Genomic DNA, 115,343 nt, shown 5'->3' with positions numbered 1-115,343 from the left:
ACCGCAAGCTGGACGGCGTCATCGACTGGAGCCTGAACACGAACTACAGCCCGAACCGGCCCGAAGGCGAGCGTTGGGGCGACATCGCCAGCGGCCTGACGATCAAGCCGGGCCAGAGCCGCTACCTTCAGCTGAAGGTCAGCAACACGATCGATGCCCGGCGCCTCGCCCTCAAGGACACCCGCTTCAGCTACGGCGTGAACTTCAGCGGCAAGGTGGACCTGGGCCAGGTCCAGGCGGAAGCCGAGCTCCGTCGCAATCCGGCCATCGAGCGGCTGGGGCTCAAGCCGACGGCGGCCGATTCGGCACGGGCCGCTGCGGCCGATTCGGCGCGCGCGGCAGCGTATCAGGAGCAGCAGGAGGAACTGGGGCACTTCAGCGGTTCGAATGCCGATTTCGAGGCCGCCAACCGGCCCGGCATGCCGTCCGGCGGCGACAGCGGCGACCAGACCGAGGGCGGGCGCTACCTGCCGTTCAGCACGTCAGGTTCGCTGTCCTACAGCTACATGAACAGCACCGGCGACCGGCGCGCCAGCGCCAACGTCTCGGCGCGCGCCAATCTGAGCCGGTACTGGGAAGTCACCTACCAGACCTCGTTCGACCTCGTGACGGGGGCGGCGTTGCGGCAGCAGTACACCCTCGGTCGCGACCTGCACTGCTGGCGCCTGGAGTTCAGCCGGACCGTGAGCGAGGTCGACAGCCAGTTCGGCTTCCGCGTCTACCTGAAGTCCATCCCGAGCCTGAAGTTCACCCGTGGCCGCGAGGACTACATGGGCTCGCTCACCGACGGGCTCGGCGGCGGCATGTACTAGCCCGGACCTCCGGGAAGCGCCCGGGCCCGGCCCGGATCGCCCGGCGCCCTACCGGGCTTTTCCATTGACAGGCGACCGCGACCGGCGCTCAGATGTGCCGTGAAGGGGGTGGGCGCTTGAATAAGACGGAACTGATCGAAGAAGTGGCCCGGCGCACCGGCATGAGTGTGGCAGCGGCCCGGCGTACGGTCGATGCCCTGTTCTCGACCGCACCTCGCGAGGGCATCATCGCGGGAGCTGTCGCCAAGGGCGACCGTGTGCAGATCACCGGTTTCGGAACCTTCGAACGCAGGCGCCGCAAGAAGCGGGCTGGCCGCAACCCGCAGACCGGCGACGAGATCGTGATCCCCGGCGGGATGTACCCGGCCTTCTCGGCCGGCAAGAGCCTCAAGGACAGGATCGGAAAATAGCCGGCGCCTGGCCGGGCGGACGATGGGGGCGGCCCTGGGCGCCCCTTCGCCGTACCGCGCCGGCCCCACGCCACCCCACACCCCTGCCGATCCCGCCCGTTGCAACCGGCCTGCCGATCGCGTACCATAAGGAACTTATCCCTCCCCAGCGGGTTGCATGCCTTTCTGACGCGTGCCGCGGGGTGCGTGGAGTCCAGTTCCCGAAAGGTCCCCAGATGTTCCTGAAGACGCGTTGGCGCTCGGTTTTGTGGGTCTGTGTGCTGCTGGCGACGGCCGGTGCACTTGCCGCTGGTGCACTTGCCGCCGGTCCATTTGCCGCCGGTACGCGCGCGGCGACGCCCGCCGGCCCCGAGCCGAAGCACGACTGGAAAGAAGTGACCCTGCTTTACCTGAGCGACGTCAAAGGCAAGATCGAGCCCTGTGGGTGAAAGACCCACCAACGTGGTGGGCTGGCCCGTCGGGCTGCCTTTATGGACAAGGTTTGGCAGGAGAACAAGCAGCTGCTCAATCTCGACGCGGGTGATGTCTTCGGGCAGCGCACCCAGAACGACCGTGAGCAGACGAAGTTCCTGTGCGAGATGCTCGGCACGCTGGGGCTCGACGCAATCGGCCTCGGCGAGCAGGACCTCAACTACGGGCTCGATTTCCTGCGCGAGATGATGGCGCAGCACGGGCTGCCGTTCATCAACGCCAACGTGCGTGAGACGAAGACCGGCGCGCTCATCCTGCCGGAGTACAAGGTCGTCGAGCGGAACGGCGTGAAGTACGGCATCGTCAGTGTCCTGGATCCGGCGCAGCAGATCCTGACGCTGACCGGCGGCGAGGGCCAGTTCACGGTGGCTGACCCCGTGGCCACGTTGCGCGAGCTGCTGCCCCGGGTGCGCAAGGAAGCCGATTCCATCGTCTTGCTCTCGCACCTCGGCGAAACGGGCACCGAGACGCTGTTGAAGGAGATGCAGGGCGTCGACATCTGCATCATCGGCCACTCGTTCCGGAACATCGAGACCGAGCGCGTGATCAATGACACGGCGGTGTTCGGGTCGGCCTACGAAGGGCGCTTCATCGGGCGGGCGAACCTGTTCGTCGAGGAGAAGACCGGCCGCGTCATGGCGATCGACGTGGGCATCACCGATTTCGACGACAAGGCCCCGGACGACGCGGAAATGCTGGCTCGCGTGGAGAAGTTCAAGACCGACCTCGTGGCGTTCAAGGACGCCAAGCGAGCGGCGTACCCGCGCATCCACGGTTCGGAGAAGGAACAGTTCCTCGGTGATCGTGCCTGCTTCACGTGCCACGAAGCCGCGTGGCAGGCCTATGCGTCCTCGGCGCATCGCCGGGCCTACACGAACCTGCGAGGCGACGGGCAGAGCAGCGAGCCGGACTGCCTGGTCTGCCACACGACCGGCTACCAGTACAAGAACGGCTATTCCGACGAGCGGCCGTACAACAGCCTGGTGAACGTGCAGTGCGAGGCGTGCCACGGTTACGGCACGACCCACGCCCGCGACGGCAAGTGGCGGCTCGAAGCGCGCAATTCGTGCGTCACCTGTCACGACAAGGCCAACAGCCCCGAGTTCGACTATGCGACGTATCGGGAGAAGATCAAACACTAGCGCAGTCGTCGCGGTGGCGGCGCTCCTGCTGGTCCTGTCGGGGGTGCGGCCTGCCCGCGCCCTCGACGTTTTCACGCTGTGGCGCCAGCCGCAGGTGCCGCTGCGGCTGGTTGAAGGTGCCTGGGCCGACTACCGCTTCCAGGTCATGGCGGGCGGCAAACAGGAACAGAGCCTCACGCGGGTCGCCTGTCTCGATCGCGCCGGCGGCACGGACGACCAGGCCTGGGTCGTCGAGGTGCTGCCCCTGCGCGAGGAAGCCGACGGCCGGCTCGTGGCGCTGCCCGGCGAAGGCGTCAGGCTGCGCCTGGACAGGCGCCTGCTCGGGCGGCAAGGCAGCCTGCTCGACCATGTCATCAGCGCCCGCCAATGGACCGGGGGCCGCGCCACGGAGGTGACGGCGGCCCAGTTGCGCGAGGATCCGCTGCTGGCCGATTCTTTCAACGAGGAGTTCACGGCCGCCACCGTCCAGGTCGGCACGCCCACGACACGCGTGGTCAAGGGCGTCCAGTACCTGTGCGAGCAGACCGTGATGGCGGCCGCCGATACGCAGCTGGCCACCCTGCCGGCGGGTCGGCTGCGGCAGGTGACGACGCGGGAACTGGCGGCGGCGACGAATAGCGAGCTGCCGTTCCTCGGACTTGCGTATGCTTCCGAGCGCGTCCGTTCAGAATCGACCGTGGAGCCCGCGGGGGGGCGGTTGCGGCCGCCTCCTGGACGTATCCGCGTCGAGATCATGGAGCTCCTGGCCCACGGGACGGGCGCCCGGCCCACTCTTGGGGCGACCAGCGGCCGCGGTGATTGACCCGGTCGGGCCGGGTATGATATGATTACCTCATGCACACCAATGACCTGAGTGCTTTCCGGGCAGAGGCTCACGACTTCCTGCTCGGGCAGCCGAAGCCTTTGCCTACGCCCGCCATCGCCCGACGCCTGTTCGGGGCGCGTCGGCATGAGATGCCGGAAACACAGGTCGTGGTGCGCGCGCTGCTGGCCAGCGACCCGCGGTTCGTCGAGACGCACGACCACAGTTGGACGGTGTTCGACTCGCCGCTGATGACGCTGGCGCTGGAGTCGGCCGAATTCGCCGTGGTCGATCTCGAGACGACCGGCAGTGTGATCGGGGTCGACGAGATCATCGAGATCGGGCTCTGCATCATGCGGGGCGGCAAGGCCGTCGAGTCGTTCTCGACGCTGGTCTGGAGCGATCGTCCCATTCCGCCCTGGGTGGCGCGCCTGACCGGCATTCGCAACGACGACCTCGAGGGAGCGCCGACGTTTTCCGACATCGCCGAGCGCCTGGCGGGCCTGCTCGACGGGCGCGTGTTCGTGGCGCACGATATCCGGTTCGACCTGCCGTTCCTGCGCTGGGAGTTCGCACGGCGCGGCATCGCGCACCCGGCAGTCACCGGGCTGTGCACGCTGCAGCTTTCGCGGCAGTTGTGGCCGGAGCTGGCCAGCCGCAGCCTGCCCGACCTCGCGCGTCGGTTCAACATCTCGCACGAAAACCCGCACCGTGCGGCGGCCGACGCTGCGGCAACCGCGGGCGTGCTCGGCGAAGCCCTGTCGCGCGCCGCGGAGTTGGGGCTCGTCGACCTCGGCGATCTCTACCGCCTCGACGGCATCATGGCTGCCCGCGGTGAGGCGGACGCGGCCCCCCTGGCCTGGCGCGCGGCCGAATCCTGACCAGTCACCACCCATCCCCGAGCCGTTTGCCGCAGCACCCGGTTGACCCGGCGCTGCGCTTGTCTTAGTATCGGCTTCGTTGCGCTGCCGAGCCGCCGCCCCCGGGCGCAGGCGACCGGCGGCGCCGACGCGGAACCGGGAGCCAAGGAGGAGCTTTATGGCCGGCGTCAAGGAAGATGACGTGCTTGTCCGCGATGAGAGTTTCGTGAAGTACGAACGCCTGCTTTCCAAGGCCGAGACCGAAGGCCGGATCGACGGGCCCAACAAGTGCCTGGTGTGCGGCATGCGGTACCTGAACAAGGACGAAGCCGACAACTGCTGCCGGATAGCGCCATAGGGCGTGTCAACCACATGAAGTCCCGGCAATTCTGTTCCGTCTGCAAGCAATGGCTGGACATGGAAGTCGTCCCCACCGGTGATGGGGACGATGACGGTGTCGTCTGGTTCCGTTGCCCGCAGTGCCAGGGCTTCCTGCCGAAGCTCAGCAGCGCCGTCGAGGTGAATCCGGTCGCCGCCGATACGGCAGACGTCGGTGATGACGACTCCGCTGCGGAGCAGGCCGGCAGCGGCGTGGCCTGGACTGTAGCCGCCGCTGCAGCCGGCCGGCCGACACCGATGTCGATATCCTCGACATCGACCTGGCGGAGGCTGCCGCCCTCGCGGCGGATGCCGACGACGTCGATGACGTCGACGATGACGATGAAGAGGCCGAAGATGCGGCTGACGACATCGGCGCGGGCGTGGACGACGATGTCCCGCCGCCCATGCCCGCCGGCGCGACCGCCGCGGAACCGGTCCTCGAATACGCGGCGATGCTGGCGGCGGTCGACCCGGGTGCCGCGATTCCCTACCGCCCGTGGGCGTCCTACGACGTCGGGCAGTGCATCCTGCACCTGGCCTGGAACGACTGCGGCGTCGTTGTCGCCAAGGAGCCCTTGCCGGGCGGCCGGCAGGTGATCAAGTGCTGGTTCCAGGGAGCCGGCGTGGTGCGACTCATCGAGAACGCGCCCCGATGAACGCCGTGTCGGCAACCCGACGCGGTTGTGCGCGGCGGCCGTGCCGGTTTGCTCCCGGAGCCTGGCGGGGCGCGATCCTCCTGCAACTCCTGCTGCTCGTCACGAGCGTCCCGGCCGCGCGGGCGCAGCTTCCCTTCCTCGATGAACTGCCGTCCTGGTCACCGGCCGACACGCTGGCCCACCGCGCCTCGCGTCTCGAAGCCATGCGTTTCGGTGACGGACGCAGCGGCTGGACCGCCGATCGTGTGCTGGTGGACCTCCGGTTGCCGTTCGGCTCGCACGGCGCTTTCCTCGTGCGCCTGCCCTGGGTCCGATTCGACTCCGGTGGACTGTCGGCCCTGGAGCGCTGGCCGACGCTTGCGGGCGCAGAGACGACGGCGGGTTGGCCCGGCGAATCGGTGCTCAGCGGCTTCGGCCAGGTCGAACTGGGTGCTGTCGGGCCGGTGCGGCTGCCGTGGCTGGGCGCGGCCGCAGGCAGCATCGCCGTGGGCGTGCCGCTCGGGCAAAGCCGATTCTATCCGTGGTCCAGTGCCGGCATTCCCGCGCGGGTGGGCCTCACCCGCACGGTCGGGTTCGGCTCCCGCTGGTGGGCCACGGCCGGCGCCGTGTTCGTGACCCATGGGGGCCCCGGCGACGAGGAACTGGGCCCGGAAGCTTTCCCGAACGGCTGGCACACGCGCCTGGAGATCCTGCGGCGGGGCGGCGCGCTCGACCTGCAGGCGGGCTGGGAGCGGCGTGCGCGCGGCGACCGCGAGGAACAGGTGCTGGTGGCCGAGGCCTGGGCGCCCTGGGGCGGCGGTAACCGTGTGGGTCTGCGCCTGGCCCGCGAGATCACCGGTTCGCCCGACCGCGCCGCGGGCTGGGCCGCAGGCGTCCTGTGGCGCCTGGCACCGCGGTCCGCGCCTGCCAAGCTCGCGCCCGGCTCCTCGACCGCCTCCCGCTGACCGGGCCGCGCCCGGGCTGCCACACCGGCGTTTCCCACCCACCCGTTGCAAGTTGCCCGCGCCGACCTTCCGGTCCGATGCGATGGGCGCGACTTCCCTGTGATGACTTGCGCTTTCCTTTACCGGGGCCGCCCTTCCCGGCTGTTCCCGATAATGGCCCGCCGGGTGCCACGGCGCCGCCGAGTCCGCCATTGATCCGCGCTGTCGGGTGCGTCCGCGCCCACCGGAATCACGGGCATGACGATTGCCCCTGGAAGCCCGAGTGGCCGGACCAACCAGCAGCGGAGAGCAACCATGGCCCACGTCCTTCTCATCGGCGACGAAGCGCAATGCGCTCCTATCCGCGCCCAGCTCGTTCGGTGGGGCCTGACGGTGGCCTCGCCGGCGGGCGGTGCGCCGACGCCAGCCAGCGTCGGTGTCGATGCCTGTGACGTGGTGCTCGTGGTCGGCTCCGCTGCCGGCATCCCCGGTCCGGACGCCGTGTCCGATGGTGGGCGGGGGGTGGCTCCGGCCGCTCCCCGCTTGTTCCTTCCGACAGCGGAAATCCCTGTCGACGGCGAGTCTTCGCTGTGGCCGCGGATCCAGGAGGCCTGCAGGCTGGCGCGGGGCCTTCGCGGCCTGCGCCTGCCGGACGGCGCCGACCTCGGAGACGTGGAACCGTGTGAGGACGTGCACCAGGTGGGGCACGAACTGCGCAGCCCCCTGACGGCGATCAAGACGGCGCTCGAACTGATGCAGGGTGACCTGCGCTCATGGCAGGCGGAGCCGGCCGATGTCGAGGCCCAGCTCAGGATGCTGGAGATCGCGCTGCGCAATGTGCGGCGCCTGCACCGCGCCGTGGAATGGAGCCAGATGATGCTGGCCGGGCCGCGGGGCGAAGGAGACCCGATCACGGCCGCCGCGGGCGCCGAGATTCTCGCCCTTGCCGCTCGCGAGCCGGAAACCGGGCTTCATGCCTGCGAGTCCAGCGCCGGCTGACTGACGTCGCCGCAGGGTGACCCGGGAACATCGTGAGCGCCTGCGCCGATCCTTTCGGCGAGGGCGCTATTCCGTTCGTTGCGCGGTCGCGCCGGCGGCGTGTATGATACGCGGACGCCACTCGCGCCGCGGAAGGAACCTCTTGCGACCAGCCGACGACAACGACATCCGGAGCGCCACCCCGAAGCCGCCCGTGCCTGCCGAAGGGGATTCCGCCGACCTCCTTGCGGCCGGCGTCGTCCACGACGTCAACCAGATGCTCGCGGTCATCACCGGGCGCGCCGAACTGCTGCTGCGGCATGCTCCTGAACTGCGCCCGCACCTGGAGGCCATCCTGCTGGCGGCGCGCGAAGCCGGTGGCATGCTTGAACGCCTGGGTGGCGGGGCGGCGCGGACGGCCGGAACGCCCGGGCCGTCGACCGCGGTCGTGGCGGCTGCCGTCAACGATGTCGTGCAGCTGGTGCTGCCGCCCGATGGCCGCTGGCGGGAAGACGGGGCAGGCACGGAGGGCTGGGAACTGTCGCTGCAGGTGGCGCCGACGGCGGCCATCGCCTTGCCGCCCGCAGTGCTGCGCGAAGTGCTGGTGAATCTTTTCTTCAACGCGATCGGCGTGCTGCCCCACGGTGGACGCCTCCAGGTGTCGGCCGAGGTCTCCGCGGGTGTCTGCCGCGTGCAGGTGGCCGACAGCGGCCCCGGCCTGCCCGTGTCCGACCCCGAGGCCGTGTTTGCCGTGGGCTTCTCCACCAGCGGTGCGCCGGGCCGTGGCCTCGGACTGGCGGCTTGCCGGCAGCTCCTGGCGGCGCACGGCGCCTCGCTGGTGGCCGCGCGAGACGGCGGGCCCGGCGCCGTGTTCACCATCTCGGGCCCGGCGGCAGCACCGGATCCGGTTGCGATCGCCGCCCCGGCGACGACGGCCCCCGCGGGGGCGCACGGCCTCGCCGTGGTCGTCATCGACGATGAGCCGGCTGTGCGCGAGATGCTCACCGACGTGCTCGGCGAACTCGGCTGTCGCGTGACCTGTCATCGCGACGGCGCGACGGCATTTGCTGCCGGCGCGCCAGGCGACGCCGCCTTGGCGCTGGTCGACCGGCGACTGCCGGGGCTGGGGGGCCTCGAGGTGGCGGCCGGCCTGCGCGAGAGGCGGGCGTCGCTGGTGATCGTCTTGATGTCGGGCTGGGACCGCGACGAGCCGGTGTCGGCGCCGGCCGTCGTCGATTTCACCGTACGCAAGCCGCTGGCCATGTCGGTCCTGCAGCAACTCCTGGCCGAGGCGCGGGCGCTGCACGAGTCGCGTGTGCGCGCGGAGACGTCTGCTCCCGGAGGCACGTGATGCGTTGGTGTCTGGCGATGCTGTTCTGTGGTTTCGGACTTGTGGCTTCGGCACAGGAAGCGACCGTGCCCACGCCCGGCGGGCAGGAAGCGGCTCCCGAGGAAGGCAATCCGCGCACCGTGCTGGCGCTGGCGCGCCTCGATTCGCTGGCTATCGCTGCGCCCGGCCGCGTCACGGGCCTGGCCTGGATCGGGAGCGACACCCTGGCTGTGCTCGTCGTGCGCGACGGGATCGTCACGGCCGGGGGGCGCCCCGAAGCGCGCCTCGTGCTGCAGGACCGGCGTGGCGCCGTGCTGCGCGACGAGGATGTCACCGGCGTGCTCGACCGCGGGCTGGCCTGGGATGGTCGCGACCTGTGGTCGTGCGGGGACGTCGACGGCGGGGCGTCGCTGGTCTACCGGCTGGAGCCGATCCTGCTGGCGGTGCGGGCCTCCTATCCGACGGCCGGCCATCGGCCCGCCGGGATCTGCCATGACGGTCGCTTCCTGTGGCTCACCGACCGCGATTCGGGCCGACTCGATCGTTTTGATCCGGAGCTCGGCGAGATCACCTGGTCGACGCCGACACCTGCCTTCTCGCCCTGCGGCGTGGCCTGGGACGGCAGCCGCCTGTGGTTGACCGATGTCGGCACCGGGAGCCTGTACCGCCTTTCCGGCTCGCGGCGGGCCTGGAGCGGGACCGTGGCGCCGGCTGATTTCCGGCGGCGCGCCCAGGTCGTGCACCTGGCGCACGATGGCCACGACCTGTGGTACCTGCCGGAAGGATCCCGCTGGCTGGTGAGGGTGCGAATTTTATGACAGGCGGCCTTGACAGGTCGGCCGAGGCATCTTAGTCTGGATTACGAAAACTGTTTTCAATTTCGGCGGCTTTCCGTCCAGACTTCGTGAGGTCCGGCATGCCTGTGAAAAAATACCGGGAGCTCGACGAGACTCTCGTTCGCCAGAAGGAAGCGGCCTTCGCCGACTTCATCCAGAGGAAGGGCCTCAAGACCACGCGCCAGCGGAATACGATCATCTCGACGTTCTTCCGCCTGCGTGGCCACATCTCGGTCGAGGAGCTCCTCAACCAGGTCAAGCAGGCCAACCCGCGGATCGGCTATGCGACGGTCTATCGGACCCTGCACCTGCTGGTCGAGAGCGGGCTGGTGGAGGAAAGGCGCTTCGGCGACGGGCTGGCCCGTTACGAAGGCCATTCCGACGTCGAGCACCACGACCACATGATCTGCCTCGAATGCGGCGAGATCTTCGAGTTCTTCAATCCGCGGCTCGAGGCCCTGCAGGAGAGCCTGGCTGAGGAAAACGACTTCCAGATCTTCCGCCACCGCCTGGAGCTGTACGGTGCCTGCAAGGACAAGGAAGCCTGCTCCCGTCGCAAAGCCCGCGGCAAGGTCGCCGAAGGGGCCGAGTGACGCCGTGAGTGAGCCGGTCGGCCCTGGCTGGCCATCGAAGTCGATTGCGGTGCGCTCGCGGAGAACCTGCGGGCGTTCCGCCGGCAGACAGCCGCCGCCTCCCAGATCCTGGCCGTCGTCAAGGCGGATGCCTACGGGCATGGTCTGGTGCCGGCGGCGTCCGCTTTCCTGTCCGGCGGCGCCGGCCTGCTCGGCGTGCACGCGCTTGCCGAAGGCCGCGCCCTGCGGCAGGCCGGCATCGAGGCGCCGATCATCGTGCTGGGGCCGGTCACCGCCGCGGAAGCTGCCGAGGCGGCGCAGCTGGGCCTCGAGATCACGGTCGGCTCCCTGCCCGGCGTGCGTGCGGCGGTCGCTGCCGCCACTGCCGACCATCCGCTGCTCATCCACCTGAAGGTCGAGACCGGTGTCAATCGCCAGGGGCTCGTCGAGTCCGAACTCGACGAGGCGCTGGCCCTGCTGCTTGCCGCCCCGGGCCTGCAGTTGTCCGGCTTGTCGAGCCATTACGCCGACATCGAGGACACGACCGACCACGCCTTCGCCGAGGAGCAGACGCTCCGGTTCGAGGCGCATCGCGCCCGGCTTGCCGCCGCCGGCATCACCGGACTGCGCGAACACATGAGCTGCAGCGCCGCGGCCCTGCTGTGGGAGCGCAGCCATCGCACGATCGTGCGCGTGGGTATCGGGGCCTACGGTATCTGGCCGTCGCGGGAGACGCGCGTCTCGGTCCGCCAGCAGGGGCGCGCCGAACTCGTGTTGCGCCCGGCCCTGACCTGGAAGGTGATGATCTCGCAGGTGCGCGACGTGCCGGCCGGCCAGACCGTCGGCTACGGGCGCACCTGGAAGGCGATGACCGACAGCCGCATTGCGGTGCTGCCGGTGGGATACGCCGACGGCTGGCCCCGCGCGTTGTCAGGACGCGGGCACGTGCTCGTAGGCGGACGCCGTGCGCCGCTGGTGGGGCGCATCTGCATGAACCTGTGCATGGTCGACGTGACCCATGTGCCGGGCGCAGCGGCGGGCATGCACGCCGTCCTGCTGGGCCGCCAGGGCGAGGAAGTCATCTCGGCCGAGATGCTCGCCGACCTGCTCGGCACCATTCCCTATGAAGTCGTGACGCTGCCCGGCCCCGGCTGGGAGCGCGTGATCATCGAGGCGGGGACGACCCGCAGCCGGGAAGGATGAACGTGTTCGGTCCTCTCCAGAAACTGATGCAGGGCGGGTTGTCGCCCGGCAGCACGCCCCAGGATGAAGCCTCGCGCCTGCGCCTGGCCACGGCCGTGCTGCTGGTCGAGGCGGCTCAAGCCGACAGCGAGTTCCACGATGCCGAGCGTGAGGCCGTCGGCCGCATGCTCCGCGCACGATTCGGTCTCGACGCCGCCGGCGCCGACAGCCTTCTGGCGGCCGCTGAACAGGCGCGCTGGGAAAGCGGCGACCTCTACCAGTTCGCGCGCCAGATCAACGACAGCTTCCCGCTGCCGCGCAAACTGGCCGTGGTCGAGTTGTTGTGGGAAATCGTCTACAGCGACGGCGCGCTCGAGGTGCATGAGGACGCGCTGATGCACAAGATGGGGAACCTGCTGGGCATCCGGCTCGAGGACCTCATGGCGCTCAAGCGCAAGGTCCGCGGCCGGATGCCCGGATAGCCGCCTCAGCCTATCTTGAGTTCGATGTCCTCGGCCTTCAGCAGCGGGAACGCCGCCAGCCGCCGCTTCAACTCGATGACCTGGTCGACGGCGCCGGTGACGGTGCCGCTGCCCTTGGCCTCGAATTCGTGCGCGGGGGAGTAGGCTTCGACGCCCTTCGCGCGCGGGTCGGTACGCACTTCGCGCCGGTAGCCCGCCAGCTTGAGTCCCGCCGGCAGCGCGTTCAGCACGGCCATGATCTCGTCCTCGTACCGCGGCGCGAAGGCGTGGTACTTCAGTTCCATCGTCGCCGAGCGGATGCGCCGGTTGGTGGTGATCGTCAGGCCGGTCTCCGCCACGATCTCGCGGGCCATGCCCTTCAACCAGGCGGCCGTCTCGGCATCGACGATCACGTGGCAATCACCCTCGCGCATCCCGATGATCTCGGCCAGCTTCTCGGCCTTGCCTTCGTGCTGCACCCCGTCAAGGAAGCTGTAGTAGATCGTGGCCTTGCGGCCGGCGCCCAGCAGCAGCCCGCTGAGGAAGGCGCGCACGACCTTCGGTTTGCCCTGGAACACGACTTCGTTGAAGGCGCGGTCGGCGGGCGTCCTGCTCGTGGCCATGGGTCCCCTCCTAGGCGAAGAACAACAGCGTGACGATGACGAAGACCGGCAGCAGCACTGGCGCCGACCACTTGAACAGGTAACCGAAGAAGCTCGGCATGGCGATGCCGGCTTCCTCGGCGATCGACTTGACCATGAAGTTCGGCGCGTTGCCGATGTAGGTCATGGCGCCCATGAAGACGGCGCCGGCCGAGATGGCCTGCAGGTCGTGCACGAATTCCGGGTTCAGCTGCGCCAGCTTCGAGGCGTAGCCGAGCATGCCCGGCACCATCGCCTCGGTGGCGCCCAGGTCGCCGAGCGCGGCGTTGAAGAACGTCAGGTAGGTGGGCGCGTTGTCGAGGAAGCTCGACAGGGCGCCGGTGGCCCAGAAGAACCGGACCGGGCCGTGCACGGCGCCGACCAGTCCGGCCAGCGCGCCTTCGCTGCCGGCCTTCAGGATCGCCAGCGCCGGGATGATCGTGATGAAGATGCCCGCGAAGAGGTAGGCCACTTCCTGGATCGGCGCCCACGAGAAGCCGTTCTTCTCGCGCAGGGCGCGCGACGTGGTCCTCAGCGACAGGATGCCCATTGCGATAATGATGAGGTCCTTGACCCAGTTCTGCAGCGGCACCGCGACCGGGTGGCTGCCGGCGCGGAAGACCGTCACCTCGGGCAGCTTCAGCGAGCCGGAGAGGATCACCGCGCCCATGACGCCGAGCAGGAAGACGATGTTGTGCAGGCCCTCGATGCGCACGCCGCCGTCGTTGTCGTCGGCGACAGGCGGCTTTGCCGTCTCGCGGCGGTACAGCAATGTATCGACCGCGAAGAAGATCGCCAGCACAAGCGCCGTCGCGACCAGCATGTGCGGCAGGAGGGCCTTCGTGACCCAGAAGAACGGCACGCCGTGCAGGAAGCCGAGGAACAGCGGCGGGTCGCCCAGCGGCGTCAGCGAGCCGCCGATGTTGGCAATCAGGAAGATGAAGAAGATCACCACGTGCACCTGCGAGCGACGCCAGGCGTTGGCGCGCAGCAGCGGCCGGATCAGCACCATCGCGGCGCCGGTCGTGCCGATCAGCGAGGCCAGGAAGGTTCCGATCAGCAGCAGCAGCACGTTGACCGCCGGCTTGCCGCGAAGGTTGCCGCCGATGTAGATGCCGCCGGCAATCGTGTACAGGCCCCAGAGCAGGATGATGAAGGGCACGTAGTCGATGAGCACGATGTGGATGATCTCGCGCGACGCTTCGGCAGGGTTCCACAACAGGAACGGCACAGCGAAGAGCAGCGCCCAGAACGCCGATACCTTCGGGAAATGGTGGTGCCAGAAGTGCGGCGCCAGCAGCGGGAACAGTGCGATCGAAAGCAGGATGCAGACGAACGGCACCGCCGACCACAGCGGCAGCAGGCCGACCGGGTTGGCGTCGTGCGCCACGGCGCCGGCAGCGTGGGCCGCGCCTGCCCCATGGCCGGGCTCGGCCGTATGCCCGGTCGACGCGGCGGCAACGCCGCCCAGCATCAGGAACGCGAGGGCCAGAGCCAGCGCCAGTGCGCCCTTGGCGCGCGACGGTTCCCCGCGGCGGCTGCCCTTCGCGAACGGTAGAATCAGCATGGGTGCCTCCGGACCTGTGGGGCGATTGGCGGTTTTCCAGCGGCTAACCGTAGGGTATGATGCGGTGGCTGTCAATTTTTGCACAGCTTCCGGCGCCGGCAGCTGCTTCCTCCGTGCCCCTGCCGCAGGCGTTGCCCTGTTCCGTCCACAGCCACCGAAGGGCCGAGCGTGCGCGTCGTCCAGCTTTCCACGATGCGGGACTTCTACGGGGGAGAAGTCTGCCTGACCAACCTCGCCCGTGGACTGGTTGCGCGCGGACATGACGTCACGTGTGTCGTACGGCCCGATTCCCGGCTCGCAGCTGAACTGCCTGCACGTGGTCTGGCGACCTGCGAACTGCCCCTGTTCGACTGGTACGAGCCGGTTTCCGTGTCGCGCCTGGCCGCGTGGCTCCGGCGCGAGCATGTCGACATCGTCCACGCCCATACGCCCCGCGACTGGTTCATTGCCGCCGCCGCCACCGTGGGACTGCCCACGATCAGCATCGCCACCAGGCACCTGCTGCTGCCGGTGGCCCACGCCCGGTTCAAACGCTCGTTCCTGCGCCGGCTCGGGGCGATGATCGCCGTGAGCGACGCGGTGCGCCAGGTCGCCTGCGGCCTGGTGGCGGACGATCGCCTGGTGACGGTGCCGAACGGGGTCGAACTCCCGGTGCATGCCGCCGACGGGATCCCTGCTGCGGTCGAGCCTCAGGCTCGATCGAGACGACCTGGTCCTCGGGTGTGTGGCGAGGCTGAGCCCGGAGAAGGGCGTTGACGACCTGCTGCGGGCCGTGGCCCGTCTTCAGCGGCGGTGGCCGAACCTGATCGTGCTCGTCATGGGTGACGCGCCGGCAGATTCACGCCATCCAGCCGAGTTGCAACGGCTGGCGCTGGAGCTCGGCCTGGCCCGCCAGGTGCGCTTCTGCGGCTATCAACCCGACGCCGCGACGCTCTGCGCCGCCTTCGACGTGCAGGTTGTCAGCTCGCTGGCCGAGCCCTGCGGCCTGGCCACGCTCGAGGCGATGGCCCAGTCCAGGCCCGTGGTCGTCACCGACAGCGGCGGCAGCCCCGAACTGGTGGCCGACGGCTGCGAGGGCTTCCTGGTGCCACCCGGCGACCCCGAACGGCTGGCGATCCGCCTGGACTGCCTGCTCGATTCGCCCGGGCTCCGCCGCGAAATGGGCCGCCGGGGCCGATTGCGTGTGGAGCGGGATTTCGGGGTCGGCCTCATGGCCGAGCGGACCGAATCGGTCTATCGGGCCGCCCGGGAGCGCAACGCCGGTTGACGTGGCGGCGGCCGGCGAGGCCCCTCGGGGCAATCTCCCACGAATCGGGCGCGGGCGGGCCCATTTGCTGGCGCGAGGCCGGCCCCCGTTATAGATTTGCGGCACATTTCCGGTGTCGGGCCGCCGCCCTCGAACTGGTCGGCGCAGGTCCGGGGCCGGCTCGTGCCTGGCCGTCCGGCCGGGCCCCTACCGGACCCGAGCGTCCCGTCCCTGCCCGCTGGCCGCGCAGGACCCCGGGGCGAGGAGGCGACCCGACCTCATGTCTTCCGACACCAGCGAACTCATCCGGCAGGATGACGTCACCATCCGCTTCGCCGGCGACTCCGGCGACGGCATGCAGCTGACCGGCACCCAGTTCACCGACACGACGGCGAAGGTCGGCAACGACCTCGCGACGTTCCCCGACTTCCCCGCCGAGATCCGCGCCCCGGCCGGCACGCGCGCCGGCGTCTCCGGTTACCAGATCCATTTCAGTTCGGCGGATATCTACACCCCGGGCGATGCGCCCGACGTGCTCGTGGCAATGAACCCCGCCGCGCTGATCATCAACTACAAGGATCTGAAGCCGGGCGGCATCGTTCTGGTGAACACGGGGTCGTTCACCGACAAGGATCTTGAGCGCGCCGACTGCAAGACCAACCCGCTTACCGACGGCTCCCTCTCGGGCTTCCGCGTCATCCAGGAAGATATCAACCAGCGGACGATCGAGGCATTGGCCGGGACCCCGCTCGGCAAGAAGGACGTCCTGCGCTGCAAGAACTTCTTCACGCTGGGGATGATGTACTGGCTGTTCAGCCGGCCCATCGAGCCAACGCTGGAGTGGCTCGTCGAGAAGTTCGGCAAGAAGCCGGACCTGCTGGACGCCAACACGCGCGCGCTGAAGGCCGGCTACAACCACGGCGAGCTCCTGCGCCTGTTCCAGGGTCGTTACGAGGTGCCGAAGGTCGACAACGTCGAGCCCGGCATCTACCGCAACATCATGGGCAATCAGGCTGTGGCCCTGGGCCTGGTCGCGGGCGCCGAGCTGGCGGGCCTCAAGGCCTTCCTTGGCTCGTACCCGATCACGCCGGCCACCGACATCCTGCAGTACATGTCGCTGATGAAGAACCACGGCGTCATCACCTGCCAGATGGAGGACGAGATCGCCGGTATCTGCACGGCGATCGGCGCCTCGTTCGCCGGCCACCTGGGCATCACGACCACCTCGGGTCCCGGCCTCGCGCTGAAGACCGAGGCGATGGGCCTGGCGGTCATCACCGAGCTGCCGCTGGTCATTGTCAACGTGCAGCGTGGCGGTCCCTCGACGGGCCTGCCGACCAAGGTGGAGCAGGCCGACCTGCTGCAGTCGATCTTCGGCCGCAACGGCGAGGCCCCCATCCCGGTGGTCGCCTGTTCCTGCCCGGCCGACTCCTTCGAATGCGCCGTGGAGGCCTGCCGGATCGCCGTCGAGTACATGACGCCGGTGATCCTGCTGAGCGACAACTACATCGCCAACGGCGCCGAGCCGTGGAAGCTGCCGGCGATCGAGGACCTGCCTCACTTCGAGGTCAAGTTCGTCACCGAGCGCGAGGGCTACACGCCGTACACCCGCGACGCCAAGCTGGCGCGCGCCTGGGCCAAGCCCGGCACGCCCGAGCTGATGCATCGCATTGGCGGCCTCGAGAAGGATGCGCATACGGGCAACGTCTCCTACGATCCGATGAACCACCAGATCATGTGCGAGACCCGCCTGGCCAAGGTGATGGGGATCCGCGACTCGATCCCGACGCCGACCTACTACGGGCCCGACGCGCCGGACCTGCTGGTCGTCGGCTGGGGCTCGACGTACGGCGCCATCCGCAGTTCGGTCGAGGCCCTGCAGCGCGAGGGCAAGAAGATCGGACGGCTGCACATGCGGCACATGTACCCGCTGCCGCACGGGTTGCCGGAGATCTTCGCGAGCGCGCGCCGCATCGTCGTTCCCGAGATGAACTTCGGGCAGGCGGCGCGACTGCTCACGAGCGAGTACCCGCAGTTCAAGTTCGAGACGCACTACAAGGTTCAGGGCAAGCCCTTCTTCGCGCCCGAGCTGAAGGCGCACTTCCGCAAGATCCTGGAGGAAACGGCATGAGCGAGATCCAGCAGTTGAAGGCCAAGGACTTCAAGTCGGATCAGGAGATCCGCTGGTGTCCGGGTTGCGGGGACTACTCGATCATCGCCGGTGTCCAGGCGGTGCTGGCGGATATCGGCGTGGCGCGTGAGAACGTGGTCATGGTGTCGGGCATCGGCTGTTCGAGCCGCTTCCCGTACTACATGGAGACCTACGGCTTCCACAGCATCCACGGCCGCGCCAATGCGATCGCCACCGGCGTCAAGGTTGCCAACCCCGACCTGCAGGTCTGGGTCATCACCGGCGACGGCGACGGCCTGTCGATCGGCGGCAACCACATGATCCACTCGCTGCGGCGCAACGTGGACCTGAAGATCATCCTGTTCAACAACGAGATCTACGGCCTGACCAAGGGCCAGTATTCGCCGACGTCGCCGCAGGGCCTGAAGACGAAGACGTCGCCGTTCGGCTCGGTCGACGCCCCGTTCAACCCGCTGCAGCTGGCCCTCGGCTCCGGCGCCACGTTCGTGGCCCGCACCCTGGACACCCAGCCCAAGCACATGAAGGAAGTCCTGGCGGCCGCGGCGGCCCACAAGGGCGCGGCCTTCGTCGAGGTCTGGCAGAACTGCGTGATCTTCAATGACGGCGCGTTCAAGGACTGGACGGACAAGACGACGCGTGACGAACAGACGATCATGCTCCAGCCCAACCAGCCCATGGTCTTCGGCAAGGACCAGGACAAGGGCCTCAAGATCGACGGCTTCGCCCTCAAGGTGGTGCCGGCGGCCGAGGCTTCTGTCTGGGACCCGACCGTCGACTCGGCGGGTCCGGCTTTCGTCATGACCCAGCTCGATGCGGACCCGACCATGCCGCGTCCGTTCGGGGTCTTCCGCTCCGTGCAGCGGCCGACGCTGGACGAGCTCGTGCGTGAACAGATCACCACCGTCACGCAGAAGCGCGGCCCCGGCGCGCTGAAGGACCTGCTCTACACGTCCGACTGCTGGACGGTGGGCTAGGAACCGGAAGGTCGGTAGCGAAACCGGCCGGCCCGACGCCCGGAAACGCCGCCCCACGGGGCGGCGTTTCCTTTTGGGGCCCGCGTGGGAGGGGGCGCCGAGCCCGTCATTGCCGCCGCACGGCGGCCGGGTTATGCTTGCGGCGGGCGGGGCGCTGCGCCGCTGCGGCGCCCGTGGACACGATCGGAGGACGATGAGAATCGGCGACTGGCAGTTCCAGGCCTTCCATGACGGGCGCTTCAAGCTCGACGGCGGCGCCATGTTCGGCGTCGTGCCCAAGGTGTTCTGGGAGAAGGAACACCCGGCCGACGCGAGCAATCGCATCGACCTGGACCTGCGCTGCCTGCTGGCCGAGTCGGGCGATCGTCGCGTGCTCGTGGACACGGGCATGGGCGACCGCTGGACGGAGAAACAGGTCGGCATCTACAGCATCGAACGGCGTCCCCGGCAGCTGACGGCCGAACTGGCCGAGGCCGGCATCACCCGCGAGTCGATCACCGACGTGGTCCTGACACACCTTCATTTCGACCACGCGGGCGGAGTCCTGCGCCAGGGCGAGGATGGTCTGGAGCCCGTCTTCCCGAACGCGCGGCACTGGGTGCAGAAGCGGCACTGGGACTGGGCGCACGACCCGAGCGAGCGCGACCGCGCGAGCTTCCGGAAGGACGATTTCGCCCTCCTGGAATCGCGCGGGCAACTGCAGATGGTCGATGGTGCCACCGAGCTGTTCCCCGGCGTCCGCGTGACGCCCGTCAACGGCCACACGACCGGCCAGCAGCTCGTCGAGTTCCACACCGGCCAGGGCGTGCTCGTCTTCGTCGGCGACCTGATCCCGTTCCTCAGCCAGCTGCACGTGCCGTGGATCATGGGCTTCGACCTGAACCCGCTGCTGACGGTCTCCGAGAAGAAGAAGTTCCTGACGCGTGCTGCGGAGGACGGCTACGTCCTGGTCTTCGAGCACGACCCGCGTTTCGAGGCCGCCACCGTGCAGTTCAGCGAGGGCCGGTTCCAGCCCGGCGAGGTCTTCACGCTGGCAGCCGGCCGCCCGTCCGGCGGGGCGGCATCGTGAGCGACAACACGAGCGACATCACGGGCGACCGGCGCCCGGACGACGATTTCCCGCTGCTGTCGGCGGAGCCGGCGGTTGCCGATGCCGGCGGCCTGACAGCCCGCAAGCCGGAGTGGCTGCGGATGAAGCGCCAGGGCGGGGCCGACTACAACGACCTCAAGCGCCTGCTGCGCACGTCGCGCCTGAACACCGTCTGCGAGAGTGCCAACTGTCCCAATCGCGGCGAGTGCTTCAGCAGCCGCACCGCCACCTTCATGTTGCTGGGCGATGTCTGCACGCGGCACTGCACGTTCTGCAACATTCCCGGTGGCCGCGTGGCGAAGGTCGACGATGACGAACCGAGGCGTGTGGCCGAGGCGGTCCGTGAACTGTCATTGCGTTTCGCGGTGGTCACGTCCGTCAATCGCGACGACCTGCCGGACGGCGGCGCGGCGCATTTCGCCTCGACGATCCGCCAGATCCGCCGCCTGAATCCGGGCTGCGGCGTCGAAGTGCTCATTCCCGACTTCATGGGCGATCCCCTGGCGCTCGAGACGGTGCTGGAGGCACGGCCCGAGGTGCTCAACCACAACCTCGAGACGGTGCCCCGGCTCTACCCGGCGCTGCGGCCGCAGGCGGACTATCGCCGGTCGCTGCAGGTGCTCAGCCGCGCGCGCCAGTGGGCCGACGGTTTCGAGGCCGCCGTCCGGGTCAAGACCGGCATCATGGTCGGCGTCGGTGAGACCTACGACGAGGTGCTCGACCTGATGCGCGACGCCGCAGCGCATGGCATCAGGACCCTGACCATCGGCCAGTACCTGCAGCCGACCGCGCAGCATCATCCGGTCACCCGCTGGGTCACACCGGACGAGTTCGACCGCTATGCCGAGGCCGGCCGCGCGCTCGGGATCGAGTGGGTCGAGTCGGGCCCGCTCGTGCGCTCCAGCTACCACGCGCGCGAGCAGTCCGGGGTGGATGAGCGTTCATCCGGCTCCACGGGCGCCGCCGGCGCCGGCGCCGGATGACCGCCGGCCGCCGCTGGCTCACGTGGGCGGCCCTGGCCTACGCCGCGATCCTCCTGGCTGTCTTTCTCGGCCTGCGCCACCTCTACGACGGTTCCCGCCAGAAGCTCGACGAAGCCATGGGGCAGCGCCTGCTGGGTGTGGCCCGCAGCGTCGCGACGCTCTGCGACGGCCAGCAGGTCTTCCTGGCGACGGTCGCCGACAGCGGCGGCACGGCCTACCTCGAGGACCTGGCTGCCGTCTGTGCCGACATCCAGCGGGCCGAGTCCCTGGCCGAGATCACGTTGACCGATGCCGAATCGGGCCTGGTCCTGATGAGCACGTCACCGGCGTTGCGGGTCGGCGAGGCGAACGCGTTCCTGGCCCTGGATCCTGGGGCCGTGGCCGCGGCGCGGGGCGGCGTGGCCGCTGCGGGGCCGCTCTACCGTTCGCCGCACGCGTCCGGGACGTTCCAGAAATCGGCGCACGCTCCCGTCTTCAATTTCTCGGCTGAGGGCACCTACCAGGTCGGCGTGCTCACGGTCAGCGGCAACCCCGATTTTTTCGCCGCCCTCGAACGCCTGCGCCGGGCCGCGGGATTGACGGTGGCCGTGGTCCTGGCCGTCCTGGCGGCGCTCGGGGTGGCCCTGCAGCGGATCGTCGCGGCGCTCGGACGCGCGCGCGAGGCTGCCCGCCGGCAGGAGAACCTGGCCGCCATGGGGCGCATGACCGCCGGCATCGCCCACGAGATCCGCAATCCCCTGGGCATCATCCGCGGCGCCGGGCAACACCTCGAGCGCGTCCTGTCCGACGCGGGCATCCAGGACGAGGTGGCGACATTCATCCCCGAAGAGGTCGATCGCCTCGATCGCATCCTGAACGGCTACCTGTCGTTCGGCACCGACCAGCCGGGGCCGGCCGAGGATTTCGACGTCGTGGCCGTCATGTCGCGCGGCGTGCGCCTTGTCGCCGACGAACTGGCAACCACGGGCGTTACCGTCTCGGGCCCGGGCGTTGCCGGGTGCGGGCTGGTCCGCGGCGATCCGCGTCGATTGCAGCAGGTGTGCCTCAACCTGCTGCTCAACGCGCGCGATGCGATGCCGGGCGGCGGGCTGGTGCGGATCGACTGCGTGGAGTCCGCGGACGGGTCACAGGTCCTGGTGACGGTCGCCGACGAGGGGACCGGCCTTGGCAGACTTGACCGGCAGCGCCTGTTCGAGCCCTTCCGCACCACGAAGGAGAAGGGCAGCGGGCTGGGGCTGGCCATTTCGCGACGCATCGTGGAGGATATGGGCGGCTCGCTGGAATTGCGCGACCGGTCCGACCGGCGTGGCGCCGTAGCCGTGATCACGCTGCCGCTGCTGCCGGCCCGGGACGGCATCTGAAGGACTTTGAAAGGACGCGGACTTGGCCAGGCTGTTGATCGTCGATGATGAACCGAAACTCGTGGTTTTGCTGAAGTCTGCCCTGGCGCATCGGGGCCATGATGTCGTCACCGCCGCCGGCGGCGCCGAGGCTCTCGCGATGTTGCCCGGCGGCCGCTTCGATGTCGTGCTGACCGACCTGCGCATGGAACCGGTCGACGGCATGGCCGTGCTGGCCGGCGCCCGTGAACACAGCCCCGACACCGCGGTCGTCATCCTGACGGCGTACCCCGAGGTGAAGGGTGCGGTCGAGGCCCTGCAACAGGGCGCGCACCACTACCTGACGAAGCCGTTCAACTTCCAGGAAGTGGCGCACGTCGTGGAAGGCGCTGCCGCGGCCGTCGGGCTGGCGCGCGAGAACCGGGCGCTGCACCGCGCCGTGGCGCAGCTGGGCGGCGGGCCCGAGGTCGTGGGTTCGGCGCCGGCGACGGTGGCCCTGCGCGGCCTGATCGCCCAGGTGGCTCCCTCGGACGCCACGGTGCTGATCCGCGGCGAGAGCGGCACCGGCAAGGAGGTCGCGGCGCGGGCACTGCATGCGGCCAGCGGGCGTGCTGCCGGTCCCTTCGTTGCGGTGAACTGCGCGGCGATCGCCGAGACGCTGCTGGAAAGCGAACTGTTCGGCTACCGGCAAGGCGCCTTTACCGGCGCCGACCGCGATCGCGAGGGGTTGTTCGAGGCTGCGCGGGGCGGCACGCTCCTGCTCGACGAGATCGGCGAAGCAGGCGCCGCGGTGCAGGCGAAACTTCTGCGCGTGCTCGAGGAACGCAAGATCAACCGCGTCGGTGATCCCCTCGAACGTCAGGTCGATGTGCGCGTGATCGCCTCGACGAACCGCCCCTTGGAAGAAGCGATTCGGGCCGGTGCGTTCCGCGAGGATCTCTACTATCGGCTGCTCGTGTTTCCGCTCGACGTGCCGCCGCTGCGCGAGCGCCTCGATGACATCCCGCTGCTGGCTGCGCATTTCCTGGCGCGCATCGGCCGCAGGGAGAATGCCCTGCCCGAATCGGCGCTGCCCCGCCTGCGCGCGCACGCCTGGCCCGGCAACGTGCGCGAGCTGCGCAACCTGGTCGAACGCGCGCACATCCTGGCCGGGCCGTCCCCGCTGGCCGACAGCCACGTGCAGCTCGATGTCGGCGGGCGAAGCCGCACCCCGGCGCCGACCCTGCCCGAGGATCTCGACCTCGAGCGCAATGCGCGTGCTCTCATTACCGAGGCGCTGCGACGCGCGGGCGGCAGCAAGACGGCGGCCGCGCAGATGCTGGGCATCACACGGCGGGCCATGTACTCGCGCATGAAGATGCTCGGGATGGACGCCGGTCATGAGCAGTAGCCGGCTGTTCCCTGCCGCGCGTCAGCGTACTCCCAGGTACGCAAGCGGCCATCGCCGGCATTGTGGTTGCCGTTAGCCTGTTGTAACAGATTTTGCAGCAACGTCTTGCGAATCATCGGGGGGCGTCGACACTGGCACAGGCCGTGCATGATCCCCGGGTTGGCCCGAGATCTGGTCAGGAACGGGAAGCGAGGCGGCTCATGAAAGCCTGCAGGCTGAGAGGGCACCGTGGCAACAGTTGGCGGGGTATCGGGGCCGCACCGGTGTTGTCGTTGGTCCTGGTCCTGTTCCTCGGGCTCCCGCTGGCCGGCGATGTCCACGCGCAGGGCGCCGGTGAGGAGTTGCGGGCCTACCTCGACCGCACCGATGAACTGCTCGACTGGGCCGGTGACCTGGTGGGCCAGAGCGGCAGCGACCAGGCGCGGCGTGTGCTGGACCGTGCAAGCCAACTGCAGGAGCGGAGCCGGGACCTGATGTCGCGCCAGAGGCCGCTCGACGCGTTCGCCGTGGGGCGACGGGCCCGGGACGCCATGTGGCATTCGGTGCGCCTCGCGCGGGACGCTGCCGGCCTCGAGGAGCGGCTCCGGCTGCGTCGCGAGCGTTTCGATGACCAGTACGGACAACTGGCGGAGCGAGCCCGCGAAGGGGCACCCGGTCGCGCTTCCGACCTGCTTGAGCAGGCGCAGGAACAGGCCCGCCGCGCCGGCGAGCGCACCACGCAGGGCGACCTGCAGCTGGCCTTGAAACTCCTGGAGCAGGCTGACGACCTGTTGCGCAAGGCGGCGCGCCTGCTGGCCGAGGGCGCCGGGCCGGAGCGGCTGCGCCAGGACCTGGAGCGGACGCGGCAACTGGTGGACGACGCGGAGTCCCGCCTGTCCGGTGCCGACGCCGGCGTCCTGGCAACCGTGGCCGAAGCCCGAACGGCGCTGGAGCGGGCAGAGGAAGCTGCGTCTGCCGGCGAGCCGGGCCTGGTGCTGCAGCATGCGGCCCTTGCCCGTCGCCTGGCGCAACGGGCGCTGGCCGAGGCCGGTGAACGCCCCGATGCCGAGGCGGTGTCACGCCTGCTGGCCCGTTTCGACGAACGAGCCGGCGAATTGGCCGGAGCGGTGCGTGACGCCGGCGACGGACCCGGGTTGCGGGCGTTCGAGCGGGCGCTGGAACAGCGCGAGGCCGCGGCGCGAGCACTCAAGGAAGGACGTCCCGGCGTGGCCCTGCGGCATCTCCGCTCCGCCCACGAACTCCTGGAACAGGCCGGGCGGGGGCTGCGCTGACACCATGCCGGCGCGTTCCCACCTGGCAATCCTGGTTCTTCTCGGTGCGCTGCCGGTCGGCGCGCCGTCTGCGCGCGCGCAGGTGGCGCCTGCCGGCCCTGCCTGGTCGTGGGACGCCGCCGTCGGCTACGACAGCTTCACCCACACCTACGCCCTGGCCGACGCCGACACCAGCGAGACCGTCAGCGAACTCCGCGTGCAACTGGGCTGGGAGGGCCGTTCGGCGCCCGGATCGCGCCGCGCCTGGCGGCTGCGCGTGGAGGGCTCGGCGGGCAGCGACCTCTACCGGGAGAGGCTCGAGGCGGACTGGCGCGGGGTGGACCACGGCGGGGTGACCCGGGTGCGCGCCGGTGTGCGCGTCCACGGCCTGCAGTACCGCGGCGTCACCGACGACTCCGGATCGAGCGACCAGTTGGAAGGCCGCCTCGACGGCCAGGCCGTGCCGCTGGCCCGCGAAGGCGGCGAGTTGTTCGTCCAGGGCTGGGCCACCTCGACGGCGTTCGCGCGCAGCTCACCGCTGGAGCAGAACCTGCGGGAGGTGGGGTTGGGCGCCGGCGTCCGTTCGCGGGGCCTCGGCGAGGCGACCTGGCTGCTGGCCATCCGGAACGCGTCGCGCACGTACCCCGATTCCACCGTGATCGATCGCCGCTCGTGGAGCGTGGAGGCGGATGCCGCGCGCGCCCTCGGCGAGGGAGGCTCGGCGCGCCTGTACCTGCGCAGTGAACATCGCCTTGCCGCCGAGACGACCGTGCGTCCCGACGCCTGGCTGCATTGGCTGGATGCCGCCGGCCACCTGCCGGCGGCCGGGGGCGAACTGGTGCTGGAAGCGCAGGCCGAGCGCTGGGACTACGGCAGCACCACCGATGCCTACCAGGACAGCTGGCGCCTGGCCGGGCTGGCCGGCGTCCGGTGCGGCGATGTGCTGTCCCTGCAGTGGCTCCTCGGCCTGGCAGCCGAGCGCTTCGACACCGGCGAATCCTCCGAATCGTACACGCAGGCCGGGTTACGCGGCGGGCTGGAGGCGTTCGGCTCGCGCCTGTCCGGTTCCTGCACGGTCGAGTACGGCCGTCGCGACCATCGTGAGCCGACTTCCGGTGACGAATGGACGCCCTGGACCGATTTCAACTACTGGCGCCTGTGGCTGCTGGCGGACTACCGGCTGGCGGCGGACCTGTCGCTCTCGGTCCTGGGCAGCTGGGAGCCGGAACGGCACGCGGAACCCGCGGATGATGTCTCACTCGGTTTCGCCAGTCTGCGGCTGGTCTGGCGGCCCTGACGGCGGGCCCCCGGGGGCGGATGAGCCGGTCCTCAACGCGGGCTTTCGTCCGCGGCGCTCCACTGCTATCATGCCGCTTCCCGTATCGGTCCGTCGCATCCCTCCCGGAGCAGTCCCGTCGTGCCCGCAGTGCAGTTCGTCCGCGAGACCCTGCTCGACAGCCGTTCACCGGCCTGCTGGTGGCGTCATCCGGGGATGGCGGCGCGCGTGATCGGTGGCGCCGTCGAGAACCTGGCGCTGGCGGCGCTGGATCGGCCCCGTCGGGCCGCTACCCGCGAGTGCCCGGTGTGCGGCTGGCGCGGCCGGAGCTTCCGCAACTTCCTGTCCGGCGACGAGGTGATCCGGCACTGCATCTGCCCGGGATGCGGCGCCTTCGACCGGCAGCGGCTGCTCGTGCTGGGCGTGCGCGGCGAACTGGCCGCGCGCGGCCGGGCGCCCGCGACGATCGTCGGGTTCTCGCTGTCGCCGGCGCTTCGATTCCTGCTCGAGCACGAAGGCCTGGCCCGCTGCTTCCGGTGCGACATCGACGCTGGCGATCCCCGCTTTGCCCCCGACTTCGCGGCCGACCTGCGCCGCACGCCGCTGGGCAACGGTACGGTGGACTGGGTCTTCTGCAGCCACGTCCTGGAGCACATCGCCGAACTGGACATGTGCATCGACGAACTCCAGCGTGTGCTGGTGCCCGGCGGGACCGCCTGGCTCCAGGTGCCGCTCGAGCCGGGACTGGCGCACAGCCGTCGCATTCCCATCGACCGTTACCGGGCCCACGCCCACGCCTGGCAGTTCGCGCCCGATTTCGGCGCCTTGCTGGAACGGCCGGGCTGGCAGGTCACCGAAGTGGTCGCGCGCGATGCCGTTACGGCCGCGGACCGCACCCGGTTCGGCATCGACCCCGACGAGCGCTACTGGATGGCGCGCAAGCTGTAGCCCATCGTCAAGATTCCCGGTTCCCGGCCGATCACCGCTTACGGCAGAGGCGCATCTGCCGCGCTTCCGGCGCCGACCCGGCGCTGCGATGCCCAGTTCCCGGGCCGGGGTGGTCACGCATGAACTCGTCGGCGGTCTTCGAGCAGATCGAGAAGATGGGCGACCTGCCCAGCCTTCCGCAGACGCTGCTGGGCATCCAGAAAGTGGCCGCCGACAGTAAGTCGTGCGCCGACGACCTGGCCGCCAGCGTCCTCAACGACCAGGCCTTGACGTTGCGCGTGCTCAAGGTCGTCAACAGCGCGTTCTACCAGCGCCGCAACCAGGAACAGATCCGCACGGTGCGGCGCGCCGTCATCGTCATGGGCTTCGAGGCTGTCTGCAAGCTGGCGCTCGGGCTCTCGGTATTCGACATGATGAGCAAGCTCTCGCGTTCGCCATACCTTTCCACGATCACGCGGCATTCGCTGGTCTGTGCGGGGTTCGCCCAGGTGCTGGCCGAGGCCTCGCGCAAGGTCGCGCCGGAAGAAGCGTACGTGACCGCGCTCGTTCACGACATCGGCAAGGTCGTGCTCCTCGAGTGCTCGCCCTCGCACATGGACCTGGTGCTGCGCGACATGACGGAAGGCGAGCCCTCGCTGGAGGCCGAGCGCCGGCACTTCGGCATCACCCACGATCGGGCCGGCCGGCGGCTGGCCGCCCGCTGGAAGCTGCCGGTCGAGCTGCAGAACGCGATCGGCGATCACCACGACATCGATCCCCTGCATCCGCCCCGCGACCTGGATCCGCTGCTGGGCGTCATCGTCTACGCCGACGCCATCAGCCACTTCACCTGCGAACCGGAACTGCATGTGCGGGAACAGGCGGTCACGCGCGCGGCCGCCCGCGCGCTGGGGATTCCCGGCGCGCGCATGGAGGAGATCCTGCTGCGCGCTGCCGACGAGATCGCCGAGCTGGCCGCATGCATCGGGCACGGCGTCGGCGACCTGATGGACTACGGCCAGCTGGTCAATCGCGCCGGCAGCGCCGTGGTGGCCCCGGCGGCGATACCGCCGGCAGAGCTGGCGCGCCGCACCGCGGCGCAACTCGAACTCTACCGGCGCGTCGGTTCCGGGATCGCCGACGATTGCGATGGCGACGAACTGCTGGAAGCCATCCTGGACGGTGCCGTCGACATCCTCGGCTTCAAGCGCGTGGTCCTGTTGACGGTCGACCAGCGGACCCGCAGCCTGGTGCCGGCCTTGTGCGCCGGCGAGGGCGCCTTGGAACTGGCGCCGCACCTGGCGCTGCCCCTGACGCGCAGCTCGGGTGCGCTGGCCCTGGCTGTGCTGGAGCACCGCGCCTTCCACGTGCCGATGGCGGCCAGCCCCGCCTATCAGGGCCTGGCCGGCACGGAACTGCTGGCAGCCGCCCGCTGCGCCGGGTTTGCCGTAGCGCCGGTCTCGACGCACGGGGGCGTGCTGGCGGTTCTCTACGGCGACGCCGGTCCCGACGGCGCCGACATCGTGGCCGAGCAGGCGAGCGAACTGGCCGGGCTGGCCACGCAGGCGGCCCTGGTGCTCGGCACCTGCCGCCCGTCGCCTGCGGTTTGACCGGGACCCGGCCCGACTTGGCTGCCCGCCGCACGCGTGCTATCTTCCCTCGTTCCCTGTGCGCCGCTCCAGGCGTCGCCACGACTCCCGCAGCCCGGAAAGAGGGTTCGGCATGGCCGAGATCTGCAAGCGTTCGGACGACTACAGCCGCTGGTACCAGGACGTCATCCAGGCCGCCGAGCTGGCCGACAACAGCCCGGTGCGCGGTTGCATGGTCATCCGTCCCAACGGCTATGCCATCTGGGAGAACATCCAGCGGATCCTCGACGCGAAGTTCAAGGAGCTCGGGCACGTCAATGCGTACTTCCCGCTGCTGATCCCGAAGAGCTTCCTCGCGCGCGAAGCCGAGCACGTGGAGGGCTTCGCCAAGGAATGCGCCATCGTCACGCACCACCGCCTGAAGCAGGTCACGGTGAACGGCAAGACGACGGTGATCCCTGACCCCGACAGCAAGCTGGAGGAGGAGTACGTCATCCGCCCCACCAGCGAGACGGTCATCTGGGACATGTACCGCAAGTGGATCCAGAGCTATCGCGACCTGCCCATCCTGATCAACCAGTGGGCCAACGTGATGCGCTGGGAGATGCGCACGCGCATGTTCCTGCGCACGGCCGAGTTCCTCTGGCAGGAAGGCCACACCGCGCACGCCACGGCGGCGGAGGCCCGTGCAGAGACGCTGCAGATGCTCGATGTCTACAGCTGGTTCGCCGAGGAGATCCTCGCCATGCCGGTGATCAAGGGCGTCAAGACGGCGAACGAGCGCTTTGCCGGCGCCGTCGAGACGTTCTCGATCGAGGCGATGATGCAGGACGGCAAGGCGCTGCAGGCGGCCACGAGCCATGACCTGGGGCAGAACTTCGCCAAGGCCTTCGACGTGAAGTACCAGGATGCCGAAGGCAAGGTCGAGCACGTGTGGGCCACGAGCTGGGGCATGAGCACGCGCATCATCGGCGCCCTCATCATGACGCACAGCGATGACGAGGGCCTCGTGCTCCCGCCGCGCATTGCCGGCACCAAGGCCGTGATCGTGCCGATCTGGAAGAACGAGGAAGAGATGGCGCAGGTCTGCGCCGCGGCCGAAGGCCTGGCGGTCCAGCTGCGCGCGGCCGTGGGCCCGGTGCACGTTGACAAGCGCGACAACATGCGGCCAGGCTGGAAGTACGCGGAGTGGGAGCGCAAGGGCGTGCCCCTGCGCATCGAGCTCGGGCCCCGCGACCTGGCCGGCCAGCAGGTGATGATGGTGGCCCGCCACGACCGGAAGAAGGAGGCCGTGGGTTTCCAGCAGCTGGCCGAAGCGGTGGCCGCGGAACTGGCGCGCATCCAGCAGGACCTCTTCGACCGGGCCCTGCAGCGCCGGCGCGAGAACACGCACGTGATCGATTCCTGGGAGGCGTTCCTGGCGCTGTTTGCCGGCCCCGGCGGCTTCGCCGAATGCCACTGGTGCGGCGACGGCGACTGCGAGAAGGCGGTCCAGGAAGAGACGAAGGTCACCATCCGGAACCTGCCGCTCGTCCGCGACGAGACGCCCGGCAGCTGCGTGCACTGCGGCAAGCCGTCCATCGGCCGGGTGGTCTTCGCGCAGTCCTACTGACCCCGCGTGCCGGGCTGTCGCGGCGTTGAATGCTTCTGTTCATAATGAAGAGGTAAATGACAGGCGCCCGCCGTATCCCGGCGGGCGCCTTTTTGTCCCGGATGCGGCTGCGATCAGCTGCCGCTCGTGAAATTGATGACCTCGACGGTCCGGCCGAACCCGTTGATTGTATAGCCGACCGGTACGCCGCCCTGGAGAATGGCCACGATGCCGATCTGCCCGGTCGAGGCCGCGGGAGCCCCGAACTGGGGTTCGCTGATGGCGGTGGTGTAGGCATTGTCCAGCAGGGCGCCGCCCGGCAGCAGGGGCTGGAGATCCGCGCCGGCGTCCGAATAGATCCCGTTGTTCCTGACCGCGTAGTCCTCGGCGGCCAGCTGCAGGGAATGGGAATGCGTCCGCACCTTGGCCTCGCGGGCCCGGTCCTGCATGCTGATGAAGTTCGGAATGGCGATCGAAGCCAGGATGCCGATGATCACCACCACGATCATCAACTCGATCAGGGTGAAACCTTCGCTGTGCTTCATGGGTGCTTCCTCCTGCGGGCGTCAGGAAACCAGATCTCCGGGCTGTATCGGCAGGTTGCCGAAAAACTGTAGGGTTATCCCCGCGGGGGCGTCCCCCGGGCTTTCCGAAGCCCGTCCCAGCGATTAAATTGTCCGGGCGATCCGGGTGCCCGCCGGGCCCCGGCAATTTCCGGTACGCGCCTGTCCAGGAGGATGGTTCCGATGGAGACGTTCTGGATCGACCCCTTCGCCACCGAGCAGTTCCGCCACAAGGTGGGCCTGGCCGAAATGCTGAAGGGCGGCGTCATCATGGACGTGACCAATGCCGAACAGGCGAAGATCGCCGAGGAGGCCGGCGCGGTCGCGGTCATGGCGCTCGAACGGATCCCGTCGGAGATCCGCAAGACCGGCGGCATCGCCCGCATGTCGCAGCCGGCGATGATCCGCGAGATCCAGAAGGCGGTCTCGATCCCGGTCATGGCCAAGGCGCGCATCGGCCACTTCGCCGAAGCCCAGATCCTGCAGGCCCTGGGGGTCGACTTCATCGACGAGTCCGAAGTGCTCACGCCGGCGGACAATGCCAACCACATCGACAAGCACCAGTTCACGGTGCCGTTCGTCTGCGGCTGCCGGAACCTGGGCGAGGCGCTGCGCCGCATCGGTGAAGGCGCGGCCATGATCCGCACCAAGGGCGAGGCCGGCAGCGGCGATGTGGTCGAGGCCGTCACCCACATGCGCGAGGTGATGACCGAGATCCGCCGCCTGACGACGATGCGCGAGGATGAACTCATGGCCGAGTCGAAACGGCTCGGTGCGCCCTACCACCTGGTGGTGGCCACGGCCAAGCTGGGCAAGCTGCCGGTGCCGAACTTCGCGGCCGGCGGCATCGCGACGCCCGCCGATGCGGCCCTGATGCGCCAACTCGGCGCCGAGACGGTGTTTGTCGGCAGCGGCATCTTCGCCAGCGAGGATCCGGCGCCGCGCGCGCGCGCCATCGTGCAGGCCTCGACGCACTACGACGACCCGAAGGTGCTCCTCGAGGTGTCGATGGATCTCGGTGAGCCCATGCGCGGCCGCGCCGTGAACGAGATGGAAGAGAGCGAGAAGATGGCGGGCCGCGGCTGGTGATGACGACCGCGCGCACGCGTCTGCCGGTCGGCCTGCTGACGCTGCAGGGCGACTACGCGCGCCACGAGGCCTCGTTCCGTGCCCTCGGCTGCACGACGGCCTCTGTGCGGCGCCCGGCCGAACTGGCGCACGTGGGCTGCCTGGTCATCCCGGGCGGCGAGTCCACGACCATGACCCGCCTGATCGACCTGGCCGGGCTGCGCGAGCCCCTGCGCGAGTTCGCCCTCGAGAAGCCGGTCATGGGCACGTGTGCGGGACTGATCATGCTGGCACGCGACCTGGCCGACGAGTCGGCAACCCACGGGGTGACGTCGCTCGGACTGCTCAACTGCACGGTGCGACGCAACGCCTACGGTCGCCAGATCGATTCCTTCACCGCCGATGTCGAACTCGACGATTGCCTGGCCGGCCAGCCGCCGTTCCCGGCGGTCTTCATCAGGGCGCCGCGGATCACGCTCGTCGGCGACGGTGTGGCCGTGGTGGCGCGGCACGAGGGACAGCCCGTGGCCGTTCGGCAGGGGCGACTGCTCGGCCTGGCCTTCCACCCCGAACTCACGAACGATCAGCGTCTGCACCAGGCATTCCTGGACCTGGCCTGAGTACCGTCAGGGGAAGGCGGAGCGATGCGGAAGATCAGGCGGGTTGACGGTCGAAAAGGCCATTGGGCTGCGGCCTTCGCGCTGTCGCTGCTGGCCATCCTCGGTGTCGGCTGCGGTGGCGGCGGCGGTGACGACGGCGGCACCGATCCCGAGCCGTGCTCGATCACGAATGTCAGCACGGGCACGGTGACGGCCTGGCTGGTCGGCGTCGACGGCCCGGCCAATCTCCGCTGGGACCACACGGGCCCGGCCACCGCGGTGAAGATCGAGTTGCTGAAGGCCGGCGTTGTCGTGGCAACGGTCGCGGCATCGACGGCCAACGACGGGTTCTTCTCCTGGCTGCCGGCCACCGGCGGTCAGCCCAACGGCAGCGATTTCGGCTTGCGCGTGACGGCCCTGGGCGAGACCGGCTGTGCCGGAGAGAAGACCGGGCTGACACTCACCAACGTCGCCGGCTGTTCCCTGGCCTGGACGGTGGACCTGCCCGACTCGGTGATCGCCGGCGAGGCCCTGCCGCTCACGTGGGACGGCAATGCCACGAGCGGGACGCTCGACCTCGAACTCTGGCAGGACGACCTGGGCAGCGAGCCGCAACGCGTCGGCGTGATCGCGGCGGGCATGCCCGATGACGGCACTTATCTCTGGAACCCGGTCGACAGCTTCCATTTCGGCACCAACGACTGGTTCACGCTGCGGCTTGCGGATCCGGACGTTCCCGGCTGCGAGGACGTGACCGCGCCGTTCCGCATGGTCGACGACGAGAATTGCGCCTGCTTCGTCACCGGCTTCTCGGCGGGGGCGGTCTACACCGTGGGCAGCACCATGAATCTGAGTCTGTCGCAGGATTTCGGCAGTGGTTTCGTGGACCTGCGGTTGCTGGCGGGCGCCGAACCGGTGGTGGGCGGACAGATCGCCAACGACGTGCCGGTCGCGGCGGTCTACCAGTGGGTGGTCAGTGTCTACGGCTACACGGGCGGCGAGCGCACGCGGTTCCGCATCAAGGCGACCGATGCCGCCGATGGCTATTGCGTGGGGCTGAGCGACGTGTTCACGATCCCTGAATGAGACAACGGCCCGGATTTCCCGCTGTACGGCGCGAAGCGGCGGTCGCTTCCCTGGTTGCGGGTCTGGTGATGGTCGCGCTCGTTGCCGTGGCGTCGGCTGTGCGTGCCGAGGGTTGGAACGAGTTCGGCCTGCGGCCGGCGCCGGCCACAGCGGTCGGTGACACGATCCTCGAGCCGTTCTTCGCCTTCGTCGTCGCGCGCGCCGAGGGCGACTCGCTGGGTCTCTGGCACGCCGCCGACCTCCAGGCCAGTGCGCGGGCCCGTGGACGTTCGTCGCGGCTTCCCGTCGAGAAGCTGGTCTCGCTGGAGCGCCGGCGTCCGGCTCCCGGCAGCGAGGGGCGCCACGCGGGTGCGCGCGTGCGCGCCGAATGGGTCATCACCTTCGACGGCGCGCTGGGGTTCCCGCTGCCGTACAGCATCCTCGGCTACCATCCGGGCAGCCTGCGCCTGTCGCGGACGCTGGTCCTGGCCGAGCTGGCGCCCCAGGACATGACGGTTGCCTGGCGCGAGAAGCGCGAGGTCAGGCGGCACGAACTGCGGGCCGTACGGGTTTTCGCGCTCGAGCGCGGCCACCTGCTGCTCGATGCCGATGCCGTGGTCGATCGCCTCCTGGGCGAGTTGCTCGACGACTCGTGGACCGTGGGTTTCGTCACGGCGCACGACGGCCCGGGGCGCCTGGGACTGGGTGTCATGCTCGGCCGCGACGGCCGGTCGATATACGGCGAATTCGACTTCGCCCGGGACCGGATCGAGGCGCACGGCCGGTCGCTGGCCGGTGCGCTCGCTGGTACGGTCCGGCAGTGGCTCGACCCTGCGCACGGCAAGCTGCCGGCGCCGTGGCTCGAGGAGTGAGCGCGAACGGACCGGTCCCGGGACCGGCCGGTTCAGGGAGAGCGGCATGGATCGCCTGGAACTGCGCATCAGCGGGCGCGTGCAGGGTGTCGGATTCCGGTGGCACGCGCGCGAGGAGGCGCTGCGCCTGGGCCTGACCGGTCGGGTCCGCAACCTGGCCGACGGTTCGGTGCAACTGGTGGCCGAGGGGCCGCGGGTCTCCCTCGAGGCGCTGGCGACGTGGTGCGGGCGCGGGCCGGTGCGGGCCCGTGTGGACGTGTGCGACGCCGCCTGGTCCGAGGCAGCGGGCGCCTGGAACGACTTCAAGGTCACGGGGTGAACGGCATGGGCAGCGGCAGCAGCGATCGCGACGGAGAGACGCGTCCGGATGGGCGCTGGCTCGTGGCGGTCGACGTCGACGGCACCTTGCTGGACACCGAGTTCGACGAGGTGCTGCGCCCGCGCGAGATCGCGGCCATGGAGGCCGTGCGGAGCGCCGGCCACGTGCTCGCCCTCTGCACCGGCCGCAACCTCAACTCGACCAGCAGCCTGCTCGCGCGGTCCGGCTGGGAGCCGGCCGACCTGCCCCTGGTGCTGCTCAACGGCGCCGTGGTCTGGGCCGACGAACCGCGACGACGCATCGCCTGCCATGTCCTGGACGGCGAAGAGGTACGCCTCCTGGTCCGGTTGTTCCGTGAACATGGCACCGTGCCGATGGTGTATGGTACCGACGACGATGGCGGGCTCCTGCGCCACGAGGCGCGTCCGGTCAACGACGTCCTGGGCCGCTATCTCCAGGGCCGGCGCCAGAACACCGGCGGCCTGGAGGTGGTCGACGACCTCCTGGCCTGCGACTGGCGCCAGGCGCTGGAAGTCGGGACCATCGACGAGAAGGACCGGATCGAGGCGCTCAGTCGCGCCATCGCACGCGAACTGCCGGGTCGCGTCAAGGTGATCAACACCCGATCGCTGATGGGCGGCGGCGCCTGGTACTGGGCCGAGGCGTTCCACGCGGCGAGCGACAAGGGCGCCGGGTTGCGCACCCTGGCCGAACACTGCGGCATCGGGCGCGAGCGTACCGTCGCCATCGGCGACAACTACAACGACCTGGACATGTTCGCCTGGGCCGGATACAGCGTGGCCATGGCGGGCAGTCCCCACGATGTGGCTTCGGAAGCGGATTTCGTCACCGGCGCCGTTGCCGACGGTGGCGCCGCCCACGTCCTCGAGAGCATCGCCGCCGGAGGGTTTCCCCACGGCGCCGGGCTCGTGCCGCGAAAGGACAGGACATGACCGGACGCGCCGACGACCTGCAGCGCCCGCCGCGCTCCTTCGCCGCAGGCATGCCCGAGGACCTGTCCGGCGACAAGCGCGAACGTCCGACCGGCGAGGGCCCGGTCGACGATGTCGGCCTGCGCGAGATGGGCTACGCGATGGTCGACCTGGTCGTGGAGTACCTGCAGGGGCTGGAAGGGCGACGCGTGTACGGGCCGCTGACGCCGGCCGGACTCGACGACACGTTCGCCGAGCCCTTGCCCGAGGAGGGGACGCCGTTCGCCGACCTCGTGCAGGACTGCCGCAATCGCGTGTTCCCGAACACCATGGCCATCGGCAGCCGGCGCTACTTCGGCATGATGAACCCGGCGCCGCTGCCGCTGGCGATCTTCAGCGAGGCGCTGTGCGCGGCCATGAACCAGAACACGGCCTCGTGGCGCCACGCGCCGTCGGGGACGGCCATCGAGAAGCGCGTCATCCGCTGGCTGTGCGACCTGTTCGGCCTGCCCGACCGCAGTTTCGGCACCATGACCGACGGCGGTTCGCTGGCGAACATCACCGGGCTCAAGCTCGCGATCAACCGGGTGCTGGGGCGCGACCTGTCGCGCGTGCGCGAGCAATCGGCGCCGGGCGCCGAGCTGGCGCGGCTGACATTCTATGTCTCGGCGCAGGCCCACTACAGTTTCGAGAAGGCGATCGACCTGCTGGGGCTCGGGCGGTCGCAGCTGCGACGCATCCCCGTCGATGAGCTCTACCGCATCGACCTGGTGCGGCTGGAGGCCGCCATCACCGCCGACAGGCAGGCGGGCCTGAAACCCGCGTGCATCATCGGCATCGCCGGTACGACCAACACCGGCAGCATCGACAAGCTGGATCGCCTGGCGGCGCTGGCTGCCCAGTACGGCTGCTGGTTCCATGTGGACGCGGCCTACGGCGGCGCCGCCATGCTCAGCGAGATGTACCGCCCCATGCTGCGCGGCATCGACATGGCCGACTCGATCACGGTCGACCCGCACAAGTGGTTCTACATGCCGTTCTCCGCGGGCGGAATCCTGGTGCGCGACGGCGACTTCCTGCGGCGCAGTTTTCTGGTGCATCCCGAGTACTACATGGAGAAGGTCCAGCGTGACACCGATGCGGCCGGGGGCGAGCCGGCCCCGCCGCCGCCCGACCGGCGCGGCTTCCACCACGGTGACAAGGTCAACTTCTTCCAGTACGGCATCCAGGGCAGCCGGCGCCTGAACGCGCTCAAGCTGTGGCTGGCCCTGCGGGCGGTCGGTCGCCGGCAGTACGCCGCCTGGGTCGAGAAGGACATCGAACTGGCGCGGGTGCTGGCCGCGCGCATGCGCCGGCAGCCGGATTTCCGCATCCTCGGGCCCAACACGCTGGGCATCTGCAATTTCCGCTGGGAACCCTTGAGGCCCGACGGCAGTATGCGCTTCTCTGCGGAGCGCGCCGACGGGTTGAACCGGCAGTTGCAGGACCTGGTCGAGCGGGAAGGCGATGCCTGGTTCAGCTACACGGTGCTGGACGGGCGCGTCGCCCTGCGGGTCAATGTCGAGAACCGGAACATGGAGCAGGCGGACATCGAGCGTCTGGTCGGCGTGATCAGGCGCGCGGCGGACCGTCTGCTGGAACTGAATCAGTCAACCGAATCGTGAAGGAGCGTGCGCCCATGAAGCGCCTCGCATTTGCCGCCCTGGTCCCGGCCCTGCTCGGCCTTTCCCTGCTGGTTGCGATGCCCGCCGAGGCGGCGCTGAAGGGCTCGGGCGACGTCGTCAAGGCCATCGCGCGCCAGAAGGCGATCAGCGCCGCTCCCGGCCAGCGGATCACGTTCGAGGTGTCCGTCATCATCGCCCCTCATTGGCACCTGTACGCGCACGGCGACTCGAACTTCATCGGTGTCGACCTGATCCCCGACGAGTCGTTCCCGCTCGAGGAGTTCGATGCCAGGTACCCGGCCGGCGAGGAAGGCGAGTTCTTCGGCGAGAAGGTCCGCATGATCTCCGGCAGCCAGGTGATCACCGGTGAAGCCGTGGTGCCCGAGACCCTGGCCCGCGGCCTGCACAAGGTGAAGCTGGGGCTGACGGTGCAGGCCTGTGACGACAAGACCTGCCTGGCGCCGGCGAGCCTGCCGGTCGAGATGGAGCTCACGGTCAAGTGAGCGGGGCGGTTCGCATCTACCTGGGCAACCTGCCGCCGGGGACGACGGTCGAGGCCGTGCGCGCGCTGCTGGCGGCGCACGGCGAGGTGGCTGACGACGAGGTGGCGGATGTCGACCTGATCACCGATCGCGAGACGAACGAGCCGCGCGGCTTCGGTTTCGCGACCATGCCGGCCGAGGCGGCAGCGCGGGCCGTGGCCGAGCTCGACGGCCTGGACTGGCAGGGCCATGTCCTGCGCGTGAACGAATCCCATGACCGTGGCGCCAGGCCGCCGCGGCGATCCTGGTGAAGCACGGCCGGTGAGTTGCGGTGCGGCGCATCCGGCGCCGCCACGCCGGCCCCGTCCCTGCCCCGAAAGGCCCGTCATGCCCGTCCTGTACCCGCGCCCGGTCGATGGTGATTTCCATCCCTACTACCGCAAGTACCTCGACCTGGTGCCGGCCGATGTGTCCGATCCGTTGCTGCAGCTGCGCCGGCAGGGCCTGGCCGTCATGGAGGGTTTCAAGAAGCTGGACGAGGCGACCGGCAACCACCGCTATGCCCCCGGCAAGTGGACGGTCAAGGAGGTGCTCGGGCACCTGATCGACACCGAGCGCCTGTTCGTCTTCCGCGCCCTGTGGATCGCCCGTGGCGAGCCGAATGCCCAGCCCGGCATGGACGAGAACGTATGGGCCGCGCACTCGAATGCCGGCCGCCGGCCGCTCGACCACCTGTGGCGCGAGCACCACGTGGCGCGCACGGACCACCTGCGCCTGCTGCGCAGCTTCGACGCCGAAGCCCGCCTCCGCCGTGGCCGCGCCAACGAGGCCGAACTGGCGGCGGGCGCCATCCCCTGGCTGATCGCCGGGCACGAACGCCATCACCTTGACGTGCTGCGCGAGCGGTACGGCGTGGAGATCTGAGCGGTCCCGACCCTCCAGCACCGGTGCCGGCCGGCCGGAAACGGCTTGGCGATGGCTCGCTTCCTGCTCTACGCTGGCGAAAGATAGACCCCGGCCCCGGACCAGCGGTCCGCCGGGCCGGCCACCGTCGGCGCAAGCGGAGGTCTGGCACCATGTCGCGGAATCACACCCATCGGCCGCTGTGGCCCTGCCTGGGGGTCGGGCTGGCCCTGCTGGCGGCGACCGCCCCGGCCCAGGCGACCTGGACCCATGATGCCCTGGTGAACGATGCCGTCTGTTCGCAATCGTCGGCCCAGTCCGGGACGCGCGTTGCCCCGGACGGCGCCGGTGGCTGGATCGTGGCCTGGGTGGACACGCGGGGCGGCGGGAATCCGGCCATCTATGCCCAGCGCGTGAACCCGTCCGGCTCGCGCGCGTGGACCGCGGACGGCGTCCTGGCCTTCCAGACCTCCGGTTTCTTCACGGAATTCGAGCTGGTCGGCGACGGCCAGGGCGGCGCTTTCCTCGCCGTCGTCGACAGCCAGGATGCCCTCCAGTACCACGTCTACCTGCAGAAGCTGAACGCGTCGGGCTCGCGCGTGCTGGGCACCGGCGGCGTTGCCGCGGTGGCCGGGTCGGCCTCGTTCCAGATCGAGCCGGCCCTGGTGAACACAGAACCGGGCGTGGCCGTGGTGGCGTTCGTGGACTCGCGGGGAGGCGCCGACATCTACGCCCAGCGCATGACCTCCGGCGGATCCTTGAGCTGGGGAGCGGGCGGCGTGGCCGTCTGTACGCAGGTGATGGACCTGCACGACCCGCGTGTGGTCGCTGACGGCAGTGGAGGCGCCTTCGTCTTCTGGGAGGACGAGCGCAACACCGTTGCCAACGACACCGACCTGTACGGGCAGCGGCTCTCGTCGGCCGGCGCCCAGCTGTGGCTGGCTGCCGGCGCGGTGGTCAGCACGGCCGCCGGTGCCCAACGGGACCTTGCCGCCGCACCCGACGGTTCGGGTGGCGCGCTGCTGGCCTGGGAAGACCTCCGCGACGCCGGCGGCACCGGCAGCGATATCTACGCCCAGCGCCTCAACGGTTCCGGCACGGCGCGGTGGTTCAACAACGGCCGTGCCGTCTGCGTGACGGCCGGGGACCAGTACGATGTCGTGGTCGCGGCCGACCCCTACGGCGGCGCCTGCGTGGCCTGGACCGATGGCCGGTCCGACGCCTGGACGGGCGAACAGGTCTATGTGCAGGCGCTGGCGGGCGATGGTGTGACGCGCTGGGCATTGAACGGCCAGGCCGCCGGCGGCGCCTCCGGCAACCAGTCCGCGGCATCGCTCGCGGCGGTGGGCGCCGGCGACTTCGCGCTGGTCTGGACCGACGCGCGCACAGGCGTCACCGACATCCGCGGGCAGCGCTTCGGGTACGATGGCGCCTTGCAATGGGAGGCCGCGGGCCTGCTGGTGAGCGGGGCCGCCTTCGCGCAGCTCGGCGCGACTGCCGTCGCCGGCACCGGGGGCGAGATCATGGCCGCCTGGGACGACGAACGCCTGGCCCAGGATATCTATGCGCAGCGCGTGGACCGCACCGGCTGGCTGGGCGATCCTGCGCCGGCGCTGACCTCGGTGGCCGACCGCCCGAACGACCAGGGCGGCCAGGCGCGCCTGACCTGGAGCCCCAGCTGGCTGGACGCCTGGGGCCAGCCCGGCCTCACCACATACCACGTGCTGAACCGGCGGCCGGGGGCCAAGGGCCTGGGCACCGGGCCGGAAATGCTGCGCGCCTGGCTGCAGGACGGCTGGACCGAGGTGGCCCAGGTGCTGCCGCTGCAATTGGCCTCGTACGCCTGCAATGCGCCGACCTACGGCGACTGGACCGCCGGCAACTCGCCGCTGACCGAGTTCATGGTCGTGGCCGAGGCGGGCGCCTTCCTGCTGCCCTCGGGCGTCATCACCGGCTACTCGGTGGACAACCTCTCACCGGGCGCGCCGCAGGGCCTGCAGGCGCAGACCGACCATTTCGACGTGCTGCTGGCGTGGTCGCCGTCGGGCGTGAACGACGAGGACCTGCACCACTACAACCTCTACCGCAGCCATGACCCGGACTTCACGCCGGGCCCGTCCACGCTCCTGACGGATGTGGCGCTGACGTCGTACGCCGAGGTGCGTGTGCCGCAGGGATACTGGTACTTCCGGGTGACTGCGGTCGACATCCACGGCAACGAAGGCGCGCCCAGCAACCTTGCCGGCATGTTGAGCCTGGTTGCTGTCGACGGCGCCACGTTGCCGACGATCCTCGCGGCGCGTTCGGCGTCGCCGAACCCGTTCAATCCCTCGACCACGATCCGCTGCGAACTGCCCTCCGACGGGCCCGTCCGTCTGGCCGTCCACGACGTGCGGGGGCACCAGGTGCGGCTGCTGCTGGACGAGTCGCGCGCGAAAGGGACGTTCACTGCGACCTGGGACGGGCGCGATGACGCGGGCCGGCAACTGGCGAGCGGCGTCTACTTCGCCCGCCTGACTGCGGGCGGGGCCGAATCGGTCCTGAAACTGGTGCTGGCGAAATAGACGGCGGATTCCCGCTGACCGCAGACGGGCGCCCGCGCTACACTGCGCGGGCGCCGTCGTTCCCGGCGGCCGGAAAGGACCCCATGCATGGAACCGGGACTGGCTGATATCCGCGCCGCTGCCGCCCGCATCGCGGGGCATGTGCACCGGACACCCGTGATCACCTGCGCGGCGCTGGACGCCCTGAGCGGCGCGCACCTGTTCTTCAAGTGCGAGAACCTGCAGAAGGTCGGCGCCTTCAAGATGCGCGGCGCCACGAACGCCGTGCTGTCGCTGGGCCCGCAGGAGGCCGCCCGCGGCGTGGCCACGCACTCTTCCGGCAACCATGCGCAGGCGCTCGCGCTCGCCGCCCGAACCCGCGGCATTCCGGCCTACATCGTCATGCCGACCTCGGCGCCCGCGGTCAAGCGTGCGGCGGTCGCCGGCTATGGCGCCGAGATCATCCCCTGCGAACCCACGCTGGCCGCGCGCGAGGCGATGCTGGCGGAGGTCGTCGCGCGCACGGGGGCCGCATTCATCCCGCCCTACGACGATGATCGCATCATCGCCGGCCAGGGCACGGCGGCCCTCGAACTGGCCGAGGACGTGCCCGGGCTGGAGTGGGTGCTCTGCCCCGTCGGCGGCGGCGGCCTGTTGGCCGGGACAGCCCTGGCGTTTGCCGCCCTGGAGCCGGGTGCGCGCGTGGTGGGCGCCGAACCGGCGGGCGCCGACGATACGGCGCGTTCGTTGGCGGCGGGTCGGCGCCTGCCGGCGGTGGATCCGCGCTCGATCTGCGACGGCCTTCTCACTTCGGTCGGGGAGCGCAATTTCGCGATCATCGCGAAGCACGTGCAGGCCGTGTGGACCGTCGACGACGCGCAGGTCGTGGCGGCCATGCGGCTCGTCTTCGAACGCATGAAGCTGGTGGTGGAGCCTTCGGCCGTGATCGGGCTGGCGGCGGCGCTGGGACGCCGCGGGGAACTGTCGGGGTGCCGGGTCGGTATCATCCTTTCCGGCGGCAATGTCGACCTGGACCGGTTGCCCTGGCTGTCCTGAAACCGGATCACCCCGGCGGGACCGTGCGGCAGGGAAACTCCGCTTTACTGTTGCAGGCGCGAGCGACATCATGGATCCCCACCGGATGCAACGGCCCCGTTCCCGGGGCCTGTTCCGTCCCGCCGCCAGGGAGGGCGCGATGCCTCACGAGATGACCGTCCGCGTGCGCGGGTACCACTGCGATTTCTACGGCCACGTCAACAACGCGCGCTTCCTCGAACTGTTCGAGGAAGCCCGCTGGCGATGGGCCGAATCGGTGATCGACCTGCCGGCGTGGCAGGCAGCCGGCTTCGGTTTCGTGGTGGCGGGCATCGACATCCGCTACAAGCGGCCGGCGCCGGAAGGGTTGCTGCTGAGGGTCCACAGTGAGATCACCCGGCTCGATGCCCGTTTCGGCGTCTTTCGCCAGGAGATCTTCGACGCCGGCGACGGACGCCTGCTCGTCGAGGCCGATGTCACGTTCGCTGTCGTCGACGTGAAGACGGGGCGCTCGCTGCCCTTGCAGGGGCAGGCCGATGCGCCGTTCACCGCCTGGCGGCGCGAGCAGGCCGGGCGCAGCGGCGACTGAACGGACCGACTGAACCAACACGACGGAGCGTGCCATGTTGCCGATGCCGATGGAGCTTGCCGAACTCACCACCCGACTGGGCCTGGCTGCCGTCCTCGGCGGCCTGGTCGGCCTCGAGCGCGACATCCACGGGCGGGCCGCAGGCCTGCGCACCCACCTGCTGGTGAGCCTGGGCTCGGCCGTGTTCATGGTGATTTCCATCTTCGTGGCCAGCACCGCCCGCGGCGACCGGTTCGCCTCCGACCCGGGGCGCATCGCCGCGCAGGTCATTGCCGGCATCGGTTTCCTCGGCGCGGGCGTCATCATCAAGGAACGCGCGACGGTGCGCGGCCTGACAACCTCGGCGTGCCTGTGGCTGGTGGCGGCCGTGGGCATGGCTGCGGGCGCCGGCTACCCGGTGGTGGCGGTGATCACGACGGCTTTCGCGCTGGTCGGCCTGATCGTGCTGAAGTCGTTCGAGAGGCTCTATCCGAAGGACTTCTACCGTACGATCGAGATCACGACCGACATCAAGGTCAGCACGGCCGATGTGATCTCGCTGATGAAGTCTCAGAACCTCACGATCCTCTCGTGCGGCATCACGCGCGACTACGTGGCGGGCACCTCGCGCATCACCCTCGGGCTGCGGTTCTTCCACAAGGGTGTCACCGACAAGCGGTCGCACGCCATCTTCCAGATGCTCGAGCAGTCCGAATCTGGACATCAAGCGCATCGAATGGCGGCGGACCTGAGCGGGCAAGGGGCCGCGGGCGGCCCGGAACTGAAGTCCGTCGCCGCCCGCATGCCTTCTCCCGGCAGGTGATTCCCGGTCGGTTTGAGTCGCCGCGCCCGCGCGCCAGCTGGTCGAACGCCTCGCGCATGCCCTTCTGGAGCGCCGCCACGTCGGCCGCAGCCCATTTCGCCGGCTCCTCGCGGATGAACGACGTCTTGTCGACGCGGTTGTCGAAGCGGCCGAGCGGCAGCCGGTAGCTGTTGCCGTCGCGCTCCACGCGCACGGTGTCGGGCTGGCCCGAGTTCTCCAGCAGCCAGGCCATGTCGTCGCAGCCGTAGTCGCCGTACATGACGGCCAGCGGCACGCCGTGGTGCAGGATGCTGCCGGGGTCGTTCGGGTCGGTGCGCGCGGCATTCTTGCGGCGCGATTCCTCGGGTGTCACCCAGATGTAGAGGATGCTCGACTTCGCCAGGATCGCCGGGCTCAGCTGGGCCAGGCTGGCGCGGTAGCCGTAGGGGTGGGGGATGGGCATCGCCTGTCCGTCGGCGCAGCCGCGCGCGAACTCGATGACGACGGTCTTGCCCTCGAGCGAATCGGGCACCTCGTGCACCTTGTCGTCCAGGAGCTTGCGGGCTTCCTTCTCGATCGGCCCGGCGATCTCGCGTCGCAGGGCGGCGTCGAGGGCGCCGATCACGGGCTGGCCGCCGGCGCGAATGCGCGCGGCGTCGATCCGGTCGAACAGCCACAGGGCCGCCGACTCGGGGGCGGGGCGTCGCCTGTTCACCAGGTCGTCATAGTCCTCGTTGATGAGCTCGATCAACGTCAGCCAGTCGACCGGGTTGCGGAACGGCAGTGCCGGCGAGACGAAGAACAATCCTTGGTGGCCGCGGGCCGTCAGCTCGTCGCTGACGCGCCGCATGATGTGCACGTAGGGGAAGTCGTCCAGCTGCACTGTCTGGCCGATGCCGAACTGCTCGTGGCACTGGGCCGGCGTCAGGCTGGCCAGGTAGCGGCGCGCCTCGGATTTGCCGCTGGCCGGCAGCGCCAGCAGCAGGAGCGTGTCGATATGGCGGGACATGGCTGGACCTCGCGAATGGGTGTCAAGGTGGCGGTCTTCAGGCCCCCGATGATCGCCCACCGGCCGCCGGGCGTCAAGATCGCCCCGCCCTTGCCGCCCTCCGCGCGGATTCCGGAGCGCTTCTTGCGGTAATGGCCCGGAAAGCGCCCGGGAAGCCGAAGGCATTGCAGAATGCCCGCGGGAACGCCGGGAAACCCGCCGCCATCCGGAGGAATGCCATGTCACGCCGCGCCACCCATGTCCAACGGACGCTCCTGACGGGCCTGGTGTTCGTCATCAGCTGGACCCTGGCCGTCCCCGCCACGGCGGCGGTTCCCGGGCTGGACCGGCGTCCGGACAAGGCCGCCGTGACGACCGACGACAGCCGGGGATTCGTGCCGCCGTCGATCAATGGCGATCATTACGCGGCCGCGGCAACCGCCGCGCTGCGCGCCGACAAGGCACTGCCCGCCAGCTACGACTGCCGCACCGCGGGCTGGGTCACGCCCGTCCGCAACCAGGGAGCCTGCGGCGCCTGCTACGCCTTCAGTTCGGCGGCCGACCTCGAATCGAAGCTGCTCATGGCGGGCCAGGGCCAGTTCGACCTCTCGGAGAACAGCCTCAAGGAATGCCACTACCAGGACAGCAGCTGTGCCGGCGGCAACCAGTACCTGATGATGAACCTCCTGACCACGCACGGCGCGGTGCTCGAGACCTGCGACCCGTACGTGGCGGCCGACGTCGGTTGCACCGCGGGCTGCCAGACGCAGTACCTGGTGCTCGACTGGTCGGCCATCAGCGGCGGCACGGTGCCGACGCCGGCAGTGCTGAAGCAGTACCTCCTGGACCACGGTCCGCTGCAGACCACGCTGTACGCAGGCGACGGTGCGGCCCCGGCCTGGGCGACGGCGTTCAACAATTACAACGGTGCGACCACCCTGTACTACACCGGCACGCAGACGCCGAACCACTCGGTGATGATCATCGGCTGGGACGACAACCTGGTCCACGCCGGCGGAACCGGCGGCTGGATCTGCAAGAACAGCTGGGGCACCTCGTGGGGCGGCACCTGCGGCTACGGCGCGCAGGGCGGCTACTTCACCATCGCCTACGGTTCGGCCAGTGTCGGCATGTGGTCGTCGTTCGTCGGCGAAGTGATGGCCCAGGACGACGCCTCGGAAGTGCTGGCCCATGACGAGGGCGGGTTCACGGCGGCCTGGGGCGGCGTCGGGGTGACGCTGTGGGGCATGGCCCGCCACGATGCGGCGCAGGCAACGAACCTGCATCGCGTGGAATTCTGGACCACCGACGCGGCGACTGACGTCGACGTCTACGTGTACGACACGTTCAGCGGCGGCGTGCTCTCCGGCCTGCTGGCGTCGAGCCTCAACCACGCCTACAGCGAGGCCGGCTATCACCATGTGGAACTGTCCACGCCGCTCGCGCTGTCGCTGGGGCAGGACATCTACATCGCCGTCAAGACGACCAACCAGTCGTATCTCTACCCGGTGCCCGTCGATCTCGACGGGCCTGCCGCGAGCAATCGCAGCTGGTACAGCCTGAACGGCTCGACGTGGACCTCGCTCTACGGGAGCGGGGCCGACGTGACGATCCGCGCGCGCACCAGCACGAACCTGGTCCTGTCACTGGAGGATCCGCAGGGCGGCGGCGACGAGGTGCCCGTGGCCGGCCTGCCGTCGGCGTTGCGCCTGGACGACGCCTGGCCGAACCCGTTCAACCCGACGACGAACCTCCGCTACGCCCTCCCGCGCGATGGCGCGGTGGTCGTGGCGATCCACGACCTGCAGGGACGCCTCGTACGCACGCTGGTACGGGGAGCGATGGGCGCAGGCGAGCACCAGGTCTCGTGGGACGGACGCGATGATGCCGGCCGTCCGGTGCCGTCGGGCCCGTACCTGGGTCGCATCGAGGCGGCGGGCCAGGTCCGTAGCGTGAAGCTGGCGCTGCTGAAATAGGGTTCGCCCGGCCGCGCGGCGCCGATCGCCCGGGCGCCGCGCGGCCCCTTCAACGGTGGACGCCGGCCGCCTCGCTGCCGGTCGCCGTCACGAATTCCTGGTAGGTGCCTTCGTAGACCAGCGGCGGCCGGGCCGGTTCGCCGTCGCCCTCCGGCCTCAATTCGAGCACGCGGTTGCTCAGCCCCCGCAGGAACGTGCGGTCGTGGCTGACGAACAGCATCGTGCCCTCGAAGTCGCGCAGCGCCGCCACCAGCGTGTCCTTGGTCTGCAGGTCGAGATGGTTGGTGGGCTCGTCCAGCACCAGGAAGTTCGGCGGGTCGAACAGCATCAGCGCCAGCACCAGGCGCGATCGCTCCCCGCCCGAGAGGATGCGCACGGGCTTGTCGACATCATCGCCCTGGAACTGGAAGGCGCCCAGCAGGTTGCGCAGGGTGCCGACGTTTGCCAGGGGAAAGGCCTTCTCGGCCTGCTGGTACACGGTCAGCGTGGAGTCGAGCTGCTCGAGGGCCTGCTGCGCGAAATAGCCCATCTTCAGCGAGGCGCCGAGCCTGACCGTGCCGGTGTCGGGGGCCACGGCCTGCGCCACCAGTTTCAGCAGCGTCGACTTGCCGGCGCCGTTGCGCCCCATCACGCACCAGCGCTCGCCGCGCCGGATCATCAGGTCGAAGCCCTCGTAGATGACGCGCGCCATAGCGTTTGCCGACGCCCTTCAGCTCGACCACATCCTCGCCGGAGCGCGGCGGCTGGCGGAACTCGAACTCGACAACGCGTCTCTGGCGCGGCGGCGTGACCAGGTCGAGCTTCTCGAGCTTCTTGACGCGGCTCTGCACCTGCGCGGCCTTGGCAGCGTGCGAGGCGAAGCGTTCGACGAAACGGCGTTCCTTGGCGAGCATCGCCTGCTGCCGCTCGTACTGGGCCTGCTGGTTGGCGGCCTGGACGGCGCGCTGGCGCTCGAAGAAGTCGTAGTCGCCCGTATAGGAGACGAACTCGCCGGCGTCGATCTCGATCACGCGGCTCACGACGCGGTTCATGAAATCGCGATCGTGACAGGTCATCAGCAGGGCGCCGGGATAGCCCCTGAGGAACTTCTCGAGCCAGAGGATGGACTCGATGTCCAGGTGGTTGGTGGGCTCGTCCATCAGCAGCATGTCGGGACGGCCCAGAAGGACCCGCGCCATGCCGACGCGCATCTTCCAGCCGCCCGACAGCGCACCCACGTCGCCGTCGATCTGCGTGTCGTCGAGTCCGAGGCCCTGGAGCACCTCGCGCGCGCGGGCCTCGAGGTCGTAGCCGCCGCCGTGGTGGTACGCGTCCTGGACCTCGGCGTAGCGCTCGAGAAGCTGTTCCATGCGGTCCATCTGGTCGGGGTCCGCCAGCGCCATCTGGATGTCGTGCAGCTCGTGATGCAGGTCGCCGAGCGTGCCGCTGCCGGCGATCGCCTCGTCCAGGACCGTACGCCCGGACATGTCGCCGATGTCCTGGCGGAAATAGCCGATCGTCAGTGTCCGCGGCACCGACACGGTGCCCTCGTCGGGCGCCTCCTCGCCGACCAGCATCCGCAGGAGGGTGGTCTTGCCGGCGCCGTTGGGCCCCACCAGGCCGATTTTCTCGCCGGCATTGACCTGCAGCGAGGTCTCGACGAACAGGATCTGGCGGCCGTAGCGCTTCGAGACATTGGCCAGGGCGATCATCGGCGGCTCCGGGTACGCGCCCGGCAGGGCGCTGGTTCGGGTCGCGGCGGCGGTGGTCCCGGCGCCGGGGCCCGCAATAGTGCACGCCGGCGCCCGGCCGCGCCAGCGCCCGCGTTGACGGCCGGCGCACGGTGGTGCTAGGCTGGAAAGCCACTATCCTGACGGGCGCCCGCCCGATCACCCCGAACGACCGCACCCGGCGGGACCGGCCACCCGGGCCCGGCCGACAGGAGACCCGTCGTGGATGACGACGATCGGACGCTTGACCTGCCGCCGCGGTCGCCCGAGACCGTGACGTCAGGCTCGGGGTCCGGGGCCACCTCCTGGATGCCCGGCGGCGCCGCCCTGCCGCCCCCCGCCGGCGCCGATCCCGTTTCCGAGGGGAAACTCATCGGCCCGTACCTCCTGAAGCGCCGCATCGGCGAGGGAGGCATGGGCCTGGTCTGGGAAGCGGACCAGCAGGAACCGATCCGTCGCCGCGTCGCCCTGAAGATGGTCAAGCGCGGCATGGACACCGCCGAGTTCATCGCCCGCTTCAGTTCCGAGCGCCAGGCTCTGGCGATGATGAACCACCCGGCCATCGCCAAGGTGCTCGACGCCGGCGCGACCGACGAGGGCCGTCCGTACTTCGTGATGGAGTACGTCGAGGGCGTGCCGCTCAACGTCTACTGCGACCAGGAGCAGATGAGCCTGCGGCGGCGGCTCGAACTGTTCATCCATATCTGCGAGGGTGTCCAGCACGCGCACCAGAAGGCGATCATCCACCGCGACCTCAAGCCTTCGAACGTCCTGGTGACCGAGACGGACGGCCAGCCGGTGCCCAAGATCATCGACTTCGGCGTGGCCAAGGCGCTCGACCGCGCACAGTTCGACGACACGCTGAGCACCGGCGCCGGCCAGCTCATCGGCACGCCCGAATACATGAGTCCCGAACAGACCGGGCTGACCGGCGAAGGCCTCGATACGCGGACCGACGTCTATGCCCTGGGCGTGATGCTCTACGAACTGCTCGTCGGCCAGCGTCCGTTCCGTCGCGAGGACCTTGCAGCGCTGAATTTCCTCGAGGTGCTGCAGGTCATCCGCGAGGTGGAGCCGCCGAAGCCGAGCACGCGCGTGACGACCATCGCGCGTCACACGCCCGAACTGCTCGAGGAAATGGCGCGTTGCCGCGCCAGCGAACCCGGGATGATGGTGCGCTCGCTCCGCGGCGACCTCGACTGGATCACGATGATGGCGCTCGAGAAGGACCGCGAGCGTCGCTATGCCTCTGCCAGCGCCCTGGCCGACGACGTACGTCGGCACCTGGAGGACCAGCCGGTCAATGCCGGGCCGCCGTCGACACGCTATCGCGTGCGGAAGTTCGTGCGCCGCCACCGCACCGGCGTCGCGGCAGGCGCCGTGGCGCTGGCCGCCATCCTGCTCGGGATCGCCGGCACGACCACCGGCATGATCCGGGCCGTCAACGCCGAGCGGCGCGCGCGCATGGAAGCCGAGACCGCGCGCCAGGTGTCGGGCTTCCTGGTCGGGCTGTTTGAGGTTGCCGATCCCGACCAGGCCCGCGGCAACACGATCACCGCGCGCGAGATCCTCGACGCCGGCAGCGAGCGCATCGGGCGTGAACTGTCCGGGCAGCCGCTGACGCAGGCGCGGCTGCTCGGCACGATGGGCACCGTCTACCGCAAGCTGGGGCTCTATGAGGAGGCGGAGCCGAAGCTGCAGCGTGCCCTGGAGCTGCGTCGGGGTGCCGCCGGTGTCCCGACCGCGGACATGGCCACGTCGCTGGGCGAGCTGGCCGACCTGTACCTCGACCTGGCCCGCTACGAGGCGGCCGAGGCCGCCATCAACGAGGCGCTGCCGCTGCTCGACGGCACGGACCAGGCCGGGCGACTCCATCTGGCCTCGCGGCTGACCGACCTCGGCAGTGTGTACCGGCGCCAGGGCTTCTACGACAAGGCCGACCCGCAGTATCGGCGCGCGCTGGAGATCCGGCTGGGCGAGCTGGGGCCCCGGTCGACCGAAGTTGCGGCCAGCTACAACTCGCTGGCCATCCTCAGCTGGAACCGGGGCCGCTTCGCCGAAGCCGAACAGCTCTATCTCGAGGCGCTCGCGATCTGGGAGGGCGCCTACGGGCAGGACCACGCCGATGTCGCCAAGGGCCTGAACAACCTGGCCCTGCTCTACCACCACCAGAAGCGCTACGCCGAGGCGCAGGCCATGTACACGCGCGCCGTCGGCATCTACGAACGCATCCTCGGCGCCGAGCATCCGCGCACCGCCACCGCGATCAACAACCTGGCGCTCGTCATCCACGAGCAGGGCCGTCTGGCCGAAGCCGAGCCGTTGTACCTGCAGGCCCTGGCGATCCGCGAGAAGGTGCTCGGCCCCGGGCACCCCGACGTGGCGCAGACGCGCAATAACCTGGGCAACCTGCGCCGCGACCAGAAGCGCTGGCCCCAGGCGCAGGCGGAGTACGACCAGGCGCTGTCCATCCGCCGGGCCGCGCTCGGCGAGGACCATGCTGATGTCGGCTGGACGTTGCGCGACATCGGCCGCCTGCTGCGGGAGGAGGGGCGTCCGCGCGAGGCCGATGCCTACCTTGGCCGCGCTCTGGCGAACTTCCGGGTCAGCCTCGGTGTCGACCATCCCGACCTCGCAGAGTTCCTGGATGACTATGCGCTGGTCCTGGGGGACCTGGGGCGCCCGGCGGGAGCCGACTCCATGCGCCAATGGGCCGATCGGGTGCGCCCGGCCGCCCGCTGAGTCGCGAAAAAATTGCGTCTTCGTTATCCTTGAATGTGATAGTCTGGATTGGGATATCAGGCTGGCCGGCGGCTCCGCCGGGCCGGGCGCCCCCTGGTACCGACCACTTCCCGCGTCATCATCGTCTCGCCAAGGAGACTGCCATGTCATTGTGGAGAAACAACTTTGCCATCCTGGCAGCGTGTCTTGCCCTGGTTGCCGGCTGCAGCCGCGACGTTCCGGTCGGGGTAACCCCGACGTCCGCCGCCGGCCCGCAGAGCGCCGACAAGGACGGCAGCGAAGCCCTCGGGGCGCCCTCCCTGCGGGTCGCCGCCGGGTCGGGACTGTCCCACGGAGGCGTCTCGCTCGTGGGCGTGGCCAGCGCCGATCTGGCGGTGGCCGTGCCGGCGAACGCCGAGATCCGCCAGGTGCTTCTCTATTGGGCGGGCGGTTCGGTGTCCGTGACCGGGGACGACCAGATCAGCCTCGACGGCGTGGCCGTGACCGGCCAGCTTATCGGTGGCCCGACCTGGTTCTACACGCACCTCGGCAGCGCCTACCATTTCTCGGCCTACCGGGCCGACATCACCGAACTGGGCCTGGTGGCGCCGGGCGGCAACGTGCTGACGGTGTCGGGGTTCGACTTCACGATGGCAGCGGTCGACGAGAACGACGGCGCCAGCATCCTCGTCATCTGGGATGACGGTTCGCAGACGGGCATCCAGCTGCGTGACGGCCTCGACATGGCGTACTTCGGTTACGAAGGCGTGCTGAACGAAACCGTGCCGCAGACTTTTGCCGTGACGCCTGCCGACGGCGACCGCCTGGCCCAGCTGGTGCTGATGGCCGCCAGCGTCGGCCAGGATCGGCCCACGCGCGTGCTGGTGACCACGACCTCTGGCAGCCAGGTCTTCGAGGACCCGATGGGCGGCACGGACGGTGCGCAGTGGGACTCGGTGGAGCTGCCGATCCTCATCCCGGCCGGCGTTGCCGCCGTCACGGTGCAACTCGTCTCGACCCCGGGCTATGAGCCGCGCGGCGCCTCGCTCGGCTGGGTGGCGGCGGCGCTTTCCGAACCGGCCGATGGAGCCGGCCCGGCCCCGTGGAACGTGACCGGCGCCGTGTACGTCGATACCGATCGCGACGGGTTCCAGGACGCGAGCGAGCCCGGGTTGCCCGGTGTGGCGATCGACCTCGGCGCTGCGCTGGCGACCAACGGGGGCACGACCATTTCCGCCCTGACCGGCCCGGATGGCCGCTTCGCCTTCGCCGTCCCGGCGGGATCCTACATCGTCGAACTGGACCTGGCGGCCCACCCCGGGTCGTTCAATGCCGACCTCGCATCCTCGTTCCTGGCCACCGGCCCGCTCACGCGGACGGTCACCGTGGGGCCGGACGCTCCCGGCAACGACTTCGGCTTCGTGCCGGACGACACGCGATTGCTGGCGGACATCGCCAGCGGCGCGATCGTCCCCGAGGGCCTCACTCAGGGCATGTGGCGGCAGATCTTCCGCTGCGCGATCCTCGCCGATGACAGGGCCGGCCAACTTGACGAAGTCGACGGCGCCCTGTACCACGGCGGCGTGTACGGCGATGATTGCGGCGTGGAGGCATCGCGGCTCTTCTACGATGCGGCCACGCTGCGCGAGCTGCTGGGCGCCGTCACGGGGTTGTACCTGCCGGTCCCGTTCCAGTTCAATGAAGGCACGGAACTGGTGGCGGCATACAAGCTGCTGTCGATGGTGCCGCGCGACGACGACGAAGCCCTGCTCCAGGAGACCCTGGTCACCGAACTCAACTACGTGACCGGGCGTGCCCCTGCGGGCCGTCTCGACCTCCTCGGGGCGCTGGCCAGCTGGGCCGAGTCGCTGCTGGCCTGGGAAGACATCGACGGCAAGGCCGGCGAGAAGGACCGCACCACCGATGTGCGCCGTGCCCTGACCATTCTCGAGGCCGTCAACACCGGCGGCGGCGGCGGCGTCGACGAGTAGCGTGCGTAGCGTCGCCCAGACAACAAAGCCCGGGCTGTCCTCGCGCCTTCGGCGCTGCGGATTGCCCGGGCTTCGTTGTCTGGGCGACGCTAGGGTCGCGCCACTTGCCGCTGACTAGTCCAGCGCGAGGCTATTCGCCGCCGGAATTGCGACTGCGGTCGGCCCCGACCCACGCCGCCTTGATGTACTCGCGGCGCATCTTGGCGATGTTCTGGATCGAGATCTGCTTCGGGCACACGGCTTCGCATTCGCCGTGGTTCGAGCAGTCGCCGAATCCCTCGGCGTCCATCTGCGCGATCATCGCCAGTGCGCGACGGCCGCGCTCGGGATCGCCCTGCGGCAGCCAGGCCAGCTGGCTGATCTTGGCGCTGACGAACAGCGAGGCCGACGCGTTCGGGCACGCCGCCACGCAGGCGCCGCAGCCGATGCAGGTGGCCGCGTCCATGGCGTTGTCGGCCGCGTCCTTCGGCACAAGCACGGCATTGCCGTCCGGGGCCGAGCCGACGTTCGTCGAGACGAAGCCGCCCTTGCGCTGGATGCGGTCGAAGGACTCGCGGTTGACGACCAGGTCCTTGATCACGGGGAACGGCCCGGCCCGGAACGGCTCCACCGTGATGGTGTCGCCGTCCTTGTAGTGCCGCATCCGGATCTCGCAGGTGGTCGTGCCGGCATGCGTGCCGTGCGCCACGCCGCTGACGACCATGCCGCACGTGCCGCAGATGCCCTCGCGGCAGTCGCTGTCGAACTCGATCGCTTCCTCGCCCTTGCGGATGAGGTCCTCGTTGAGGATGTCGAGCATCTCGAGGAACGACATCTCCTGCTGGATGCCGCTCACTGTATAGTCGACGAACCTGCCCTGGGCCTGGCTGCGGGCCTGGCGCCAGATCTTCAGGTGGATTGTCATGCCTTTGCCGGCTGACTTGTCCTTGTTCGCGGAACTGTCGCTCATCGGACCAACCTTCCTCTACTTGTAGCTGCGGGTCTTCAGTTCGACGTTCTCGAACACCAGCGGTTCCTTGTGCATGACCGGTTCCTTGCCGGGGCCGGTGTACTCCCAGGCCGAGACGAACGCGAAGTTGACGTCGTCGCGCTTGGCTTCGCCCTCGGGAGTCTGGTGTTCGTCGCGGAAATGCCCGCCGCACGATTCCTCGCGCATGAGGGCGTCGCGGGCCATCAACTCACCCAGTTCGAGGTAGTCGCACAGGCGATTGGCCTGCTCCAGCTGCTTGTTCAGGTCGTTCTCGGTGCCGGTCAGCGCCAGGTCGTGCCAGAAGGACTCGCGCAGGCTGCCGATCGTCTTGATGGCTTCCTGCAGGCCGCCGGTGCTGCGCGCCATGCCGACCTTGTCCCACATCGTCCGGCCCAGTTCCCAGTGGATGTCGCGGACCGTGCGCTTGCCCTTGATCTTCAGCAGGCGACCCAGGTGCGCGCGCGATTCGTCCTCGACCGCCTTGAAGGCGTCGTGGTCGGCCTTGATCGCAGAGACCTTGGCGTTCGCCAGGTACGAGGCCACCACGCGCGGCACCACGAAGTAGCCGTCGGCCAGGCCCTGCATCAGGGCGCTCGCTCCCAGCCGGTTGGCGCCGTGGTCGGAGAAGTTGGCCTCGCCGGCCACGAACAGGCCGTCGATGGTTCCCTGCAGGTTGTAGTCCACCCAGAGGCCGCCCATGGTGTAGTGCGGAGCCGGGTAGATCATCATCGGCACTTCGTAGGGGTTGTCGCCGATGATCTCGCGGTACATGTCGAACAGGTTGCCGTAGCGGTCGCCCACGACGTTCCGCCCGAGACGCTTGATGGCGTCGGCAAAGTCCAGGTACACCGACTGCGGCGAGAAGTACGCGCTCTTGCCCTGGTCGCACTCGACCTTGGCGGCCCGGGCGGCGATGTCGCGCGGCACCAGGTTGCCGAAGGCGGGATAGCGCCGCTCCAGGTAGTAGTCGCGCTCGGCTTCCGGGATCTGGTCGGGCCGCCGCTTGTCGCCCGGCTTCTTCGGCACCCAGACACGGCCGTCGTTGCGCAGGCTCTCGCTCATCAGCGTGAGCTTGGACTGGTAGTCGCCCATCTGCGGCACGGCCGTGGGGTGGATCTGCGTGTAGCAGGGGTTGCTGAACAGCGCCCCGCGCCGGTGCGCGCGCCAGATCGCCGTCGCGTTGCAGTTGACGGCGTTGGTCGAGAGGTAGAACACCGGGCTGTAGCCGCCGGTGGCCAGCACCACCGCGTCGGCGGCAAAGCGCTTGAGCTCGCCGGTGGTCAGCTCGCGGGCGATGATGCCGCGGGCCCGCCCGTCGACAACCACCAGGTCGAGCATCTCGTGGCGCGGGAACATCTTCACGGTGCCGGCCTCGATCTGCCGCACCAGTGCGCTGTAGACGCCCAGCAGCAGCTGCTGGCCCGTCTGCCCGCGCGCATAGAACGTGCGGCTGACCTGCACGCCGCCGAAGGTGCGGTTGGACAGCGTGCCACCGTATTCGCGCGCAAAGGGGACACCCATCGCCACCGACTGGTCGATGATGCCCATCGACAGCTGGGCCAGGCGATAGACGTTGGCTTCCCGCGAGCGGTAGTCGCCGCCCTTGATCGTGTCGTAGAACAGGCGATGCACGCTGTCGCCGTCGTTCTGGTAGTTCTTCGCGGCGTTGATCCCGCCCTGCGCTGCGATGCTGTGCGCGCGGCGCGGCGAGTCCTGGATGCAGAAACTGAGGACGTTGTAGCCCAGCTCGCCCAGGGTCGCGGCGGCGCCGCCGCCGGCCAATCCGGTGCCCACGACGATGACCGTGAGCTTGCGCCGGTTGCCGCCGGGGGCGACCAGCGGATTGTCCATTTCATGGCGATCCCACTTGTCGGCCAGGGGGCCGGCGGGAATCTTGGCGTCCAGGACGCGGTTGCCCGTCGTCATCTCAATGACCTCCCGGCATGGCGTTCGGGTCGCCGCTGATGAACAGGATGACCGGCAGCAGGATGAAGCCCACCGCCAGCACGATCGAGAAGACCAGGGCCACCCGGGTCAGGATCGGCAGCCAGCGGTCGTTGGTCCAGCCGAGCGACTGGAAGGCGCTCCAGACACCGTGACGCAGGTGCATCCCGAGCAGGATCATCGCCACGACCGTGAAGGCCGTGAAGGCGGGATCCTTGAAGGCTTTGACCACGACGGTGTAGAGGTTCTTGGTGCCGTCGGGGTTCTTCGTGAAGGCGTTCCCGGCGTTGAACTTGAACATGAAGATGTGCGCGATCACGAAGACGGCGATGACCGCACCCGAGACGATCATCGAGCGCGAGGCCAGCGTCTTGCGACTGCGGCCGCCGGCGTTGCGCGCGTACTTGTAGCCCTGCTTGCGTGCCGCCATCTTGTCGGCCACCGCGACGGTGACGGCGGCGGCGATGTGGAAGGCGAAGATGACGATCAGCCCGGCCTCGAAGGCGTAGATGAGCCAACCGTGCACGGCGCTTTCCAGGAAGTGGGCGTAGCCGTTGAAAGCGTCCGGTCCGATGAACAGGGTGAGGTTGCCGAGCAGATGGACGACGACGAATCCGACCAGCAGGAAGCCCGTCAGCCCGGTGATCACCTTCTTCCCGACCGATGACCAGGCGACGGATCCGAATGAGGACATGGAGGCGCACTCCCGGGCTGAAGACGGAAGCTCGAAGATGAAGGATAGGCGAACATTACGCGCCGCCGGGAACCATCTCAACCGTTTTATGGCTTGTTGATTATGGTTCTCAACTTGTTGTCCTGCTGCGGGTAACGGGCCTTCAGGCATTCCGGAAGCAAATCGTCCCTTGCCCGCGGGAGCGCCCCGGGGAATGATGCGCCGCGTGGCGTCGACCGGCTGAACCGCGAACGAATGGAGCAGGTGCGTTGAGTCCGCGGACCAGCCTGCCGGCCTGGTGGCCGGCCCTCTTCGTGCTGCTGGTGACGGCCGCGGGGCTGGCCGTCTCCCTGGCGACCTCGCCGCTGGGCGACCTCGGCGTCGAGGCCGATTTTTTCGCCGAGCTGGCGCCTGCCGCGCAGGAACTGGCGGCGGGCCGATTCGCTGTCGCCAACCATCCCTTCAAGGGGCCGCTGCACGCCTTCGTGCTGGTGCCGCTGCACGCGGCGCTGGCCCCGCTCGATGTCGGCTGGTACCGCTCGGCCGTCGTGCTCAGCCTGCTGGCTGCCGCCGGCACGCTGCTGCTCGTGCACCGGCTCGCGCTGCGCCTGGCCGGACCGCGGGTCGCCGTCGTCGTGCTGCTGGTGACGGCCTCGGTGAAGGTGTTCTTCATCCACGCGCACAAGGCTTCTTCCGACCAGCTCTTCCTGCTGTGCGTGATGGCTTCGGTCGCGGCGCTGCTGCTGCGGCCGCCGCGACCGGCCGCGTGGCTGCTGAGCGGGGCCCTGGCCGGCCTGGCCTGGCTGACGCGGGACAACGGGATCGTGGTGGCGGTGTGGGCGGCGGCAGTGCTGCTGCTGCTGGATCCCTGGAGCCTGCCGTGGCGTCGGCGTGCGCTCGCGGTGGCCTGCGTATGGGCGGGATTCCTGCTTGTGGCCTCGCCGTGGCTGGCGGCCTCGCGGGTGCAGACGGGGCACTGGCTGGCCTCGCGCAACCTGCAGAACATCGTCGATGAATTCTACGGCGGTGAGCGCGCAGACATGGTGCCGCCGGGCGGCTTCCGCTCGCTGGGGCAGGTGGTGGCGCAGGATCCGGTGTATTTCGTCGTCCACTACCTCGGCAACCTGCCACGGCACCTCGGCCAGGATCTCGACCAGGTCACCGGCCGCACGTTCGGCGCCGTGGCGCTGGCGGCGCTGGCGCTGCTCGCGTGGCGACGTCCTGATCGGCGGCAGGTCGCCGTCCTCCTGCTGGGCGTCGTGATGTTCCTGGCGCTGGGGGCCGTCTTCCACCGGCCGCGGTTCTCGCTGCCGCTGGTGCCGGTGTGGGCCCTGGTGACGGCGCTCGGGATCGAGCGGTTGCCGCGCCTGCGTACGGTGGCGGCGGTCGCTGTCGTCGCGCTGGTGATGGCGCTGCACACGGGGCATATCGCCCGTGCCGTCTCCTTCTACGACCGCCAGCAGCCGCGGCACCTCTCGGCGGCAATCGCTGCGGCGCCGCAGTGGTCCGCCGGGGCCCGGGGGCGCGACGGCCGCCCGGCCGTCCTGATGGCGCGGAAAGCGCACCTGGCCCACTACGCGGGATTGCGCTTCGCGGCGTACCCGGCCATGGCCCGTGACCAGCAGGACCTGGTCGACCGTGCGCGCGCGGGCGGCGCGACCTTCCTGGCGGTGGGCGCCATCGAACGGGAATACCTGCCGGACGCGGCAATGCTCGACCACCTCGACAACCTGTCCGGCGTCAGCGTGGCCTGGCGCGATGCCCAGACGCTCGTCTATCGCGTGGATGCGGCCGCAAGCGGCGGCGATTGAAGCGCCGCCAACGCCACGCGATGGAGCAGGTCGACGCCGAGGGGCAGCAGCGCATCGTTGAAATCGTAGCGCTCGGCGTGCAGCCCGGGCCGGCGACGCCCGGCGCCCAGGCCGAACAGTGCGCCGTGCCCGAGGCGCGCCAGCACTCCGAAATCCTCCGACCAGCGGAACGCGCTCTCGCGCGGGCGGGCGAGGGGCAGGCCGGCGGCGCGGGCCGCCTCGCGCACGAGTGCCACCGCCTGAGCGTCGTTCCAGGTCACGGGGAACACTTCTTCCCAGGCAAGCGAGCCGGTGAGCCCGTGCCGGCGGGCCGCGGCGCGGGCCGCGGTGGCCGCCCTACGTTGCAGCGAAGCCAGGGCTAGATCGTCATCCGCACGCAACGTCGCGAGCAGCTCGGCATCGCCGGGCGCAAGGCCGAAGGCCGGTTCGCCGAGGCGGGCGTGGGTCACGGTCACCAGCTCGAGCGCATCGCCTTCCGACGGCGGCAGCGTCACCAGCGTCATGATCAGCTCTCCCAGCGCCTGGTCGGGCGAGCGGCCCTTCCCGGGCTCCGCCGCATGGGCCGTGCGGCCGCGCAGCCGCACGCGCAGCCCGGCACTGCCGGCAGCGAACGCGCCCGGCCGCACCAGCACGCGCCCGAGGTCGTAGCCCGGCAGGTTGTGCAGCGCGAAGAGCCAGTCGGGCCGCAGTCGCGACAGGCGCGGGTCCGCGACAACGGCGGCGGCGCCGGTTCCTGTCTCCTCGGCCGGCTGGAAAAGCAGGACCAGGCGCCCCCGCGCCGGCGCCTTCACGGCCAGGCGACGGGCCACTCCCAGCAGCATCGTCATGTGGCCGTCGTGGCCGCACTTGTGGGCGATGCCGGGCGTGCGCGACCGGTAGGCCAGGTCGAGGGTCTCGGGCACGGGTATCGCGTCGAGTTCGGCCCGCAGCAGCACCGTCGGGCCGGGAGCGGTGCTGTGCGGTTCCCAGACGGCGGCCACTCCGTGGCCACCGAGGCCGGTCAGCAGCTCGCCGGGGCCGCAGGCGTCCAGCTCCGTCGCAACGAAGGCGGCGGTGGCGGCCTCGGCGCCCGACGGCTCGGCCAGCGCGTGCAGGCGATGCCGCAGCGCCGTCAGGCGACGGTCACCCATGCTGTTCCGGCAGCGGTTCCGGTGATGTCGCCGCCATCACGGCAGCGTGGCCCCGCCGTGACCACCGCTGCCGCACCCGCGCCAGGCGCCAGCCCAGGATCGTGAAGATCCAGTAGAAGGTCGGGATGGCGGCCAGGATGAGTACCGTGCTCGACCCCAGCCCGCCGATGGACGACAGGGCCAGGTTCTCCCAGATGTCCTTCCCGGCCGCGGCGTCCTTCTTGTACAGCAGGGGCAGCATGCCGGCGATGGTGGTGCCGCTGGTCAGCAGGATCGAGCGCAGCTGGATGCGCACGCCGCCGCAGACGGCCCGCTGCAGGATGTCACGGCGCAGGGTCGCCGGCAGCCGCCACAGGTCGTAGCCGCCCAGGCGCCGACCCGTCCGCACCTGGCCTTCATCGTCACCGGCGGGCACGCCTTCGAGCGACACGATCTCGCGCACCTGCAGCCGGAACCGCTCGATCAGCAGGATGGCGTTGTTCACCACGACACCGAACATCAGGATCAGGCCGATCTTCGCCGAGGAATCGAACTCGGCGCCGGTCGCCCAGAAGATGCCGGCCACGCCCACCAGCGACATCGGCACCGCCAGCATCACCAGCATCGGCAGCAGGAGGCTCTCGAACATGGCTGCCAGCACCATGAAGATGAAGGCCGCGGTCAGCCACAGGGTCTGGCGGAGCTCTTCCTGCTCATCCTCGGTCACCTGCTGTCCGCTGAGATCCTCCGCGGTGTAGCCGTAGGGCAGGGTGATCCCGGCCACGATCTCGTCGATGAACTGCCGCCGCATGCGGTCGGTGCCGATGTACTCCCAGTTCACCATCTGGCTGTAGCGCTGGTCGTGCCGCTCGATGGAACTGATCTCCGGCCGCTGCTCCAGCGTGACGACGCGCCCGAGCTGCACCTTCTGCCCGCGGCTCGTGGTCAGCGTGCGCCCCAGGATCTGGTTGTACTGGATCTGGTCCGCATCGGCGTAGGTCAGCATGAGGCGCTGGTCCTCGCCGTCGAGCACCATGTGCCACGGCGTCTCGACGCCGAGCAGGCGCCGGATATGCCCCATGATCTCGGCCATGCTGAGCCGATGCGCCGCGAGGGCCTGGCGGTCGAGGACGACCACCGTCTCGTCCGTGTCCGACCGGCTGAACTGGTCGCCGCTGGTCAGCCGCGCGTTGCGTACGCGGCGGTTGCGCTCGAGCCGCGCCAGCACGCCGTCACTGATCGCCTTCAGTTCCTTGCTGTTGTAGCCGGTCAGGCGCACGGTCGAATTGGCCATGCCGCCGCCGCGGCCGCCCTTCATGTAGGGGTCGCCGAAGCCGTTGATCCAGATGAACATGCCGCCGAGTTCCTCGGCCAGCACGATCACCTTGTTGCGGAACAGCTCGGGATAGGCGCTCTGCAGCAGCGGATCCTCGAACTCGATGAACATCCAGGCGCGGTTGCCGGCGGCGCCGCTGCGCAGGTGGGCGCCTTCCGGCAGCGGCAGCACCTCCGACTCGAACAACCGGATCGTCTCGCTCGAGAGCTTCACGTCCGTGCCGGTCGGCTGCTCCAGGTAGACGATGATCTGTTCCTTGGCCTGGGGGCGCCAGAACCCGCCCGTGCGGATCTTCTCCTTGAAGATCCAGACCGTGCCGGCGCCCAGCGCCACCGTCAAGACCAGCGGCACATACCACAGCTTCAGGTTCAGTCGCGTCAACGAGTCTGCATAGGCGACGAAGGCGCCTACGGCCACGAGCAGGCCGGCGCCGCCGCCCACCCACGGCAAGGCGCGCCGCATCGTCGACGCTTCCTTCCAGAAGAAGATCACCGCGAGCGTGGCGAGAGCCAGCAACAGCGTGCCGGCGAGCCAGCGCCACAGCAGCGGCCAGCCCGACAGGCCGAACTCGTCTGCCGCCGCCTCGCTCTGCCGCAGTTCGCGTTCGGCTGGGCCGCGCAGCGAGACCGGGATCCAGGCGAAGGCCACCAGGATGGAGGCGAGCATGGCAATGCCGACGCTCACAGCCAGCGGCACGTAGAACAGCGAAAGGCGATCGGTCATGAAGATGAAGGACAGAAATGCCACCACGGTGGTCAACGTGGTGGCCATGATCGGGAAGGCCACCTCGCGCGTGCCCTCGAGCAGGGCCGCGCGGCTGCTGGCGGCGCGACCGCCGGCCAGCCGGCGGTGGATCGCGTCGAGCACGAGGATGCTGTTGTCCAGCAGCATGCCGAAGCAGACGGTCAGGCCGCTGATGGTGATGAAGTTCACCGAGACGCCGAAGAAGTAGAACATGGACAAACAGATCACGATGGCCAGCAGGATCGAGACGATGACGATGGCGACCAGTCGCAGGCGCCGCAGGGCCACGGCCAGCATCAGGAACAGCAGCAGCAGGATTACCAGTGAACGGGAGACCAGGTCCCGCAGCTTCTCCTCGAGGTCGGCGCCCTCGTCCTGGTCCACCTCGAACGTCACCGGGAAGGGCGCGTCGGCCGAGATGCGCGGCAGTTCGGCGCGCAGGCGCCGGCTGATGGAGATGGAGTTCTGCCCGCTGCGCTTGGTCACCAGCAGGGTGACCACGTTCTCGCCGCCGATGCGGCTGTAGTAGGCGATGTCCTCGAACGAAGGCTCGACTTCCGCAACGTGTCTCAGCGTCACGGGCTGGCCGCCGGTGATCGCGAGGACCGTGCCGCCCAGCGCGCGGGCACTGGCGGTGTCCCGAACGCTCACCGACAGCTCGCGACCGCTGCGGCGTATGGCGCCGGCCGGCGCCAGGTCGTCGAGCGCGTCCAGTCGCGACGCGACGACGTCGGCGGTCAGCCCGTAGCGCTCGAGCTTCTCGAGATCCAGGCGGACCTTCAGCAGGGGGCGCGCGCCGCCGCGCAGTTCCGCGTCGGCCACGCCCTCGATCGACAGGAACCGCGGCACGATCCAGGTCTCCGCGCGGTCGCGCAGTTCGTTGATGTCCAGGGGCGAGACCAGGCTGACCGAGAAGAAGTCTTCGGTGCGTACTTCCTGCGGCACGTAGGGGCGGATGAACGGCTGTCCCGACTGCGGGGGCAGCGTGCGCCGGACGGCGCCGAGGCGTTCGGACAGCTCCAGTCGCGCGAACTCCATGTCGGTGCCGCGCTTGTACTTCACGGTGACGGTGCTGAGGTCGTGGCGTGAGGAGGAGTCGATATCCTCCACACCGTGGCAGCCGGCCACGGCGCCTTCGATCGGGAGGGTCACCGCGCGTTGGATCGCGCTCGGCGAGGCACCGTTCCACGAGGTGACGATCGACAGTTCCGGCAACTCGCTGTCCGGCATCGCCTCGATGTCGAGGTGGGGCACGGCGTAGATGCCGGTCACCAGCAGGGCGCCGAAGAGCATCATCGTGGCGACCGGGTGGTCGACGGCAAAGCGGATCATGTCACCGTCCCCCCGTCATTCGTAGCGCTTGTCGGTGCGCCGGTGGATGATCTCGTAGAGGGCGGGCGTCATGAACAGCGTCAGGATCGTCGACAGGCCCAGGCCGCCGATGATCGTGATCGCGAGCGGCCGCTGCATCTGGTCGCCGGTGCCCAGGCCCAGCGCCATCGGGAACAGGCCGACCAGCGTCGTCACGGTCGTCATCAGGATCGGCCGCAGGCGCCGCGAACTGGCCTCCATGATCGCCGCGCGCCCGCCCAGGCCCTCGGCCCGCAGGTCGCGGATCGTGGCCACCTTGACGATGGCGTCGTTCACGTCGATGCCCAGCAGCGCGATCAGGCCGATCAGCGACATGATGTTCAGCGACTGGCCCCACATGGCCAGTGCCGCCAGCGCGCAGGCAATGCCCACGGGCAGCACGGCGGTGATGATGAACGGGTCGAGGAAGCTCTCGAACTGCGCGGCCAGGAGCATGTAGACCAGCAGGCACGACAGCAGCAGGGCCCAGCCCAGGTCGCGGAAGCTGGAGTTGATCTCCTCCTGCTCGCCGCCGGTGATGAAGGCCACGCCGTCAGGCACGGAAAGACCGGCCAGCAGGGGCTTCACATCGGCCCACACCTCGGAAACGGACCGGCCTTCCACGTCGCCGCTCAGCGTGATCTGGCGCCGCTGGTCGCGACGCACGATCTCGCGCACCGGGGTTCCTTCGCTTTCGCGCACGAACGAGGACAGGGGCACGGCCTTCCCGTCCGGCAGCTGGACCGGCGAGGCCAGCACCAGTTGCAGGTCGTGGCGCTGTTCACGCGGCAGGCGCACGGCGATGTCGATGCGCTGCTCGATCTCGTTGTAGGTCGTGGCGACGGTGCCCTGGATGCGGTCGCGCAGCTCGCGAGCCAGAACGTCGGGCTCCAGGCCGAAGCGCAATGCCTTCTCGCGGTCGACGGAGATCTCGATGGTCGGGTTGCCCAGCACCCGCTCCATGTTCACGCTCGCGAGCCCCGGCACCTTGCGCAGTCGCGGCAGGAGGTCCTCCGCGACGACCAGTGCGTCGGCCGGCTTCTCGGCCACCACGCCCAGCGTGAAGGAGGCCTCGCCGCTGGCCATGATCTCGCGCAGGCCCACGCCTTCGTCGGCGTAGGACCAGGTAGCGCCGGACACGGCCTGCAGGCGCGGCTGCAGGCGTTCGCGCACCGCCTCCAGGTCGCGCAATCCGTGCCGCGTGGGCTTGAGCATGACGCGCAGGCGCGCCGTGTTGGCCGCGCTGTATTCCTTCAGGCGCGCCAGGGTCCGCTCGGTGACACCCACCTGCGTATAGACCGAGGCCACCTCGGGCTGGCGCGCCAGGAATGCGGCCAGTCCCGCCGCCGTGCTTTCGGTCCACTCGAGCGGCGAGCCCGCCGGCAACTCGAGCGCCATCGTGAAGTCGCCCCGCGTGCGTTCGGGCATGAACGTACGCGGCAGGCCGAAGCCGAGCCAGGCGGCCACCGCGACGCCGGCGACCAGGCAGGCGAGGAAGGGCGCCTTCCGCTCCAGCACGCGCTCGAGCGCCGTGTGGTAACGCGCCGCCATCGCCTCGTAGGCGCGGTCGAACGGGCGGAAGAAGGCCGCCGGCTGAGCGCCCGGCGCCCGCAGGATGTAGGCCGAGAGCATCGGCTGCAGGAGGATGGCCGAGAGGATCGACACCATCAGCGAGATCGTCACCGTCAGCGCCTGGTCGCGGAAGAAGGCGCCGGCAATGCCCGGCACGTAGATGACCGGGAAGAACACCGCCACCGTGGTCAGGGTGGCGGCCACGACCGGCATGGCCACCTCGCGCGTGCCCGCGGCGCATTCATCGGCGATATTCGTGTCCCTCTTCAGGCCCAGGCGTCGGTTGATGTTGTCCAGGACGACGATGGAGTTGTCCACCAGCATGCCTGCCGCCAGCGACAGCCCGCCGAGGCTCATGAGGTTGAGCCCCACCTTGGCGAAGTAGAGGAAGGCGAAGGTGGCCAGCACGGAGACCGGGATGGCCAGGCTGACGACCACCGGGCTGCGCCAGTCCTTGAGGAACAGGTACAGGACGACGAAGGCCAGAAGCGAGCCGTAGAGCAGCGAGCTCTGCAGGCCGCTGAAGCTCTCCTGCACGAAATCCGCGTCGCGATAGATGAACGAGTGGCGGAAGGCCGGGTACTGCCCCGAGAGCACGCCCAGCACCCGGTCGACCTCCTCCGTGGTGCTGATCGTGTTCTCGCCGATCTCCTTGTAGAGGTGCAGCGAGACGACCTGGCGGCCCGCGGTCAGGGTGAAGCCCTCGGGCTCCTTGATCGTGTCGACGACCTCGGCAATATCGCCGATCGTGATGCCGGCGCCGGCCGTGGGGATCTCGGTTTGCCGGATCTCGTCGAGGTTCTCGAACTCGCCGAGGATGCGCAGCGGCAGGTGCAGCGGACCCTTGCGGATGCGGCCGCCCGGGAAGCTGATGTTCGCCACGCGCAGGGCGTTGCTGAGGTCGGCCATGGTCAGGCCGTACAGCCGCATCTTGTCGAAGTCGGGCCGCACCAGGATCTCGCGGTCGGCGCCGCCGACGATCTCGGCCTGGCTCACGCCCTGGATCTGCTCCAGCGCCGGCTTGACCACCTCGCGGGCGAACTCGGTCATGCGCTCGAGGGGCTCGTCACCTTCCAGGACCATGATCCCGATCGGCCTCGCGCTGGGATCCCAGCGCAGGATCAGGGGACGGTCGGCGGCTACCGGAAAGTCGTCGCGGTACGAGACACGGTCGATGGATTCGCGCAGGTGCAGGTTCGCGAAGTCCATCTCCGTGCCCCAGTCGTACTGCACGGTGATGGTCGAAACGCCCTCGCGCGTCTTCGACACCACGCGTCGCACGCCGGCCAGGCCGGTGATCACTTCCTCCAGCGGCTGTGTGACCAGGCGCTCCAGGTCGTCGGCAGGGGCGTCGGCGTAGTTGGTGATCACCGTCAGGTTGGGATAGTTGATGGCCGGCAAAAGGTCGACGGGCAGGCGCTGGCGCGCCTGCCAGCCGATCAGCACCAGGCCCAGGAACAGCATGAGGACGGCGACGGGACGCCGGACCGCGGCGGTGATCATCAGCGCTCCGCGCTTCCGTCGGGCAACGAGCCCGCCGCGAAGTCCCAGCGGTCGTCTGGCGGCAGGCGCTTGCGCACCGAGATCTTCGCCTCGTGCGCCAGCGTCAGGTGGTCACTGACGATAACTTCCTCCTCGGCCTCGAGGCTGCCGCCGCTGTGCACGGCGAGGATCTCGACCCACTGGTCGTTCTCCAGCCCGGTATCCACATAGAGCCAGCGCGCGCGGTCGTCCTCGCGCTTGAACACGAGCGGACGGTTGTCGCGCACGAGGATCGCATCCTTCGGCACCAGCAGGCGATCGCGGTAGACCACGCCCGCGATCTGCGCGCGGACGAACATGCCGGGCCGCAGGCGCCCCCCGGGGTTGGTGAAGCGGACCAGCACCTCGCACGTGCGGCTGGCCCCGTCCAGGGTGGGGGAGATGACGTCGATCTTCGCGCGCAGCGTATCGTTGGTCGCGGCCACCGCCAGCAGGACCGGTCGTCCCGTCTCCAGGTGGCCCAGGTCGGCCTCGAGCACGTTCACGGCGGCCTCGAGGCGGTCGTTGTTGAACACCGTGCAGACCTGCGTGCCGACGCCGACGATTTCGCCGGTCACCATCGTCAGGCCCTGCACGACACCGTCGAACGGCGCGCGGATCTCCGTGTATTCGAGGTTGAGGCGGGCGCGTTCCTCGGCCAGCCGCGCCTCGGCCAGGCCCGTGCGCTGCTGGAACACGGCCTCGCGGAAGGCACCGTCCTGCAGGGCCCGCTTCTCGAGGCTGAGCAACTGTGCCTGGTGCTCGTCGCGCGTCAGTTCGCCGCGCTCCAGCGCCGCGGCCAGCTTGTCGCGCTCGGTCACGAAGGCGCCGGCCGCCGTCGGGTTGGTGCTGAAGGTATCCGACTCGGCCGCCATCTGGCTGAGCGCGGCAAGGTGGCGGTAACGGCCTTCCTCCAGCGCGATCTCGTATTCCCGAGGGTCGATGCGGGCCAGCAGCTGGTTCTTCCGGACGCGGTCGCCGTCCCGCACCTTCACGTCCTGCAGCTGCCCGCCGACCTTGGTCTTGACGCTCACCGACCGCGGCGTGCGGATGGCGCCGTCGGCGTACACCGGCAGGACCAGGTCGCCACGGCGCACGGCGCCGACGTTCACCTTGATCGCCTTCTCCTTGGCCGGCTCCTCGTCGGCCTCGGCTGCGGCGCTGGTGTCGGCGGCAGCGGCCGCCGTCGAATCGGCGGCGGCGCCGTCACCACCCTTCCGGCAGCCGCCCACCAGTACGGGCATGCCCAGCGCCAGCAGCAGGAGCGCGGCCACGGCCGGCGCGGCGGGAATCGTCAGGGTACGAACGCGCGACATGATAGACCTTCCGTCGGGTTTACGGTTCGAGGCGGTAGCAGGTGATCTGCAGGTCCGTGCCCTCGGCCTTGGCGTCGGCCGACACGGCCTGCTGGCTCAGGAACGAGTCGAGCGCGCCGGTGACCACGACGATGCGCTTGTCCGGCAGGATGAACAGCCCGTCCTGCTGCTGGTCGTGGCTGCCCGGCAGGGCCACCTGCTGCTCGAAGGTGCCGTCGGGCGCGAACACGTCCAGCATGCACCAGGTACCCTTCGGGCGCCCGGGCTGCTCGTCGCCGGTCATCACCCACATGCGGCCGTCGGCGGTCACCCAGATCCCCGTCACCGCCGGCGTCGATTCCTCGACGGTCAACCGCTTCGGGCGCGTCGGGTAGTTCGCGGCGATCGCCTCGAGGATCTTCCGGGCCTGTTCCTTCTGGACAGGGCTGCGAGCCGGGTTCTGGTAGGCACGCACGATGTCGCGCTGCGGCTGGCCGTCGGCGCCGAACACGCGTATGCGATACTCGTTGCGCTCGGGCGCGACGAAAAGCCGGCCATCGGCCGCTCCGGCCAGGCGCGTCCAGACGAAGTCCATGCCCATCTCGTCCAGCCCGAAATCCGCATAGTCGACGGTGGAGTTCTTGCTCAGCAACAGCTGCTTGCGCGCACCGTCGGGTCCGCACAGCGCCAGGAAATACTCCTGGTTGCTCACCGACGAACTGCCGAACGTCATGCTGATGCCGGCCAGCGCCATGCCCGCCGGGTGCGCCAGGCCGCGGATCAGCACGGCGAATTGGCCCGCGCCCGGGGCGCCGGTGCCGTACTTGGCTTCGCCTGCCGGCGTGCCGTCGGCCTTCACCTTCACGACGCGCCCCGGGAAGCCCTGCAGCAGGCAGATGGTGCCGTCGGCGGTGAGGAACATGTCGCCGGGTCGCCGTGCTTCGCCGGGGCCGTCGCCTTCGCGCCCCACGGTGCGCACCAGTTCACCGGCGGCATCGAGCACCTTGATCTCGGACAGGCGCGAATCCAGCACCAGCACCTGGCCGCCCGGCCCGGCGTGGATCGCGGCCGCCGCGCCGAAGAACACATCGTCGTCCTCGCCGCCGCGGCTCCACAATTCGGTCAGCTTGGCGGTCGTGACGCCTTTTGCGGGCTTGGCGCCGTTCTGCACGACGGGCGGCGCTGCCGCTGCACCAGTCGCCGCAGAAACAGTCGCAGCGAACAGGAACAGCGTCCCCAACAGGGCGGCACGCCGCCCCACAACCTTGAACTCCATGGATGATCCTCCCTGTCGGTGACCGACCGGTTATGACGTTGGCGGGAGGTACCCGCCCTACTTCTTCTTCATTCGGTAACAGATGACTTCCATCGCCGTGGCTGCGGCCTCGTCCCCGCCGGCGCCGCCCGAGGCGGCAATGACCGCATCCCAGAAGCCGGTGACCTGCAGTACGCGATCATCGCCGGCGAAGATCAGCCGGTCGCTTGCGGGATTGCCCGGGCAGTGCACGCGAACCTGCCTGGTGAAGCGGCCGTCCGGCGCGAAGACGTCGTAGGTGGCGAAGGAGCCGGCCTCGGGTTCGTACATCTGGCGGCTGGGCAGGACCCAGATGGTGCCGTCCTTCGCGACGCGCAGGTCTGCGACGTCCTGCTCGCGCGCTTCCACCTCCATCTCGGTGCCCGGCGGGAACTGGCGCACCTGTGCGTCCATGATCGCCTCGTAGCGCTTCTTGACGGTCGCATTGCGGGTCCACGATTCGTACTCGCGGTCGATCACCTTCTCGAGCTTGCCGTCCGGTGAATACACGCTCAATGCGTAGTCGTAGCGCGGCTCGCAGACGACGAGGCGCCCATCGGGCGCCACGTCCATGCGCCACCAGATGAAGTCGTTGTCGATCTCACGGAACTTGAATCCCGCGCTGAAGTCCCAGACCACATCCTTGCCGATGTATTGCGCGACCTGCTTCCCGTCCATGCCGTAGCGCCGCACGAAATAGGTGCGCGTCTGCTTCGCGGTGGCCTGGTCCATGGAGATCCTGATGCCGCTCAGCACCAGGTTGCCGCCGGCACTGCGGCAGTTGACCAGCGCCAGGAAGCCGCCGGCGGTCGCGGCGCCCGTATCGGGATTGAAATCGCCTGCAGGCGTTCCATCCAGTTTCAACTTCACGATCTTGCCGGGGAAGACCTGGACCAGGCCGAGCGTCCCGTCCGGCATCAACACGAAATCGCCGGGATTGGACACCTCGCCGGGGCCGTCGCCCTGGCGGCCCAGCGTGTTCACGAGTTCGCCTGCGGGCGAGAAGACCTTCACCTCGGACATCTGCTGGTCCAGGAGGTAGAGATTGCCCTTCGCGTCCAGGAGCACGCGCGTGACGATGCCCAGCAGCACGTCCTCGTCGTCGTCGCCGCCGACGCGCCACATCTCCTCGAGGTGCAGGTCCTCGACGCCGCCCGACGGCCGCGCGCCGTTGCGCACATGGGGCACGCCGGCCGGGGCCTGCGCCAGGCAGGGCAGCGCGAACGCCAGCAGCAGGGTCAGGGTGATGACCACGGACGGGATCGCCCCGGCGCGACACGGGGACAGGAGAACAGGCGCGGCGCGCGGGCCGCGGCGGCGCGCGGGGGCGGTGGTCATGTCGGGGCCTCCTGGGCCAGGGGGATGGGCGACAGGTCCGTCGCCGGCAGGATCATATCCCGGGGCGGGCCGCCGCTCCATACGGAATGGTCCGTGGCGGGTTGCGCCTGACCAGCGTTCCGGACAGGCGCGAAGGCTCAGCGCGCCGGGCCCTCAGTGGCCTGGAGGGTGGCCTGCCAGCGGCAGGTGCGGTCGGCGACCTGCGTGAAATTGCTGGCGCCACGCACCGATTCCTCCTGCAGCAGCCAGCCGGCGCGGCGCAGTGCGGTCGCCAGTGTGCGACTGCCGCCACCCAGGGCGGTCTCCTGCGGAAATTCCAGCCAGGTGACCGGGACCCCCGCCGGGGGCGGGCCCAGCCGCGTCGCCACGGCCTCGGCCGTTTGGCCGGGCCAGGGATCGAGTTCACGGTCGGCAAACAGCAACAGGCCGCGGACGCCGGCTCCCGGCAGGCGGGCCAGCGCGAGTGCCGGCCCGACCGCCCCGCGCTGGGCCGCCAGCAGCACACCGCCTGCGCCGAACCGCTCGCGGGCCCAGCGGGCGCAGGCCCGCAACTCCGCCTCACTATCGCTGTCCCGCGACGCCGTCCCCCGTTCGCCGGGGGCCACGACGAAGACGGGCCAGGCACCGGCACCGTCCGCCTGTGGGGTGCCCTCGGACGAAGCCAGGAACCGCACGATGCGCTCGGCCACACGCGGCGCGTCACCGGGGGAATGCCCGCCCAGGACGACCGGCGTCAGGGGGGCGCCCGCCGGGCGGCCGGGAGGCAGTACGAAATGGCAGAGGCGGTCTTCGCCGCCGGGGCCCGGGTAGACGAAGGTCGAGAGCCCCTCGGCCGGCACCACGGAGCCTGTGTCGCGACATCGCGCCAGCACCAGGTTGAGGTCGCCGAGCGTCGTCGCCAGGGCGCCCGGGTGGCGTCGCGCGCGATGGGCGTCGACCGCCCGTACAATGGCCGCGAGGTAGTAGTTCGCGGTCGGCTGCTCATCGGCCGGCACCCCGGCAATGGCTTCACGATAGCGCGGCTCCCAGTCCGGCCCCAGGTTCAGCAACCAGGCCGACCAGGCGCCGCGGCTGCCGTCGGGGAACACGAGCGTCGCGCTGACCCGGCAGGGACCGACGCGCACCTGCGAGAAGTCGACGGCGCGATTGATCCTCGTCAGGCCCGCCACGAGGTCCACGTCCTGGGTCGCCGGCCCGCCTGCCAGCAGCGAATGGCCCTCGCCGTCCTGGAAGTCGAGGGTCAGGCGGCCGGTGCCCGCAGCCGCGCTGGTTGCCACCAGGTTGATCGCCGTCGTGGTGCCGGTGATGATCGACGCGGGCGTGCGCCCCCGCAGCGCCCCGGACGCGGCACTTTCGACGGTGAAATCGAGCCGCGCGGCCAGGTGCCGCGGCGCGCCGGGACGATCGAGCACCGTTGCCGGCATCAGCCGGGGCCCCGTCGAGCCGCCGCGACCCAGCAGCGTCACGTTGATTCCGAGCACCGGGTCGACCAGGGGATGGTAGGGGGCGATGGCCAGCCAGGGGATGGTTGCGTCGAGCACCAGTCGCACCGTTCCGGCTCCGCGCACCTTGGGAGTCACTTCGCGCACGCGCTGCCACTGGCCTGTCTCGACCACGAACAGGGCGCCCACGCCGGCGTCCTTTTCCAGGCCGAAGCCGAACACGAAACTGTCCGTCGTCTCGCCGCTGTCGGGGTCCAGGGGGCCCAGGGCCAGCAGCACACCGCCTTCGCCGGACCACGGCCGGGATTCCGCCGCCGGGAGCCAGCGCCCGTCCGTGTCGTCCAGCTCCAGCCGCAGGTCCAGGCCGGCCGGCTGCCAGGTCAGGGTCACGCGCGCCCCGTCCGCCGGCCCCTGCCCGGGGCGGGCTCGAGGGCCAGCGTCTGCGGGCGGCCCTCGGCCAGGACGGCGCCGCGCCGCGCGCTCATCGCACCGCGCCGCTGCACCCGGTCCTCGATCACCAGCTTGAATCGCGCTGCGTCGGTGCCCTGCAGGTCGGGGTCGGCGAGGGCGTGGGCGAAGTCGTCGAATCCGGCGTCCAGCGCGGCGCGCAGGGAGACCAGTGCAGCCTCGGCCTGGCCGGAGCGGTTCTCGAGACAGGCCTGATTGTAGAGCATCAATGCGTCGCCCGGGCGTGCCTCGTTCTCCTGGCGGCAGAGCGCGAGCGCCTCGTCGATGCGGCCGGCGCGCTGCAGTTCGGCGATGCGGACGGCATTCGACACGCCGGCAGCCTGGGCCGTCGCGGCGCAGGCGGTCACCGCGAGCACGACGGCGAGGCGGCGGCAGAGGGTAAGGCACTGGGGCGTCAAGGTACTGCAGGTCCTTTCGGGGCGGCGGCGGGGGCCAAACGGTCTTCAACCGGAATGGGAATATACAGTTCCGGCGCCCGGGCGGGCCATCGCCGTTGTTGCCGCCCGCGGATTCTGGTAGATTGATGGCCTCAGCCTGGTCCGACGACACTTCGCACACGCGCCGCGTCCTTTCCGGCACGCGGCCCCGGCACGGACGGCGACCCCGTCAGGGGCCGCCACGGCGAAACGAGGACACCATGGCGATCATCCCCTTCCACATCGTCGATGCGTTCGCCTCGCGCCCGTTCACGGGCAATCCCGCCGCGATCATCCCGAATGCGTCGTGCCTGACCGAGGCGGAGATGCTGCAGATCACCGGCGAGCTGTCGATGGAGGCCGGCTTCGTGCTGCCGCCGGACAATCCGCGCGCCGACGTGAAGCTGCGCTTCTTCACGCGTCGCCGAGAGGCGGCCCTGAGCGGGCACGTGGTGATCGCCGCCTTCGCTTCGATGGCCGACCGCGGATTCTACAGGCCGACACCCGAGGGGCTCGACCTCATCGTCGAGACGGGCGCAGGCATGCTGCCGGTGCGCCTGCACATGGCCGCCGACGGACAGGCGATGGTGACGCTTCGCCTGCCGGCGCCGCGTTTCGGAGAGCCGGTGCCCGTGGCCGAGGTGGCCGCCGCCCTCGGCGTGCCCGAAGGCATGATCGGGCTGGACGGATGCGGGCCCCAGCGGGTGTCCTGCGGCTTCGACCAGATCGTGGTGCCGATCAGCGACCGCCAGGCCATCCGCGGCGCCTTCGCGGACGTCGAGGCGATCGGCCGGCTGACCGACCGCCGCGGTGTGGGCGGGCTGACGCTCATCTGCCCCGAGACGTACGGGCAGGCCGCCGACTTCCACTGCCGGTTCTTCCACCCGCGTGTCGGTGCCGACGAGGATGTGGCCAGCGGCACCGCGCTGGGCGCCGTTGCCGCCTACGTCGTCGAGCGCGGACTCATGCCCTGCGGGCAGCACGTGTCGGTCGTGACCGAGCAGGGTCACGCCCTGGGCCGCCCGAACCTGGCGGAATTGACGGTCCACGCCCCGGACGGGCACGTTGCCGCGGTCGACCTGACGGCCGGCGGCGCGGTCGTCATGCGCGGGTCGTTCCATTTCCAGCGCCAGGCGGCGGCGGTCGGAGCCTGATGGCGGGCCGGCGGTCGGTACGGCGCTTCCTGTCGCCGGGCCTGCTGGCTGCACTGTTGTGCCTGACGGCGTCCGGTTGCGGCGATGACCCGCAGCCGGGCGCCGACCTCATCATCGTGAACCTGGAAGCGGAGTCGACAGGGCTTCCCGTGCCGGGCGTGAAGGTCCTGTTGATGGACGCTTCGACCAACCTGCCGGTAGCCGGTCCGGTCGTGAGCGATGGTGCGGGGGTGTGCGTCCTCGAAGCGACCGGGGCCGGCTACCTGCGGCTCTTCGTCTGCGGCGGCGCGCTGTGGGACGTCCACAGCCAACCCGACTGGTACCGGCCGTTGCGGATGACCTCCGGCCACGCGACCGGGGATGCTCGCGGCCCGCTGGCGCCGGCTTCCATGACGTCGACTGCCAACATGTCGACTTCACTTGCACCGGCCGTGGAGAACACCGTTGTCCTGCGCTGCGGGGCAGTCCCGGCGGCCTGCCTCGCTTCTCCGGCACGGTGGTCGACTCCGAAACGGGCCTGCCGCTGGCCCAGGCCTTCGTCTCGCTCTCGCCGTGGACAACCGGATACGGGGGCGGGGCCGCGGTCAGCGACGACGTCACGGGCGCGGACGGCGCCTTCGCCGTGCACGACATCCCCGTGGCCATGATCGGCGATACGGGTGTCGGTTTCCAGGTGCTGCCCCTGATCGTGAGCCGGGCCGGCTACCACACCGCGCGTTTCGTGCACACGCCGCCGAGCGGGATCGACCACCCGGAGGTTTCCGGGCTCGTCATCGAACTGTCGCCGCTCGGCGCCGCGGACAACGGCACGTTGACCGGTCGCGTCCTGCGTGCGGGCGTGCCCGTGGCCGGGCTGGTGGTCGGGCTCGGCTCGGTGCCGTCGGCCGCCAAGGGCGCTGTCGGGATCGCCGGTCGCGCGGCGCTGACCGGCGCCGACGGCCGGTTCGATTTCAGCGGGCTGCCCGCCGGCGCCTATGTCGTGCATCCGGGCTTCCTGGTCGGTGACGGCGCCTGGTTCGGCGGTGGCGCGCCGGCCGTCGACCTGGCACCCGGCGGCGCCGGCGACGCCGGTGACCTGGTCGTCCTGCACGAGATCGCGCCCGCATGCGGCAATCCGCAATTCGTGGCCTGGCCCGACTCGATGGTGACGTTCCGCTGGACGCCCGTGCCCGGTGCGGCGCGTTACGGCTGGTTCCTCGACGGCGACCTGCTGGCGGAATCGGCAGTGGAAAGCGTGACCGTCAACCTCTCGGCCCTGGCGCCGGGCCTGGCGCCGGGACTGCATGCCTGGCAGGCCAGCGCCGTCGATGCCGCGGACCAGGCGGTGGGGGTGATGCAGAACGACGCCTGGTTCCGGCGCGAAGCGCCGTAGCCGGGCGTCGTTGCTTTCCTCTTGCCTGCCTGCGCCGCAGTCAGCCCCTGACGATCTGGGCCGTGTCCCGGGCGATCATCAGTTCCTCGTTGGTCGGCACGATCATGATGCGCACGCGCGAACTCGACTTGCTGATGATCGACTCGTCGTGGCGCGTCGCGTTCTTGAACGTGTCGAGCGTGGCGCCGATGGCGTCGAGCCCGCGGCAGGCCCATTCCCGGATCAGCGACGCGTGCTCGCCGACACCGGCCGTGAAGATGATGGCGTCGACCCGCCCCAGCGCCACCGCGTAGGCCCCGATGTACTTGCGGATGTGGTAGGCGTACGTCTCCATGGCCAGGCGCGCGCGTTCGTTGCCCTTGGCGTATTCGCGCTCGACGTCGCGCAGGTCGCTGCTGATGCCCGAGATGCCCAGCAGCCCGCTCTCCTTGTTCAGGATCTTCTCGACGCCGTTCAGGTCCAGGTTCAGCGTGCGCGACAGGAACCCGACCAGGGCCGGGTCGATGTCGCCGCTGCGCGTGCCCATCATCAGCCCTTCCAGCGGCGTCAACCCCATCGAGGTGTCGATCGACTTGCCACCGCGCACGGCAGCCACCGAGGCACCGTTGCCGAGATGGCAGCTGATGAAGTTCAGGTCGGCAGGGTCGCGCTCCAGCATCTGCGCGGCGCGCGCCGTCACGTAGCGATGGCTCGTGCCGTGGAAGCCGTAGCGCCTGATCCCGTGCTCGGTGTAGAGCTTGTAGGGAATGGGGTAGATGTAGGCCATGTCCGGCATGGTCTGGTGGAACGCGGTGTCGAAGACGCCCACCTGGGGGACCACGGGCAGCACGCGCTGCGCCGCCTCGATGCCGGTGATGTTGGCAGGGTTGTGCAGCGGCGCCAGCGGCACGCAGGCACGCAGGGCGTCGAGCACGTCTTCGTCGATCAGCACTGACGCCGAGTAGCGCTCGCCGGCATGCACGACCCGGTGCCCGATCGCGCCGATCTCGTCGAGCGACCTGATCACGCCGTGTTCCGCGTGCAGGAGCGCCGCCAGCAGCAGTTCGCAAGCGCGGGCATGGTCGGGGATCGGCAGCTCCTCGGTCACGGCGGCGGCGCCGGCCGGGCTGAACGTATGGATGCCCTGCGCCAGGCCGATGCGCTCGATGAGTCCCTTCGCCAGGAGGGACTCGGTGTCCATCTCCATGAGCTGGTACTTGAGCGAGCTGCTGCCGCAGTTGATCACCAGGACGTTGAACATCGCGGGACTGACCTCAGGCGCTCTGAAGCGCGGTGATGGCGGCCACGTTGACGATGTCGTCGACGCTGCAGCCGCGCGACAGGTCGTTCACGCCGCGGGCCATGCCCTGCAGCACGGGGCCGACGGCTTCGGCGCCCGCCAGGCGCTGCACCAGCTTGTAGCCGATGTTGCCGGCGTCCAGGTCCGGGAAGATAAGCACGTTCGCCCGGCCGGCCACGGTGCTGCCCGGAGCCTTGCGCTCGCCGATGTCTGGGATGACTGCGGCATCGAGCTGCAGCGGGCCGTCGACGGCCAGGTTGGGCGCCTTCCGGCGCACGATCGCCAGGGCCTCGACCACCTTGTCCACGTCCGGGCCGGCGCCGCTGCCCATGGTGCTGAAGCTGAGCATCGCCACCCGCGGCTCGAAGCCGCAGAGGGCGCGCGCCGTGCCGGCGGTGGCGATGGCGATGTCGGCCAGCTGCTCGGCATTCGGCTGCGGGTTCACGGCACAGTCGCCGAAGACAAGCCGGCCCTCGTCGCCGCAGGTCCACGCCGGGTTGACCATCACGAAGCAGCTCGAGACGATGGAGGTGCCGGGGGCCATGCCCACGATCTGGAAGCCGGCGCGAAGCACATTGCCGGTCGAGTTGACGGCGCCGGCGACCATGCCGTCGGCCAGCCCGCGGCGCACCAGCATGGCGCCGAAGAACAGCGGGTCTTCCAGCGTGCGGGCCGCTTCCTCCTCGGTCATCCCCTTGTGCCGGCGAAGCTCGTGGTATTCGCGCACGAAATCCGCGCGGTAGCTCGAGCGCATGGGGTCGATGACCCGCACGCCGGCGGCGTCGAGGCCGAGCTCCTTGAACTTCGCGGCGACGGCGGCCTCTTCGCCGAGCACGACGACACCGGCAAAGCCCTCGTCGCGGATGCGCGCCGCGGCCTTCAGCGTGCGGTCGTCGACCATGGACTCGGGCAGGACGATGGTCTTGTGCAGGCCGGCCGCCCGCTTGTGCAGGGAAGCGATGAAATCCATGGAGATCCCCCGTGGCTGCGTCGGCGGGCGAACCCCGCCGGCACGGTGACGCGCGGCCGCGCCCGGCGGCGTGCCGGTCGTCGGCGGCGCACCGGTAGCGCTATTGGCGGCTGGTCGGCCCGCCGGCGTCCAGTTGCTGCAGGTCGAAATGGCCCTCGTCACGCATGGCGCTCACCAGGTCAGCCAGCGTGAAGCCGGTCCAGAATTCCTTCAGTCGCGCGTCGAGCAGCGTCCAGATCGAGCGCGTCAGGCAATCACTGGCGCGGTCACACGACTGGGGGTCCGGCACGCAGTCGACCGGGGCCGGGTGCGCGTCCAGGGCGCTGATCACGTCCCAGAGCGTGATGTCGGCGGGAGCACGTCCGAGCGTGTAGCCGCCGCGGACGCCCTTGCGGCTCACGATCAGGTTGGCGCGCCGCAGCGAGCCCACGACCTGCTCGAGGTACTTGCCGCTGATTTCCTGGTTCTCGGCGATGGCGCTGATGGGAACCGGATCGCCGCCGTACTGCTCGGCGATCTGCAGGATGGCGCGCAGCCCATAGCGGACCTTCGTATTGACCTTCATGGCAGTGCCTGCTCCGCTGGCGAATCCGCGGGGGATTCGTCGGTTACCCGCGGCCGGGCACCCGGCTGGCGCCGTCAGGCGTCAAGGGCGACGCGGCCCAAGTGAATGCCTCCGCTCGAAATCTATCGCCGCCGGGTCCGGAAGTCCAAGAACTTCCGGTGCCCTTTACACCGGCGGGGTTCATCATTACCGTGTCCCGAATTTACCCGGATCCCGGCCGGCCCCCGCGGGGGCGCCGGCGGCATCCCAACCGAAAAGGAGAATCATGACCTCACAGGACAGGCGGGAGTTCATCCGCACGCTGCACCTATCGGATATCCACCGCCATTTCGACGGTTCGATCCGCCCGGCCACGCTCTGGGAGCTCTCCGAGAAGTACTACAGCGCGGTGCCGGGGCTCGACTACGAGCAGTTCAAGCACTACCTGCAATGGGACGAGTCGCAGGACAGCACCCTGCTCGACTACCTCGACAAGTTCCATGTGCCCCTGCAGTACACACAGTTCTACGACAACATCCGGCGCATCAGCTACGAACTGGCCGAGGACGCCTACCTGGACGGCGTGCGCCTGCTGGAACTGCGCATCAACCCGCTGATCCATCGGCGCGCCGGGCTCACCAGCCGGCAGGTGCTGGCGGCCACGCGCAAGGGCTTCGACGCCTTCACTGAGAAGCATCCCGACATGCGCCTCGGCATCATCGTGATCGCCATGCGCAACCACGGCGGCAACATGGCGCGCATCCTGTTGCGCGAGATCCTCGGCGAGCGCGAGGACTTCCACAACGGCGCCGGTGTGGTCGGGTTCGACATCGCCGGTCACGAAGCCCCGTTCCCGCCGGTGCTGTTCAAGGAGTCCTACGAGCTGGCCGCGAAGATGGGCCTGAAGAGGACGGCGCACGCCGGCGAGAGCGAAGGCCCCGAGCGCATCTGGGAAGCGCTGGACAACCTGGACCCCGACCGCATCGGGCACGGCACCAGCGCCGGCCAGGATCCCGAGTTGATGAAGCGGCTCGCCCGCGACGGGATCTACCTGGAAGTCTGCCTGTCCTCGAACCTGCAGACCGGCGCCGTCGCCTCGCTGAAGGAGCACCCGCTGCCGCGATTCCTCGAGGCGGGCATCAAGGTGGCGCTCTGCACCGACAACCCCACGGTCAGCAGCACCTCGCTGTCGCGGGAATACGAACTGGCCATGGAGACGTTCGGGTTCAGCGAGGACGACATGCGGGCCATCGCGCGCATGTCCTGCCGGGGAACCTTCCTGGGCGCGGGCTGCCCCGAGGCGGGCACGGACTGAGATGAAGGCAGGCAGGCGGCAGGCAGGACTTGCCGCCCGGGGCCGCAGGCCCGATAATGCCGCCGCACAGCGGGGAAAACGGTTACAAGCGGGAGGACGGGAATGATGTCGAGGAAGCTGCGCCGCATCGCGATCCTGACCGGCGGCGGCGACGTCCCGGGGCTCAATTCGGCGATCAAGCAGGTCGTCAGCCGGGCCCAGAAGGAGGGCATCGCCGTAGTGGGCATCCGCCGCGGCTGGGGCGGGCTCATCAACTACCGGCCGGACGCCGACGAGGACTGGAACCGCCACTGGCGGACCGAACTCGACTGGAGCCATGTCCGGACCATCGACCGCACCGGCGGCACCTTCCTTCACACCTCCCGCACCAACCCGGGCAAGGTGAAGGAGAAGGACATGCCGGCGCACCTGCTGCGCCCGGGCATGACCTTCCCGGCGGACCTGACCGATGTCGTCGTCGCCAACCTCGAGCACCTGCAGATCGATGCGCTGATCCCCATCGGCGGCGACGACACGCTCAGCTACGCGGCGCGCCTGCACCTGGCGGGCTATCCGCAGGTGGCCATCCCCAAGACGATGGACAACGACGTCTACGGCACCGATTTCTGCATCGGGTTCAGCACTGCGGTCACGCGGTCGGTGCAGGCGATCAGCGACCTGCGCACGCCCATCGGCTCGCACGAGCGCATCGGGCTGGTCGAGCTCTTCGGGCGCAACAGCGGCGAGACCTGCCTGGTTTCCAGCTACCTGGCGCACGTCGACCGCGCCATCATCAGCGAGGTCCCGTTCGACATCGGTCGCCTGGCCGAGCAGGTCGCCCGCGACAAGCGCGACAATCCGAGCCACTACGCGATGGTCACGATCAGCGAGGGCGCCATCGCGCACGGCGGCGGCATCGTCGAGACGGGCGAGGAGGACGCCTACGGGCACCGCAAGCTGGGTGGGGTGGGCATGTGGGCCGCCGACCAGTTGAAGCAGATCACGGGGCACGGCGTCACCTACCAGCAGCTGGGTTACATGATGCGCTGCGGGCCCCCGGACGCCCTCGACCGCATGGTGGCCATGAACTTCGGCAACCTGGCGATGGACCTGCTCCTGGAGGGCCGCACCGGCCTGATGACGGCGCTCCGGGACGGCCGCTATGCCGCCGTGGACCTGGCTGCGATCGTCAGCGGCGTCAAGCGCGTCGACGTGGCCCGCTTCTACGATCCGCAGGAATACCGGCCGGTCATCCGCGGGGTCGAGAACCTGCCGATGTTCCTCCGCTAGGCGGTTCCTGTACTGGACGCACACGGGCGCGGTCGCGTATGCTTCGGGCATGCCGCGACCGCGCCTCTTCCGTCTGCTGATCGCCCTCGGCATCCTTGCCGTGGGCGGCTGGCTATTGCGGGGCTACACGACCGACGACACCTTCATCCACCTGCGTTACGCCCAGAACCTCCTCGAGCGCGGCGAGGTCTCGTTCAATCCCGGGGAACCCACCTACGGTGCGACCAGTCCCCTGTGGATCTTCGGCCTGGCCCTGCTGCTGAAGCTGGGGCTGGCCCCGACGGTCGCGGCCTGGGCGCTCGGCGCGCTGTGCGGGCTGGGCGTCATCCTGGTCGCCGATGCCATCCTCAGCCGGTTCACCTACCCCGAGACCTGGAAGGCGATCGTGCTGGCGGTCATCGCCGCTGATCCGTGGCTCCTCCGCTGGACGTATTCGGGAATGGAAACGCCCCTGGCAACGCTGGCCCTGCTGGTGCTGGTCTGGCCCCTGGTCTCGGGCCGCGACCTGGGCTGGGGCGTGACGCGCGAGCCGCTGTGGCGCCGTTACCTGGGCTGGGGGGTGGCCGCCGGCCTGGCCGGGCTGGTGCGGCCCGAGTTCCTGCTGCTGGCCCCGGCCGTGCTGCCCATCCTGCTCTGGTTCGAATACTACCGCGCCAGCGCCGTGGGCGGCGTGGGCGCCCGGCACCGGGCCCGCCCGACGGAGCCTGCGATCGCCGCGCTCGCCGGCTGGCTCCTCGCCGCCGGGCCGTGGCTGCTCTACGCCTGGGCCGTGTTCGGACGGGCGCTCCCGGACACCGCTGCGGCCAAGAGCGGCTCGCTGCTCGGCGACCCGCTGGCTCTGGCCCGCAACCTCCTGCAGGCGTCCAGCCCCCTTCTCGGCGTGACCGGTTTCTTCGCGCTGATACCGGTACTGCTGGTGGTTCTGGTCCTGGCGCGCCAGCGCGACCCGCGTGAGCTCGACGAGGAAGACGACCACATTGTCGACCACGGCCGCGGCGCCCTGCCTGCTGCGGCGACCCCCGACGCGACGACGCCGGAAGCGCGCGAGGCCGCAGCCTGGTCGGTCTGGGGGCCGGTGGCCTTCGTCGGCGTGGTCGTGACCTGGACGGTCATGCTCCTGGGTGGCTACGCCGTGCGCCAGGTGTGGGTGATCTCCCGGTATGTCAGCCCGCTGGCCCCGGTCCTGGTGCTGGCCCTGAGCCTGCTCGTCGAGTGGCTGCTGCACGGGCCGGGACTCAGTCGCGGCGTGCGCCGGTTCGGGCACGGGCTGGCCCTTACCTGTGTCGCGGCCGGCCTGGGGGTCAACGTCTGGATCTTCGGGTCGCAGGTGGTGCCGCACGCGCAGGCATTCCCGCGCGGCGTGTCCGAATGCTACGGCGGGATCGCGGTCTGGCTCCGCCAGAACACGGCTCCGGGCCAGACCGTGGCCGCACTGGACATCGGCGCGATCGGCTTCCACAGCGAACGTCGCGTGCTGGACCTGATGGGGCTGGTCAGCCCGGCAGTGCGGGAACTGGGCCGGCAGCAGGGCTTCGAGGCAATGGTGGCAAAGGGCGCCTGGCTGCGCGCCGAGCCGGCGCATCCGCCGGTCTGCCTGGTCGATCGCACCGACGGACCGCCGCGCTGGACCGATCGCGTCGTGGAGGGTTTCCGGTTCGAACTCGTGAGCACCTGCGCCCTGCCCGGCGTCGGCCTGCGCGAGAACCAGCCCTGGACCGTGGCGCTCTACAGGCTGCTGCCCGTGCCCACGGTGGCCAGCCCGCCGGCCGGGGGATAGTCGGCTGCAGGCAGTCTCCGGATCACGACCAGGCTCACGTCATCGGCCAGCGGCGCGTCCCGGCCGAACGCGCGCACCGCGCCCATGATGACCGCTGCCGCCGACTCCGCATCGCCGCCCCGGCACTCGCGCAACAACGCCACCAGCCGCTCGCGGCCGAATTCATGCAGGTCGTCCTCGTCGCCCGGCGCCTGCGAATCCAGTCGTTCCGTGACCCCGTCCGTGTACACCAGCAGCATGTCGCCCGGCTCGAGCGTGACGTAGCCGCGCTTGTAGACCGCCTCGGGCAGCGGGCCGAGCACCGGGCCGCAGGTCATCAGTTCGCGAACCTGCCCGTCCGCCGACGCCAGCAGCGGCGGGCAGTGGCCGCCGTTCACGTAGACGAGGCTGCCTGTCGACTCGAGTTCGCCGTAGAACAGCGAGATGAAACGGCTGGCCAGTCCGCCCTGGTTGATGACGCGGTTCAGGCGGGCGACGGTGGCGTTGATCTTCTCGCCGCGCGCCTGGCCCATGCGCATGCCGACGACGACGTCGCGGGCCTGCAGCGCCGCCGGCAGCCCGTGGCCGCTGGCATCGGCGAGCAGGAAGCCGATGGTGCCGGGCTCCACCTCCTGGGCGTCGTAGACGTCTCCACCCACCTCGTCGGCGGGCACGCTGATCGCCGCGAGCTCGAACCCGGGCGGCTTCGGCAGGCAGCCGGGCAGCAGCGAATGCTGGATGCTGCGGGCCTGCCGCATCTGGGAAGCCAGCGCCTGCATGCGGAGCTTCAGGCCCACGGCGGCGCGGATCGTCTCGAGCAGGACCAGCAGGTCCTCCTCGCTGGCATGGTGCCGGATGCTGAGGCTGAGGATGTAGTTGGGGTCGCGCCCGACGAGGATCGCCGCCGAGTCGGTGTCGCCGAACTGCGCCTCGACCGCCGGGTCGAAGCCCGGCGACTGCGGCGAGATGACCCACAGGCGCCGCCGCTCGATGTCGCGCACCACCTGGTAGTCCTTGCTCACAGTCTTGCCCGCGAGCGCCTCGCCCAGGCCCCCGACGCTCTCGATCAGGCAGTAGTCCTGCTTCTGCTCCCTGTACAGGCGCCCAGCGACAATGCCCAGCGCCTCGGCGGCGGGGTTGTGCACCAGCAACTGCAGGACGTCGCGCAGCATGGCTTCGCCACCCGCGGAGTCGTCAATGGTCCCGAGAAGCCGTTCCACGGTGCGATATAGTCTCTTGTGCACGTGTTTCGTCCCTTTCCTGGGGTCCTGTCCCGGTATCCGGCGCAAGTTACCATGGGATCCGGGCCGGGGCCAGCGCCCGGGGTGGACGCGCGCGGCCGCCGGCTTTATCGTCAGGGTCCCGAAGGTGACGGCGGAACCAGGAAAGGACGAACCCGTGGACGACACAGCGCGCATCGACGGCGTGAGGACGCACTACCTGAACATGCGGCGGGAGATCGCGCGGGTGATCGTCGGCCAGGACGCGGTGGTCGAGGAACTGATGATCGCCGTGTTCGCCGGCGGACACGTGCTGCTCGAGGGCGTGCCGGGCCTGGCCAAGACGCTGCTCATCAGCAGCGTCGCCCGGGTGATGGACCTGTCCTTCAACCGCATCCAGTTCACGCCCGACCTGATGCCGTCCGACATCACCGGATCGGAGGTGCTCGAGGAGGACCACGGCACGGGCCAGCGCCACTTCCGCTTCATCCGCGGGCCCATCTTCGCCGACGTGATCCTGGCCGACGAGATCAACCGCACGCCGCCCAAGACGCAGGCCGCGCTGCTGCAGGCGATGCAGGAACGCCAGGTCACGGCCGGCGGCCAGACCCATGACCTGGGCAACCCGTTCTTTGTGCTCGCCACCCAGAACCCGATCGAGCAGGAGGGCACCTACCCGCTGCCCGAGGCGCAGCTCGACCGCTTCATGCTCAACGTGAAGATCGGCTATCCGTCGTACGCCGAGGAAGTGGCCATTGTCGAGAGTACGACCGGGGCCGGCGGCGACGCGCTGCGTCGCGTGCTCGACGGTCCCGAGGTGCTGGCCTGCCAGGACGTCGTTCGTCGCGTGCCGGTCGCCGAGAACGTGACCAGCTTCGCGGTGCGCCTGGTGCGCGCTACGCGGTCCGGCACCCCCGAGCAGTCGCGGGCCGCGGGCGAGTTCCTGGCCTGGGGCGCCGGCCCGCGGGCGGCGCAGTTCCTGGTCCGCGGCGCCAAGGCGCGCGCCCTGCTCGACGGAAGGGCAACGCCTTCGCTGGACGATATCCGGCGCCTCGCGCATCCGGTGCTGCGGCACCGGCTCGTCGCCAACTTCCACGCCGAGGCCGAGGGCATCGGCAAGGACGCCATCATCGACCGGATCCTCGCCGAGGTCGCCCCGTGAGCTCGCTGCTTCTGACGCCCGAGCTTGCGGGGCAACTCGGGCGCCTCGACCTCGTGGCGCGTCTCGTGGTCGAGGGGTTCCTCCTGGGGCTGCACAAGAGTCCCTACCACGGCTTCTCGGCCGAGTTCGCCGAGTACCGCCAGTACATTCCCGGCGAGCCGGTGGCGAACATGGACTGGCGGGCGTACGCCAAGAGCGATCGCCACTACCTGAAGGTGTTCACCGAAGAGACGAACCTGCGCGCGACCATCCTCGTCGACTGCTCGGCCAGCATGGACTTCCGCGGTGACAAGCAGCGTCCGGCCAAGAAGCAGTACGCCGCCTATCTGGCCGCCGCCCTGAGTTACCTGCTGTTGCGGCAGAATGATGCCGTCGGCCTGATCACCTTCGACCAGGCGCCGCTCGTGGCGGTGCCGGCGCGATCGCTGCGGCGCCAATTGTTCCAGGTGCTGAAGGTGCTGGACGACCTGCCCGTGGGCACCGGCACCGACCTCGGCTCCGTGCTGCACCGCGTGGCCGAACGTGTGCCGCGCCGGGGACTGGTCATCCTGCTCAGCGACCTCATGGACGATCCGGCGCGGATCATCGACGGCCTCAAGCATTTCCGGCACCGCGGCCACGAGGTGATCGTCTTCCAGATCCTCGATCCCCGCGAGGTCGAGCTCGACTTCCGCGGCGAGGTCGAGTTCGAGGCGCTGGAGGAGCCCGGCAGGCGCGTACGCCTGGAGCCGGCCCACCTGCGCGACGCCTATCGCGAGCGGTTCGAACAGTGGCGCGAGGACCTGCGGCGCGAGTGCCGTCGCCAGCGGGTCGACCTGGTCGAGATCACGACCGACACGCCCTTCGCCCGCGGCCTGGGTGCGTACCTGCGCAAGCGCCGGCGGCTCTACTGATGCCCATCTCCTTCCTGAACCCAGGCCTGTTGTTCGGCGCGGCCGCGGCCGCCCTGCCGGTGATCCTGCATTTCCTCAGCCGTCGGCGGGTGCGCCGCGAGTCGTTCAGCGACCTGCGCTTCCTCGAACAGGCGCAGTCGCGGCAGGCGCGTTCGCTCGGCGTGCGCCGGTGGCTGCTCCTGCTGCTGCGTGTCCTGGCCCTGCTGCTGCTGGTGGCCGGTGCGGCGGGGCCCCGGTGGGGTGGACTCGGCGCCACGAGCGGTGCCGGGTCCTACCTGTTCGTGATCGATGCCAGCGCGAGTTCCGGTGCACGCCGCGGACCCGGTACGGTGCTCGACGCAGCGACCGCCGATGCGGCCGCCATGATCGCGCAGCTGCCGGCCGGCGCGACGGTGCAGGTCATCGTCGCCGGCAGCCGCACCGAGGCCCTGTTCGGCGACTGGCTGCCGGCCGGCTCCGCTGCCGCCGGCGCGCTCGGGGCACTGGCCGCGACCGACGGCGGCTTCGACCTGGCGGCCGTCTTCCGCGAGGCGGCCCGGCAGGCCGCGCGTGCGCCCGGTGCGCCGGTCGACGTCGTCCTTCTCGGCGACCTCCAGTCCGTCCCGTCGGACCCGGCCTGGCCCGACGCGGTCAGGGCGCTGCGACAGGCGCGCGATTCACGCGTCCTGCTCCGCGATGTCGCTCCCGACCGCGGCGAGGCGGGCGGCGTCGTCGAGGTCCGGGTTCCGCGACGTGCCCTGCGCCCGGGCGAGGCGATCCTGGTCGGCGCTCGCGTGGTCGCCGCCCGCGAGGGCGAAGTGTTCACGCTCGATCTCGATGGGCGGGCGGTTGCCGAGGCGACCGCGACCGGTCCCGCCGGTCGCCCGCAGGATGTCGACTTCGCGCTCACGGTGCCGGGTCCCGGGCTGCACACGGGCATCGTCCGCAAGGAAAGCGACGTGCTCGCCGCCGATGACCGCCGCCCGTTCGTGCTGGTCGTGCCGCCGCGACTTGACGTGCTGGTGGTGCACGGCCCGGACCGCCCCGGCGACGGCCCGGCCGGCCGCGGCGGCTGGCGCTACCTGGCCGAGGCCCTGTCCCCGGGGGGAGGCCCCGGACCGTTCGCGGTCTCGTCCCAGTCCAGTGACGCCGTCACGACCGGCGCCCTGGCTGCGGCCGGCGTCGTCGTGCTCGTCGATCCCGAATCGCTGGGCCGGGCCGGGCTCGACGCACTGGTCGCCCGCCTGGGCGCCGGTGGCGGCGTACTCCTGGCGGCCGGCGATCCCCTGGTCGCGGCGTACCTCGACGAAGTGCTGCTCCCGGCCCTCGGCCTGCCCGTCGGTGCGCGGCCGGAAACCGCAACCGGCGACGGCGTGCACGCGCGCATCGTCGATGCCTCGCACCCGCTCTTCGCCGGCTTCGACGACGCGGCCCGCAGGGCCTGCGAGGATATCCGCTGGCGGCGGTGGCTCGGGCACGTCCCCGACGGTTCCCGCGTCGTGCTCGAACTGGCCGGCGGCGAACCGCTGCTGCTCGAACGTGAATCCGGCGACGGACGTCTGGCCGTGCTGGCCACCCATTTCCGCCCCGACGCCGGCGACTTTTCTCGCAGCCCGCTGGCGGTGCCCCTGCTGCAGCGGTTGTGCGCCTGGCTGGGTGGCGGGGCCGGGCGGGAAGGCGCCATCGACGTACTCGTGGGGCAGGAGATCCGCCTCAGCCCGCGCCTCGGCGCACCGCCAGCCGCGCTGGCCGATGCGGGCGCCCTGACCGTCGCGGGGCCGCTCGCCGGGGTGGCGCGCGCCGCGGAACTGGAGTGGCGCGCGGGGACCCCGGTCCTCGGGACCGGGCCGGCCGACCGGGCGGGTTTCGCAGTCTTCCTGTCCGGCGCCGACACCCTGGGTGTCGCCGCCGTGGTCGTGCCCGCGGCCGAAACGCTCGAACCGCGCGACGGCCCCGCCGGCTGGCGGCAACGCCTGGCGTTGCTGGGCATGCCGGTCGCCGCCGACCTGCCCGGCGCCGACCCGCTGCGCCTGGCCGATGCGCTGGGGGCGCAATCTGGCGCCCTGGGCCTTCCTCCTGGCGGCGGCCCTCCTGGCGCTCGAACTGGCCGTCGGCTCCGGCGCCGGGCGCGGGAACGCCGGCGGGAGTTGAAATCGGCGCGGAGTCAACTCATCTTGGTTCGGGGCCCGAGCCAACCATCCCAGCACCGGGTGACGCCATGTGGAACTATTCCGAGAAGGTCATGGACCACTTCCTCAACCCGCGCAACGTGGGTGAAGTGGCCGATGCCGACGGTGTCGGCGAAGTGGGTTCGATGGCTTGCGGCGACGCGCTGCGCCTGAGCTTCCGACTTGGCGAGGACGAACGCATCGCCGAAGCGAAGTTCCAGACCTTCGGCTGCGGCAGCGCCATCGCCTCGAGCAGCATCCTGACCGAGATGATCCGCGGCAAGACGCTCGAGGAAGCCTCGCGCGTGACCAACGAGGACATTGCCCGCGAACTCGACGGGCTGCCGCGCGAGAAGATGCACTGCTCGGTGATGGGCCGCGAAGCGCTCGAGGCCGCCATGCTCGACTACTATCGCCGGCAGGGGCGCGAAGTGCCGTGCCACCTGCTGGCGGGGACCACCCTGCTGTGCCACTGCTACCAGGTGACCAAGGAGACGGTGCGCGAGGCCATCGAGCGCCACGGTCTCGAATCGGTCGAGGATGTGACCGACCACACCAAGGCCGGCGGCGGCTGCGGCGACTGCCACCACGAGATCGCCGACCTGCTGCGCGAGTGCGCGGAACGCCGTACGGCAGCGGCATCGGCCCCCGCGGTGATCGGCACGCTCATCGAACTGGCCCCGCGGGCAACTCACACCCCGACCGGACCGGAGCACGACGCGGCCGACGCCGCGCTGGTTGCCCGCATTGCGGAGTTGATCGCGACGGAGATCGCGCCGGCCCTCAGGAACGACGGCGGCGACATCGAGTTCGTCCGCTACCGCGACCTGCGCGTGCACGTGCGCCTGACCGGCAACTGCGCCGCCTGCCGCTCGTCGGCCGTCACCATCTCCGGGCTGGTCGAGCCTCGCCTTCGCGAATTCGTCGATACCCGGTTGTCCGTCGTCGAAGTGGACCGCCGATGAACGCCGAAGCCCGTCCCCCGAGCCTGCTCGACGGCCTGCCGGCACGTCCGGAGACCGGCATCTATTTCGACAACAACGCAACGACGCCGGTGGCGCCTGAAGTGGTGCGCAAGATGGTGCCGCTGCTCACCGAGCACTACGGGAACCCCTCGAGCATGCACTCGTTCGGTGCGCGCGCCGGTGACGAGGTGGCCGAGGCCCGTCGCCGCGTCGCAGCCCTGCTGGGCGCTGCGCAACCCGGCGAGATCGTCTTCACCAGCGGCGGCTCGGAGAGCGACAACCTGGCCATTGTCGGCACGCTGCACGCGTATCCCGACAAACGGCATCTGGTGACGACCGAGGTGGAGCACCCGGCCGTGCTGGGCCTGTGCCGGGAACTGCAGAAGCGCCACGGCTACGACGTCACATTCCTGAAGGTCGACGGCAACGGGCGACTCGACCCCGCCGTGGTGGGTGCGGCGCTGCGGCCCGATACCGCGCTCGTCTCGGTGATGATGGCCAACAATGAAACCGGCGTCCTGTTCGATATCGACGCAATCGGCCGGATCGTCCGCACGCACGGGGCCGTCTTCCACGTGGACGGCGTGCAGGCGGTGGGCAAGCTGCCGCTCGACCTCGAGCATGCACCGGTAGACCTCTTCGCGATCTCGGGCCACAAGCTGCACGCAGCCAAGGGCGTCGGGGCCCTCTACGTGCGCCGGGGCACCAAGCTGCGCCCGCTGATCGTGGGCGGCCATCAGGAACGTGGCCGGCGCGCCGGCACCGAGAACGTGGCGGCGATCGCCGGCCTTGGCGTCGCCTGCGACCTGGCTGCGGCCGGTCTCGAGCACGAGAACGTCGAGGTGCGACGCCTGCGCGACCGGCTCGAACAGGGGCTGCTGGCGGCGATTCCCGACTGCCAGGCGAACGGTGACCCGGACTATCGCCTGCCGAATACGACCAACATCAGCTTTCGCTATATCGAAGGCGAGGGCATCCTCCTGCTGCTCGACCGTGTGGGTGTCGCCGCCAGCAGCGGTTCGGCCTGCACGAGCGGCAGCCTCGAGCCGTCACACGTGCTGCGGGCAATGGGCCTGCCGTTCACGCTGACGCACGGGTCGATCCGTTTCTCGTTGTCGCGCTACAACACGCAGGCCGAGGTCGACTACGTCATCGAGGTGCTGCCGCCCATCATCGAGCGCCTGCGCCTGATCACGCCGTTCAACGAGCAGAGGGCCACCTTCTGAGACAAGGGGACGCCCTCACGCGTCCGGAAGGAACATGACCGAGTCCTCACCACGGTCGCACGGCGGCCCGGGCGGCCTGTTGCACGCCGCCCTGCTGGACAAAGTGGCGGGCGAGGGCCTCGAGGCGGCCGTCGTCCGGCTGCGCTCTGCCCTGCAGGCTCCCGGCGACGGCCCGCTGCTCATCACCGGCCTGCGCGGTGGCGCCCAGGGCCTGATGCTGGCCGGTTGGCACGCCGCAAGCGGGCGGCCCGCCGTGGTCGTGGCGCCGGACCGCGAGGCGGCCGACCGCCTGGCGGACGACCTCGAAGTCTGGCTCGGGCCCGATATCGTGTGTCACCTGCCGCAGCCGGAAGTCCTCGCATTCGACCGCAATTCCCCCGACGCAGCCACGGCCGGCGACTTCCTGACGGGCCTGCACCGCCTGCGCACGCAACCGGGAGTCCTGGCGGTCACGTCGCTCGCGGCGCTGCGGCAGCGCGTGATGGCCCCGGGCACGCTGGAGAAGGCGGTCGTGCGCCTTCGTTGCGGGCAGCGCATCGACCCGGCGAAGCTGGGAGCGCACCTGGTGCAGGCCGGATACCGGCCGGCGGGGATGGTCGCCAAGATCGGCGACTTCGCGCGCCGCGGCGGCCTTCTGGATGTCTTCGCGCCGGGTGACCGTCCCCTGCGCATCGAGTTCTTCGACGACGAGATCGTCTCGCTCCGCCTGTTCGAGGTCGAGTCGCAGCGGACAATCGAGCGGACCGAGGAGGCCGTCGTCATCCCGGTCAGTCACCTCTGGCTGGACGACGATTCCGTGCTCGCGTGCCTGGCGCGCGCGGAGTCCGCCCTGGCCGCGCGACCGGAGGGACCGGACGCGGATGTGCTGGAGGACCTGCAGCGCCGCCTGGAGGATCGTCTCGCCGACGACGGCATCGAGAGCTTCCTGCCGTGGACCGGGCCCACGGCGACGCTCATCGACTACCTGCCCGAGGGCACGACCCTGTTCTGGTGCGACCCGGTGCGCCTGAACGAACAGTCGGTGCTTCTGGACGGCGAACTGCCGCGGTTGCGCGAGGGCCGCTTCGAGCGCGATCCCGTCCTGCCGGCCATCGACGAACTGGTGGAGCCATCGGCGCGCCTGGCCGTGCCGCGCCTGCGTCACGTGCAACTCGCCGAGTCCTGGATCGCGGGCGATGAAGCCGCCGTCTGGCTGGACCGCGCGCCGCGCACCATCGTCGATTTCCCGACCACCTCGCAGCAGCTGCGCGGCGGCAATGTCGCGGCGCTGCGGGCCGAGCTGGCCGTCCGCGAGGCGGCCGGCGAAACGGTGCTGCTTCTCTGCGACAACCGGGGCCAGGCCGAGCGCCTGGCCGACCTGCTCGACGAATCCGACGACGGGCCCGTGGCCACGCGACCGCTGGTGGGGGGCATTGCCGCGGGCTTCTCCTGGCCGGGCGCGCACCTGCACTGCCTGACAGATCACGAGTTCTTCGAGCGCTACCGCCGTCCCGTCCGGGCCCGGCATCGCAGCAGCGGTGTCGTCAAGGAGCGCGCCTCGCTGCGACCGGGCGAGTATGTCGTGCACCTCGAGTACGGCATCGGTTGCTACAAGGGCCTGCGCGTGATCACGGTCGAGGGCGTCGAACGCGAATGCCTGCTGCTGGAGTATGCCGAGGAAGGCAAGGTGTACGTCCCGGTCGAGAACATCGACCAGGTCGAGCGCTACAGCTCCGACCAGGGAGCGTCGCCGCCGCTGGCTCGCCTCGGCTCGGGCAGCTGGCTCAAGGTCAAGGGCAAGGCCAGCAAGGCCATCCGCGCCATGGCCGCCGAACTCATCGAACTCTATGCCGCGCGTCGGGCCAAGCCGGGCTTCGCCTTCCCGCCCGACGGCCACCTGCAGCGTGCGCTCGAGGACTCGTTCCTGTGGGACGAGACCCCGGACCAGCTGACGGCGATCAATGAAGTGAAGCACGACATGGAGTCTCCCGAGCCGATGGACCGCCTTGTCTGCGGCGATGTCGGGTTCGGCAAGACCGAGGTCGCCATCCGGGCCGCGTTCAAGGCCGTGGCCGCCGGCAAGCAGGTGGCCATCCTCTGCCCGACCACCCTCCTGGCGGCCCAGCACGGCGAGACGTTCAGCGAGCGGTTCCGCGACTTCCCGGTGAAGGTGGCCGTGCTGAATCGCTACCGGACGCCGGCCGAGCAGAAGGAAGTGCTGGCGGCGCTGGCGGCGGGGCGTCTCGACGTCCTCGTCGGCACGCATCGCCTGCTGTCCCGCGATGTCAAGTTCAAGGACCTCGGCCTGCTCGTGGTCGACGAGGAGCAGCGCTTCGGCGTGCGCCACAAGGAGCGCCTGAAGGAGATGAAGCGGCAGGTCGATGCGATCACGTTGAGCGCGACGCCGATCCCCCGCACGCTGTACCTGGCGCTGATGGGTGCGCGCGACATGTCGCTGATCAATACGCCGCCGCGAGATCGCCTGCCGATCCATACCGAGCTTTGCGCCTTCGACAAGCGTGTCCTGGTCGAAGCCATCCTGCGCGAGCTGCACCGGGGCGGCCAGGTGTTCTTCGTGCACAACCGCGTGCAGACCATCGAGGGCATGGCGCAGTTGATCCGGGAGCTGCTGCCGAACGTGCGCGTCGCCTGGGCCCACGGCCAGATGGAGGAGGAGAAGCTCGAGCGGATCATGACCAGTTTCCTGGCCCACGAGCTGGACGTTCTTGTCGCCACGTCGATCATCGAGTCGGGCCTCGACATGCCCCGCGTCAATACCATCATCATCGACCGGGCCGACCGCTTCGGGCTGGCGCAGCTCTACCAGCTGCGCGGGCGCGTGGGGCGCAGCAACCACCGCGCGTTCGCGTACCTCATGACCCCGCCCGGAGAACGGCTGACGGCGGAGGCGCGTCGGCGCCTGGCTGCCCTCGAGGAGTTCCAGGCCCTCGGCTCGGGCTACCACATCGCCATGCGCGACCTCGAGATCCGCGGCGCCGGCAACCTGCTCGGCGAGGAGCAGCACGGCCACATGGAGGCGATCGGCTTCGACCTCTACTGCCGGCTGCTCGAGGAAACTGTGGCGGAACTCCAGGGCGGCGGCGGTGTTGCTCCGCTGGAGGTGAAGGTCGAACTCAGGCTGGCTGCGTACCTGCCCGACGAATACGTGGGCGACCCGCAGCACAAGATGGACCTGTATCGCCGAGTGGCCCGGACGCGGCGTCCGGAGGCCTGCTACCGGTTGCGCGAGGAGTTCAAGGACCGCTACGGACCGCTGCCGGCGCCGGTTGACAACCTGCTGGCAATCCAGCGGTTGCGCATCCGGGCGGGTCGGCTCGGAATCGTCGAGGTTCGCGGTGGGCGGCAGGGATGCGACTTCTTTTTCGCTGGCGGAAGGGAACCGGCGCCGCCTATTATACAAGGCTTGATGGCGTCGGGGCCCAAGGGCCTGCAATTCAAGGCCGTGGACCAGCTGGTCATGAAGGTGCCCGCCCCTCGCGAGGAGCACCTTGCGGTCGCGGACGCCATGCTCGAGCGGCTGGCCGCCCTGCAGGGCGTCGGCCTCGAGGGCTGAGCCCCCGACATGCTTTTCCCAAACCGATGCTGTGCCCGTCCAAGGAGAGCCCATGCGTTCGTTGCGTATTCCCGCGTTCCGCCCGGCCCTGGTCCCGGCGGCGTGCCTGGTCTTCTGCGTCCTGCTTGTCGCCGGCTGCGGCGGCAAGGACAAGGCCCTGGCTCCGGATACCGTCCTGGCCAAGGTCGGCGACATGAAGATCACGGCCGACTACTACGAGAAGAAGCTCGGTCGGCTCAACCCGGTCGACCTTCCCCGCGACGACGACGGCAATTTCCTCGATACCGCCGAGCTGCCGGGCAAGCGCAAGTTCCTCGACACCGTCATCAACAAGAACGTGATGGTGACAGTCGCCAAGCAGCTCGGGTTCGACGCCGACCCCCAGGTCGACTACGCGCGCAAGACCCTCATTTCCTATGAGGCGGTCGCCGTGGCCCGCGAGCGCTTTGTCGACAAGCCCGCCTCCGAGGTCGATGAGGCCTTGATCCAGGCGTTCTACGAGAAGCTCGGGCTCTTCCGCAAGTGCCGCTACTTCATCACCAACACGCGGGAAGACGCCCTGCGCGGGCGCGAGAAGGCGCTGGCCGGCGCCGACTGGGAAGACCTCTGGCGGGAATTCCACGACGGCGTGCAGAACAGCACCGTGTCGTACAATATCGACATCCACTACGGCCGGTTCATCACCTCGTTCGAGGACCCCATTTTCGCCTGCAAGGTCGGCGACATCACCGAGCCGGTGCCCAGCACCTACGGTTGGTGGGTCCTGAAGGTCGACAGTGAAGAGCTGGGCAAGAAGCCCCCCCTGGAGGAAGCGCGGAAGACTATCACCGCCTCCATCATCAATCGCGCCCAGATGCGCCTCATCGACGGGTTCAAGGAAGGCGTCCGCACGAAGTACAAGATGTACCTCAACGAGGACGCACTGGTGAAGGCGTACGAGGGCCTGCCTCCTGACGAATCGATGTTCTATCCCGGGACGCAGGAGCAGGTCAAGCGCGAGGACCTGCAGCCGCTGCAGATCGACCCGGCCGACTACGAGATGGACTTCTACGGCTACGAGGTCAAGGGCGAGCCCCGGAAGTACACGCTGGGCGACTTCAAGGCCGCCTACGACCGCATGAGCGTTTTCGAGCGCCCGAAGTGGGGCGACATGCTCGGCGGCATCCGCCAGAAGATTACCGACGAGATCGACCGCGCGCTGCTCAATTTCGATGCCGAGGACCGCGGGCTCCACCAGGATCCCCAGGTGCTGGCCAAGGTTGACGAGAAGATCGAGGAAATGCTGGTCAGCAAGCTTTTCCAGGAGGGCGTGCATGCCGACAAGACGATCTCGCCGGCCGCGCTGGACTCGGCGTGGGCGCTGCTGAAGGGCGACTACAACCTGCCGGAGACGCGCTCGGGCAAGCGGATCATCTGCGCCGATGCGGCCCAGGCCTCCCTGGCCTACAAGGCCCTGCAGGCCGGCGACCCCTGGCGCAAGGTGCTCAATACCTACGGCTCCGATGATGCAGACAAGGCCGCCGGCGGGAGTGTCGGGCCGGTGCCGTCTTCGGCCGAAGGGCCGGAGCGCGACGCGCTCTTCGCGCTGCAGGCCGGCCAGTACGGCGCCCCCGGTGGCGCTTGCGGATGGCCGTCAGGCGATCTTCATGCTCGAGGACGTGGCGGCGCCCCGCGCGCAGGAGCTCGGCGAGGTCGCCGACATGATCGTCAAGCGCATCCAGAACAAGCGCGAGGAAATGGCTTTCCGCGCGGCACTGGATGGCTGGAAGAAGCAGGTCAAGATCGAGGTCTTCGAGGACCGTCTGGCCAGGACCCGCTCGTGGAAGGAACTGACCGATGCGGCGAAACCGACCGTTGCGGAAGCTGGCAAGTAGCGTCCTGGTGCTTGTGGCGATCGGCGCGGGGCCCCTTCGGGGCCTCGCGCAGGACGCCCCCGCGGTGCCTGTCCCCGATCCGGCTGCGGCCGGGGCTCCCGGTGCTCGTCGACCGGATCGTGGCGATCGTCGACGAGGAAGCGATCCTCCAGAGCGACCTCGAGCGCGAGTCCGAGCTCTACCGGCTCGAACGCCAGTATGCAGGCCAGATGGTCGAGGGAGATGCCGCGACCGTGCGGCGCGAGATGCTCGACAGGCTCATCGAAAGCAAACTGATCATCGCAGCCGCCAAGCAGGCGGACATGAGCGTCGACCAGGAGGCTATTTCGGGGAGCGTCGAGCAGAAGATCCAGCAGTTCGTGGAGCACTTCGGGAGCCTCGAAGCCCTTGAGCGCGAGTTGGCGCGCAGCGGCATGACGCTGGCCGACTACCGTGCCCGCATGGCGGCCCAGCTGCGCGACCAGCAGTACCTGCGCCTCGTCGTCGGCAAGTTCATCCGGCCGGACATCGAGGTCCTGGAGAACGAGGTGCGCGACTACTACAAGGCGCACCTGGCCGAGATGCCGGCTGAGCCCGACAGCCTCACGATTGCGGACATCCTGGTGGCGGTGCAGCCATCGGTGGACGCGCGCCGGCGCGTGCAGGAGAAGGTTGCCCGCATCCAGGCCGACCTCAAGGGCGGCATGTCGTTCGCCGATGCGGCGCGTCGCCATTCGGAGGATGCCGCCGCCGCGCGTGGCGGCGTGGTCGGCGTGGTCGGCAAGGACGACCTGTTCGACGCCGGCCTGTCCCGCGCCGTGTTCGCGCTTCCCGAAGGCCGGGTCAGTGAGCCCGTCGTCACCGCCCGCGGCGTGCACCTGATGCGCGTCGACGGCATCCAGGCGGACGGCCGGCGCGCCATCAGCCAGATCTTCCTGCCCATCAGCGCATCTGACGAAGACGTGGCGGCGGCCCGGGCCCAGGCCGAAGCTGCCCGCGCCCGCGTGCTCGCGGGCGAGGCCTTTGCGCTGGTGGCTTCGGAGATGAGCGCCGATGCCGCATCTGCCCGCGTGGGCGGCGTCCTCGGCACGTTCCGCCTCGAGGACCTCAGCGAGACGTTCCAGGCGGCCCTTGCCGACCTGCAGGAGGGCTCCGTCAGTGAACCGGTGCTCACGCCCGCAGGCTGGTACGTGTTCAAGGTCCTGGCCCGCAAGGCCGGGCACATGTACACCTACGATGAGCTTTCCGAGCAGCTGCACCAGGCCGTGGAATCGCAGAAGATCGAGGCCAAGCTGGCGGACTACGTGAAGGAACTGCGCAAGCGGTTCTTCATCGACGAGAAGGGCTGAGCGACGCCGCCCCTGCGGTGAACCGGTCCTCGAGCCAGCTTTCGAGCCACGGAAACGCGCCGGCCAGTGTGCCGGCGCGTTCCGTGAAGGACTCGCACAGCGCGGCGTTTCCGGAAGCCCACAGGGCCTGCAGCCAGGACCGCAGTTGCCGCCCGGCAGCTTCGAGGTCTGTCCCGATGTCCGCGTCGCGCCCGATCCCGAGGGCCAGCGCCAGCACCAGGATGCCGGGTCCGTCTGCGGACCGTGGCGGCGCCGATTCCAGGAGGGTCAGCGCATCCTGCGGCCGTCCCGCCGTGAGCAGCGACTGCGCCAATGGGGTCGTGGAGTCCGGATGACGTCGCGCATGCGCCGTGGCGAAGGCCATCGCCGCGGCGGGCGGCTGGAACGACACTGCCGCCAGCAGCGCCTCGGCGTCGTGGGGGACGTCGGTCGCCGCCTGCAGCGCCAGCGCCGTGGCGGCGGCGACATCGCCGCGCCGGGCAGCCAGCCGGCACAGGCCCAGCAGCGGGCGCGACGGCGGCAGCGGTGCGTAGCCGTTCGTCGGTGAAGCGACGCTGGCCAGGCAGGACCGGAACGCTGCTTCGGCGTCGCTGCCGCGGCCGGCTTCCTCGAGAAGGATGCCCCGCCTGAGGTGCCAGGCGGGTCCGCACTCCACCCGCCGGGCCTGTCCATCCAGCCAGGCCAGCGCCTTGAGCGGCGGTCCCGCCAGGGACTGGGCGATGAGCGCCGCCAGGTCGCCGCTCCAGTGGCGCCCTTCGAGCTGGGCGTGCGTCGCGGATTCCAGGGCCTTCCTCGCCGGTCCGGCTTCGGCAGCAAAGAGCTCGCGGTCATCCCAGAAGCGGGCGAGCTCCAGCAGCTTGAAGCGGCAGTAGAGGTCGCCGGGGTCGTCGGCCAGCGCAGCGTGCAGCAGGCGCACGTCGCGGGCCTTCTTGTCGCGGGCGGCGGCGGTCGCGCGCACGTATCCCAGGTGGTCGACACCGCCCGGCAGGTGCCGCATCTCCAGCCCCTGGCGCGGGAGCCAGGCAGCGACATCGTCGGCCACATCCTCGTGGATGCGATGGCGGAAGCGGATCTCCGGCACATTGCGGAAGCAGCGCAGCAGGCGCGACTCGCGACGCCCGCCTTCCGGCAGCTCATTGCGCATCACGATCGTGGCGGCGCCGGCGGTGCGGTCGGCGCGAACCATCCGGCGCAGCGCCGACGCCAGTTCCCGGTCCACGCGTTCGTCTGCATCGAGGCAGATGACCCAGCGTCCCTTCGCTGCCGCCAGCGAGGCGTTGCGGGCGGCGGCAAAGTCGTCACACCACGGGAAATCGACCACCTGCCCGCCGGCGGCGCGGACCAGGTCCGCCGAACCGTCGCGCGAGCCGGTATCGGCAACGACCAGCTCGTCCCAGAGCCCAGCCACCGCTGACAGGAATCCGGGCAGCATGGTGGCCTCGTCGCGCACGATCATGCACAGGCTCAAGTGGCAATCGGACATGGGATTCCCTTCGCGCGACGGCCACCCGGGCGCCGGCGTTCCCGAGCTTTGGGCACGGAACCTGCAAAAACGGAGCCTGAATGGAGCCGGAGGCCCAAGCAGGGCTTCCTGTCTTCGCGCCCACGTCCATCCGGGGAGATGCCCTTGGCCAGCCGCCGTCCGGACCAGGCCGCCAGCGATGCGAGCGGACAGCTCGACCCGCGAGCGATCATCGGTTTCCACCATGTCGACCTGCAGTACCACGACCAGATGGCGCTGGCCAACGTGTCGTTCTCGGTCGCCAACGGTGAGTTCGTCTGCCTGACCGGGCCCAGCGGCGCCGGCAAGAGCAGCATCCTGCGCCTCATTGCCATGGACGCGTTCCCGACGAAGGGGCAGGTCATCGTTCGCGGCATGCCGGCGACGCGCATGAACCGCGGCCGCATCCCGCAACTGCGCCGCGAGATCGGCTTCGTCTTCCAGGACTTCCGGCTGCTCGAGGACCGCAGCGTGGAGGAGAACGTGGCCTTCGCGCAGCTGGTCGTCGGCCAGCCGCACAAACTCATCGTGCAGAACGTGATGCGCGTGCTGACGCAGGTCGGCCTCTACGACAAGCGGCACCGCCTGCCGCGTCAGCTTTCGGGCGGCGAACAGCAGCGCGTGGCCATCGCCCGCGCCATGGTCAACAGTCCCAAGATCCTGCTGGCCGACGAGCCCACCGGCAACCTGGACCCGGTCACGGCGCAGGAGATCATCGACCTGCTGTTCCGGGTCAACGACGCGGGCACCTGCGTGATCTTCTCGACGCACGACCACGAGATCGTCAAGACGTTCGGCCAGCGCGTGCTGGTCGTCGACGGCGGCAGGCTGGTTTCGGACGAGCGGCGCCGCGTGCCCATCGACCGTTCGGCCAGCCTGGTCGACAACATGTACCGCGCCCCGGAATCGTCCCGGGAGCCGGCAGCGCGCGCCCCGCGCAAGGAGCCGGTCCATGCTTAACCGAGCCCAGTTGAACTACCTTGCCAGCGAATCGTTTGCCGGGTTCCGGCGGCGGAAGCTGACCACCGGTGTCACGATCCTGATCATGGCCTCGGCCCTTCTGGTGCTCGCGGCCCTGACGCTGGTGACCCTCAACCTCGGGACCCTGCTCGAAACGGCCCGCGGAGGGCTTGACCTGCGCGTGTACCTGCGCGACGACATGCCGCCCGAACGGCTGGCCGAGCTGCGGCCGCGCCTGCTGACCATCCCCGGCGTGGAACAGGTGCAGTGGATCGATTCCGAGGCGGCGCTCACCGAGTTCCGCCAGCAGCTGGGCGAGGACGCCCCGTTGCTCGAACTGCTCGACCGCAATCCGCTGCCTTCGTCCTACCACGTCACGTTCACTGCCGGTGCCCGCGACCCGGAATCGGTGCGTGCCATCCGCGACGAGATCGTAAGGTGGGAGGAGGTCAGCGAGATCCTGTTCAACCAGGACTGGGTCGAGGCCCTCGAGCGCTGGACCTTCCGCTTCCAGATGGCCTCGCTCGTCGTCGGCATGCTGGTGTTCCTGGCGGCCATCTTCGTGATCTCCAATACGGTCAAGCTGACCATCGCCTCCAGTTCACGCATCATCCAGATCCAGAAGCTGGTGGGGGCGACGAACGCCTTCATCCGCACGCCGTTCCTGTGCGAGGGAGTGGTGCAGGGACTGCTGGCCGGGCTGCTCGCGATGGGTCTGCTCTTCGTGGCGGGCCGGATCCTCGGCGCCAGCCTGAACGGCCTGGTCTTCTTCACCGCCGCGCAGACGATGGGCTTCGTCGCCTTCTGCGTCCTGCTCGGCCTGGCCGGCAGCTGGGCGGCCATGCGCAAGTACCTGACCCTGCGGAGCGACATCTGATGCGCCAAAGACCGCTCATCCGCGCCGGATTGGCGACGCTCGGCCTGCTGCTGTTCCTGGTCGCGGTGAGCCCCGGCTGGGCACAGGAGGAACCTGCAACCGCCGTGGCGCCGGCCGGCCCGAAGGACAACACCGTCGAGCTCCAGAAGGTGCGCGCCGAGATCAAGCGCCAGCAGGACCTGATCCGCAGCCTGAATGCGCAGGCAGCCGACGCGCGTCGCGACCACGAGGCCATCGCGCAGGAGATCGAAGCCACACAGCGCCTGATGGGCGGCATGGTTCGCAAGGAGTCGCTGCTGCTGTCCGAAAGCCGGCGTCTCGAAGCGGAACTCGCGAGTCGCGTTGATACCTACGAAGGGCGACGGTTGGCCCTGTCGCGAAGCCTGCGCCGGATGTACGTGCGCGGGCAGCGCAACGAACTGGAAATGATCCTCACGGCGGGCAGCTTTTCCGAGCTGATGTCGAGCGTGAAGCTCGAGCGCACGCTGGCCCGGCTCAACGCCGGGCTCGTGGAGAGGACGCGGCGCGAGGGGCAGGTCGTGGTGCAGGAGCGACGGGACCTCGAGGCGGCCCTGACCGAGATCCGCCAGGTACGCGAGGAGAGCGAGCAGCAGACGTCGCGCCTCCAGGGCCTTCAGGCCGAGCAGGTGGCCTCGCTGCGGCAGCTGGACGACCGGCGCCGGGGCGTCAACAACCGGCTCCTCGAACTGTCGCTCAACGAGCAGAAGCTCAATAATGTCCTGGATGACCTGGAAGACCGCCGGCGGTTGTCGCCGCCGCCGGTCATCACCGGGCAGACCGAGCCGCTGGCCCAGATGGCCGGGCGGCTGGAGTGGCCCGTGCGCGGCGACGTGCTGCGTGCCTTCGGGCGTTCGGTGCACCCGCGCTTCAAGACCGTCACGCTGAACAACGGCATCAATATCAGTGCGGTGGTCGGGGCCCCGGTCGCCGCCGTGGGCGCCGGTTCGGTCGAGTTCAGCGATCATTTGCCCGGGTTCGGACGATGCGTTATTCTGGACCACGGCGAGGGGTATTACACGCTCTACGCCTATCTCAACGGGGTTTTCGTCGCGCGTGGCGCCCAGGTGGCGCAGGGTCAGGTGATCGCCGAGGTCGGCGGCCCGGGCGGCGGCGATCCACCCCAGCTGTACTTCGAGGTCCGGCACGGCCGCACGCCCCTGGATCCTGCGGACTGGCTGCGCTCCCGCTGAGCGCCGTCCGCCGGGGACGAGGAGTGGGGCCGGCCCGGAGCCCTGCCGAGCCCGGGGAGTCCGCGTGCCGACCACACCATTCGTCGCCCGACCCGGAGATCCTGGCCCGCCTGCTCAAGCTGCGGGACCGCGATCGACTGGCGCAGCCGCTGCTGCTGGTCGGACCCGAAGGATCGGGCAAGGAGGGCACCGCGCTCGAGTTCGCCCGCCTGCTCAACTGCCGCGGCCCGGAAGCCTGCCGCGACGGCGCGCCCTGCGAAAGCTGCGCCAAGGCTGCGAGCTTCCAGCACCCGGACATCCGCTGGATCGGGCCGGCGCCCGCGACGCTGTCCGACGCCGACATCCGCGAGCTCATGGAGCAGAAGCTGGCCCAGCCGTTCGCCCGCGGCGCCGAGTCGGCGACGGCACAGGTCAACATCGGCGATCCCGAGAATCCCGGCGCGCTGAGCATCCGGTCGCTGATCCGCTTCCTGCGGGTGCGCGCCTTCCAGGGGCCCTGGAAGGTGGCGATCGTGGGCGATGCGCACCGCCTGAACGCCTCAGCGGCCAACGCCTTCCTCAAGACGCTCGAGGAGCCACCGGCCGAGACCGTCATCATCCTGACGAGCACAGGCACCGAGGGGATGCTGCCGACGATCCTCTCGCGCTGCCAGAAGGTGCGGTTCGACCCCTGGCCTGCCGCCGAACTGGCGGCGCAACTGGAAGCCGGTGGCGGGGTGGCTGCGGAGCCTGCCCGGTGGGCGGCGCGCCTGGCGCAGGGCAACGCACGCCTGGCCTGGGACCTGTTGCAGCCGGAATCGCGCGCGCTTGCCGAATGGGCCGGCCTGCTCTTCGGCTGGATCGCCGATGGCGCGCGCGGCCGGGCTGCGATCGCCGCCGACGAACTTCATCGGGGAGCCTACTCGCACGACGTCGAGGCGCCGCCGGCCCGGCGCGGAGCGGGGGGCGAGCAGGGCGCCGGCGAACGACGTGCCCGCGCCATACGCTTGTGTGAACTGCTGAACCTCCACTACAGTGACGCCCTCGTCTGCCGCGAGGCGGGCGAACAGTGGCAACCGCGGTTCCCCGCGGCGGCAACGGTGGTCCAGCGCGTTGCCGCGCAGAGATCCACCGCGGCGTTACTCGACGACATGGCCCGCATCGACGCGGCCGCCGGCGACATCGATCGCAACCTCAACATCGGCCTTGTCATGGCCGTGTTGTTCGAAGGGCTGCAAGCGCATGGCCGATACGAACCGGCAGCAGGATAACGCGCCGAGCGCCCGGAAGCGTTCCCGCGCGCCCATCGCCGGCCGCCCGGTGGATGCGCCTGCCCCGGCGCCCCCCGCCGAGGGGGAGTCGCTGGTGCTGCTCCAGTTCAAGGGCCGCCGCAAGGGCTACTACCACAACCGGCTCGGGGTGGAGCTCAAGGTCGGCGACCACTGTCTTGTCGAGGCCGATCGTGGTCGCGACCTCGGCCTGGTGCTGTACATCGGTCCGGGCCGCCCGGACTGGTGGGCCGTTGCGCAGTGGCAGGGAGTGCTGGAGCTGGCCGGCGAGGATGACCTCGAACGTCGGGCGTCCAATCGCGAAGAGGAAGCCGCGATGTGGGATGTCTGCCGCGAGCGCATCGGTCGTCGTGGCCTGGACATGAACCTCGTCTCGGTCGAGCGCCAGCACGACGGCCGCAAGGTCACCTTCTATTTCACGGCCGAAGGCCGCGTCGATTTCCGCGACCTGGTCCGCGACCTGGCGGCGGTATTCCGCGCGCGGATCGAGTTGCGCCAGATCGGCGTTCGCGACGAGACCCGTCTGCAGGGCGGGCTTGCGATGTGCGGCCGCGAATACTGCTGTTCCGGCTTCCTCCACGAGTTCGTACCCGTGACGTTGAAGATGGCCAAGACGCAGCAGTTGCCGCTCAACCCGGCGAAGCTCTCGGGCCCCTGTGGCCGCCTGCGCTGCTGCCTCGCCTTCGAGGACGACCACTACCGCGAGGCGCGTGGCCGTCTGCCCCGGACCGGTACGATCGTCGAGACCCCCGACGGCCCGGCGATGGTCCGCCAGATCGACCTGCTGTGTGAAACGGTGACGGTCGACGGGCGGGAGCCCGGAAGCCTGGTCGCCTGGCCGGCCGATCGCCTGCGCTGGGATCGCGCGCAGGCGGCGGGTACCGCGCGTGGTACGAAGTCGGGCGGTGGCGGCTGCCACGGCGGCGGCTGTCCCGACGGCGGCTGTGATGGCGGCGGCAGGCATGATGGCGGCGGGGGCGCCGCGTGATCGACAGCCACGTCCACCTGAATCGCCACGAGTTTGCCGGCGCCGGCCTGGAGGTCGCGGCGCGCGCGCGCCTGGCCGGGGTGGGGGGCTTCCTCAACGTGGGGTACGACCCGGCGTCGAGCCGCGAGTCGATCGCCCTGGCGGAGGCGGCGGCCGACATCTGGGCAACCGTCGGCGTGCATCCGCACGACGCGCTGCTGCTCGCCGACGAGCAGGGGCGTCTCACGAAGGCAGGCCGCAAGTGCCTCGAAGGGCTGGAGGAGCTCGCCCGCCACCCGCGGGTGGTTGCGATCGGCGAGATCGGGCTCGACTACTTCCGGGACCTGTCGCCGCGACCGGCGCAGCGGGCGGCGCTGGCGGCCCAGCTGGAGCTGGCGGCGCGGCTGGACAAACCGGTGGTCTTCCATGTGCGGGATGCCTGGCCTGAACTGATGGCCTTCATCGACGAGGTCGGGTTGCCGCCGCGGCGCGGGGTGCTGCACTCCTTCAGCGGCGACGCCGCCGTGGTCGACTGGGCGCTGGCGCGGGGGCTGAAGCTGGGGATCGGCGGCGTCGTGACCTACAAGCAGTCGACGCTGCCGGCGCAGGTGGCACTGGCCGGCCCCGACCACCTCCTGCTCGAGACCGATGCGCCGTGGCTGCCGCCCGTGCCCCACCGTGGCGAACGCAACGAACCCGCCCGGCTGGGCCTGGTGCTTGACAAGGTGGCCGGGATCTTGCAAATGGAACCCGGCGAGGTCGAACGGCGCACGGATGCGTCGTTTGCCGCGTTGTTCCTGGAGCGGAAGGCCGGTTTGCCATGACCCGCAGCCAGCAGGACCTGCTGCGGCACTACGGTATCCGGCCCGTCAAGCGGCGCGGCCAGAACTTCCTGCTCGACGGCAACCTGGCGCGTTCGATTGCCGGCGATGTGCTGGCGCTGGGCGACGAGGTGCTGGAGCTGGGCGCCGGCGGCGGCGCCTTGACGGTGCACCTGCTGGCCGGTGCGCGCAGCCTGGCCTGTGTCGAGGTCGACCGCGAGCTCTACGCGTTGCTGCAGAACGAGTTCGGACAGATGCCCGGCTTCCGGGCCATCCTGGGCGACCTGACCCGGCTCGACTGGGAGGAAGCCCTCACGGCGGCCGGCGCGCGACCTGTCATCGCCGGCAACCTGCCGTACGTGTTGACGAGCCTGGTCCTGTTCGCGGCTGCGGAGTACCGCGAGCGCATCGCGGGGGCCGTGTTCATGATCCAGAAGGAAGTCGCCGAGCGCCTGACCGCGACGCCGGGCGGCCGCGACTACGGGGTGTTGTCGGTGGTGCTCGGCTCGGTGTTCTCGATCCGGCTGGTGCGCACCGTGCCGGCCAGCGTGTTCTGGCCGCGGCCCCAGGTGCAGTCGGCCGTGGTCAGCCTGACCCCGGCAGGGGACATGTCCGCGGCCGAGTTCGCACACTTTCGCGAGGTCGTGAAGAAGGTCTTCGGTCAGCGGCGCAAGAAGGTCGCTTCGCAGCTGCGAACCCAGTTCGGGCTCGATCCCGCCGCGGCCGAGGCACTGGCGGTGGCCGCGGGCATCGACCCGGAATCTCGCCCGGAGCAGGTCGCGCCCGACGGTTACCGCCGTCTGGCCCGGCTCCTGGAACGGAAGGACGTGGGTGGATGAGGGCAACCAGGATGTCGGGCTTCGGCCAGCAGGCGGCGCGAACCGCACGGCGGAAGTTGCCGGCGTTCCTGCTGGCAGCCGTGCTGGCGGTGGTGCTGGCGGCCTTGCCGGCTGTATCGGTCCGGGCCCAGGACGACGGCGGCCAGGATCCGGCGGATGAGGCGGCGGCGCCGGCCAAGCCCAGCGCCCTGGAGGAGGCCCTGAAACAGGCCCAGGAGCAGCAGGCCGAGGATCCCGACGCAGCGGCCGGGGCTCCGGTCACGCCGGCTCTGCCCGGCTACCTGCAGAGCCTCACCTTCGAGCCCAAGGCCGGCGTCAGGGCCAACGTCAGCCTGTTCACCTACTACGCGGACTGGACGACCCAGGCGAAGTTCCTGCAGGATGCCAACGCGACACAGACCCTGAACTGGAGCTGGGACGAGTACCGCAAGCAGGACAAGACGGTGGAGAACCGCAAGGGCTCGCTCACCTACGGATTCGGCCGGCAACTGCCCCTGACGACGTCCATCGACGGCAACTGGAACTGGAGCGAGGACCGCACCACCAACACGGCCGGCTACGCCAACCTCTACAAGGTCGACAACAAGCTGGTCAACCTCAACGCGTCGAACCACAAGTTCAGCGGGCTCGGCCTGCTGAACTCGGTGAAGCTGACGGCGAACTACACCGACCAGGCCAGCCTGAACCAGAACCAGCGGAGCGACTTCCGCGAAGGCACCGCCGGCGGCAACTACCAGAGCGGCTGGGCCCCGGCGCCCGGCGTGATCGTCGTCGGCCGTGTCGGCGGCACCGCCACGGGCGGCACGCGCCTGCTGGCCGGCTTCACCAGCCCGTCCTCGGCGTCGAGCGACAGCGTGGGTATCGGCGTCTACGTCAACCGCGGGCTCGGCAAGGGATTCGTCCAGCTGACACGCAGCAACTTCGAGAAGAAGTACCTGGAGTTCCGTCGCAATGCGAACGGCCTGATCGATACGGTAGGTATCCCCGACGACGAGAAGGTCGTCAAGGAACTGGAAACCAAGGATGCGCTGACCCTCGACCTGGAACATGCGATGCAATTGGGGAGGTTCCGGACCCTCATCAAGGCTTCGCACATGACCGATGACCAGGACCTCGCCGTGGGCGTGTCGGGACTCAAGGAGCGCTCGGCCGACACCAGCGACCTCACGCTCAGCTACGACGCCGGACGGGACTCGGTGGCGGTGGTTTACGGTTACAAGTGGCGGTGGGACGACCAGCGGATCAAGGACGCCACGGCCAGGCGTGGCCGGCAGTACCAGCGCGAGCGTGACTTCCTGACCAGCTGGTACCACACCCTGTTCAAGGACACGCGATTGACCGTCCAGTTGCACGAGCAGCTGACGCAGGACATCGCCGAGAAGCGCTTCAACGAGAACGACAAGGATCGCCTGCAGCGCGATGTCTCGGGCCGCGTCGAGCGGACCTGGCCGAGTCGCTTCCGCGCCTCGATGGTCTTCAGCTGGCGCCAGGCGCAGGACGTCTCCATTCGCGGCGGCAGTTCGGCCAACAACAACGTGAAGGACTCCTACGAACTGGCGCCGGGCTACACCTGGTATTTGGCGCCGTGGTTCACGCTCGACCAGAGCTATCGGCTCTATATCCAGTACACCGACTACCTCTACTCGTACCTCGAAAGCGTGACGCGCGAGGACGACTACAACAAGCGCGGCGACCTCACGACCAAGGTCACGTTCATCCCGAACGAGCGGCTGACGGTCACCGTCCGCCACGATTTCAACAAGCGCTTCAACGCCACCAAGGGCACAGAGGATGCGGCGGGGCGCGACTTCTACAACCGCAACCTCGAACAGGACATCTCCAGGATCGACCTGGATCTGGTCTACAAGGCGGCGCCCGGCGTCACGCTCGAGGCGACGACGTATCGCACGCGTGACGACAAGACACAGCTGGGCCGCACCACGACCGAGACGCGCACCGATTCGGGCGAGTTGATCGTCGGCGGGCGCATCGAGCGCTTCTGGGGCGCCAAGAAGGAGATCCAGGTTTCCGCGATGGTCAAGAAGATCAACGCCTACGGGCCGAGCATCACGGCCTCGAGTTCGGACTACTGGGAGGCGGACGTATGGCTCAAGTGGCTGTTCTGACCGGTGCGCGGCGAGGCCGCGGGTCCCTGCAGCGCCGGCTGTCGGCCGTCCTCGCGCTGGTGGCCGCGGTTGGCTTGCTGGGCGGCTGCCTGTTCGAGCCGCGGCCCGCCGAGCCGCCGGAGACCGGCAGCATCGTGCGCTACCAGGAACAGATCACGCCGGAGAATACGTGGGACAATCTCGAGACTTCGCTCGAGGCCTCGCACGCGCCGGGCTGGGAAGCGGCGATCAGTTCCACGAGCTTCCTCTACATCCCCGACTCCGCGGCGGAGAACCAGTTTCCCGGCGTGTTCACCGACTGGGGGCGTGATCGCGAGCTCGCGTTCATCAACGCCCTTTACAACTCCGACGTGACCATCACCGCGCGCATGCGCAACCTCGAGTTCACCGTGCCACCTTCCTCGGGCGGCATCTCGATCTGGGAGAACGTGATCTACGACGTCACCGTGACCAGCGGTGTCGACAACTCGTCGATCCGTTATCGCGGATCGGCCATTATCACGTTTACGCTCGAGGGCAATTTTTGGTATATTACAGAGTGGCGCGACCAGCAGGGGGAAAGCGACCCTGACACGGAACAGCTGCTGTCGACGCTGGGGGTGTTGCGGGGCAATTTTGCTAGCAAATAATCTGTCAATATGCTAAAATCGGGGGATGAACCCCCGAGGAAACGCGGGCTTCTTCTCCTGAAAACACCCTGTCACCCCGGGGGAGCCCAGGTCACGTGGAGGACAACATGCTGAAAATGAAGAACTTGCTGCTGCTTGTGGTGGCCCTGTCGTTGACGGCCGCCGGCGGCTGCATCTTCTCTCCGGAACCCGACCCGAAGCCGCCGGTGAACGGCGGGGGGCTGCCGTTCCCCGACACCGCCGACAAGCTCATGGCCAACTTCCAGACGGTCTACGAGACCATGGTTTTCGATGATTTCCGGAAGCTGGTCCACCCCGATTACATCACGATCCTGCAGCCGAGCACCGTGTCACAGTTCCCGGATGTCGGCGAGACGCTCGACCTTTCGGAGGAACTCCGCATCCACGAGCGCATGTTCTCGAAGGCCGACGTGACCGACCCGCTGGGCACGCTGGTCCCGGGCGTGCAGGAGATTTCGTTCCAGACGTTTGCGCGCCAGGGCACCTGGGGCCTGTCGCCGGCCAATGACCGCATCCCGAACGCCGAAACGGCGCTCTACGACGTGGTCTTCCTGTTCGAACGTGGCGGCCTGTACTCGACGCTGAAGGTGCAGGGCACGATCAAGTTCTACGTGACGCACCGCGACTCGCTGGTCGGCGGCCTGACCAAGCCGTACTACCAGATGCTCGGCCAGATGGACTTGACCCAGGACCAGTAGGTCCGGGCAGGTTCCGGCGGATGGGCGCACGCCCGCTGCCGCGAGGCGAAGACAAGGGGAGCCCGGTGGCTCCCCTTTGCTTTTGGCTGCACTTCACCGCCGCGGGGATGCGGCCTGTCGCAGGGCACCGTTCCGCCGGAACTGGCCAGCCGGCATTTCGTGGCGTACCATGCCGCCCGGACGCTACCGCATGCACCCGCCAGCCTGGAGTCTTTGTGCCGCCATTGCCGAGCCGCCACAGCCATGCGCAAGCCGTGTCCGGCGGCCGTTGCCCGGGCGCCGGCCGGCGGCTGGCATGGCGTCCGGCCCTCGGGCTGCTGGCCGTGGCCTGCCTGGCAGCCTGCTCGTCCGACACGGGCGACAGGCGCGAAGGCGCGAACGCCCGCGGCGGGTCGCAGCCGGAACCAAGGATCACCCCGCAGGCGGTCGAACGCGCCCTGGCGCCGTCGCTGGCCCGGTGGACCGTGCCTGGCGCCGCGCCTGGCGCGAACGCACAGTGGCCCCTGGCCGCAGCCGGCGCCGGCGCCGGCGCCGTGATCGCCTGCCGTTGTCTGGAGTGGCGCGCCGACTGGCCCGTGCAGGCCGTCGCCGACAGCCTGCGCGGCCCCCTGGCGGCCGCGGGGGCTGCGGTGCTCTGGCAACAGCCCCTGGCAGGGCAGGCCTGGCGCCTGGACGTGGGCGGTCCGGGCCGCCCCACCCACACGCTGGTGCTGCTGCCCGCGGGTTTTGCCGGCCAGGTGCGGTGGGCACAGCCCGAACAGGCCGCCACTTCCGGGGTGACCGACGCCGGCAGCGACACCGTGCTGGTGGCCCTGGTGATCGATGATTGCGGCCAGCGCCTGGACGGCCCGGTCGCCGGGATCCTGGCGCTGCCGGTGCCACTGACGTTGGCAGTGCTGCCGGGACTGCCGCAGTCGCGTGCCGTGGCGGCGATGGCCACGCCGACGGCGCCGGTCACTGCGGGAAGCGACGTGCAGCGGCCGGAAAGGCTGGCCGCCGGCTGTGTGGTCGAGGTGGCGGTCGACCCGGCGCCGGCGACGGCGCCGCGCGATGTCCTCCTGCACCTGCCGATGCAGCCCCTCGACTATCCCGCCACCAATCCGGGACCCGGCGCGCTGCTGGTCGGACTCGACCCCGCCGAGGTCATCCTGCGCCTGGAGACGGCCCTGGCTTCGGTGCCGGGCGCCCGCGGCGTCAACAACCACATGGGCAGCGCGGCCACCGCCGACCCGGCGTTGATGGCGACATTGATGGCTGCACTGGGTGAGCGCGGGCTTCTCTTCCTGGACAGCCTGACGACGCCGCATTCGGTCGCCTGGCGCGAGGCCCGCGCCGCCGGCCTGCCTGTGCTGCGCAACCGGCTCTTCCTGGATGTCGACCATCTGGACGAGGCGGCCATCAGTGCCAGGCTGGCCGAACTGGTGGGCGTGGCCCGGGCGTCGGGGCAGGCCATCGGCATCGGCCATCCACACGCGGCGACGGCTGCCGTGCTGGCGCGCGAGTTGCCGGACTACATGGCTGCAGGCGTGCGCTTCGTCACCGTTTCCGAACTGCTGGCCCTGCGTCCGCACATCGCGGCGCGCGAACCGGAGGCGGCGCATGCCCGCTGAAGTCCTTTTCTGGCCACTGCCGGCGGGCGCGCCCACCGACCTGGCGCCGCCTGACGTTCGCCCCGGCCTGCGCCGCCTGGTCGTGGCGCTCGGCTTCGAGGGAGCCGCCGCCCGCGGGGCGGCGTGGCCCCTGCAACTGCCGCTGGGGGCGCCCGGTCGGCCGGCTCCCGTGCCACCTGCCTGGGCCCGCGAAGTGGGCGCGACCCTGGCCGGGACCGGCGCTGCCGCGCTTCCGCCCTGGATCTTCGCCACCGACAGTCCCTCGATCGCGACGCGTGGAATCGACACCGCCGCGGGCCTGCGGGACGTCGCGCGGGCCAAGGGCTTTGGCGCCGCCGGCGCCGCCGGGCTCGCTTTCAAGGTGGGTGACGACCCGGACGCCCAGGTGGACGCGACTCCTCTGGCGGGGGCGGGGGCCGGGGAGCCGTGGCCCGGCGCGTCGTCGGTCGGCATCCTGGCCGGAGCGGGGGGCCTGGCCGTACTGAGCCCATTGCGCCCGCATCCCCATCTCGGGGTGACGGCCTCGGTGGCGGCCCTGGGACTCGATCTGTCCACCCGCGAAGCCAAGCTGGCGCTGCACCGGGGTATTCGCCCCCAGGTGGATACGCCCCTGTGTGCCGGCTGCGGCAGCTGCCTGGACGTCTGCCTCTACGACGCCATCGTCATCCGCGGGGGGCGCGCCACCATCGACCACCGCCACTGCACCGGCTGCGGCGAGTGCATGGGGGTGTGCTTCATGGCCGGAATCGCCCCGGAAGCCGCCGTCGGCGTGGCGACGTTCCGGGACGCGGTGGCGGGCGCTGCGATCGGGACGGCCGGACTGCTGGGCCGCGGCCCAGGGCGGCCCCTGCTGTGCCTCAACTTCCTTGTCCACCTGGAAACCCACGGAGCGGCCGGCAAGGCGCGCCGTCGGCTGCCGCCGGCCGGCATCGGCATCCTGGCCTCGCGTGACCCGGTGGCGGCCGACGCCGCCGCCTTCGACCTGCTTTCCGAGCGCCTGGGCGCCCCCCTGGACCAGTGGAGCGGCTATGCCCAGCCGCCCGGCCTGCTGCTCGAATGCGCGGAAGCCGCCGGCCTGGGCAGCCGTGACTACCGGTTGCGCGAAGTCTGAGCCCTGCCTGAATTTCTGGATTCCGCAGCCCCCGTGTGCTATCATGGCAGGCGCTGTTTGCGGTGGACTGCCTTTGCGCGCCTGGTCGATTTGGGGCCCGCCGCGGGTCGTGGCCGGGCGCGTTGCCTGAGGCGTGCCTGTTTCCGGCGTCATTTTTTTGTTGCCGCCACGGTTGGATGTGACATCCGGCCAGAATGTGACATCCGGTCAGGATGGGGCATCCGGCCGGTCAGTGGCGTCCGGTCTCGGATGCTGGGTCAGTCGTTCCTGGGAGTGCCAAGATGAACCGTTCCCTGCAGATCCGGGCAGGGCTGAGCGCCGTCGCCGTCCTGCTGGCGATCTACGGCCTGCTGCCGACCTTCAAGTCCCTGTCGATCTCCCACGCGGAGCGGGAGGCCGCCAAGGCCAACCCGACACGCCTGGCCGAGATCGAGGCGATCGACGCCAAGGCGATCCGCCGCGGCCTCGACCTCAAGGGCGGCATGTACCTCGTACTCGAGGTCGATCAGACGAACATGGACTCCGGCCAGGCCGCCGATGCCCTGCAGCGGGTCAAGGAGATCCTCTACAACCGCATCGACAAGTTCGGCGTCTCCGAGCCCGAGATCACGACCTTCGGTTCGAACCGGATCGTGGTCAAGCTGCCCGGGCTGCAGGACCCCGAGCGCGCCAAGGGCCTGATCGGCAAGACGGCCCGCCTCGAGTTCCGGCTCGTGCGGCAGCCCGACGACCTGCAGGACGCCCTGACGCGCCTCGACCAGGCCTTCGCCGGTACGGTGACCACCCCGGCTGCCGCGCCCGGCGACACCGCGCTGGTGCCCGACCAGGACCAGTTCCTGCGCGACCATCCGTTCAGCGGCCTGGTCATGACGCAGGCCGGCATCACGAGCACGCCGCTGTTCGTGGCCGAGGAGAACGTCGACCGCGTCCAGGCGATGCTCGATGACCCGCGCACGGCGGCCCGCCTGCGCGGCATGGAGTTCCAGTTCGGCATGGACCCGATGAACGTCGGCGGCGCCACCTCGCTGCGCCCGCTCTACCTCGTCGACGCCGCGCCGATCATCAGCGGCGACCAGCTGACCGATGCCTTGAGCTCCGCCGACAACGAACGCCCGGGCCTCTGGCAAGTCACGTTTACGCTGAACAACCGCGGCGCCCGCGAATTCGGCCGCGCTACGGGCGAGAACGTGGGCCGCTTCCTGGCCATCTCGCTGGACGGCCGCATCTCGTCGGCCCCGGTGATCCAGTCGCGCATCACCAGCACGGGCTCCATCACCGGCAACTTCACCAACGCCGAGGCCAACGACCTGGCCCTGCTGCTGCGCGCCGGTGCGCTGCCCACCGACATCACGATCGCCGAAGAGCGCACCGTGGGCCCGAGCCTGGGTTCGGACTCGATCCGCATGGGCGTCAACGCCTCGATGTGGGGAGCGCTCCTGGTCGTCGTGTTCATGCTTGTCTATTACCGGTTGAGCGGGGTTGTCGCGGTCGTTGCCTTGACGGCGAACATCCTGATCCTGTTGGCGGTGCTGGCCCAGTTCGACCTGGTCCTGACGTTGCCGGGCCTGGCCGGCGTCGCGCTCACGGTGGGTATGGCTGTGGACGCCAACGTGCTGATCAACGAGCGCATCCGCGAGGAATTGCGCAAGGACAAGACGATCCGTGCCGCGGTGCAGGCCGGCTACCAGAACGCGACGCGCACGATCATCGACTCGAACGTGACGACCCTGATCGCCGGCGGCGTGCTGCTGTGGTTCGGCACCGGGCCGGTCAAGGGCTTCGCCGTGACGATGTGCATCGGCATCCTGACGAGCATGTTCACCGCGCTGGTCATGACCCACGCGATCATGGACGTTGTCACGCAGGGCAAGGGTAAGCAGAAGCTCAGCATCTGAAGACCGCGCGCGGCGCGGTCCAGGTGCCCGTGAGGGCACGACAGACGCCGGGCACCGACCCGGGAAAGGCCAAGACGGAAATGCTGCAATTCTTCAGGAACGCCAACTACAACTTCACCGGTTCGATGAAGCTGTGCTTCTCGCTGTCGGCCGCCCTGGTCATCGTGAGCATCGTGCTCATGCTGATCCACGGCGGGCCGCGCCTGAGCATCGATTTCACCGGCGGTTCGGTTGTGCAGGTGAAGTTCGCGACAACGCCCGGCATCAGCCAGGTGCGCAGCGGCCTCGAGACCCGCGGCTACCCCGGCGCGCAGGTGACCGAGTTCGGCGCCGCCGACGAATTCCTCATCACCGTGCCGGCCACGAAGGGCGCCAGCGGCGTCGAGGCGGCCGATACCGCCCAGAAGCTGCTGGGCGACCTGCGCAGTGCCTTCCCCAGCGCCGGTGTCGAGCTGCGGCGCGTGGAGTCGGTGGGCCCGAAGATCGGCAGCGAGCTGCGCACCGCGGCCGTCAACTCGATCATCGCCGGCCTGTTCGGCATCATCATCTACGTCTGGTTCCGGTTCGTGCTGCGCTACGGCTTCGCCGCCATCCTGGCGCTGGTCCACGACGTGACCCTGACCCTCGGCGTCTTCTCGCTTCTGAACCTGGAGATCAGCCTGCAGATCGTTGCGGCGCTGCTGACGATCGTCGGTTACTCCATCAACGACACGATCGTGGTCTTCGACCGGATCCGTGAGAACATGAAGCTGCGGCGCCGCGAGAGCTATCGCGACGTGATCAACCGGTCGATCAACGAGACGCTCAGCCGCACCATCCTGACGTCGGCGACGACGATGACCGTGGCGGTGGTGCTGTGGGCGATGGGTGGTCCGGTGATCAGGGACTTCGCGTTTGCGCTGAGTTTTGGCGTGTTTGTGGGTACTTACAGTTCGATCTTTATTGCTAGTCCGGTTTTGGTCTGGTGGTATGAACGTCAAGCCTCCGACGCCAAACGTGCCGCTCCCGAAATGTAGGGTGGGTTGTGCCGCGGAGATTGTGTCCGGCCGCGTCAGGCAATGGCGCGGCCGGTTCTCTTTCCGGTCTCTAGTATGCGTACTTCAGGTCATGCACCGTCTGCCGCTCCAACACCCGCGTGCGCACCCGCCGCCCGTAGTACTCCAGCCAACGTCCCGGCAGTGTGATCCGACTCGCGAAAAGCCGAATCTCCAGCAACTCCGCAATCTCCAACCGATCCACCCGCATGTTCCGCGTCTGGGCAGGCGTCGGACTGCCCGCGGACCTTCTCCTTCCGACCCTTCATGTAGTTGCGCCACACCAGGAACACCGCCAGCCGCTCTGCGCTCGCCTGCCGCCGCTTCGACCAAGCAATCGTCTCCCGCTTGTGATTGGCGCTGCTGTGCCGCAACAGCATATCCGCCAAGTTCACCGGGAATAGGCGATTGCGCGCATCCCGCCGCTCCTTGCTCGACGTCACAAGGTGCGTCACTTCGCACGGCAACTGCCGGATCGCCCTTGGATACGCCTGATGATCGTCGCTCAGCACCGTCAACCGCTTCTGCCGACCGACGACAACCTCGAGCAAATGAGTGACATCCTTCAACACCGCCTTGGGGTCAGGCCGTCCGTACTGCTGCTCGAGGCGCTCGCGCTTGCGCTTCTGGGCATCGGTCATGGTGCCTGAGCGGCGCACCTCGCTGTCGGTGAAGTAGACGATGAAGTCGGACTCGGGCTCGACAGCCGGGTGGTGGTGAAAGGGCCAGAAATGGGAATGCTCGAAAGTAACGAAGCCATCGATGGCGACTGTGGAAGCCGGCTTTGCGTCCCGCATCTGCTGCGAGTGGTAAAGCAGACAATGGCGGCCGAGCCGCGCCAGCTGGCGGTCAATGGTGGAAGGTGCGACCCGCAGTTCACGGGCGATCTGGCGGTTGGCCATGCAGCCGACGGTCTTCATGACGAGCTGGCCCAGGACTTCCGGCCTCTTGAGCCAGTAGGTTGTCGCGAAAGTCTGGGAGCTGAAGGAGCGTCGGCAGCACTGGCAGAGGAACCTGGGGATACGCTTTCGCTGGCAGTGACTCCAGTGGTAGCCAATGCGCTTGAAACGCCATCCCTGGCGCAACCCTTTGTGGAAATGGCAGTTGGGGTTGGGGCAGTGGGGCGGGTCGAAGTAGCTGGCGTTGGTGTTCATGTCAGGCCTGGGGCATCAACCGGGCCGGACACGATTTCGGCGGCACAACTAGGGGGACGCTGGTAGGTGGGTGGGGTCTGACTGCCGATGGCAGCTCAAGCACACCCTCCCCTGATCATGATTCTGCCCATGACACTTCCGACACAACTGCCCCTGCCCCGGATCCGTGTACGGATTCGGCAAGGGCCACGAGCCCGAAGGGACGCCATCCTCAGCCAGCCGATAGGCATGGAAGTCCCAGCGGCCGGAAGCAGGTGCAGACGAAGCGTGGGCGCGGTGACAGGTCAGGCAGTGGAGGCGTCCGTTGCCGCCGGGACCGGCGGTGCCGGTGATGCTGGCGTCGGCGGACTCGAAGGGCACTTCCGGCAGGTACGATGACGCTGCGGTGCCGCCCGTCGGGAGCGCATCCCCGTCGTACATCTCGTAACGCCGGCGTTGGCCGGAGTCGAGGACGTCGTCGACGGGGTGTTCAAAGGATGCCGTACCGGAATCGTGGTAGAACCCGTGGCAGTTCGCGCACCAGCGCGTCATGCCGGAGATGTAGGCGCTGTGGGCGGTGCGGCTCTCCACCGCGGCCGGGTCTGTGGTCGGCAAGCCGACCGCGACGGGGGTGGGATAGAGGAAAGTCCCGGTGCCGTTCTGGACGGGGCCGGCGCCGTGGAGCATGCGGAAGCCGGCG

Annotated in this window: 92 protein-coding genes and 1 pseudogene (2 of these 93 cut by a window edge); 71 read left to right on the top strand and 22 right to left on the bottom strand. The window is 69.6% G+C overall.

Going from position 1 to position 115,343, the window contains the following annotated elements:
* From IPG61_13255 to IPG61_13185, 15 genes are all read left to right on the top strand, one after another.
* Nucleotides 1-812: the end of a hypothetical protein gene (locus IPG61_13255; protein ID MBK6735024.1), read on the top strand. 2,992 nt of this gene lie to the left of the window's left edge; 812 of the gene's 3,804 nt are visible here — the last part of the coding sequence; its start codon lies off the left edge, out of view; its stop codon occupies nt 810-812.
* 116 nt (nt 813-928) lie between these two features.
* Nucleotides 929-1,222, top strand: a complete 294-nt coding sequence (locus IPG61_13250) for an HU family DNA-binding protein (GenBank protein MBK6735023.1) — start codon at nt 929-931, stop codon at nt 1,220-1,222.
* Between the two features lie 215 nt (nt 1,223-1,437).
* Complete coding sequence (locus IPG61_13245) at nt 1,438-1,650, top strand: hypothetical protein (GenBank protein ID MBK6735022.1); 213 nt, start codon at nt 1,438-1,440, stop codon at nt 1,648-1,650.
* Nucleotides 1,651-1,692: 42 nt separating this feature from the next.
* Nucleotides 1,693-2,835 (top strand): hypothetical protein, encoded by a 1,143-nt coding sequence (locus IPG61_13240; protein ID MBK6735021.1) that lies wholly within the window; start codon nt 1,693-1,695, stop codon nt 2,833-2,835.
* 13 nt (nt 2,836-2,848) lie between these two features.
* Nucleotides 2,849-3,637 carry a hypothetical protein gene (locus tag IPG61_13235; protein MBK6735020.1) on the top strand — a complete coding sequence of 263 codons (789 nt, stop codon included), beginning with the start codon at nt 2,849-2,851 and terminating at the stop codon, nt 3,635-3,637.
* A gap of 32 nt (nt 3,638-3,669) precedes the next feature.
* Nucleotides 3,670-4,518, top strand: a complete 849-nt coding sequence (locus IPG61_13230) for a hypothetical protein (GenBank protein ID MBK6735019.1) — start codon at nt 3,670-3,672, stop codon at nt 4,516-4,518.
* Nucleotides 4,519-4,675: 157 nt separating this feature from the next.
* Nucleotides 4,676-4,855 carry a hypothetical protein gene (locus IPG61_13225; protein MBK6735018.1) on the top strand — a complete coding sequence of 60 codons (180 nt, stop codon included), beginning with the start codon at nt 4,676-4,678 and terminating at the stop codon, nt 4,853-4,855.
* Between the two features lie 403 nt (nt 4,856-5,258).
* Nucleotides 5,259-5,534, top strand: coding sequence for a hypothetical protein (locus tag IPG61_13220; protein ID MBK6735017.1), 276 nt, complete (start codon nt 5,259-5,261; stop codon nt 5,532-5,534).
* Nucleotides 5,531-6,478, top strand: coding sequence for a hypothetical protein (locus IPG61_13215; GenBank protein ID MBK6735016.1), 948 nt, complete (start codon nt 5,531-5,533; stop codon nt 6,476-6,478). The genes IPG61_13220 and IPG61_13215 overlap by 4 nt, the downstream gene beginning before the upstream one ends.
* A gap of 237 nt (nt 6,479-6,715) precedes the next feature.
* Nucleotides 6,716-7,456 (top strand): hypothetical protein, encoded by a 741-nt coding sequence (locus IPG61_13210; protein ID MBK6735015.1) that lies wholly within the window; start codon nt 6,716-6,718, stop codon nt 7,454-7,456.
* A gap of 142 nt (nt 7,457-7,598) precedes the next feature.
* Nucleotides 7,599-8,786, top strand: a complete 1,188-nt coding sequence (locus IPG61_13205; protein ID MBK6735014.1) for a hybrid sensor histidine kinase/response regulator — start codon at nt 7,599-7,601, stop codon at nt 8,784-8,786.
* Complete coding sequence (locus IPG61_13200) at nt 8,786-9,583, top strand: hypothetical protein (GenBank protein MBK6735013.1); 798 nt, start codon at nt 8,786-8,788, stop codon at nt 9,581-9,583. Before IPG61_13205 ends, IPG61_13200 begins: the two co-directional genes overlap by 1 nt.
* A 98-nt stretch (nt 9,584-9,681) precedes the next feature.
* Nucleotides 9,682-10,194, top strand: a complete 513-nt coding sequence (locus tag IPG61_13195; protein ID MBK6735012.1) for a transcriptional repressor — start codon at nt 9,682-9,684, stop codon at nt 10,192-10,194.
* A 27-nt stretch (nt 10,195-10,221) separates the two neighbouring features.
* Entirely contained in the window at nt 10,222-11,376 is a 1,155-nt protein-coding gene (alr, locus tag IPG61_13190) for an alanine racemase (GenBank protein MBK6735011.1), read from the top strand.
* Nucleotides 11,377-11,378: 2 nt separating this feature from the next.
* Nucleotides 11,379-11,837 carry a TerB family tellurite resistance protein gene (locus IPG61_13185; protein ID MBK6735010.1) on the top strand — a complete coding sequence of 153 codons (459 nt, stop codon included), beginning with the start codon at nt 11,379-11,381 and terminating at the stop codon, nt 11,835-11,837.
* A 5-nt stretch (nt 11,838-11,842) separates the two neighbouring features.
* Here the strand turns inward: IPG61_13185 and IPG61_13180 are convergent, their stop codons facing one another.
* Together IPG61_13180 and IPG61_13175 are read right to left on the bottom strand one after the other, a co-directional pair.
* A complete protein-coding gene (locus IPG61_13180) occupies nt 11,843-12,439 on the bottom strand; it encodes a hypothetical protein (protein ID MBK6735009.1) in 597 nt (198 codons plus the stop codon).
* Between the two features lie 10 nt (nt 12,440-12,449).
* Nucleotides 12,450-13,931 carry a sodium:proton antiporter gene (locus IPG61_13175; protein MBK6735008.1) on the bottom strand — a complete coding sequence of 494 codons (1,482 nt, stop codon included), beginning with the start codon at nt 13,929-13,931 and terminating at the stop codon, nt 12,450-12,452.
* Nucleotides 13,932-14,192: 261 nt separating this feature from the next.
* Between IPG61_13175 and IPG61_13170 the strand changes: the two genes are divergently transcribed.
* The 13 genes from IPG61_13170 to IPG61_13110 all read left to right on the top strand — a co-directional run bounded on the left by IPG61_13170 (nt 14,193) and on the right by IPG61_13110 (nt 29,853).
* On the top strand, nt 14,193-14,780 hold the full coding sequence (locus tag IPG61_13170; GenBank protein MBK6735007.1) for a glycosyltransferase: 588 nt from the start codon (nt 14,193-14,195) through the stop codon (nt 14,778-14,780).
* Entirely contained in the window at nt 14,680-15,291 is a 612-nt protein-coding gene (locus IPG61_13165; protein MBK6735006.1) for a glycosyltransferase family 4 protein, read from the top strand. Before IPG61_13170 ends, IPG61_13165 begins: the two co-directional genes overlap by 101 nt.
* 259 nt (nt 15,292-15,550) lie before the next feature.
* The gene (locus IPG61_13160; protein ID MBK6735005.1) at nt 15,551-17,401 is read left to right on the top strand and encodes a 2-oxoacid:acceptor oxidoreductase subunit alpha; all 1,851 of its coding nucleotides are present in this window, start codon (nt 15,551-15,553) and stop codon (nt 17,399-17,401) included.
* Complete coding sequence (locus tag IPG61_13155; protein ID MBK6735004.1) at nt 17,398-18,396, top strand: 2-oxoacid:ferredoxin oxidoreductase subunit beta; 999 nt, start codon at nt 17,398-17,400, stop codon at nt 18,394-18,396. Before IPG61_13160 ends, IPG61_13155 begins: the two co-directional genes overlap by 4 nt.
* Nucleotides 18,397-18,589: 193 nt before the next feature.
* A complete protein-coding gene (locus IPG61_13150; protein MBK6735003.1) occupies nt 18,590-19,465 on the top strand; it encodes an MBL fold metallo-hydrolase in 876 nt (291 codons plus the stop codon).
* Between the two features lie 92 nt (nt 19,466-19,557).
* Nucleotides 19,558-20,469: a lipoyl synthase gene (gene lipA / locus IPG61_13145; protein ID MBK6735002.1), complete on the top strand. Its 912-nt coding sequence runs from the start codon at nt 19,558-19,560 to the stop codon at nt 20,467-20,469.
* Nucleotides 20,466-21,830, top strand: a complete 1,365-nt coding sequence (locus tag IPG61_13140; GenBank protein ID MBK6735001.1) for a hypothetical protein — start codon at nt 20,466-20,468, stop codon at nt 21,828-21,830. The genes lipA and IPG61_13140 overlap by 4 nt, the downstream gene beginning before the upstream one ends.
* Before the next feature lie 22 nt (nt 21,831-21,852).
* The gene (locus tag IPG61_13135) at nt 21,853-23,199 is read left to right on the top strand and encodes a sigma-54-dependent Fis family transcriptional regulator (GenBank protein ID MBK6735000.1); all 1,347 of its coding nucleotides are present in this window, start codon (nt 21,853-21,855) and stop codon (nt 23,197-23,199) included.
* 263 nt (nt 23,200-23,462) lie between these two features.
* Nucleotides 23,463-24,470, top strand: a complete 1,008-nt coding sequence (locus IPG61_13130) for a hypothetical protein (protein MBK6734999.1) — start codon at nt 23,463-23,465, stop codon at nt 24,468-24,470.
* Nucleotides 24,471-24,474: 4 nt separating this feature from the next.
* Nucleotides 24,475-25,746 carry a hypothetical protein gene (locus IPG61_13125; GenBank protein ID MBK6734998.1) on the top strand — a complete coding sequence of 424 codons (1,272 nt, stop codon included), beginning with the start codon at nt 24,475-24,477 and terminating at the stop codon, nt 25,744-25,746.
* Between the two features lie 120 nt (nt 25,747-25,866).
* Complete coding sequence (locus IPG61_13120; protein MBK6734997.1) at nt 25,867-26,673, top strand: methyltransferase domain-containing protein; 807 nt, start codon at nt 25,867-25,869, stop codon at nt 26,671-26,673.
* A 119-nt stretch (nt 26,674-26,792) separates the two neighbouring features.
* A complete protein-coding gene (locus tag IPG61_13115) occupies nt 26,793-28,262 on the top strand; it encodes an HDOD domain-containing protein (GenBank protein ID MBK6734996.1) in 1,470 nt (489 codons plus the stop codon).
* Nucleotides 28,263-28,374: 112 nt separating this feature from the next.
* Complete coding sequence (locus IPG61_13110; GenBank protein ID MBK6734995.1) at nt 28,375-29,853, top strand: proline--tRNA ligase; 1,479 nt, start codon at nt 28,375-28,377, stop codon at nt 29,851-29,853.
* A gap of 113 nt (nt 29,854-29,966) precedes the next feature.
* On the opposite strand, the gene IPG61_13105 is transcribed toward IPG61_13110, so the two are convergent.
* Nucleotides 29,967-30,377 carry a prepilin-type N-terminal cleavage/methylation domain-containing protein gene (locus IPG61_13105; GenBank protein ID MBK6734994.1) on the bottom strand — a complete coding sequence of 137 codons (411 nt, stop codon included), beginning with the start codon at nt 30,375-30,377 and terminating at the stop codon, nt 29,967-29,969.
* Nucleotides 30,378-30,578: 201 nt separating this feature from the next.
* On the opposite strand from IPG61_13105, the gene pdxS reads away from it, so the two are divergent.
* The 15 genes from pdxS (at nt 30,579) to IPG61_13030 (ending at nt 46,211) form a co-directional block, all read left to right on the top strand.
* Nucleotides 30,579-31,484, top strand: a complete 906-nt coding sequence (gene pdxS, locus IPG61_13100) for a pyridoxal 5'-phosphate synthase lyase subunit PdxS (protein MBK6734993.1) — start codon at nt 30,579-30,581, stop codon at nt 31,482-31,484.
* Nucleotides 31,484-32,083 (top strand): pyridoxal 5'-phosphate synthase glutaminase subunit PdxT, encoded by a 600-nt coding sequence (pdxT, locus tag IPG61_13095; protein MBK6734992.1) that lies wholly within the window; start codon nt 31,484-31,486, stop codon nt 32,081-32,083. The genes pdxS and pdxT overlap by 1 nt, the downstream gene beginning before the upstream one ends.
* Before the next feature lie 24 nt (nt 32,084-32,107).
* Nucleotides 32,108-33,148 (top strand): hypothetical protein, encoded by a 1,041-nt coding sequence (locus IPG61_13090; protein ID MBK6734991.1) that lies wholly within the window; start codon nt 32,108-32,110, stop codon nt 33,146-33,148.
* Nucleotides 33,145-33,999 (top strand): hypothetical protein, encoded by an 855-nt coding sequence (locus IPG61_13085; protein ID MBK6734990.1) that lies wholly within the window; start codon nt 33,145-33,147, stop codon nt 33,997-33,999. Before IPG61_13090 ends, IPG61_13085 begins: the two co-directional genes overlap by 4 nt.
* Before the next feature lie 46 nt (nt 34,000-34,045).
* Complete coding sequence (locus tag IPG61_13080; GenBank protein ID MBK6734989.1) at nt 34,046-34,318, top strand: acylphosphatase; 273 nt, start codon at nt 34,046-34,048, stop codon at nt 34,316-34,318.
* Nucleotides 34,315-35,271 carry an HAD family phosphatase gene (locus IPG61_13075; GenBank protein MBK6734988.1) on the top strand — a complete coding sequence of 319 codons (957 nt, stop codon included), beginning with the start codon at nt 34,315-34,317 and terminating at the stop codon, nt 35,269-35,271. Before IPG61_13080 ends, IPG61_13075 begins: the two co-directional genes overlap by 4 nt.
* Complete coding sequence (locus IPG61_13070) at nt 35,268-36,914, top strand: aspartate aminotransferase family protein (GenBank protein ID MBK6734987.1); 1,647 nt, start codon at nt 35,268-35,270, stop codon at nt 36,912-36,914. Before IPG61_13075 ends, IPG61_13070 begins: the two co-directional genes overlap by 4 nt.
* Before the next feature lie 14 nt (nt 36,915-36,928).
* Nucleotides 36,929-37,417: a hypothetical protein gene (locus tag IPG61_13065; GenBank protein ID MBK6734986.1), complete on the top strand. Its 489-nt coding sequence runs from the start codon at nt 36,929-36,931 to the stop codon at nt 37,415-37,417.
* Between the two features lie 14 nt (nt 37,418-37,431).
* Nucleotides 37,432-37,707, top strand: a complete 276-nt coding sequence (locus IPG61_13060; GenBank protein ID MBK6734985.1) for an RNA-binding protein — start codon at nt 37,432-37,434, stop codon at nt 37,705-37,707.
* A gap of 76 nt (nt 37,708-37,783) precedes the next feature.
* The gene (locus tag IPG61_13055) at nt 37,784-38,320 is read left to right on the top strand and encodes a DinB family protein (GenBank protein ID MBK6734984.1); all 537 of its coding nucleotides are present in this window, start codon (nt 37,784-37,786) and stop codon (nt 38,318-38,320) included.
* Between the two features lie 152 nt (nt 38,321-38,472).
* A complete protein-coding gene (locus IPG61_13050) occupies nt 38,473-40,863 on the top strand; it encodes a hypothetical protein (protein MBK6734983.1) in 2,391 nt (796 codons plus the stop codon).
* An 87-nt stretch (nt 40,864-40,950) separates the two neighbouring features.
* A complete protein-coding gene (locus IPG61_13045; protein MBK6734982.1) occupies nt 40,951-41,898 on the top strand; it encodes a pyridoxal-phosphate dependent enzyme in 948 nt (315 codons plus the stop codon).
* A gap of 139 nt (nt 41,899-42,037) precedes the next feature.
* Complete coding sequence (locus tag IPG61_13040; protein ID MBK6734981.1) at nt 42,038-42,466, top strand: acyl-CoA thioesterase; 429 nt, start codon at nt 42,038-42,040, stop codon at nt 42,464-42,466.
* Nucleotides 42,467-42,500: 34 nt separating this feature from the next.
* Complete coding sequence (locus IPG61_13035; GenBank protein ID MBK6734980.1) at nt 42,501-43,268, top strand: MgtC/SapB family protein; 768 nt, start codon at nt 42,501-42,503, stop codon at nt 43,266-43,268.
* Nucleotides 43,269-44,474: 1,206 nt separating this feature from the next.
* The gene (locus IPG61_13030; GenBank protein ID MBK6734979.1) at nt 44,475-46,211 is read left to right on the top strand and encodes a hypothetical protein; all 1,737 of its coding nucleotides are present in this window, start codon (nt 44,475-44,477) and stop codon (nt 46,209-46,211) included.
* Nucleotides 46,212-46,260: 49 nt separating this feature from the next.
* Here the strand turns inward: IPG61_13030 and IPG61_13025 are convergent.
* Nucleotides 46,261-47,902: pseudogene (locus IPG61_13025) on the bottom strand (ABC-F family ATP-binding cassette domain-containing protein).
* Nucleotides 47,903-48,142: 240 nt separating this feature from the next.
* Here IPG61_13025 and IPG61_13020 point away from each other — a divergent pair.
* Both IPG61_13020 and IPG61_13015 read left to right on the top strand, forming a co-directional pair.
* The gene (locus IPG61_13020; GenBank protein MBK6734978.1) at nt 48,143-50,662 is read left to right on the top strand and encodes a serine/threonine protein kinase; all 2,520 of its coding nucleotides are present in this window, start codon (nt 48,143-48,145) and stop codon (nt 50,660-50,662) included.
* A gap of 143 nt (nt 50,663-50,805) precedes the next feature.
* A complete protein-coding gene (locus IPG61_13015; protein MBK6734977.1) occupies nt 50,806-52,632 on the top strand; it encodes a hypothetical protein in 1,827 nt (608 codons plus the stop codon).
* A 130-nt stretch (nt 52,633-52,762) separates the two neighbouring features.
* Here IPG61_13015 and IPG61_13010 read toward each other — a convergent pair whose 3' ends face one another.
* Genes IPG61_13010 through IPG61_13000 form a run of 3 tightly spaced genes read right to left on the bottom strand, consistent with a single transcriptional unit; the run spans nt 52,763 to nt 56,240 of the window.
* Entirely contained in the window at nt 52,763-53,536 is a 774-nt protein-coding gene (locus IPG61_13010; protein ID MBK6734976.1) for a succinate dehydrogenase/fumarate reductase iron-sulfur subunit, read from the bottom strand.
* Nucleotides 53,537-53,596: 60 nt separating this feature from the next.
* Nucleotides 53,597-55,528, bottom strand: coding sequence for a fumarate reductase/succinate dehydrogenase flavoprotein subunit (locus IPG61_13005; GenBank protein MBK6734975.1), 1,932 nt, complete (start codon nt 55,526-55,528; stop codon nt 53,597-53,599).
* A gap of 1 nt (nt 55,529) precedes the next feature.
* Nucleotides 55,530-56,240, bottom strand: coding sequence for a succinate dehydrogenase cytochrome b subunit (locus IPG61_13000; GenBank protein ID MBK6734974.1), 711 nt, complete (start codon nt 56,238-56,240; stop codon nt 55,530-55,532).
* A gap of 248 nt (nt 56,241-56,488) precedes the next feature.
* Here IPG61_13000 and IPG61_12995 point away from each other — a divergent pair, with 248 nt between their 5' ends.
* The gene (locus IPG61_12995) at nt 56,489-58,030 is read left to right on the top strand and encodes a glycosyltransferase family 39 protein (GenBank protein MBK6734973.1); all 1,542 of its coding nucleotides are present in this window, start codon (nt 56,489-56,491) and stop codon (nt 58,028-58,030) included.
* Here the strand turns inward: IPG61_12995 and IPG61_12990 are convergent.
* The 8 genes from IPG61_12990 to IPG61_12955 form a co-directional block, all read right to left on the bottom strand.
* The gene (locus tag IPG61_12990; GenBank protein MBK6734972.1) at nt 57,994-59,160 is read right to left on the bottom strand and encodes an amidohydrolase; all 1,167 of its coding nucleotides are present in this window, start codon (nt 59,158-59,160) and stop codon (nt 57,994-57,996) included. The genes IPG61_12995 and IPG61_12990 overlap by 37 nt on opposite strands.
* The gene (locus IPG61_12985) at nt 59,153-62,551 is read right to left on the bottom strand and encodes an efflux RND transporter permease subunit (GenBank protein MBK6734971.1); all 3,399 of its coding nucleotides are present in this window, start codon (nt 62,549-62,551) and stop codon (nt 59,153-59,155) included. The genes IPG61_12990 and IPG61_12985 overlap by 8 nt, the downstream gene beginning before the upstream one ends.
* Before the next feature lie 15 nt (nt 62,552-62,566).
* Nucleotides 62,567-65,644, bottom strand: coding sequence for an efflux RND transporter permease subunit (locus tag IPG61_12980; GenBank protein MBK6734970.1), 3,078 nt, complete (start codon nt 65,642-65,644; stop codon nt 62,567-62,569).
* Entirely contained in the window at nt 65,644-66,978 is a 1,335-nt protein-coding gene (locus IPG61_12975) for an efflux RND transporter periplasmic adaptor subunit (protein MBK6734969.1), read from the bottom strand. The genes IPG61_12980 and IPG61_12975 overlap by 1 nt, the downstream gene beginning before the upstream one ends.
* 19 nt (nt 66,979-66,997) lie before the next feature.
* Nucleotides 66,998-68,233 carry a hypothetical protein gene (locus IPG61_12970; GenBank protein MBK6734968.1) on the bottom strand — a complete coding sequence of 412 codons (1,236 nt, stop codon included), beginning with the start codon at nt 68,231-68,233 and terminating at the stop codon, nt 66,998-67,000.
* Nucleotides 68,234-68,290: 57 nt separating this feature from the next.
* A complete protein-coding gene (locus IPG61_12965; GenBank protein MBK6734967.1) occupies nt 68,291-69,589 on the bottom strand; it encodes a 6-bladed beta-propeller in 1,299 nt (432 codons plus the stop codon).
* Nucleotides 69,590-69,726: 137 nt separating this feature from the next.
* The gene (locus tag IPG61_12960) at nt 69,727-71,421 is read right to left on the bottom strand and encodes a hypothetical protein (protein ID MBK6734966.1); all 1,695 of its coding nucleotides are present in this window, start codon (nt 71,419-71,421) and stop codon (nt 69,727-69,729) included.
* Nucleotides 71,418-71,897, bottom strand: a complete 480-nt coding sequence (locus tag IPG61_12955) for a hypothetical protein (protein ID MBK6734965.1) — start codon at nt 71,895-71,897, stop codon at nt 71,418-71,420. The genes IPG61_12960 and IPG61_12955 overlap by 4 nt, the downstream gene beginning before the upstream one ends.
* 239 nt (nt 71,898-72,136) lie before the next feature.
* Here IPG61_12955 and IPG61_12950 point away from each other — a divergent pair, with 239 nt between their 5' ends.
* Both IPG61_12950 and IPG61_12945 read left to right on the top strand, forming a co-directional pair.
* Nucleotides 72,137-73,069: a PhzF family phenazine biosynthesis protein gene (locus tag IPG61_12950; GenBank protein ID MBK6734964.1), complete on the top strand. Its 933-nt coding sequence runs from the start codon at nt 72,137-72,139 to the stop codon at nt 73,067-73,069.
* A gap of 496 nt (nt 73,070-73,565) precedes the next feature.
* Nucleotides 73,566-74,441, top strand: a complete 876-nt coding sequence (locus IPG61_12945; protein ID MBK6734963.1) for a carboxypeptidase regulatory-like domain-containing protein — start codon at nt 73,566-73,568, stop codon at nt 74,439-74,441.
* Nucleotides 74,442-74,481: 40 nt separating this feature from the next.
* On the opposite strand, the gene IPG61_12940 is transcribed toward IPG61_12945, so the two are convergent.
* From IPG61_12940 to IPG61_12930, 3 genes are all read right to left on the bottom strand, one after another.
* The gene (locus tag IPG61_12940; GenBank protein ID MBK6734962.1) at nt 74,482-75,681 is read right to left on the bottom strand and encodes an acetate kinase; all 1,200 of its coding nucleotides are present in this window, start codon (nt 75,679-75,681) and stop codon (nt 74,482-74,484) included.
* A 13-nt stretch (nt 75,682-75,694) separates the two neighbouring features.
* Nucleotides 75,695-76,690, bottom strand: coding sequence for a phosphate acetyltransferase (gene pta, locus IPG61_12935; GenBank protein ID MBK6734961.1), 996 nt, complete (start codon nt 76,688-76,690; stop codon nt 75,695-75,697).
* 100 nt (nt 76,691-76,790) lie between these two features.
* Nucleotides 76,791-77,255, bottom strand: coding sequence for an Rrf2 family transcriptional regulator (locus tag IPG61_12930; protein MBK6734960.1), 465 nt, complete (start codon nt 77,253-77,255; stop codon nt 76,791-76,793).
* 265 nt (nt 77,256-77,520) lie between these two features.
* Here IPG61_12930 and add point away from each other — a divergent pair, with 265 nt between their 5' ends.
* The 3 genes from add to IPG61_12915 all read left to right on the top strand — a co-directional run bounded on the left by add (nt 77,521) and on the right by IPG61_12915 (nt 81,595).
* Nucleotides 77,521-78,549, top strand: coding sequence for an adenosine deaminase (add, locus tag IPG61_12925; protein MBK6734959.1), 1,029 nt, complete (start codon nt 77,521-77,523; stop codon nt 78,547-78,549).
* A 105-nt stretch (nt 78,550-78,654) separates the two neighbouring features.
* Nucleotides 78,655-79,818 carry an ATP-dependent 6-phosphofructokinase gene (locus IPG61_12920; GenBank protein MBK6734958.1) on the top strand — a complete coding sequence of 388 codons (1,164 nt, stop codon included), beginning with the start codon at nt 78,655-78,657 and terminating at the stop codon, nt 79,816-79,818.
* Nucleotides 79,819-79,867: 49 nt separating this feature from the next.
* Nucleotides 79,868-81,595, top strand: coding sequence for a hypothetical protein (locus tag IPG61_12915; GenBank protein ID MBK6734957.1), 1,728 nt, complete (start codon nt 79,868-79,870; stop codon nt 81,593-81,595).
* On the opposite strand, the gene IPG61_12910 is transcribed toward IPG61_12915, so the two are convergent.
* On the bottom strand, nt 81,544-82,818 hold the full coding sequence (locus tag IPG61_12910) for a PP2C family protein-serine/threonine phosphatase (protein ID MBK6734956.1): 1,275 nt from the start codon (nt 82,816-82,818) through the stop codon (nt 81,544-81,546). The genes IPG61_12915 and IPG61_12910 overlap by 52 nt on opposite strands.
* A 202-nt stretch (nt 82,819-83,020) precedes the next feature.
* Here IPG61_12910 and IPG61_12905 point away from each other — a divergent pair, with 202 nt between their 5' ends.
* The 6 genes from IPG61_12905 (at nt 83,021) to IPG61_12880 (ending at nt 95,942) form a co-directional block, all read left to right on the top strand.
* Nucleotides 83,021-83,956, top strand: a complete 936-nt coding sequence (locus IPG61_12905) for an AAA family ATPase (GenBank protein ID MBK6734955.1) — start codon at nt 83,021-83,023, stop codon at nt 83,954-83,956.
* On the top strand, nt 83,953-84,849 hold the full coding sequence (locus IPG61_12900; GenBank protein ID MBK6734954.1) for a DUF58 domain-containing protein: 897 nt from the start codon (nt 83,953-83,955) through the stop codon (nt 84,847-84,849). Before IPG61_12905 ends, IPG61_12900 begins: the two co-directional genes overlap by 4 nt.
* Nucleotides 84,850-87,046: 2,197 nt before the next feature.
* Nucleotides 87,047-87,961, top strand: a complete 915-nt coding sequence (gene nifU, locus IPG61_12895; protein MBK6734953.1) for a Fe-S cluster assembly protein NifU — start codon at nt 87,047-87,049, stop codon at nt 87,959-87,961.
* Complete coding sequence (gene nifS, locus IPG61_12890; GenBank protein MBK6734952.1) at nt 87,958-89,187, top strand: cysteine desulfurase NifS; 1,230 nt, start codon at nt 87,958-87,960, stop codon at nt 89,185-89,187. Before nifU ends, nifS begins: the two co-directional genes overlap by 4 nt.
* A 34-nt stretch (nt 89,188-89,221) precedes the next feature.
* Nucleotides 89,222-92,740 carry a transcription-repair coupling factor gene (gene mfd, locus IPG61_12885; protein ID MBK6734951.1) on the top strand — a complete coding sequence of 1,173 codons (3,519 nt, stop codon included), beginning with the start codon at nt 89,222-89,224 and terminating at the stop codon, nt 92,738-92,740.
* 52 nt (nt 92,741-92,792) lie between these two features.
* The gene (locus tag IPG61_12880) at nt 92,793-95,942 is read left to right on the top strand and encodes a peptidylprolyl isomerase (protein MBK6734950.1); all 3,150 of its coding nucleotides are present in this window, start codon (nt 92,793-92,795) and stop codon (nt 95,940-95,942) included.
* Here IPG61_12880 and IPG61_12875 read toward each other — a convergent pair.
* Entirely contained in the window at nt 95,923-97,425 is a 1,503-nt protein-coding gene (locus IPG61_12875) for a glycosyltransferase (GenBank protein MBK6734949.1), read from the bottom strand. The genes IPG61_12880 and IPG61_12875 overlap by 20 nt on opposite strands.
* A 138-nt stretch (nt 97,426-97,563) precedes the next feature.
* Between IPG61_12875 and IPG61_12870 the strand changes: the two genes are divergently transcribed.
* The 14 genes from IPG61_12870 (at nt 97,564) to secF (ending at nt 113,492) form a co-directional block, all read left to right on the top strand.
* Nucleotides 97,564-98,403, top strand: coding sequence for an ATP-binding cassette domain-containing protein (locus IPG61_12870; GenBank protein MBK6734948.1), 840 nt, complete (start codon nt 97,564-97,566; stop codon nt 98,401-98,403).
* Entirely contained in the window at nt 98,396-99,280 is an 885-nt protein-coding gene (locus IPG61_12865) for an ABC transporter permease (GenBank protein ID MBK6734947.1), read from the top strand. The genes IPG61_12870 and IPG61_12865 overlap by 8 nt, the downstream gene beginning before the upstream one ends.
* On the top strand, nt 99,280-100,491 hold the full coding sequence (locus tag IPG61_12860) for a peptidoglycan DD-metalloendopeptidase family protein (protein MBK6734946.1): 1,212 nt from the start codon (nt 99,280-99,282) through the stop codon (nt 100,489-100,491). The genes IPG61_12865 and IPG61_12860 overlap by 1 nt, the downstream gene beginning before the upstream one ends.
* A gap of 23 nt (nt 100,492-100,514) precedes the next feature.
* A complete protein-coding gene (locus IPG61_12855; GenBank protein ID MBK6734945.1) occupies nt 100,515-101,741 on the top strand; it encodes a hypothetical protein in 1,227 nt (408 codons plus the stop codon).
* Nucleotides 101,713-102,747 (top strand): stage 0 sporulation protein, encoded by a 1,035-nt coding sequence (locus tag IPG61_12850; protein MBK6734944.1) that lies wholly within the window; start codon nt 101,713-101,715, stop codon nt 102,745-102,747. Before IPG61_12855 ends, IPG61_12850 begins: the two co-directional genes overlap by 29 nt.
* Complete coding sequence (locus IPG61_12845; GenBank protein MBK6734943.1) at nt 102,744-103,550, top strand: TatD family hydrolase; 807 nt, start codon at nt 102,744-102,746, stop codon at nt 103,548-103,550. The genes IPG61_12850 and IPG61_12845 overlap by 4 nt, the downstream gene beginning before the upstream one ends.
* Complete coding sequence (rsmA, locus tag IPG61_12840) at nt 103,547-104,386, top strand: ribosomal RNA small subunit methyltransferase A (protein ID MBK6734942.1); 840 nt, start codon at nt 103,547-103,549, stop codon at nt 104,384-104,386. Before IPG61_12845 ends, rsmA begins: the two co-directional genes overlap by 4 nt.
* On the top strand, nt 104,383-106,512 hold the full coding sequence (locus IPG61_12835; GenBank protein MBK6734941.1) for a hypothetical protein: 2,130 nt from the start codon (nt 104,383-104,385) through the stop codon (nt 106,510-106,512). The genes rsmA and IPG61_12835 overlap by 4 nt, the downstream gene beginning before the upstream one ends.
* Entirely contained in the window at nt 106,491-107,141 is a 651-nt protein-coding gene (locus tag IPG61_12830; GenBank protein MBK6734940.1) for a hypothetical protein, read from the top strand. Before IPG61_12835 ends, IPG61_12830 begins: the two co-directional genes overlap by 22 nt.
* A 107-nt stretch (nt 107,142-107,248) precedes the next feature.
* Nucleotides 107,249-107,860, top strand: a complete 612-nt coding sequence (locus IPG61_12825; protein MBK6734939.1) for a hypothetical protein — start codon at nt 107,249-107,251, stop codon at nt 107,858-107,860.
* A gap of 215 nt (nt 107,861-108,075) precedes the next feature.
* A complete protein-coding gene (locus IPG61_12820; protein MBK6734938.1) occupies nt 108,076-109,470 on the top strand; it encodes a divergent polysaccharide deacetylase family protein in 1,395 nt (464 codons plus the stop codon).
* Complete coding sequence (locus IPG61_12815; protein MBK6734937.1) at nt 109,460-110,581, top strand: hypothetical protein; 1,122 nt, start codon at nt 109,460-109,462, stop codon at nt 110,579-110,581. The genes IPG61_12820 and IPG61_12815 overlap by 11 nt, the downstream gene beginning before the upstream one ends.
* Before the next feature lie 281 nt (nt 110,582-110,862).
* Complete coding sequence (gene secD / locus IPG61_12810) at nt 110,863-112,476, top strand: protein translocase subunit SecD (GenBank protein ID MBK6734936.1); 1,614 nt, start codon at nt 110,863-110,865, stop codon at nt 112,474-112,476.
* Between the two features lie 125 nt (nt 112,477-112,601).
* Complete coding sequence (gene secF / locus IPG61_12805; protein ID MBK6734935.1) at nt 112,602-113,492, top strand: protein translocase subunit SecF; 891 nt, start codon at nt 112,602-112,604, stop codon at nt 113,490-113,492.
* Nucleotides 113,493-113,581: 89 nt separating this feature from the next.
* On the opposite strand, the gene IPG61_12800 is transcribed toward secF, so the two are convergent.
* Complete coding sequence (locus tag IPG61_12800) at nt 113,582-114,664, bottom strand: IS1 family transposase (GenBank protein MBK6734934.1); 1,083 nt, start codon at nt 114,662-114,664, stop codon at nt 113,582-113,584.
* A 48-nt stretch (nt 114,665-114,712) separates the two neighbouring features.
* Nucleotides 114,713-115,343: the 3' portion of a hypothetical protein gene (locus IPG61_12795; protein ID MBK6734933.1), read on the bottom strand. It continues 512 nt past the right edge of the window; the window shows 631 of its 1,143 coding nt (coding positions 513-1,143); its start codon lies off the right edge, out of view; it ends in the stop codon at nt 114,713-114,715.

The sequence above is a fragment of the bacterium genome, assembly GCA_016703265.1.
Lineage (GTDB): Bacteria > Krumholzibacteriota > Krumholzibacteriia > LZORAL124-64-63 > LZORAL124-64-63 > CAINDZ01.
The sequence above is the reverse complement of the archived record's forward strand: the minus strand, read 5'-3'. Positions and strand labels throughout refer to the sequence as shown.

Bases quoted from the DNA above. Each gene is read 5' to 3' on its own strand.
- IPG61_13245 (MBK6735022.1), top strand. From the start codon at position 1,438: ATGTTCCTGAAGACGCGTTGGCGCTCGGTTTTGTGGGTCTGTGTGCTG.
- IPG61_13240 (MBK6735021.1), top strand. From the start codon at position 1,693: ATGGACAAGGTTTGGCAGGAGAACAAGCAGCTGCTCAATCTCGACGCG.
- IPG61_13230 (MBK6735019.1), top strand. From the start codon at position 3,670: ATGCACACCAATGACCTGAGTGCTTTCCGGGCAGAGGCTCACGACTTC.
- IPG61_13225 (MBK6735018.1), top strand. From the start codon at position 4,676: ATGGCCGGCGTCAAGGAAGATGACGTGCTTGTCCGCGATGAGAGTTTC.
- IPG61_13215 (MBK6735016.1), top strand. From the start codon at position 5,531: ATGAACGCCGTGTCGGCAACCCGACGCGGTTGTGCGCGGCGGCCGTGC.
- IPG61_13210 (MBK6735015.1), top strand. From the start codon at position 6,716: ATGACGATTGCCCCTGGAAGCCCGAGTGGCCGGACCAACCAGCAGCGG.
- IPG61_13200 (MBK6735013.1), top strand. From the start codon at position 8,786: ATGCGTTGGTGTCTGGCGATGCTGTTCTGTGGTTTCGGACTTGTGGCT.
- IPG61_13195 (MBK6735012.1), top strand. From the start codon at position 9,682: ATGCCTGTGAAAAAATACCGGGAGCTCGACGAGACTCTCGTTCGCCAG.
- IPG61_13180 (MBK6735009.1), bottom strand. From the start codon at position 12,439: ATGGCCACGAGCAGGACGCCCGCCGACCGCGCCTTCAACGAAGTCGTG.
- IPG61_13175 (MBK6735008.1), bottom strand. From the start codon at position 13,931: ATGCTGGGCGGCGTTGCCGCCGCGTCGACCGGGCATACGGCCGAGCCC.
- IPG61_13165 (MBK6735006.1), top strand. From the start codon at position 14,680: ATGCCGCCGACGGGATCCCTGCTGCGGTCGAGCCTCAGGCTCGATCGA.
- IPG61_13160 (MBK6735005.1), top strand. From the start codon at position 15,551: ATGTCTTCCGACACCAGCGAACTCATCCGGCAGGATGACGTCACCATC.
- IPG61_13155 (MBK6735004.1), top strand. From the start codon at position 17,398: ATGAGCGAGATCCAGCAGTTGAAGGCCAAGGACTTCAAGTCGGATCAG.
- IPG61_13150 (MBK6735003.1), top strand. From the start codon at position 18,590: ATGAGAATCGGCGACTGGCAGTTCCAGGCCTTCCATGACGGGCGCTTC.
- IPG61_13140 (MBK6735001.1), top strand. From the start codon at position 20,466: ATGACCGCCGGCCGCCGCTGGCTCACGTGGGCGGCCCTGGCCTACGCC.
- IPG61_13125 (MBK6734998.1), top strand. From the start codon at position 24,475: ATGCCGGCGCGTTCCCACCTGGCAATCCTGGTTCTTCTCGGTGCGCTG.
- IPG61_13115 (MBK6734996.1), top strand. From the start codon at position 26,793: ATGAACTCGTCGGCGGTCTTCGAGCAGATCGAGAAGATGGGCGACCTG.
- IPG61_13110 (MBK6734995.1), top strand. From the start codon at position 28,375: ATGGCCGAGATCTGCAAGCGTTCGGACGACTACAGCCGCTGGTACCAG.
- IPG61_13105 (MBK6734994.1), bottom strand. From the start codon at position 30,377: ATGAAGCACAGCGAAGGTTTCACCCTGATCGAGTTGATGATCGTGGTG.
- pdxS (MBK6734993.1), top strand. From the start codon at position 30,579: ATGGAGACGTTCTGGATCGACCCCTTCGCCACCGAGCAGTTCCGCCAC.
- pdxT (MBK6734992.1), top strand. From the start codon at position 31,484: ATGACGACCGCGCGCACGCGTCTGCCGGTCGGCCTGCTGACGCTGCAG.
- IPG61_13090 (MBK6734991.1), top strand. From the start codon at position 32,108: ATGCGGAAGATCAGGCGGGTTGACGGTCGAAAAGGCCATTGGGCTGCG.
- IPG61_13085 (MBK6734990.1), top strand. From the start codon at position 33,145: ATGAGACAACGGCCCGGATTTCCCGCTGTACGGCGCGAAGCGGCGGTC.
- IPG61_13080 (MBK6734989.1), top strand. From the start codon at position 34,046: ATGGATCGCCTGGAACTGCGCATCAGCGGGCGCGTGCAGGGTGTCGGA.
- IPG61_13070 (MBK6734987.1), top strand. From the start codon at position 35,268: ATGACCGGACGCGCCGACGACCTGCAGCGCCCGCCGCGCTCCTTCGCC.
- IPG61_13065 (MBK6734986.1), top strand. From the start codon at position 36,929: ATGAAGCGCCTCGCATTTGCCGCCCTGGTCCCGGCCCTGCTCGGCCTT.
- IPG61_13055 (MBK6734984.1), top strand. From the start codon at position 37,784: ATGCCCGTCCTGTACCCGCGCCCGGTCGATGGTGATTTCCATCCCTAC.
- IPG61_13050 (MBK6734983.1), top strand. From the start codon at position 38,473: ATGTCGCGGAATCACACCCATCGGCCGCTGTGGCCCTGCCTGGGGGTC.
- IPG61_13045 (MBK6734982.1), top strand. From the start codon at position 40,951: ATGGAACCGGGACTGGCTGATATCCGCGCCGCTGCCGCCCGCATCGCG.
- IPG61_13040 (MBK6734981.1), top strand. From the start codon at position 42,038: ATGCCTCACGAGATGACCGTCCGCGTGCGCGGGTACCACTGCGATTTC.
- IPG61_13035 (MBK6734980.1), top strand. From the start codon at position 42,501: ATGTTGCCGATGCCGATGGAGCTTGCCGAACTCACCACCCGACTGGGC.
- IPG61_13030 (MBK6734979.1), top strand. From the start codon at position 44,475: ATGTCACGCCGCGCCACCCATGTCCAACGGACGCTCCTGACGGGCCTG.
- IPG61_13015 (MBK6734977.1), top strand. From the start codon at position 50,806: ATGTCATTGTGGAGAAACAACTTTGCCATCCTGGCAGCGTGTCTTGCC.
- IPG61_13010 (MBK6734976.1), bottom strand. From the start codon at position 53,536: ATGACAATCCACCTGAAGATCTGGCGCCAGGCCCGCAGCCAGGCCCAG.
- IPG61_13005 (MBK6734975.1), bottom strand. From the start codon at position 55,528: ATGACGACGGGCAACCGCGTCCTGGACGCCAAGATTCCCGCCGGCCCC.
- IPG61_13000 (MBK6734974.1), bottom strand. From the start codon at position 56,240: ATGTCCTCATTCGGATCCGTCGCCTGGTCATCGGTCGGGAAGAAGGTG.
- IPG61_12990 (MBK6734972.1), bottom strand. From the start codon at position 59,160: ATGGGTGACCGTCGCCTGACGGCGCTGCGGCATCGCCTGCACGCGCTG.
- IPG61_12985 (MBK6734971.1), bottom strand. From the start codon at position 62,551: ATGATCCGCTTTGCCGTCGACCACCCGGTCGCCACGATGATGCTCTTC.
- IPG61_12980 (MBK6734970.1), bottom strand. From the start codon at position 65,644: ATGATCACCGCCGCGGTCCGGCGTCCCGTCGCCGTCCTCATGCTGTTC.
- IPG61_12975 (MBK6734969.1), bottom strand. From the start codon at position 66,978: ATGTCGCGCGTTCGTACCCTGACGATTCCCGCCGCGCCGGCCGTGGCC.
- IPG61_12970 (MBK6734968.1), bottom strand. From the start codon at position 68,233: ATGGAGTTCAAGGTTGTGGGGCGGCGTGCCGCCCTGTTGGGGACGCTG.
- IPG61_12965 (MBK6734967.1), bottom strand. From the start codon at position 69,589: ATGACCACCGCCCCCGCGCGCCGCCGCGGCCCGCGCGCCGCGCCTGTT.
- IPG61_12950 (MBK6734964.1), top strand. From the start codon at position 72,137: ATGGCGATCATCCCCTTCCACATCGTCGATGCGTTCGCCTCGCGCCCG.
- IPG61_12940 (MBK6734962.1), bottom strand. From the start codon at position 75,681: ATGTTCAACGTCCTGGTGATCAACTGCGGCAGCAGCTCGCTCAAGTAC.
- pta (MBK6734961.1), bottom strand. From the start codon at position 76,690: ATGGATTTCATCGCTTCCCTGCACAAGCGGGCGGCCGGCCTGCACAAG.
- IPG61_12930 (MBK6734960.1), bottom strand. From the start codon at position 77,255: ATGAAGGTCAATACGAAGGTCCGCTATGGGCTGCGCGCCATCCTGCAG.
- add (MBK6734959.1), top strand. From the start codon at position 77,521: ATGACCTCACAGGACAGGCGGGAGTTCATCCGCACGCTGCACCTATCG.
- IPG61_12920 (MBK6734958.1), top strand. From the start codon at position 78,655: ATGTCGAGGAAGCTGCGCCGCATCGCGATCCTGACCGGCGGCGGCGAC.
- IPG61_12915 (MBK6734957.1), top strand. From the start codon at position 79,868: ATGCCGCGACCGCGCCTCTTCCGTCTGCTGATCGCCCTCGGCATCCTT.
- IPG61_12905 (MBK6734955.1), top strand. From the start codon at position 83,021: ATGCGGCGGGAGATCGCGCGGGTGATCGTCGGCCAGGACGCGGTGGTC.
- nifU (MBK6734953.1), top strand. From the start codon at position 87,047: ATGTGGAACTATTCCGAGAAGGTCATGGACCACTTCCTCAACCCGCGC.
- nifS (MBK6734952.1), top strand. From the start codon at position 87,958: ATGAACGCCGAAGCCCGTCCCCCGAGCCTGCTCGACGGCCTGCCGGCA.
- mfd (MBK6734951.1), top strand. From the start codon at position 89,222: ATGACCGAGTCCTCACCACGGTCGCACGGCGGCCCGGGCGGCCTGTTG.
- IPG61_12880 (MBK6734950.1), top strand. From the start codon at position 92,793: ATGCGTTCGTTGCGTATTCCCGCGTTCCGCCCGGCCCTGGTCCCGGCG.
- IPG61_12875 (MBK6734949.1), bottom strand. From the start codon at position 97,425: ATGTCCGATTGCCACTTGAGCCTGTGCATGATCGTGCGCGACGAGGCC.
- IPG61_12870 (MBK6734948.1), top strand. From the start codon at position 97,564: ATGCCCTTGGCCAGCCGCCGTCCGGACCAGGCCGCCAGCGATGCGAGC.
- IPG61_12865 (MBK6734947.1), top strand. From the start codon at position 98,396: ATGCTTAACCGAGCCCAGTTGAACTACCTTGCCAGCGAATCGTTTGCC.
- IPG61_12860 (MBK6734946.1), top strand. From the start codon at position 99,280: ATGCGCCAAAGACCGCTCATCCGCGCCGGATTGGCGACGCTCGGCCTG.
- IPG61_12850 (MBK6734944.1), top strand. From the start codon at position 101,713: ATGGCCGATACGAACCGGCAGCAGGATAACGCGCCGAGCGCCCGGAAG.
- rsmA (MBK6734942.1), top strand. From the start codon at position 103,547: ATGACCCGCAGCCAGCAGGACCTGCTGCGGCACTACGGTATCCGGCCC.
- IPG61_12835 (MBK6734941.1), top strand. From the start codon at position 104,383: ATGAGGGCAACCAGGATGTCGGGCTTCGGCCAGCAGGCGGCGCGAACC.
- IPG61_12830 (MBK6734940.1), top strand. From the start codon at position 106,491: ATGGCTCAAGTGGCTGTTCTGACCGGTGCGCGGCGAGGCCGCGGGTCC.
- IPG61_12825 (MBK6734939.1), top strand. From the start codon at position 107,249: ATGCTGAAAATGAAGAACTTGCTGCTGCTTGTGGTGGCCCTGTCGTTG.
- IPG61_12815 (MBK6734937.1), top strand. From the start codon at position 109,460: ATGCCCGCTGAAGTCCTTTTCTGGCCACTGCCGGCGGGCGCGCCCACC.
- secD (MBK6734936.1), top strand. From the start codon at position 110,863: ATGAACCGTTCCCTGCAGATCCGGGCAGGGCTGAGCGCCGTCGCCGTC.
- secF (MBK6734935.1), top strand. From the start codon at position 112,602: ATGAAGCTGTGCTTCTCGCTGTCGGCCGCCCTGGTCATCGTGAGCATC.
- IPG61_12800 (MBK6734934.1), bottom strand. From the start codon at position 114,664: ATGAACACCAACGCCAGCTACTTCGACCCGCCCCACTGCCCCAACCCC.